At 62.1% G+C, this 115,343-nt stretch carries 100 protein-coding genes and 1 pseudogene (2 of these 101 cut by a window edge); 60 read left to right on the top strand and 41 right to left on the bottom strand.

Going from position 1 to position 115,343, the window contains the following annotated elements; translation table 11 throughout:
* Nucleotides 1-1,329: the 3' portion of a Y4yA family PLP-dependent enzyme gene (locus ACRDT3_RS04390; protein WP_431491812.1), read on the top strand. It extends 90 nt beyond the left edge of the window; the window shows 1,329 of its 1,419 coding nt (coding positions 91-1,419); the start codon falls outside the window, past its left edge; its stop codon occupies nucleotides 1,327-1,329.
* 151 nt (nucleotides 1,330-1,480) lie between these two features.
* On the opposite strand, the gene ACRDT3_RS04385 is transcribed toward ACRDT3_RS04390, so the two are convergent.
* Genes ACRDT3_RS04385 through eat form a run of 5 tightly spaced genes read right to left on the bottom strand, consistent with a single transcriptional unit; the run spans nucleotide 1,481 to nucleotide 7,403 of the window.
* Nucleotides 1,481-2,281 (bottom strand): 3-oxoacyl-ACP reductase, encoded by an 801-nt coding sequence (locus tag ACRDT3_RS04385; RefSeq protein ID WP_431491811.1) that lies wholly within the window; start codon nucleotides 2,279-2,281, stop codon nucleotides 1,481-1,483.
* 55 nt (nucleotides 2,282-2,336) lie between these two features.
* The gene (locus ACRDT3_RS04380; protein WP_431491810.1) at nucleotides 2,337-3,737 is read right to left on the bottom strand and encodes an aldehyde dehydrogenase family protein; all 1,401 of its coding nucleotides are present in this window, start codon (nucleotides 3,735-3,737) and stop codon (nucleotides 2,337-2,339) included.
* Nucleotides 3,734-4,504, bottom strand: coding sequence for a gamma-glutamyl-gamma-aminobutyrate hydrolase family protein (locus ACRDT3_RS04375; RefSeq protein WP_431491809.1), 771 nt, complete (start codon nucleotides 4,502-4,504; stop codon nucleotides 3,734-3,736). Before ACRDT3_RS04375 ends, ACRDT3_RS04380 begins: the two co-directional genes overlap by 4 nt.
* 19 nt (nucleotides 4,505-4,523) lie before the next feature.
* Nucleotides 4,524-5,915, bottom strand: coding sequence for a glutamine synthetase family protein (locus tag ACRDT3_RS04370; protein ID WP_219844316.1), 1,392 nt, complete (start codon nucleotides 5,913-5,915; stop codon nucleotides 4,524-4,526).
* Nucleotides 5,916-5,966: 51 nt separating this feature from the next.
* Nucleotides 5,967-7,403: an ethanolamine permease gene (gene eat, locus ACRDT3_RS04365; RefSeq protein ID WP_400341496.1), complete on the bottom strand. Its 1,437-nt coding sequence runs from the start codon at nucleotides 7,401-7,403 to the stop codon at nucleotides 5,967-5,969.
* Between the two features lie 227 nt (nucleotides 7,404-7,630).
* On the opposite strand from eat, the gene ACRDT3_RS04360 reads away from it, so the two are divergent.
* From ACRDT3_RS04360 to ACRDT3_RS04320, 9 genes are all read left to right on the top strand, one after another.
* Nucleotides 7,631-8,302 carry a FadR/GntR family transcriptional regulator gene (locus ACRDT3_RS04360; protein ID WP_431491808.1) on the top strand — a complete coding sequence of 224 codons (672 nt, stop codon included), beginning with the start codon at nucleotides 7,631-7,633 and terminating at the stop codon, nucleotides 8,300-8,302.
* A gap of 339 nt (nucleotides 8,303-8,641) precedes the next feature.
* Nucleotides 8,642-9,031, top strand: a complete 390-nt coding sequence (locus ACRDT3_RS04355; RefSeq protein WP_038993007.1) for a (deoxy)nucleoside triphosphate pyrophosphohydrolase — start codon at nucleotides 8,642-8,644, stop codon at nucleotides 9,029-9,031.
* Nucleotides 9,028-12,015, top strand: coding sequence for a DEAD/DEAH box helicase (locus tag ACRDT3_RS04350; protein ID WP_431491807.1), 2,988 nt, complete (start codon nucleotides 9,028-9,030; stop codon nucleotides 12,013-12,015). Before ACRDT3_RS04355 ends, ACRDT3_RS04350 begins: the two co-directional genes overlap by 4 nt.
* Nucleotides 12,016-12,102: 87 nt before the next feature.
* On the top strand, nucleotides 12,103-13,176 hold the full coding sequence (locus ACRDT3_RS04345; RefSeq protein ID WP_431491806.1) for a nucleoside hydrolase: 1,074 nt from the start codon (nucleotides 12,103-12,105) through the stop codon (nucleotides 13,174-13,176).
* 116 nt (nucleotides 13,177-13,292) lie between these two features.
* Nucleotides 13,293-14,099: an ECF transporter S component gene (locus tag ACRDT3_RS04340; RefSeq protein WP_133834776.1), complete on the top strand. Its 807-nt coding sequence runs from the start codon at nucleotides 13,293-13,295 to the stop codon at nucleotides 14,097-14,099.
* A 7-nt stretch (nucleotides 14,100-14,106) separates the two neighbouring features.
* Entirely contained in the window at nucleotides 14,107-14,865 is a 759-nt protein-coding gene (locus ACRDT3_RS04335; RefSeq protein WP_431491805.1) for an energy-coupling factor transporter transmembrane component T family protein, read from the top strand.
* Entirely contained in the window at nucleotides 14,862-16,262 is a 1,401-nt protein-coding gene (locus ACRDT3_RS04330; RefSeq protein WP_431491804.1) for an ABC transporter ATP-binding protein, read from the top strand. Before ACRDT3_RS04335 ends, ACRDT3_RS04330 begins: the two co-directional genes overlap by 4 nt.
* Nucleotides 16,263-16,377: 115 nt before the next feature.
* Complete coding sequence (locus tag ACRDT3_RS04325) at nucleotides 16,378-17,130, top strand: SDR family NAD(P)-dependent oxidoreductase (RefSeq protein ID WP_431491803.1); 753 nt, start codon at nucleotides 16,378-16,380, stop codon at nucleotides 17,128-17,130.
* A 211-nt stretch (nucleotides 17,131-17,341) separates the two neighbouring features.
* Nucleotides 17,342-18,415, top strand: coding sequence for an alkene reductase (locus ACRDT3_RS04320; protein ID WP_431491802.1), 1,074 nt, complete (start codon nucleotides 17,342-17,344; stop codon nucleotides 18,413-18,415).
* Between the two features lie 83 nt (nucleotides 18,416-18,498).
* Here the strand turns inward: ACRDT3_RS04320 and ACRDT3_RS04315 are convergent, their stop codons facing one another.
* The 9 genes from ACRDT3_RS04315 to ACRDT3_RS04275 all read right to left on the bottom strand — a co-directional run bounded on the left by ACRDT3_RS04315 (nucleotide 18,499) and on the right by ACRDT3_RS04275 (nucleotide 29,028).
* Complete coding sequence (locus ACRDT3_RS04315) at nucleotides 18,499-19,785, bottom strand: type II toxin-antitoxin system HipA family toxin (protein ID WP_431491801.1); 1,287 nt, start codon at nucleotides 19,783-19,785, stop codon at nucleotides 18,499-18,501.
* The gene (locus tag ACRDT3_RS04310) at nucleotides 19,782-20,435 is read right to left on the bottom strand and encodes a helix-turn-helix domain-containing protein (RefSeq protein WP_431491800.1); all 654 of its coding nucleotides are present in this window, start codon (nucleotides 20,433-20,435) and stop codon (nucleotides 19,782-19,784) included. The genes ACRDT3_RS04315 and ACRDT3_RS04310 overlap by 4 nt, the downstream gene beginning before the upstream one ends.
* Nucleotides 20,436-21,109: 674 nt before the next feature.
* Nucleotides 21,110-21,949, bottom strand: coding sequence for a transporter substrate-binding domain-containing protein (locus ACRDT3_RS04305; RefSeq protein ID WP_431491799.1), 840 nt, complete (start codon nucleotides 21,947-21,949; stop codon nucleotides 21,110-21,112).
* 68 nt (nucleotides 21,950-22,017) lie between these two features.
* The gene (locus ACRDT3_RS04300; protein ID WP_431491798.1) at nucleotides 22,018-23,556 is read right to left on the bottom strand and encodes an ABC transporter ATP-binding protein; all 1,539 of its coding nucleotides are present in this window, start codon (nucleotides 23,554-23,556) and stop codon (nucleotides 22,018-22,020) included.
* A complete protein-coding gene (locus tag ACRDT3_RS04295; protein ID WP_431491797.1) occupies nucleotides 23,549-24,400 on the bottom strand; it encodes an ABC transporter permease in 852 nt (283 codons plus the stop codon). Before ACRDT3_RS04295 ends, ACRDT3_RS04300 begins: the two co-directional genes overlap by 8 nt.
* Entirely contained in the window at nucleotides 24,393-25,346 is a 954-nt protein-coding gene (locus ACRDT3_RS04290; RefSeq protein ID WP_431491796.1) for an ABC transporter permease, read from the bottom strand. Before ACRDT3_RS04290 ends, ACRDT3_RS04295 begins: the two co-directional genes overlap by 8 nt.
* A gap of 1 nt (nucleotide 25,347) precedes the next feature.
* On the bottom strand, nucleotides 25,348-26,892 hold the full coding sequence (locus tag ACRDT3_RS04285; protein ID WP_431491795.1) for an ABC transporter substrate-binding protein: 1,545 nt from the start codon (nucleotides 26,890-26,892) through the stop codon (nucleotides 25,348-25,350).
* Nucleotides 26,893-27,108: 216 nt separating this feature from the next.
* Entirely contained in the window at nucleotides 27,109-28,392 is a 1,284-nt protein-coding gene (locus ACRDT3_RS04280; RefSeq protein WP_431491794.1) for an MFS transporter, read from the bottom strand.
* Nucleotides 28,393-28,497: 105 nt separating this feature from the next.
* The gene (locus tag ACRDT3_RS04275; RefSeq protein WP_431491793.1) at nucleotides 28,498-29,028 is read right to left on the bottom strand and encodes a very short patch repair endonuclease; all 531 of its coding nucleotides are present in this window, start codon (nucleotides 29,026-29,028) and stop codon (nucleotides 28,498-28,500) included.
* 188 nt (nucleotides 29,029-29,216) lie between these two features.
* On the opposite strand from ACRDT3_RS04275, the gene ACRDT3_RS04270 reads away from it, so the two are divergent.
* Nucleotides 29,217-30,278 carry a 2,3-butanediol dehydrogenase gene (locus ACRDT3_RS04270; RefSeq protein ID WP_431491792.1) on the top strand — a complete coding sequence of 354 codons (1,062 nt, stop codon included), beginning with the start codon at nucleotides 29,217-29,219 and terminating at the stop codon, nucleotides 30,276-30,278.
* 130 nt (nucleotides 30,279-30,408) lie between these two features.
* A complete protein-coding gene (locus ACRDT3_RS04265; protein WP_431491791.1) occupies nucleotides 30,409-30,903 on the top strand; it encodes a hypothetical protein in 495 nt (164 codons plus the stop codon).
* Between the two features lie 119 nt (nucleotides 30,904-31,022).
* On the opposite strand, the gene ACRDT3_RS04260 is transcribed toward ACRDT3_RS04265, so the two are convergent.
* Nucleotides 31,023-32,375, bottom strand: a complete 1,353-nt coding sequence (locus ACRDT3_RS04260) for an APC family permease (RefSeq protein ID WP_431491790.1) — start codon at nucleotides 32,373-32,375, stop codon at nucleotides 31,023-31,025.
* A gap of 43 nt (nucleotides 32,376-32,418) precedes the next feature.
* Nucleotides 32,419-33,306, bottom strand: a complete 888-nt coding sequence (locus ACRDT3_RS04255) for a carbon-nitrogen hydrolase family protein (RefSeq protein WP_134779242.1) — start codon at nucleotides 33,304-33,306, stop codon at nucleotides 32,419-32,421.
* Between the two features lie 78 nt (nucleotides 33,307-33,384).
* Between ACRDT3_RS04255 and ACRDT3_RS04250 the strand changes: the two genes are divergently transcribed.
* Both ACRDT3_RS04250 and ACRDT3_RS04245 read left to right on the top strand, forming a co-directional pair.
* Complete coding sequence (locus ACRDT3_RS04250; RefSeq protein WP_431491789.1) at nucleotides 33,385-34,176, top strand: FadR/GntR family transcriptional regulator; 792 nt, start codon at nucleotides 33,385-33,387, stop codon at nucleotides 34,174-34,176.
* Between the two features lie 268 nt (nucleotides 34,177-34,444).
* Nucleotides 34,445-34,924, top strand: coding sequence for a hypothetical protein (locus ACRDT3_RS04245; RefSeq protein WP_431491788.1), 480 nt, complete (start codon nucleotides 34,445-34,447; stop codon nucleotides 34,922-34,924).
* A gap of 677 nt (nucleotides 34,925-35,601) precedes the next feature.
* On the opposite strand, the gene ACRDT3_RS04240 is transcribed toward ACRDT3_RS04245, so the two are convergent.
* From ACRDT3_RS04240 to ACRDT3_RS04215, 6 genes are all read right to left on the bottom strand, one after another.
* On the bottom strand, nucleotides 35,602-36,276 hold the full coding sequence (locus tag ACRDT3_RS04240) for a hypothetical protein (RefSeq protein ID WP_431491787.1): 675 nt from the start codon (nucleotides 36,274-36,276) through the stop codon (nucleotides 35,602-35,604).
* On the bottom strand, nucleotides 36,273-36,683 hold the full coding sequence (locus ACRDT3_RS04235; protein WP_431491786.1) for a DUF4383 domain-containing protein: 411 nt from the start codon (nucleotides 36,681-36,683) through the stop codon (nucleotides 36,273-36,275). The genes ACRDT3_RS04240 and ACRDT3_RS04235 overlap by 4 nt, the downstream gene beginning before the upstream one ends.
* Before the next feature lie 426 nt (nucleotides 36,684-37,109).
* On the bottom strand, nucleotides 37,110-38,504 hold the full coding sequence (locus ACRDT3_RS04230) for a cryptochrome/photolyase family protein (protein WP_431491785.1): 1,395 nt from the start codon (nucleotides 38,502-38,504) through the stop codon (nucleotides 37,110-37,112).
* 308 nt (nucleotides 38,505-38,812) lie between these two features.
* Nucleotides 38,813-40,174, bottom strand: coding sequence for a purine-cytosine permease family protein (locus ACRDT3_RS04225; RefSeq protein ID WP_431491784.1), 1,362 nt, complete (start codon nucleotides 40,172-40,174; stop codon nucleotides 38,813-38,815).
* Between the two features lie 282 nt (nucleotides 40,175-40,456).
* Nucleotides 40,457-42,448 (bottom strand): hydantoinase B/oxoprolinase family protein, encoded by a 1,992-nt coding sequence (locus tag ACRDT3_RS04220; protein WP_431491783.1) that lies wholly within the window; start codon nucleotides 42,446-42,448, stop codon nucleotides 40,457-40,459.
* A gap of 1 nt (nucleotide 42,449) precedes the next feature.
* A complete protein-coding gene (locus tag ACRDT3_RS04215) occupies nucleotides 42,450-44,504 on the bottom strand; it encodes a hydantoinase/oxoprolinase family protein (RefSeq protein WP_431491782.1) in 2,055 nt (684 codons plus the stop codon).
* A 167-nt stretch (nucleotides 44,505-44,671) separates the two neighbouring features.
* Between ACRDT3_RS04215 and ACRDT3_RS04210 the strand changes: the two genes are divergently transcribed.
* Entirely contained in the window at nucleotides 44,672-46,258 is a 1,587-nt protein-coding gene (locus ACRDT3_RS04210; RefSeq protein ID WP_431491781.1) for a helix-turn-helix domain-containing protein, read from the top strand.
* Nucleotides 46,259-46,417: 159 nt separating this feature from the next.
* Entirely contained in the window at nucleotides 46,418-47,794 is a 1,377-nt protein-coding gene (locus ACRDT3_RS04205; RefSeq protein ID WP_431491780.1) for an NAD-dependent succinate-semialdehyde dehydrogenase, read from the top strand.
* Nucleotides 47,795-47,872: 78 nt separating this feature from the next.
* Here ACRDT3_RS04205 and bcp read toward each other — a convergent pair whose 3' ends face one another.
* Entirely contained in the window at nucleotides 47,873-48,349 is a 477-nt protein-coding gene (bcp, locus tag ACRDT3_RS04200; RefSeq protein WP_431491779.1) for a thioredoxin-dependent thiol peroxidase, read from the bottom strand.
* A 241-nt stretch (nucleotides 48,350-48,590) separates the two neighbouring features.
* On the opposite strand from bcp, the gene ACRDT3_RS04195 reads away from it, so the two are divergent.
* Nucleotides 48,591-49,685, top strand: coding sequence for a hypothetical protein (locus ACRDT3_RS04195; protein ID WP_431491778.1), 1,095 nt, complete (start codon nucleotides 48,591-48,593; stop codon nucleotides 49,683-49,685).
* Nucleotides 49,686-49,764: 79 nt separating this feature from the next.
* Here the strand turns inward: ACRDT3_RS04195 and ACRDT3_RS04190 are convergent, their stop codons facing one another.
* Nucleotides 49,765-50,718 (bottom strand): SDR family oxidoreductase, encoded by a 954-nt coding sequence (locus ACRDT3_RS04190; RefSeq protein WP_431491777.1) that lies wholly within the window; start codon nucleotides 50,716-50,718, stop codon nucleotides 49,765-49,767.
* Between the two features lie 315 nt (nucleotides 50,719-51,033).
* On the opposite strand from ACRDT3_RS04190, the gene ACRDT3_RS04185 reads away from it, so the two are divergent.
* From ACRDT3_RS04185 to ACRDT3_RS04170, 4 genes are all read left to right on the top strand, one after another.
* A complete protein-coding gene (locus ACRDT3_RS04185) occupies nucleotides 51,034-51,300 on the top strand; it encodes a Rho termination factor N-terminal domain-containing protein (RefSeq protein WP_431491776.1) in 267 nt (88 codons plus the stop codon).
* Between the two features lie 25 nt (nucleotides 51,301-51,325).
* A complete protein-coding gene (locus ACRDT3_RS04180) occupies nucleotides 51,326-51,481 on the top strand; it encodes a hypothetical protein (RefSeq protein WP_431491775.1) in 156 nt (51 codons plus the stop codon).
* A gap of 27 nt (nucleotides 51,482-51,508) precedes the next feature.
* The gene (locus tag ACRDT3_RS04175; protein WP_431491774.1) at nucleotides 51,509-51,757 is read left to right on the top strand and encodes a hypothetical protein; all 249 of its coding nucleotides are present in this window, start codon (nucleotides 51,509-51,511) and stop codon (nucleotides 51,755-51,757) included.
* A gap of 248 nt (nucleotides 51,758-52,005) precedes the next feature.
* Nucleotides 52,006-52,251, top strand: a complete 246-nt coding sequence (locus tag ACRDT3_RS04170; protein ID WP_431491773.1) for a hypothetical protein — start codon at nucleotides 52,006-52,008, stop codon at nucleotides 52,249-52,251.
* A gap of 43 nt (nucleotides 52,252-52,294) precedes the next feature.
* On the opposite strand, the gene ACRDT3_RS04165 is transcribed toward ACRDT3_RS04170, so the two are convergent.
* Together ACRDT3_RS04165 and ACRDT3_RS04160 are read right to left on the bottom strand one after the other, a co-directional pair.
* Nucleotides 52,295-52,750, bottom strand: coding sequence for a DUF421 domain-containing protein (locus ACRDT3_RS04165; protein WP_431491772.1), 456 nt, complete (start codon nucleotides 52,748-52,750; stop codon nucleotides 52,295-52,297).
* On the bottom strand, nucleotides 52,750-53,286 hold the full coding sequence (locus tag ACRDT3_RS04160) for a hypothetical protein (RefSeq protein WP_431491771.1): 537 nt from the start codon (nucleotides 53,284-53,286) through the stop codon (nucleotides 52,750-52,752). Before ACRDT3_RS04160 ends, ACRDT3_RS04165 begins: the two co-directional genes overlap by 1 nt.
* Nucleotides 53,287-53,470: 184 nt before the next feature.
* Between ACRDT3_RS04160 and ACRDT3_RS04155 the strand changes: the two genes are divergently transcribed.
* The 4 genes from ACRDT3_RS04155 (at nucleotide 53,471) to ACRDT3_RS04140 (ending at nucleotide 57,039) form a co-directional block, all read left to right on the top strand.
* Nucleotides 53,471-54,121: a 4a-hydroxytetrahydrobiopterin dehydratase gene (locus ACRDT3_RS04155; protein ID WP_431491770.1), complete on the top strand. Its 651-nt coding sequence runs from the start codon at nucleotides 53,471-53,473 to the stop codon at nucleotides 54,119-54,121.
* A gap of 144 nt (nucleotides 54,122-54,265) precedes the next feature.
* Nucleotides 54,266-55,504, top strand: coding sequence for a M20 family metallopeptidase (locus ACRDT3_RS04150; protein ID WP_431491769.1), 1,239 nt, complete (start codon nucleotides 54,266-54,268; stop codon nucleotides 55,502-55,504).
* A 9-nt stretch (nucleotides 55,505-55,513) separates the two neighbouring features.
* On the top strand, nucleotides 55,514-55,810 hold the full coding sequence (locus ACRDT3_RS04145; RefSeq protein ID WP_431491768.1) for a hypothetical protein: 297 nt from the start codon (nucleotides 55,514-55,516) through the stop codon (nucleotides 55,808-55,810).
* A complete protein-coding gene (locus tag ACRDT3_RS04140) occupies nucleotides 55,750-57,039 on the top strand; it encodes an MFS transporter (protein ID WP_431491767.1) in 1,290 nt (429 codons plus the stop codon). Before ACRDT3_RS04145 ends, ACRDT3_RS04140 begins: the two co-directional genes overlap by 61 nt.
* Nucleotides 57,040-57,138: 99 nt before the next feature.
* On the opposite strand, the gene ACRDT3_RS04135 is transcribed toward ACRDT3_RS04140, so the two are convergent.
* Genes ACRDT3_RS04135 through ACRDT3_RS04110 form a run of 6 tightly spaced genes read right to left on the bottom strand, consistent with a single transcriptional unit; the run spans nucleotide 57,139 to nucleotide 63,610 of the window.
* Complete coding sequence (locus ACRDT3_RS04135; RefSeq protein ID WP_431491766.1) at nucleotides 57,139-58,560, bottom strand: GntP family permease; 1,422 nt, start codon at nucleotides 58,558-58,560, stop codon at nucleotides 57,139-57,141.
* Complete coding sequence (locus ACRDT3_RS04130) at nucleotides 58,557-59,354, bottom strand: triose-phosphate isomerase family protein (RefSeq protein WP_431491765.1); 798 nt, start codon at nucleotides 59,352-59,354, stop codon at nucleotides 58,557-58,559. The genes ACRDT3_RS04135 and ACRDT3_RS04130 overlap by 4 nt, the downstream gene beginning before the upstream one ends.
* Nucleotides 59,355-59,360: 6 nt before the next feature.
* Nucleotides 59,361-60,326, bottom strand: coding sequence for a 3-hydroxyacyl-CoA dehydrogenase family protein (locus ACRDT3_RS04125; protein WP_431491764.1), 966 nt, complete (start codon nucleotides 60,324-60,326; stop codon nucleotides 59,361-59,363).
* 44 nt (nucleotides 60,327-60,370) lie between these two features.
* Nucleotides 60,371-60,838, bottom strand: a complete 468-nt coding sequence (locus ACRDT3_RS04120) for a ribose-5-phosphate isomerase (RefSeq protein WP_431491763.1) — start codon at nucleotides 60,836-60,838, stop codon at nucleotides 60,371-60,373.
* A gap of 29 nt (nucleotides 60,839-60,867) precedes the next feature.
* Entirely contained in the window at nucleotides 60,868-62,583 is a 1,716-nt protein-coding gene (locus ACRDT3_RS04115) for a dihydroxyacetone kinase family protein (RefSeq protein WP_431491762.1), read from the bottom strand.
* A 37-nt stretch (nucleotides 62,584-62,620) separates the two neighbouring features.
* Nucleotides 62,621-63,610, bottom strand: coding sequence for a sugar phosphate isomerase/epimerase family protein (locus tag ACRDT3_RS04110; protein WP_431491761.1), 990 nt, complete (start codon nucleotides 63,608-63,610; stop codon nucleotides 62,621-62,623).
* Between the two features lie 115 nt (nucleotides 63,611-63,725).
* Here ACRDT3_RS04110 and ACRDT3_RS04105 point away from each other — a divergent pair, with 115 nt between their 5' ends.
* Nucleotides 63,726-64,409 carry a GntR family transcriptional regulator gene (locus ACRDT3_RS04105; protein ID WP_431491760.1) on the top strand — a complete coding sequence of 228 codons (684 nt, stop codon included), beginning with the start codon at nucleotides 63,726-63,728 and terminating at the stop codon, nucleotides 64,407-64,409.
* Between the two features lie 16 nt (nucleotides 64,410-64,425).
* Here ACRDT3_RS04105 and ACRDT3_RS04100 read toward each other — a convergent pair whose 3' ends face one another.
* The 4 genes from ACRDT3_RS04100 to ACRDT3_RS04085 are packed head-to-tail and all read right to left on the bottom strand — an operon-like array spanning nucleotide 64,426 to nucleotide 69,937.
* Complete coding sequence (locus ACRDT3_RS04100) at nucleotides 64,426-66,813, bottom strand: glycoside hydrolase family 3 N-terminal domain-containing protein (protein ID WP_431491759.1); 2,388 nt, start codon at nucleotides 66,811-66,813, stop codon at nucleotides 64,426-64,428.
* Between the two features lie 27 nt (nucleotides 66,814-66,840).
* Nucleotides 66,841-67,677, bottom strand: a complete 837-nt coding sequence (locus ACRDT3_RS04095; protein ID WP_431491758.1) for a carbohydrate ABC transporter permease — start codon at nucleotides 67,675-67,677, stop codon at nucleotides 66,841-66,843.
* The gene (locus tag ACRDT3_RS04090; protein WP_431491757.1) at nucleotides 67,677-68,597 is read right to left on the bottom strand and encodes a carbohydrate ABC transporter permease; all 921 of its coding nucleotides are present in this window, start codon (nucleotides 68,595-68,597) and stop codon (nucleotides 67,677-67,679) included. The genes ACRDT3_RS04095 and ACRDT3_RS04090 overlap by 1 nt, the downstream gene beginning before the upstream one ends.
* A gap of 5 nt (nucleotides 68,598-68,602) precedes the next feature.
* On the bottom strand, nucleotides 68,603-69,937 hold the full coding sequence (locus tag ACRDT3_RS04085; protein ID WP_431491756.1) for an ABC transporter substrate-binding protein: 1,335 nt from the start codon (nucleotides 69,935-69,937) through the stop codon (nucleotides 68,603-68,605).
* A gap of 348 nt (nucleotides 69,938-70,285) precedes the next feature.
* Here ACRDT3_RS04085 and ACRDT3_RS04080 point away from each other — a divergent pair, with 348 nt between their 5' ends.
* From ACRDT3_RS04080 to ACRDT3_RS04030, 11 genes are all read left to right on the top strand, one after another.
* Nucleotides 70,286-71,299, top strand: coding sequence for a LacI family DNA-binding transcriptional regulator (locus tag ACRDT3_RS04080; RefSeq protein ID WP_431491755.1), 1,014 nt, complete (start codon nucleotides 70,286-70,288; stop codon nucleotides 71,297-71,299).
* A gap of 310 nt (nucleotides 71,300-71,609) precedes the next feature.
* Complete coding sequence (locus tag ACRDT3_RS04075) at nucleotides 71,610-73,343, top strand: ABC transporter ATP-binding protein (RefSeq protein WP_431491754.1); 1,734 nt, start codon at nucleotides 71,610-71,612, stop codon at nucleotides 73,341-73,343.
* Nucleotides 73,344-75,428, top strand: a complete 2,085-nt coding sequence (locus ACRDT3_RS04070; protein ID WP_431491753.1) for an ABC transporter ATP-binding protein — start codon at nucleotides 73,344-73,346, stop codon at nucleotides 75,426-75,428. It begins immediately after the preceding gene.
* Between the two features lie 422 nt (nucleotides 75,429-75,850).
* A complete protein-coding gene (locus ACRDT3_RS04065) occupies nucleotides 75,851-78,058 on the top strand; it encodes an acyl-CoA dehydrogenase (protein WP_431491752.1) in 2,208 nt (735 codons plus the stop codon).
* Nucleotides 78,059-78,181: 123 nt separating this feature from the next.
* The gene (locus ACRDT3_RS04060; RefSeq protein ID WP_431491751.1) at nucleotides 78,182-80,335 is read left to right on the top strand and encodes an acetate--CoA ligase family protein; all 2,154 of its coding nucleotides are present in this window, start codon (nucleotides 78,182-78,184) and stop codon (nucleotides 80,333-80,335) included.
* A gap of 81 nt (nucleotides 80,336-80,416) precedes the next feature.
* Nucleotides 80,417-81,022 (top strand): TetR/AcrR family transcriptional regulator, encoded by a 606-nt coding sequence (locus tag ACRDT3_RS04055; RefSeq protein WP_431491750.1) that lies wholly within the window; start codon nucleotides 80,417-80,419, stop codon nucleotides 81,020-81,022.
* Nucleotides 81,023-81,071: 49 nt separating this feature from the next.
* Nucleotides 81,072-81,884 carry a VOC family protein gene (locus ACRDT3_RS04050; RefSeq protein ID WP_431491749.1) on the top strand — a complete coding sequence of 271 codons (813 nt, stop codon included), beginning with the start codon at nucleotides 81,072-81,074 and terminating at the stop codon, nucleotides 81,882-81,884.
* Between the two features lie 45 nt (nucleotides 81,885-81,929).
* Nucleotides 81,930-83,135, top strand: a complete 1,206-nt coding sequence (locus ACRDT3_RS04045) for a thiolase family protein (protein WP_431491748.1) — start codon at nucleotides 81,930-81,932, stop codon at nucleotides 83,133-83,135.
* Nucleotides 83,136-83,153: 18 nt separating this feature from the next.
* Complete coding sequence (locus ACRDT3_RS04040; protein ID WP_431491747.1) at nucleotides 83,154-83,588, top strand: Zn-ribbon domain-containing OB-fold protein; 435 nt, start codon at nucleotides 83,154-83,156, stop codon at nucleotides 83,586-83,588.
* Nucleotides 83,585-85,051: an aldehyde dehydrogenase family protein gene (locus ACRDT3_RS04035; protein ID WP_431491746.1), complete on the top strand. Its 1,467-nt coding sequence runs from the start codon at nucleotides 83,585-83,587 to the stop codon at nucleotides 85,049-85,051. The genes ACRDT3_RS04040 and ACRDT3_RS04035 overlap by 4 nt, the downstream gene beginning before the upstream one ends.
* Before the next feature lie 116 nt (nucleotides 85,052-85,167).
* Nucleotides 85,168-86,655: an MFS transporter gene (locus tag ACRDT3_RS04030; RefSeq protein WP_431491745.1), complete on the top strand. Its 1,488-nt coding sequence runs from the start codon at nucleotides 85,168-85,170 to the stop codon at nucleotides 86,653-86,655.
* Nucleotides 86,656-86,902: 247 nt separating this feature from the next.
* Here ACRDT3_RS04030 and ACRDT3_RS04025 read toward each other — a convergent pair whose 3' ends face one another.
* Nucleotides 86,903-87,763: an HNH endonuclease gene (locus ACRDT3_RS04025; protein WP_431491744.1), complete on the bottom strand. Its 861-nt coding sequence runs from the start codon at nucleotides 87,761-87,763 to the stop codon at nucleotides 86,903-86,905.
* Nucleotide 87,764: 1 nt separating this feature from the next.
* Nucleotides 87,765-89,255 (bottom strand): ATP-dependent nuclease, encoded by a 1,491-nt coding sequence (locus ACRDT3_RS04020; protein ID WP_431491743.1) that lies wholly within the window; start codon nucleotides 89,253-89,255, stop codon nucleotides 87,765-87,767.
* 459 nt (nucleotides 89,256-89,714) lie between these two features.
* Between ACRDT3_RS04020 and ACRDT3_RS04015 the strand changes: the two genes are divergently transcribed.
* The 21 genes and pseudogenes from ACRDT3_RS04015 (at nucleotide 89,715) to ACRDT3_RS03915 (ending at nucleotide 110,561) form a co-directional block, all read left to right on the top strand.
* Nucleotides 89,715-90,605 carry a MaoC/PaaZ C-terminal domain-containing protein gene (locus ACRDT3_RS04015; protein ID WP_431491742.1) on the top strand — a complete coding sequence of 297 codons (891 nt, stop codon included), beginning with the start codon at nucleotides 89,715-89,717 and terminating at the stop codon, nucleotides 90,603-90,605.
* Nucleotides 90,606-90,755: 150 nt separating this feature from the next.
* Nucleotides 90,756-91,358, top strand: a complete 603-nt coding sequence (locus ACRDT3_RS04010) for a TetR/AcrR family transcriptional regulator (protein WP_431491741.1) — start codon at nucleotides 90,756-90,758, stop codon at nucleotides 91,356-91,358.
* 820 nt (nucleotides 91,359-92,178) lie between these two features.
* Nucleotides 92,179-93,360 (top strand): acyl-CoA dehydrogenase family protein, encoded by a 1,182-nt coding sequence (locus tag ACRDT3_RS04005; RefSeq protein WP_431491740.1) that lies wholly within the window; start codon nucleotides 92,179-92,181, stop codon nucleotides 93,358-93,360.
* The gene (locus ACRDT3_RS04000) at nucleotides 93,357-94,493 is read left to right on the top strand and encodes an acyl-CoA dehydrogenase family protein (RefSeq protein ID WP_431491739.1); all 1,137 of its coding nucleotides are present in this window, start codon (nucleotides 93,357-93,359) and stop codon (nucleotides 94,491-94,493) included. The genes ACRDT3_RS04005 and ACRDT3_RS04000 overlap by 4 nt, the downstream gene beginning before the upstream one ends.
* Entirely contained in the window at nucleotides 94,490-95,998 is a 1,509-nt protein-coding gene (locus ACRDT3_RS03995; protein WP_431491738.1) for an MFS transporter, read from the top strand. Before ACRDT3_RS04000 ends, ACRDT3_RS03995 begins: the two co-directional genes overlap by 4 nt.
* Nucleotides 95,999-96,000: 2 nt before the next feature.
* Nucleotides 96,001-97,713, top strand: coding sequence for an AMP-binding protein (locus ACRDT3_RS03990; RefSeq protein WP_431491737.1), 1,713 nt, complete (start codon nucleotides 96,001-96,003; stop codon nucleotides 97,711-97,713).
* On the top strand, nucleotides 97,710-98,228 hold the full coding sequence (locus tag ACRDT3_RS03985) for an FAS1-like dehydratase domain-containing protein (protein ID WP_431491736.1): 519 nt from the start codon (nucleotides 97,710-97,712) through the stop codon (nucleotides 98,226-98,228). Before ACRDT3_RS03990 ends, ACRDT3_RS03985 begins: the two co-directional genes overlap by 4 nt.
* The gene (locus ACRDT3_RS03980; protein WP_431491735.1) at nucleotides 98,228-98,680 is read left to right on the top strand and encodes a Zn-ribbon domain-containing OB-fold protein; all 453 of its coding nucleotides are present in this window, start codon (nucleotides 98,228-98,230) and stop codon (nucleotides 98,678-98,680) included. The genes ACRDT3_RS03985 and ACRDT3_RS03980 overlap by 1 nt, the downstream gene beginning before the upstream one ends.
* Entirely contained in the window at nucleotides 98,677-99,108 is a 432-nt protein-coding gene (locus tag ACRDT3_RS03975; protein ID WP_431491734.1) for a MaoC/PaaZ C-terminal domain-containing protein, read from the top strand. The genes ACRDT3_RS03980 and ACRDT3_RS03975 overlap by 4 nt, the downstream gene beginning before the upstream one ends.
* Nucleotides 99,105-100,280: a lipid-transfer protein gene (locus ACRDT3_RS03970; RefSeq protein WP_431491733.1), complete on the top strand. Its 1,176-nt coding sequence runs from the start codon at nucleotides 99,105-99,107 to the stop codon at nucleotides 100,278-100,280. The genes ACRDT3_RS03975 and ACRDT3_RS03970 overlap by 4 nt, the downstream gene beginning before the upstream one ends.
* Nucleotides 100,273-100,917: a PaaI family thioesterase gene (locus ACRDT3_RS03965; RefSeq protein ID WP_431491732.1), complete on the top strand. Its 645-nt coding sequence runs from the start codon at nucleotides 100,273-100,275 to the stop codon at nucleotides 100,915-100,917. Before ACRDT3_RS03970 ends, ACRDT3_RS03965 begins: the two co-directional genes overlap by 8 nt.
* Before the next feature lie 212 nt (nucleotides 100,918-101,129).
* On the top strand, nucleotides 101,130-101,900 hold the full coding sequence (locus ACRDT3_RS03960; protein WP_431491731.1) for an electron transfer flavoprotein subunit beta/FixA family protein: 771 nt from the start codon (nucleotides 101,130-101,132) through the stop codon (nucleotides 101,898-101,900).
* A gap of 12 nt (nucleotides 101,901-101,912) precedes the next feature.
* A complete protein-coding gene (locus tag ACRDT3_RS03955; protein WP_431491730.1) occupies nucleotides 101,913-102,887 on the top strand; it encodes an electron transfer flavoprotein subunit alpha/FixB family protein in 975 nt (324 codons plus the stop codon).
* A gap of 19 nt (nucleotides 102,888-102,906) precedes the next feature.
* Complete coding sequence (locus ACRDT3_RS03950; RefSeq protein ID WP_431491729.1) at nucleotides 102,907-103,842, top strand: cytochrome b/b6 domain-containing protein; 936 nt, start codon at nucleotides 102,907-102,909, stop codon at nucleotides 103,840-103,842.
* 129 nt (nucleotides 103,843-103,971) lie between these two features.
* A complete protein-coding gene (locus ACRDT3_RS03945; protein ID WP_431491728.1) occupies nucleotides 103,972-104,883 on the top strand; it encodes a LysR family transcriptional regulator in 912 nt (303 codons plus the stop codon).
* 122 nt (nucleotides 104,884-105,005) lie between these two features.
* A complete protein-coding gene (locus ACRDT3_RS03940; RefSeq protein WP_431491727.1) occupies nucleotides 105,006-106,064 on the top strand; it encodes an FUSC family protein in 1,059 nt (352 codons plus the stop codon).
* Between the two features lie 366 nt (nucleotides 106,065-106,430).
* A pseudogene (locus tag ACRDT3_RS03935) lies at nucleotides 106,431-106,745 on the top strand (SH3 domain-containing protein); the annotation flags it as partial.
* 301 nt (nucleotides 106,746-107,046) lie between these two features.
* A complete protein-coding gene (locus ACRDT3_RS03930; protein WP_431491726.1) occupies nucleotides 107,047-107,550 on the top strand; it encodes a M15 family metallopeptidase in 504 nt (167 codons plus the stop codon).
* Nucleotides 107,551-107,687: 137 nt separating this feature from the next.
* The gene (gene aqpZ, locus ACRDT3_RS03925) at nucleotides 107,688-108,452 is read left to right on the top strand and encodes an aquaporin Z (protein ID WP_431491725.1); all 765 of its coding nucleotides are present in this window, start codon (nucleotides 107,688-107,690) and stop codon (nucleotides 108,450-108,452) included.
* A 135-nt stretch (nucleotides 108,453-108,587) separates the two neighbouring features.
* Nucleotides 108,588-109,358 carry a CPBP family intramembrane glutamic endopeptidase gene (locus ACRDT3_RS03920; RefSeq protein WP_431491724.1) on the top strand — a complete coding sequence of 257 codons (771 nt, stop codon included), beginning with the start codon at nucleotides 108,588-108,590 and terminating at the stop codon, nucleotides 109,356-109,358.
* Between the two features lie 3 nt (nucleotides 109,359-109,361).
* Nucleotides 109,362-110,561, top strand: a complete 1,200-nt coding sequence (locus tag ACRDT3_RS03915; RefSeq protein ID WP_431491723.1) for an MFS transporter — start codon at nucleotides 109,362-109,364, stop codon at nucleotides 110,559-110,561.
* 41 nt (nucleotides 110,562-110,602) lie between these two features.
* On the opposite strand, the gene ACRDT3_RS03910 is transcribed toward ACRDT3_RS03915, so the two are convergent.
* Nucleotides 110,603-111,391 carry a hydrolase gene (locus tag ACRDT3_RS03910; RefSeq protein WP_431491722.1) on the bottom strand — a complete coding sequence of 263 codons (789 nt, stop codon included), beginning with the start codon at nucleotides 111,389-111,391 and terminating at the stop codon, nucleotides 110,603-110,605.
* 235 nt (nucleotides 111,392-111,626) lie between these two features.
* On the opposite strand from ACRDT3_RS03910, the gene ACRDT3_RS03905 reads away from it, so the two are divergent.
* Entirely contained in the window at nucleotides 111,627-112,931 is a 1,305-nt protein-coding gene (locus ACRDT3_RS03905; protein ID WP_431491849.1) for an MATE family efflux transporter, read from the top strand.
* Between the two features lie 29 nt (nucleotides 112,932-112,960).
* Here ACRDT3_RS03905 and ACRDT3_RS03900 read toward each other — a convergent pair whose 3' ends face one another.
* Complete coding sequence (locus ACRDT3_RS03900; protein WP_431491721.1) at nucleotides 112,961-114,061, bottom strand: tartrate dehydrogenase; 1,101 nt, start codon at nucleotides 114,059-114,061, stop codon at nucleotides 112,961-112,963.
* 20 nt (nucleotides 114,062-114,081) lie between these two features.
* A complete protein-coding gene (locus tag ACRDT3_RS03895) occupies nucleotides 114,082-114,717 on the bottom strand; it encodes a GntR family transcriptional regulator (RefSeq protein WP_431491720.1) in 636 nt (211 codons plus the stop codon).
* Nucleotides 114,718-114,847: 130 nt separating this feature from the next.
* Between ACRDT3_RS03895 and ACRDT3_RS03890 the strand changes: the two genes are divergently transcribed.
* Nucleotides 114,848-115,343, top strand: the beginning of a protein-coding gene (locus tag ACRDT3_RS03890) for an MFS transporter (RefSeq protein ID WP_431491719.1). 818 nt of this gene lie beyond the right edge of the window; 496 of the gene's 1,314 nt are visible here — the first part of the coding sequence; the start codon lies at nucleotides 114,848-114,850; the stop codon falls past the right edge of the window.

Below are 115,343 nucleotides of genomic sequence, written 5' to 3'. Positions count from 1 at the left end.
CAGGAACTGATCAAGCAGTACGGTTCTCCACTGAATCTGCATGACTACTCTTCGATGATCCGGAACATCGCCGAGCTGCGGGAAGCAGCAGATGAGCACGAGATTGATTTCCAGATTTATCTGGCACGCAAAGCCAACAAGACACTCGGAGCAATTGACCATGCTGTAGCCGAAGGCTGCGGAATTGATGTGGCCAGTTTCAACGAGCTGGACCAATGCCTCAAGCGGGGAGTGCCAGCGGATCGGATCATTGTCACCGCGGCAGTGAAATCCGAGGCCCTGCTGCAGCTTGCGGTGGAACATGGTGTCGTTCTGAGCCTCGACAACTTGGATGAAACGGCAGAGCTGCAAGCGATTGTGCAGGAGTCCGGGAAACCAGCTGCCGTGGCACTGCGCTTGGCATCGGATAACCCATCCATCCCGCCGACGCGATTCGGTTTGCGGGCTGAAGAATGGCTCGCTTTCCTGGAAAAGGCGGACAAGCCTGAAACCCTAAAAGTCGAAGGGATCCACTTCCATCTCAACGGATATGACGGTGGGCAAAGAGCACTACTAGCCTTCGAAGCGCTGTCGCTGATCGATGCGCTGCGGGACCGCGGACACGACCCAAGCTTCGTGGATATGGGCGGAGGCATTCCGATGTCCTACCTGGACGATGGAAAGCAATGGGCAGGGTTCTGGAAAGCGCTCGCCGAACTCCCCGAGGGCGATGAGTCATTGACTTGGAAATCAGATCGTCTGGGAGCCACAGGGCGTGAAGCCAGTACCGCTCTGTACCCGTACCACCAGGAGCTGATCCGCGGCGAATGGTTGAGGAAGGTTCTGGCAACAGAAGAAACCACGACTCGAAGAACCGTCGCCCAGATGCTTATTGAGCGGGGGATACAGCTTCGCTGCGAACCGGGGCGTTCACTTTTGGATGGGTGCGGACTGACGCTTGCTGAAGTTGCCTTCGTCAAGAACCGCAGCGATGGGGCACCACTGGTCGGCCTGCATATGAACAGAACCCAATGCCGTTCAACTTCCGCCGACTTCCTGCTGGATCCGCTGCTGATTCCCACAGGGCCAAAAGTGCAGGATCGGGCGCCATACGAAGGATTCTTGGTGGGTGCTTATTGCATTGAAGAAGAACTGATCCTGCGCAGGCGGTTTGAGTTCCCGGCAGGTGTGGCCAAGGGAGATCTCGTGGCCTTCCCGAATACCGGCGGGTACTTGATGCACATTATCGAGAGCGCTTCGCACCAGTTGCCGTTGGCGAAGAACCTCGTCATTGATGGCGTTGATTGGATCCTCGACGGCATCGACACTGCTGACTTGCTCGTGGGATAAAGGCACCGTGCTGACAGCCGGCTAGAACTGGCTGATCCCTCGCCACAGGCAATCCGCCGGGAATAGTGACAGGAAAGCCCCGAAAGCAAAAGCACTCCCCTGTATGTGGGCGAATGCCAGATCCAGGGGAGTGCTTGCGTGGTCCTATCCCTTACAGCGGGGTCACGTAGGCTCCAGCGATGCCGCCGTCCACCAGGAACTGGCTCGCGGTGATGAAGGAGGAATCGTCGGAGGCAAGGAAGGCTACCGAGGCCGCCAGCTCATCCGGTTCTGCGAAGCGACCAAGCGGCACATGCACCAAGCGGCGCGCGGCGCGCTCCGGGTCCTTGGCGAAGAGCTCCTTTAGCAGCGGGGTGTTTACCGGGCCGGGGCAAAGCGCATTGACACGGATGCCCTGCCGGGCGAACTCGACTCCGAGTTCGCGGCTCATGGACAGCACCCCGCCCTTGGAAGCCGAGTAGCTGATCTGGCTTGTAGCCGCACCCATGACAGCGACGAAGGAAGCGGTGTTGATGATGGAGCCCCGGCCCTGTTCCTGCATGTAAGGCAGCACGTGCTTGCAGCAGTAGTACACGCTGGTCAGGTTGACCTCCTGGACCTTGCGCCAGGCGTCGATGCCGGTATCCAGGATGGAAGCGTCGTCTGCCGGGGAAATCCCCGCGTTGTTGAATGCGATATCCACCGAGCCGTAGGTCGCCTTGGCGGTGGCGAACAGGTTCTTGACGTCTTCCTCATTGGTGACATCGGTGCGGACGAAAAGCCCGCCGACTTCCGCGGCGGCTTTCTGGCCGATTTCCTCGGCGCAGATATCGCCAATGACCACCTTGGCGCCTTCATGAGCCAAGCGCTTGGCCGTGGCCAGCCCGATGCCGGAGGCTCCGCCGGTAATAGTGGCGACTCGTCCGGCAAGCCGATTGGTGACCAAGCCGTTGTACGGGGCAGTTTCGCTCATCTGATGGTTCTCCTTGCTAGTGATTTGTTTTAGTTGGATGATGCTTTGCGGTAAATCAGCTCTCGGTGTCAATGAAGACGTTCTTGACCTCGCTGAAGGCTTCGAGAGCATCTGGTCCCAGCTCGCGGCCGAGTCCGGATTTCTTGTAGCCGCCGAAAGGAGTGGAATAGCGCACCGAGGAATGGGAGTTCACCGACAGGTTCCCGGCCTCGACCCCGCGGGCCACGCGCAGGGCGCGGCCCACATCCCGGGTCCAGATTGATCCGGAGAGCCCGTACTCCGAGTCATTGGCAATGCGGATAGCATCGGCCTCGTCCTCGAATGGGATCACCGCAACGATCGGTCCGAAGATCTCTTCGCGCAGGATCCGGTCCTGCGGATCTTCGGGAACCACGACCGTAGGCGGGAACCAGTAACCCTCGCCCTGCGGGATCTCGCCCTGGTAAGCGATATCGTTGCGGGGGTTTCCCTGCTCATCGAGCAGGAAGGAGGACACCGTCTGCAGCTGCTTGGCGGAGACCAAAGGGCCCATCACCGTAGCCTCGTCGCTCGGGTCCCCGACGGTTACCGCCGCGACGGCCTGGGTGAATCGCTCCATGAACGCATCCAGAACGCTGCGCTGCACCAGGATCCGGGACCGCGCGCAGCAGTCCTGTCCGGCATTGTCGAAGACACCGCCCGGTGCCTGGGCTGCTGCCTTGTCGAGGTCGGCATCGGCGAAGATGATATTGGCGCTCTTGCCGCCCAGCTCCAGGGTGACCCGCTTCAGCTGGTCGGCGCATCCGCGCATGATGCCCTGGCCCACTTGGGTGGAGCCGGTGAAAACCACCTTGCGGACGTCGGGATGGGTGACAAAGCGCTCGCCGACTACCGAGCCCTTGCCCGGAATGACGGTGAAGACGCCCTCTGGGATGCCGGCCTCGCGGGCCAACTCGCCCAGGCGGATGGCAGTCAGAGGGGTCAGTTCTGCGGGCTTGAGCACGACAGTATTGCCCGCGGCCAGGGCCGGGGCGAAACCCCACCCCGCAATCGGCATAGGGAAATTCCATGGCACGATGATTCCAACGACGCCCAGGGGTTCGTGGAAGGTCACGTTCACTCCGCCTGCGACGGGAATCTGCTTGCCGAAGTTCCGTTCCGGGGCTGCTGCGTAGTAGTTCAGCACATCCCTGACGTTTCCGGCCTCCCAGCGGGCGTTGCCGATGGTGTGCCCGGCATTGAGGACTTCCAGCTGGGCCAGATTCTCCAGGTCGCGGTCTACTGCGGCCGCGAACCTGCGCAGCAGCGCGGCGCGCTCAGCAGGAGCGATCTGGCTCCAGGCGGGAAAAGCCTCGGAGGCCCGGGCAATTGCGGCATCCGCCTGCGCGGTATCAGCCAGCGCGACGTCCTGGACTGCTTGCCCAGTCGCCGGGTTGATCACGGTAAAGGTGTCTTTCACTGCGGTATCAGTGCTCATAGCGCTTCCTGTGGTGTCGAAATAGATTTGCTGGTGGCGTAGTCATGCGCAGCCTGGACGAAAGCCTGCATGAGCCGGATATCTTCCAAGTTCTCTTCCGGGTGGAATTGCGTGCCCAGAACCCAGCCTCGGGCCTGCGGCATTTCAACGATTTCCACCGTCCCGTCGCTGGCGCGGGCGGTGACCTCCAGACCTTTGGCTACCTCCTGCAGGGACTGGTGGTGGTAGCACGGAGCGCTGGCCTGGTTGCCCAGGATCTGCTCCGCCAGCGAACCCTGCGCGGTGGTGAAATCCACCGTGCCGAAGACGCCGGGAGCTGGCTGGTACTTTTCGGCAGCATCCGGAAGCACATCAGGCAGGTGCTGGTTCAGGGTTCCGCCCTGCTGCACGTTGAGCACCTGGGCGCCACGGCAGATGGCGAACAGCGGAACGGCCCGCTCCAGCGCGGCGGCGGCCAAAGCCATGTCGTGCAGGTCCCGCTCCGGCTGTGCCGCCGTGCGCGGGTGCGGTTGCTGGCCGTAGTTGGCAGGATCCACATCCACGCCGCCGATGACTATCAGCCCATCCAGGACGTCCAAGACGGAGGTGTCGGTGGCAACCGGTGGAAGAAGCATTGGCGTACCACCGGCTGCAACTACTGACTTGATGTACTTGCCCGGGACAATGGCCGCGGTACTTTCCCAGACACCCCATTTGGCTTCCTGCCAGTAGGTGGTCAGCCCGATGCGCGGCCTGCGCTGCGCTGGTGGGTCCGATGGATAGTTCACTTGTAGTTGTCCTTCGTGATCAGTGGCGCTCGAAACCACGGGAAACTTCCCAGTCGGTGACCGCCGCGTTGAACTGCTCGATTTCCACGTCCGCGTAGCGGGTGTAGTGTTCCACTACTTCCTTGCCGAAGATTTCCATGGCGATTTCCGAGTTCGCGAAGAGCTCTCGGGCCTCGGCCATGGTTTGGGGCACATGCTGGGATCCGGAGTCGTAGGCGCTTCCGGTCACCATCTCGGGCAGCTCCAGCTTCTTCTCCATGCCGTAGAGACCGGCCGCCAGCATGGCGGCCATGGCCAGGTACGGGTTGGCATCCGCTCCCGGCAGGCGGTTCTCCATGCGTGCGCCGTATCCTTTGCCCACCAGCCGGACCGCGCAGCTGCGGTTGTCCATACCCCAGGCGACGGCGGTAGGTGCGAAGGACCCCTTGGCGAAACGCTTGTAGGAGTTGATATTCGGGGCGTAGAACAGGGTGAACTCCCGCATGGTGGCCAAGACTCCGGCGATGAAGTGGTTGTACATCTCCGTGCGTTCTCCGCGGGCTTCGTCCCAGAAGGCCAGCGAGCCATCAAGCTTGCGCAGCGACATGTGGATATGGCAGCTGGATCCTTCGCGCTGGTTGGGCTTGGCCATGAAGGTGATGGATTGCCCGCGCTGCGAGGCCATGTGCTTGGCCGAGAGCTTGTAGAAGGTGTGGTTATCGCCAGTGGTGACCACGTCGTCGTATTTGAAAGCGATCTCGTGCTGCCCGAAGTTGCACTCGCCCTTGGCCGATTCGACGATCATGCCCGATTCGTACATGGCGTTGCGGATATCGCGTAGCAGCGGTTCGACGCGCATTGAGCCCAGGATCGAGTAGTCGACGTTGTGCTGGTTGGCAGGGGTGAGGTTCCGGTAGCCGCGCTGCTGCGCATCTTCGTAGGAGTCGTTGAAGATCAAGAACTCCAGTTCCGTGCCTGCCATGGCGCGCAAGCCCAGCGCAGCGGCTTTCTCCTGCTGCGCCTTGAGCAGGGACCGCGGGGCCACCGGAACCGGCCGTCCGTCCGTGGTGGCCAAGTCGGTCTGGATCAGTGCCGTGCGTTCCAAGTACGGGACTGGGCGGATGGTGTCGTAATCCAGCACGAACTCCATGTCGCCGTAGCCGGTGTCCCAGCTGGTCAGCGAGTAGCCTTCCACGGTGTTCATTTCGGTATCCACTGCCAGCAGGTAGTTGCAGGCTTCGGTGCCGTGGTTCAGCACGGTGTCCAGGAAGAACTGCGCGTGGACGATTTTTCCCTGGAGTCGGCCCTGCATGTCGGTGAACGCGAGAATGACCGAATCATAGACTCCGGTGCGGATGCCCTCGGTCAGCTGTTCAACGCTCAGCATGCGTTCGTTCTTGGCGGCCTTGACGAGTTCTTGGATGTCTTGCATGGAGAATGTTCCTTCGATTGTCGGTGTGTGGTTCTGTGGCCTGGGACCGGTTTACTTCAGGGCATTTTCTTCGGACTCCAGGATGGCGAATTCTTCTTCGGGTGCGCTGGCAACCAGGCGATGCCTGCTATAGAACCAGAAGTACGCGAGTGCCAGGACGAAGACTCCTGCGGTGATTCCTGCGGCGAGGATGTCCACGACGAATGTTGCGATGAGGGCAATGACGGCAAGCACCAGCGCAATGGACGTGGTGACGATGCCGCCCGGGGTGCGATACCCGCGGGGCAGGTCGGGTTCCTTGATCCGCAGGACAATGTGGCTCAGATTCAGCAGCACGTAGGAGACGGTGGCTCCGAAGACCGCGATATTGATCAGCTGGTCGCCATTGCGGATGACTGCAGCCAGGATGAACCCGATGGTGCCTGGAACCAGCAGGGCCACCCATGGTGTATGGCGGGAGCCGGTCAGGGAGAGGACCCGGGGCAAGTAGCCGGCACGGGACAAAGCGAACAGCTGCCGGGAGTAGGCATAGACGATAGAGAAGAAGCTGGCCACCAAACCTGCCAGGCCCGCATAATTCACGAAGTTCGCCAGCGCCGAATTCTGCCCGTAGGCTTCGCGCAGCGCCTCGGGAAGAGGGGAGCCGGAGACGCTCATGGCTTCGGCTCCCGCGACGCCGGGCACCAGAATGAGCATGGCAGCACCGGAGAAGACCAGGAAGATGACTGCGGTGATGATGCCCTTGGGCATATCGCGTTTCGGGTCTTGCGATTCCTCGGCGGCCAGTGGGACACCCTCTACTGCGAGGAAGAACCAGATACCGAAGACCAGCGCGGCGAGGGTTCCGGAAATGCCGAACGGCATGAAGGCTGAAGAGCCGGCCGAACCGTCTGGCACGATGTCGAAGAGGTTGCTTGGCTCAAAGTGCGGTATCAGGCCAAAGACGGTGACTACCAGCGCCACAATGGCGATAGCGGTGATGCCGAACATCAGCTTGAGTGCTTCTCCCACGCCCCACATGTGGATGCCGATGAAAACAATGTAGGTGACCAGGTAGACGGGCCATGAATTGGTCATCCCGAACAGGCCGAGGGCCTCGATGTAGCCGCCGATGAAGGTGGCGATAGCGGCAGGGGCCACGGCGTACTCGATGAGCACTGCCATGCCGGTGGCGAAACCGCCCAGCGGTCCCATGGCCCTGCGGGCGAAGCCGTAACCTGCGCCCGCGGTGGGCAAGGTGGATGACATTTCGGCAAGACCGAATACCATGCAGGTGTACATGATGCCCATCAGCACGAAGGCAATGAGCAATCCGCCCCAGCCACCAGCGGCCAAGCCGAGATTCCAGCCTGAAAAATCACCGGAAATGACGTAGGCAATACCCAAGCCGGCAAGCAGGATCCAACCTGCGGCGCCTTTCTTGAGCTGCCTATGTCGTAGATAGTCTTTGTCGACTGATGCGTAGTCGATGTGTGAATTCTTGGTCATGTGAGCTTCCTCGGTCCATGAGTCCTGAATCTAATGGACTGAAATCAGTCCTTTGCATGCGCTCAACTGTGGCAGGGGTCACGAAGGAAAGTCAATAGGATTGTTTGAAAATTGAGCTGGCATGGAAAATGAAAGGTGTTTTCTTGAACCACATAGTGTGCCATTCTTAGATCATGGCCGAAACTAAACCATTGGATTCCCGGGATGGGATGAGGTTCCTTGGGCAAGTGCGCCGGGGGAACGTCTTCGAGGAGACTCTCGGGCAACTGTTGCGCGCCATGAGGCTAGGTGTCTTCCCACCCGGTGAAAAATTGCCTGCGGAGAGGGAACTTGCCGAGGCGCTGGGCGTTTCACGAGCAACATTGCGCGACTCGTTGGCGGAATTGCAGAGCGCAGGCTACTTGCAGGTGCAGCGAGGTCGCTACGGTGGAACAGTTGTTGCGGCTCATCCGAATACGCATGAGAACCCATTGGATGATTCGGACCGTGCACGCATTGAGGATGTGCTTGCATTCAGGTCGGTCGTGGAACCTGCCGCAGCTGAATTGGCCGCGGGGGCATCGCTCACTGCAACCCAGCGAAATAATTTGATGCTGGCGCACGAAGCCGTCAATTCGGCTGACGCGACGAACTACCGGCCGCTGGATGCCCGGCTCCATGTCATGATCGCCGATTTGTCAGCTTCGAGCATGCTGGCAAAAGCGGTTGCAGAGGCGCGCGACGCAACTAGCGAGCTGCTGGATCGGATTCCGTTTCTGAAGCCGAATATCGCGCACTCCAGCCGCCAGCACGAGGACATCTTGAACGCTATTCTCCGCGGCGATGGAGTCAGCGCGAAGAAGCTGATGCAAGAACATCTTGATGGCACTGCGACGCTGCTGCGCGGATTCCTGGATTAGGGTAGAGCCTCGACCTTGGCCGTAAAAACCTGACTACTTAATGCCTATGGCTTCGGTGTATTTGTCGATAATTGATCTTGCGGGAATAACAATGGATAAGTATGCCTTCACAGCAAAGTCATCCTTGGGAGTTTGAGCTTCGCGCCCAGCTGCTGATGGTGCTTCGGGCGACATGGCGATTGTTGAGAATCGAACTATTAACCACAGTGCGTTTGAGAGAGAATGCATACTTTCGTAGATAGTTCCGAGACTAGGTCAAAGTGAAACTGTCTGACATGGCCTATATGATCACAAGTAACGAAAGCAGTGGATTTTCATAGTCGTCAGTGGGGGAATCGGTTGAAGAAGCAGATTAACGTAGTAGGCGCGGTAATCGTTAGAAACGACGAGATTCTATGCGCGCAGCGTGGCCTGGCTGGCAGCCTCGGAGGCATGTGGGAGTTCCCAGGCGGCAAGATTGAACCTGGCGAGACTCCTCGACAAGCTCTTGAACGTGAGATTCAAGAGGAGCTGCTCTGCACAGTTACCGTTGCTGATGAGGTTACAAGTACGACTCACGAGTACGACTTTGGGATTGTTACGCTGACGACTTTCTACTGCGAGTTGGTCGATGGCGAACCGCAACTCACGGAGCATGAAGCGACTAAGTGGTTGAAGCGCAGCGAGCTGGGCTTCCTTGAGTGGGCTCCTGCCGATATTCCTGCTGTAGAAATCATTCAGGCTGCATGATGGCATCCAATGCTGACATTGCCTTCACCGGTGGCCTATCAGGGGATGTGACCTACGGCTTTCTGGATGGGAAAAAACAGTCGCGACGCCACCATCACCCACGCGTGGTTTTGAACGGTGACGGAAATACCGTTCTGCGTATCCTCCGCGAGGAGTTAGCTAAATGCGATGAGTTCATATTCTCCGTTGCTTTCGTAACTCCCAACGCAATCGCCATGCTCAAGCAAGAGCTCGTGGAGTTTTCTGGCCGCGGCACGATTGTCACCTCGGACTACTTGGGATTCAACTCTCCATCTGCATTCAGCGAACTTTTGAACCTGGCAAACCTTGGCATCGACGTCCGAATTCATAGTGCCGATGCTTTCCACCCTAAGGGGTACATTTTTAAGTCGACCGATGTGGTTACAGCCATGATCGGAAGTTCGAACCTTACGGGCAACGCCATCGTCAAAAACCATGAGTGGAATCTGAAAGTTACGGCCGCGAACGACAGTGACTTGGCGGTCCAGCTAGCTGACCTAGCTGGACATCAACTACGCGACTCGCTGTCGTTGAGCCAGGAATGGATTGATTTGTATTCGGCGCAGTACACGCCGCCTCCGCCACGTAAGAAGATCGAGATTGCCAAGAACTTGGCACAAGCGGATGAGCAACTCATCGATGAAGTTGTCGAAGGGTTTTCCGAATCCAGCGGTCTAGGCAGCGACATAAACTGGGCTGACCAGCCGATGCCTATTCTGCCTAACCAGATGCAATCCGAAGCGCTCAAGGCATTAGAGATGGTTCGCCTCAGCGGGGAATCAAAGGCGATTGTCATCTCGGCTACAGGTACTGGAAAAACGATACTTTCAGCTCTCGAAGTACGAGCGGCACATCCCAACCGATTCCTATTCGTAGTTCATCGCGAACAAATTCTAGACAAGACCATCAAGGAATATCGCCGCGTCATTGACGGAGAACCGGAGCAGTTTGGGAAGCTCGCAGGAGCTCTAAAACAAAGCGACCGAAAGTTTGTTTTCGCGACAGTTCAAACGTTGTCGCAAGATGCTGTGCTGCAATCAATTGATCCTGAGACATTCGATTACATAATCGTTGACGAAGCCCATCGAGTTGGTTCGCCAACATACAAAAAGGTCTTGTCGTATCTGCAGCCAACGTTCTTGCTGGGTCTGACGGCGACCCCGGAAAGAAGTGACGGGTTCAATGTATTCGAGTTCTTCGACTACAACGTCCCGTACGAGATTCGGCTGAACCATGCTTTGGAAGAGAACATGCTCAGCCCGTTCCATTATTACGGGATTGCAGATGTGACACTTGAGGATGACTCGATTCGCGACAGTTCGGAGGACCTTTCACATTTGGTGACGCCAGATCGAGTGCACCACGTAGTCGATGCCTTAACCAAATATGGTCAAGCGGGGGTTGCGCCGAAAGGGTTAATTTTCTGCTCTCGAAAAGGCGAATCGCAAGCTTTGTCTGATGCTCTTAATCAACGGCAACTTCGCGGAAAGCCGCTTCGGACCGTGAGCCTCAGCGGCGATGACTCCATTGAGAAACGAGAACAAGTAGTCGAACAACTTGAAGCGGGCAAGCTCGATTACATACTTACAGTGGATATCTTCAACGAAGGCGTAGACATCCCCGGTATTAATCAAGTTGTCATGCTCAGACAAACACAATCAGCAATCGTCTTTGTTCAGCAGCTGGGTAGAGGGCTGCGCAAGGCGCCAATGAAGGACTATCTGGTCGTAATCGACTTCATTGGAAATTATGCAAATAACTACATGATTCCTATCGCCCTATTCGGTGATGAATCTTTGAATAAAGAGTCGCTGAAAGAGAAACTGATCGCGACCGAACAAGCTGGCGTCTTGGCTGGGCTATCGAGCATCCGGTTCGACAAGATCGCCCAGCAAAGAGTCCTAGAGTCGATCCGCACGACGGCTTTGGATAGTATCCAAAGACTACGCGGATCGATGCAAGCTATGCAGAATCGAGTTGGGCAAGTTCCGAGGCTTTTCGATTTCTATCGTTTCGAATCTGTTGACCCCGTTCTGCTGGCCACGAAGAAAGAGAACTATCCCGCGCTAGTCAAAAGCCTGCTACGGATCGAGCATGATCTAGACCCAACAGAGTTGAGGGCCCTATCTCTGTTATCTCACGAGGTTTTAACGTCGAAGCGAGTTCACGAGTTTATTCTTGTCCGAGAACTATTAACTGTAGAGTCGCTTACGTTAGATCAATTCGCAGATGCTCTACGGGAACAGGGAGTCGAACCCACTGAACGGGCGATGCTCAGTGCAGTCGATACCCTCAACTTAGCCAATCACGCCCAAGTGGATCAGGCACGTTATGGCATTCGCCTGGCTTCGATCGAAAAAGGGACGATTTCAGCAAATCGCAACTTTGTTTACGCATATCGAACCAATGGATCCTTCGCCGAAGAAGTAGACGACCTGATTCAAACGGGTATGGCCATGGTCAACGACCGTTATGTTGGAGGGAATCCATTCATCGTGGGCGGACAGTATTCTCGTAAGGAAGTTACCAGGCTCCTCGGGGTGCCAAGAAAGTGGACATCGACTTTGTATGGGTACAAGGTTGATATGGACTCAAGAACCTGCCCGATTTTCGTAACTCTCCATAAGTCCGATGACATATCCGCCAGCACGGCTTACCAGGACGAACTGGTGAACCCTTCGCACCTGCGGTGGTTCACTAGGTCGCGTCGTACACTGCAAAGTGACGAAGTTCGAAGAATCGTCAATAATGAAGTGGACCTCCACGTCTTTGTTAAAAAAGACGACGCCGAAGGTGCCGAATTTTTCTACCTTGGCAAGGCCGACTCTAGAAATGCGCAACAAACATTGATGTCAGGCAAGAACCAAGAACAGCTTGATGTGGTTACGATGGATCTGCATTTTGCCGAAGCCATCGACAACGCCTTGTACGACTACTTGAGCCCAAATAGTGACCTCACATAGCGCTGGCCCTATCAAACTTGGTTAGCAATTATCACATGCCTGTGGCGAAAATGAGGGGGAGCGTTGGATCTAAGCAGCGACGCAAATGTGCATAGTTCTAGCGGTTCTTGGAAGCGACTACTAGTCGACTGCGACACCGGCATAGATGATGCCTTGGCGCTGGCGTACCTCTGCTCGCTCGACCATGTCTGGATAGAGGCTGTCACAAGCACCCCGGGCAATGTCGATGCTGAGCAGGTTGCTGCCAACAATCGTGCGTTGCTTGCGTTCTGCGGAAAACTGGACATCCCAGTGCTCATTGGTGCGCGTGAACCTCTGGAGATTCCTTTGGTGACAACGCCGGAAACTCATGGTCCGCAAGGCGTGGGCTACGCGACTCTTCCAGATCCAATGTCCCCAGAGCCAATGGATCTCGATGCCGTCGATTATTGGATCGAAACCGCACGCGAAAACCCAGGCGAACTGACTGTCCTCCTCACTGCTCCACTGACCAACTTCGCTTTGGCGCTTCGCCGCGAACCACGTCTTCCCTGGTTGCTGCGCAAGGTAGTGATCATGGGCGGTGCCTTCTATTACCAGGGCAACACCACACCGACGGCTGAGTGGAACACTCACGTGGACCCGCACGCAGCAAAGGAAGTCTTTGCTGCCTACACTGCTGCCGCTGAGGAAGGACTGGATTCATCGAAGCTGCCGATTGTCTGCTCTCTGGACACCACGGAGCGCTTCGAAATGCAGCCGGAATTCCTGACGAAGCTCTCCATTGAAGTCGGATGCGCTGAACCAGAAATTGTCCAGGCTAGCGACCCCGAAGGGACGTTGAGCAAGTCATCGAATCCGCTGGTGCGCTATCTCTCCGACGCCCTGCGGTTCTACTTCGAATTCCATCGCCAATACGACCAGGGCTACATCGCCCACGTGCACGACTTCTTTGCCGCTGGTGTTGCCGCAGGGACTCTGGACTACGAGACCCGTCCCGGAACGGTGGACGTTGAGACAGAATCGCCGTTGTTCTTCGGTACCACCGTGGCTGACTTCCGCGGGCTGTGGGGCAAGCCGGCGAATGCCCACGTGGTTGTATCAAACGACCCTGAGGCAGGGTTCGCCGAGCTGGTCCAGCGCCTTGGTGCGCTGGCAAGGAAACTCAACGGGAATTCCTGAGCACAGGCAGGTGGGCTAGAATCGTCTACCGGGTCGAGGTGACATAGACCCGCCATTCGCGCGTTGCGGGAGCAATCCTGCGCGCAATTAACTCGTATCCCCAGGATTGCCTCATCATGTCACCGAATCTTCTTTTGCCTGAAGCATCAGCAGCCCAGCTCCTGCGGCGCAGGGTGCTCGGCGCAGCTGGAACCCTGCTGCTCGTTGGAACCTACCTGTTCCTGGTCATTACCCAACCCACGGGAATCGTCGAAGGCCTGGGCCAGGGTGTCGCCTTGGCAACTTTTGCCGCCTACCTGATCGCTGCGGTCCTGCTGCTGCTCGCAGTCCTGCCGGACTTGCCGGTCTCCGCCTTGACGCTGATCCCAGTCGCATTGGCACTGAACATCATCCTCGGCCAATTCGTCGGGTCCGTCATGGTCCCGCTCTACCTGGACTCCATCGGCACCGTGCTGGTGGGCTTCCTGGCCGGACGCCGTGCCGGCGCCGCCACCGGTGTGCTCAGCACGCTGATCTGGTCGCTGTTTGCTCCCACCGTCTTGCCATTCGCCGCGGGAGCCGCGCTGGTTGGCTTCCTCGCGGGAACCGCCGCTCGCTACGGCGCTCTGCGTCGGCCATACCTTGCCCCAATCGCGGGCTTGGTTGCCGGTGTACTGGTTGGCGTAGTGTCTTCCCCGGTGGCGGCCTTCGTCTACGGCGGCACCTCGGGAGTCGGTACCGGCGCAGTAGTTGCGGCCTTCCGCTCCATGGGGGATTCTCTGCTTTCCGCGGTCACCAAGCAGGCCCTCATCTCAGACCCGGGAGACAAGGCAATTGTCTTCCTCATCGCAGCGCTGCTGGTCTTCGCCTTGCCGAAGCGCTTGAGCGGTTCTTTCGAATTCATCCGCCGCTACAAGGTGCTGGGGAAGAGCGGAAACAAGTAGGCCACTAATGAAGCGCCGCATCGCTGACTTGCATCCTTTTACCGTGCTTTGCCTAGCCGTGCTCACCGTTTCGGTGGCCACGGCTGCCAGTCGCTGGTGGCTGAGCTGTGCGGTGATAGTCCTTTGCCTGGCCATTGGAGCGGTGGCGGGCAAGGCTCGCAAACTCGCGGCGCTCAGCGGTGCAATCATGCTCCCTACTCTCCTGTCCTTGCTGATGATCCATGGACTGGCTTCGCAGGAAACTTCGGCGGTGCTCGCAGCATGGGGGCCAATCAGCCTGACGTTTGGGGGAGTGGAGATTGCCACGGCCCTGGCCTTGCGGACCGCCGTGCTGGTGGTGGCGGGTTTGCTTTGCGGTTTGCTGATCGACAAGCACCAGCTGGTGGCAGCTATCGATTTGTCTCCGGCTCCGCCGCAGGCGGGATACCTATTGGCATCCACGCTGTTCCTTCTTCCGCAGATGATGGAGAAGCAGCATGCCATCGGCGAAGCCCAGGCCTTGCGGAAGGCAGGAACCGGCCGTGGTTTGGCCGGTTGGCTGCAGCGCTTGAGGCTGCGTGCTGTGCCGCTGGTGCTCTCCTCGGTGCAAGACGCCCATGACCGTTCGGTGCATCTGGCCGCGCGCGGTTTTCCCGCCCGAGGTGAGCACAGCAGATTGCGCCAAGTTGCAGACTCGCAGATCCAGCGGGGCGTCCGCTGGGTTGCCCTGCTGTGTTCCGTGCTGGTGCCGGTAGCGATTCTGATGCCACTCGGGGGAGCCTCATGATGGATATGGAACACCGTGCACCTGCCGGAAGCACCACGGCGCTGCACCTCAGGCTGGGAAGCTTCCGCTACTCCGCGACGCATGCCGCGACCTTGCGCGAAATCGAGTTGGAATTCTCCCCGGGTTCCCTGACTGTCATTGCCGGCGACTCTGGATCCGGCAAGTCCACGCTGGGCGGAGTACTAGCTGGCATGCTTCCGCGGCCGGGAGCCGACCAGTGCGAGGGAACGGTCACCCTGGCGGGGCAACAGATTGATTATTCTCCGGAGCATTTGCCACGAATCGACATAGCAGGCTGGGCCAGGCACGTAGGGCTGCTGCCCCAGGATGCCGGGCTCTACCTTTCGAGGATTCGCCAGACGGTTGCAGAAGAGCTGGTCTTCGCGCGGGAGAACGAAGGAATGCCCCGCGAAGAGATGGGAAAGCTCATTACCGAGCTTTCTACGCGGCTGTCCCTGGAGCATCTGCTGGAACGCGATCCCTCCAAGCTTTCAGGGGGCCAAGAACGCCTGGTCGCACTGGCCGCGTTGTCCGCAGCGAATCCGTCCATCATTGTGCTCGATGAACCGCTGGCCGGATTGGATTCCAAGGCAACTAAGTCAGTGACCTCGATGATCACGATGCTGCGCGCCGCGGGCACCGCGCTTGTGGTGCTGACCCGGACAACTGAAGCATGGGAAGCCGACGCGGATGCTTTGTGGAACTTGGCGGACGGAACTTTGCAGCCTGTAACAGTAGGCGCTGCATCCACTGCATTGTCTCCCAAATCAAGAGGATCATCCGTCGCGGCTGCAACAGCAAAACCCCTGCTGGCCTTTGCTGGCGTGCAGCTCGGATACAAGGGCGCCAGCGCCCCGGTCATCTCCAATCTTGACTTCGAAGTCCGTGCAGGAGAATGTGTGGCGCTGGCCGGCGCCAACGGAACGGGCAAGACCACACTGCTCAAAGCCGCCGCAGGGCTGCTCAAGCCAGCTGCCGGAAAGGTGCGGGTGGCAGTTGATGTTGGAATGCTCCTGCAGAATCCTTCGGATCAGCTCTTCGAACGTACCGTTGCCCGGGAGGTCGCCTTTGGCCTTCCCAAGAAGAGCATCCAACGCGAGCGTGTGCCGCTGGTTCTTGAACAGCTGGGCTTGGAATCTTATGCGCAGACCCATCCTTATGAGCTGCCGGCTTCGGCCCGCCGGCTCGTTGCTTTGGCCACCGTGCTGGTGCGCGAACCGCAGTTGCTCCTTCTCGACGAACCAACCGAGGCGCTGGATTCGGCTGGGCTTCATTGCCTGCACGGGGCCATCGATTCGGTACTCGAGCGCGGGGGAGCAGTGCTGTTCTCATCCCATGATGAGCGGTTCATGTCGTCCACCGCGCACAGGGTGCACCGCATGCGGAGCAGTGACTGAGCTCACCGGTGTTTGATTGACACGTCATCGACTTTCGAGATGGTTCGGAGTAGCGTCCAAGGTATGAGGCCAACGGAAATCCCGTGACCATCTTGAAACGGAAAGTGGGTCCATCATGGCTCAGTATGATGTAGCAGATCGTTCGGCAGTAGTCACCGGCGCCGGTTCGGGCATTGGGCAGGCTATCGCCATCCTCTTGGCCGCCAACGGAACCAAGGTAGTGGTCCAGGACCTCAATGCCCAGGCCGCTGGCGCTACCGTGGAAACCATCAAGGCCGCAGGCGGGGAAGCAGTAGCAGTCGTTGGCGACGCCAGCTCTTCTGCCGTCGTTGACGAAACCATCAAGGCGGCCAACGCCATGGCCCCGTTGAAGATCGGCGTCAACAATGCCGGCATCGGCGGCCGCGCCGCCAAGGTCGGCGAGCTCACCGATGAGGACTGGGACAAGGTCATCTCCGTGAACCTCAATGCCGTCTTCCGCGGAACCCGCGCCCAGGCCAACGCCATGAGCGAGAACGGGGGAGGGTCCATCGTGAACATGGCCTCGATCCTCGGCTCGGTGGGCTTCGCCGGCAGCTCCGCCTACGTTTCCACGAAGCATGCCGTGGTGGGCCTGAGCAAGACCGCCGCAGTGGAGTATGCGACCCAGGGCGTGCGCGTGAACAGCGTGGCTCCTGGCTTCATCGACACCCCGCTGCTGCTGCAGATGCCCAAGAAAGCCTACGACGCACTGGTTGGCAAGCACCCGATTGCCCGCCTGGGCAAGCCTGAAGAAGTTGCCGCGCTCGTGGCCTTCCTGGCCAGCGATGCCGCGTCCTTCGTGACCGGCAGCTACCACCTGGTTGACGGCGGCTACACCGCCGTATAGTCCATCGGATCAAGCGGATGCGGTGTGAGGCTGTGCCGCATCCGCTTGTTTCCTGCTCCTCGTGAGCCCGCGAATCCAAGCACTTGGCGTCAGGTGAATCCAAAGCTTTGAAGCCGTTAGCCAGATCATGTTCTTGGCTGAATCGGAATAAGTTGCCAGCGAGGTTAGTTACGCTGTGCAACTACAATTTCCACTTCAGGAGTCCCATCCCATGGATCTGTTTTCCCCTCTCGCCCTCGGCGACCTCAAGCTGTCCAACCGCCTAGTCATGGCACCGCTCACCCGTTCCCGTTCGGGCAAGGATGGCGTGCCCAACGCCGATGTAGTCGAGTACTACCGCCAGCGCGCATCCCTGGGCCTGATCGTCAGCGAGGGCACCTACCCGAGCTTTGCCGGCCAGGGCTTCGTCCGCCAGCCGGGCCTGGTCACCGAGGAGCAGATTGCCGGCTGGAAGAAGGTTACCGACGCGGTGCACGCCGAAGGCGGCCTCATCGTTGCCCAGGTCATGCACGCCGGACGGGTCACCCACCCGGAAACCACCGGTGCTGACTACGTCGAGGCGCCAAGCGCCGTCGCGATTGAAGGAGAGTCTCGCACCTACACCGGCAAGCACGCGTACCCGGTTCCGCATGCCCTGGCCACCGGAGAACTCCCAAGGATCATCGAAGAATTCGTCACCGCTTCGCGCAATGCCATCGCCGCCGGATTCGACGGGGTGGAGCTTCACGGGGCCAACGGCTACCTGCTGCACGAGTTCCTGGCGCCTTCGGCCAATACCCGCACCGACAACTACGGTGGTTCCCCGGAGAACCGGGCCAGCTTTGTCATCGAAGTCGTGACCGCCGTGGCCAACGCCATTGGCGCTGGCAAGACCGGCCTGCGCATTTCGCCGGAACACAATGTCCAGGGCGCCGTGGAAAACGATCGTGCGGATGTGCTGGCTACCTACACTGCGCTGGTCCAGGGCATCGCGCCACTGGGGCTGGCCAACTTGAGCATCCTGCACCATGACCCAGCTGGCGAGCTGGTCCAGTCGCTGCGCAAGGCCTTTGGTGGACCGGTGCTGCTGAACACCGGCTTCGCGGAGATCACCACCTATGAGGAAGCCGCACGCGTGGCTGCCGAAGGCTGGGGCGAAGCCGTAGTCGTAGGACGCCCTGCGATCGCCAACCCGGATCTGGTGCGCCGGTGGAAGGAACAGTTGCCGCTGAATGAACCAGACTTCGCGACGTTCTACACCGAAGGTCCAAAGGGTTACATCGACTACCCATTCTGGGAGAACTAGCCTCTAAAACTTCTGACTTAGTTTAGATGAAGCCACCGCTTCCGTTCGTAAACGGAAGCGGTGGCTTCTCCATATCCAGCGAGCTACACGTCATGCTCTAGAAGAGTTTGAGTTGTCGCACAGAGATGTTCGACCTTTGGATAAAGCTTGCTCGGTAGTTCGCTGTTGCCTATGGCCTCGGATTCATTTTCGAAAACTTCTGCCATGGCGATAGGCAGAGCGTACGTCATCGCACTCACTGTCATCCGCAACCACTCTTCATCTATTTTTGCTTCACGAGCAAATCTTGACCAATGCTTTGATGAGACTCTCCCGAACTGTCGCTCGCCCCCGATGGACATGGCGGCCTTCCGCAATCCATCGTTTTTCTTCGGAAAACCGTCGTTACTAACGTGTTCGTAGGGCAAGCCAGATGCGATGTCATAAAATGGCGCAAGCTGCACACGGCCATCAGGAAGATGGAGTATCGAGTAGTTCTTGCCGTGTGCGTCGGGAGCTCCCAAAAGGTAATTTCCTATTAGGCCTTCAATGAATTTTTGAACTTCAGTTTCAGGAGCACGAGCTTCTCGAAGGGTCGTAATGATCTTGAGTGCGCTGGGTCCTCGGTTCGACTCGTACTTGTTTGTAGGTAAGGTCGAAGTGGCCTGGCAGAAGTCTTCTTGATGGACCCGATAGACGTTGTTTCCCTCAATAAGCCGATCGTACCGTTTCACCACGATTGTCGATTGCCCGTCAAACTGCGTGAAGTTGGTTTCGGCAACTTGTAATCCCATGCGCCCCAAAGTCTTCAGACATAGGTGCTCATTGAGTGCTTGATCTCGAAAATCTTGGATGCCGGGCTTGAAAATGTGGGTTGTCGGTTCGCTGCCAGTGGCTTCATGCCATCCGTCCTGCCATCTCAAAGCGAATTTGCTTTGAGCTCCAGCTAGTGACCACCGTTCACGCCTGCCAGTCCACGATCTTTTCGGAGACGAAGATAAAACCCTGATGCGTTGACCGATTTCCTTGTCATTGCAAGCCACGAGTTCACCTGCGGAACGCGTTAACTCGTCAATTTCATCCGGCCGTACGAACTGCACTGCTCCTGCACATTCAAACCCAATATACTCAAGTAAGGCGAAGGGATTCTTTGCCGAAATGCCAAAGTCATCAGCGAACGACTGGCGGACAGCTTCGCCTTCCGGAATTAGCCCCTCGATGAACGGATCAGTAATAGAGCGCTGGTAAGGGGTCTCTCGATAGGGCATTGCCAGGGATAATCTGGCTTGTCTAGAATCTTGTGGGACGAATTGAAATTTTCTGTTACCAGAATGATCTTGTTGAAGAATTCCGACAGGCTGCCCGTATAAAAAGGTCACGAGTTCTTTCATCGCGGGCCCTGTTCGTTGTTCTCATCTTTATTGTCCGGTTCATTGCATTCGTCATTATCAAGAAGTGCTTGATCCTGCTCGCTTTCTACGTCGTTCGCGGTGCTTGAGTTGCGATCGAAAGTCGAAGCATCTGAACTAGGCAACCCTTTTCTAAGGGACTGTTGCAACGCCGATTGACCGAGATCGGAGGCGGCTAGGTTTCGGATGCCTGTTTGGTTGCGCAGTTCTTTGGCGAACTTTTGGAATGAGGATTCGCCGAGCCCCGATGCGGCTAGTTTTTGGAAGGCCGATTGACCTATGTTCGAGGGTGCCAATCTTGGGGAAGAGGACTGATCCAAACTCGTGGCTTTTCTAATTGCTTCCGACGCGGCCGGAGAGATACGAGCTATCGAATGGTAGCGGCCCTCATCTGATGACTCGATTTCGGTTTCAGCATTGAAAGAAAGATTTATTGATATCCCGAGTGCTTCAAAGGTATCTAACACCTTGCCGAGTTCAGCTCTCGTGCGTACACCCTGCTCCAGGCCTATAAGCCATTTGCGCGAAACGCCTGCGCGGTCGGCTAAGGCTTCTTGAGTGAGGCCGAATTTCATCCGGGCATCATGCACGAATGCTCCGAGTTCCTTTTGGGTCGAAACGTCGCGATTCATGAAACCTCCTGCTGTGCACGTATATGCACATTATTATAAGTGAACGTACGTGCACAATCAAGAAAGTGAATGTACGTACACTTTGACGGAAGTGTACGTTTGTTCACATTCATTAATGTGAATGAACGTGCACTTAGGCTTAGGTCACTGGACAACAGGGAGGGCTCAATAGCGAAAGCTTTTGCGTCAAATCGCTCTTGATGAGCTTTTCATTTGCGCAAAGCCCAAGTCATCTCGATCGCTGAACTTCAGCACCGGAGAAGATATGAGGATTTTCGGCAGTCAGAAGTGCTCTTGGTACCTCAAAATAGGGGGGCTGAACGCAGGCCAGGCGTAAAGAGAGCCGGCTATGGGTCCCTCCAAAGCGATGGTATGAATTTCCCTTACTATCACTTTCTTAGAAAATGATAGTAAGGATCCGTGTTGCTATAACTTTCCGCTTGGTGGTTCGTGGTGGCGACGTAACCAGTTGAGGGCCGGAACGCCGGACATGGCTCCGGCAAAACCAAGCATCCTTCATCATGATCCAGGCAATGATCTGATCCAACCGTTGCGCGAGTCCTTTTGCGGACCGATCCGCTGAGTATCGGTCCGCCTCAATCACGGCCAATCAAGAAGTTGGAGGAGGTCCTGCTGCTTGCAAGGAAAGCGGCAAGCTTCTTGTGGCTTCGAACTTATCCGAACCAGGGCTTCTCGGCGGCGGCGAGCGTCCCGTCATTCTTGGCCATGTTAAGCCACTGGTTCACGTATTCCTGGAATTCGTCATCGCCCAGCGGCACCAGGTAGGCCTTCTGGGAGAAATTGAACGGCTTATCCGGATGCACCGCGCACAGCTCGGGGTGCTCGTTGGCCACCCAGCGGGTTTCCGAGGCATCGGTGGTCATCACATCGGCACGCCCGGCAATGATCTCATCGAAGATCTTGTTGTTGTCTTCGAAGCGGATGATCTCACCTTCGGGGTAATTCGCATCGGCGAACTTCTCGTTGGTGCCGCCAATCGGGGTGATGGATCGGATGCCGGGCTGGTTGATTTCCTTGATCGTGTCGTATTTCTCCACGTTCTCGCACAAGGTGATTGGCGTCTTGCCCTCATCCAGCGTGGCTTCGCTGTAGTAGGCCTGCTGGGCGCGTTCCATGGAAATGGAAACACCACCCACTGCGATATCGCACTTGGACAGGAAGTCCGGCATCAAGTCCTTCCAGGAGGTCTGGATGAACTCGGGTTCTGCGCCCATCGACTCGGCAAGATTCTTGGCCATCGTGATGTCGATTCCAGACCATTCCCCGGTGTCCGGGTCAAGATAGGTGAACGGCCGGTAGTCCCCGGTAGTGCAGACCTTCAGCGTTCCGGCTTCAGCTACGCTGGCCAGCCGGGTGCTCTCGGAAGCTGGTTTCTGGGCGTCGCCGGATTCCGGGGCTGGAGCCGAACAGCCTGAAAGGAACAAGGCGGCGCATAGGGCCAGCAATGGCAACTGGCGGGTGATGGACGGATTCTTCTGCGAACTGTCGGTCATAGTCCATCAATCTATAAGCGGTCCAAGTCAGGGCACAAGAGTTCCGGGTTTTCTTACGCGAGCAGAAATCAGCCGGCGGAAGGAACCGCCGCAGTGATATCCAGCGCGGCCACGAGATCCTTGCTGTGCTGGTGTTCCGCATTGCCCAGGAAATCGTTGAGCGGACGATGCTCCACCAGCTCGCCCTCGTAGAACACTGCCACGTCATCGCTGGCATAGCGGATCACGTCCATGTCGTGGGAGATGACCACGAGGCTCAGGCCCATCTTGTCGCGCAAATCAAGCAGCAGGTCGAGGATGTGGCGCTGGGCTACCGAATCCAGTGCCGAGGTGGATTCATCGCAGATCAGTACCTGGGGTTCGGTTAGCAGCGCTCGTGCGATAGCCAGCCGCTGGAGCTGGCCGCCTGAGCACTGGCCCGGCCTGCGATCCAGTAATTCCCCGGGCAGCCCCACCTGGGCCATGGCTTGCGCCATGCGCTCCCCGGCCTGGATTACCGGCAGCCGGTGCACCGCCGCGCTCATCGAAGTGCGGATGGAAAGCCGGGGGTCGAAGGACGAGTACGGTTCTTGGGCAATGACCTGCACCCGCGTTGCTTTGTCGCTGTGGTGCCTATCGATGATCCGGCCGGTCGTGGGCTGTTCCAACCCGGCCAGCAGCCGGGCGAAGGTGCTCTTGCCCGAGCCGGAACGGCCCACCACTCCCAGGACCTGGCCGCCATGCAGGCGCAAGCTTGTGGGCTTCAAGGCTGCCGGTCCCTTTGCGCGGCGCGTGTAGTTCTTGCCCGCATCCACCGCTTCCAGCAAGCATGCGGAATCCTTCATTCGTGGCGTGCGCAGGGGAGGCAAGCTGGCCTCGACCAGCTCGCGTGTCTTGGCGTGGCGGTCCTTGGAAAAGATCTGCGCGGTGGGGCACTGGTCCACAATCTGCCCGTCGCTGACTACCACGATGCGGTCGGCAATGTGCTGGATGCTGGCAATGTCGTGGGTGATGAACAGGACGCCCACGCCACGTTCCTGCTGCTTGCGGCGCAGCAATTGCAGCACCTCGGACTTGAGGATTGAATCCAGCGATGAAGTCGGTTCATCTGCCAGGATGAACTCCGGGTCAGCGGCCAGGGCGATGGCCAGCATGGCGCGTTGGGCCATGCCGCCGGAGAGCTGGTCCGGGCGCTTGCCGGCAATCTGCTTGGCGGGGGCCAGGCCTACTTCTTCGAGCAGGGACAGCACCTGCTCCTCGTGCTGGCGGGCTTTGCCCCAGCCGGGGGCTCCAAGGGCTTCGAGCAGATGCGCGCGGATGGTCAGCCGCGGGTTCATCACGCGCTTGGGCTGCTGGAACAGCATGCTGATGCGCCGTCCGCGCACCGAATCCATGGCCTTCTCGCCCAGCTGGTCAAGGCGCTGGCCATCAAGCAGGATCTGCCCCTCAGCACGCAGCTGCTGGGGCAGCAGGCCGATGATGGCCTTGGTGAGCAGCGTCTTGCCGGAACCGGAACGCCCGACAACCGCCACCAGTTCGCCGGCTCGCAGGGCGCCGCGCGCTTCGGAAAGCAATCGCTTATCGCCGGAGCTGACCGAAAGATCAATGAATTCAAGTTCTTTAGTCATGGGTTTCCGCCTTGGCCTCGGTAGCAAGCACGTCCTGCCCGCCCAGCACGTGGGTGATTCGATTGCCCAGCAGGGTGACGCAGAAGCTGACCAGGAAGATGGCGGCGCCCGGCGCAATCAAGCCCCAGGGGGAGCGGATCGCGTGAGGCTGCGCCTCGGCCAGCATCGAACCCCAGTCTGATTGCGGCGGCTGGACACCGATGCCCAAATAGGACAATGAGCCGAGCAATACGAGCAGCAGCCCGAAGCGCAAGGCGGCCTGGGCCAGCACCGGTCCAGCGACGAAGGGCAGGACGTGGTGGCGCAGGATGAACCAGCGCGAAGCGCCCACATGTTTGGAGGCTTCGACATGGTGGGAGCTCAATGCCTGGGCCGCCATGGAGCGCACCAAGCGTGCGGTGGGGGTCCACGCCACAACTCCCACGGAAAGCACCATGGTGAAGAATCCGGGCCCCATGACCGCGATGATCAGCAGCGCAATCACGATTTCGGGCAGCGCAAGCAGCAAGTCGTTCACGCGCAGGAAGAGCTCATCCAGCCACCCGCCGCGCACCGCGCTGAGCAGGCCCAGTGCGGTGCCAACCAGCAGCGAAAACAACGTGGTGATCAGCGCTACCGACAGCGAGAACCGGCCACCGTGCAGCACCCGGCTCAAGGTGTCGCGGCCCAGGGCATCTGTGCCCAGCAGGTGGGACAGGTTGGGCCCCTGCAACCGGTCCGCCAAGCTCTGGGCATCAGGGTCATAGGGGGAAATCCACGGGGCGGCGATGGTCAGGATGACCACCGCCAGCAAAATGAATGCGGGAGGGGCAAGCAGGATTTCCTTGGAATGATTCCTAGCCATGTCGTACACCAATCCTCACATTGGGATCACTGATCTTGTGCACCAGGTCAACGATTCCGGTCACCACCACGGCACAGGTCACTACCACCACCACGCCTCCCTGGGCTACCGGGATATCGGCATCAACGATGGAGTCGAAGATCAGCCGTCCCATGCCGGGAATGGCAAAGATGACTTCCACGATGACCGACCCGCCCAGCAACCCGGCAAACCAGACACCCACCATGGTCCACAACGGCAGCAATCCATGGGGAACCACATGGCGAACCAAAGCTTGAGTGCTGCTCAGCCCGCGGGCACGGGCCGCCAGCACATGCTCGGAGTCCAAAGCCTGGCACACCCCCGAGCGCACCGCTACGGTGAAAAAGCTGATGGGGCGCAAGGCCAGAATGAAGACCGGGAGCACCAACGAGGCCGGGGAATCGAAACCGGCCGAGGGAAGCAATGACCAGCGCACCGCGAAGAGCAGGACCAGCAACGGAGCCAGCGCGTATTCGGGGATCGCGATCAGCGCATGGGTCGCAGAGGTGATCAGCCTATCGGGCCACCTCCCGGCACGGGTGGCCGAAAGTACTCCCAGGACAATGGACACGGCGATGGCCACCACCAGGGCGCTGCCGGCCAGCGACAGGGTGACGCCAATTGCTGGCAGCACCTGGTCGGCTACCGGGGTGCCGCTGATATGCGAGATGCCCATGTCTCCGGTGGCGAACCGGCCTAGCCACCGTCCGAACTGCACCAGCATCGGGTCGTGCAGGCCGAATTGCTGCGCGTAGGCCTGTACCGTGGCCTCGTCGGCAGCCCCGATATCCATGCGTGCGCGCAGCAAGGACCGCACGGGGTCCCCGGGAGAAACAAAGGGGACCAGGAATACCGCGAAGGATGAAAGCAGAACTGCTGCGCCGAGTCCAAAGACTCGGCGCAGCATGGTGGTTAGAGGAGGCACGCTAGCTGGTCTTCGCCAGATCCTTGGTCAGCACGTAGCGGGTCAGCGGGTCCTGGACGTAGCCCTGGACCTTGGCTCCCACGGCGTCAATTGCCTGCTCATTGACCAGCCAGACGTTCGCGGCGTCATCGGCGAGGATATCGCCTGCCTTGCGGTACAGGTCGTGGCGCTTGGTTTCATCCTTCTCCACCAGTGCCTGGCCGACCAGCAAGTCGTAGTCCTTGTTGCAGTAGTGGCTCAGGTTGTAGCCGCCCTCGCAGCTGTAGTCGGACTGCAGGAAGCCGATCGGGTCGGCGATGTCGATCATCCGGTTGCGCTGGCTGAGGATCATGTCGTACTTGCCGGCCAGCACATCGGGCTCGGCTGCGCCATAGGATTTGGTCACCACGTTGGCCTGCAAGCCGATCTGCTTGAACTGCTCCTGGATGATGGCGCCCACACCGGCGAATTCGGCGCGTTCGGTGATCGCAATGATTTCCAGCGGCTTGTCCTGCTTGAATCCGGAAGCTTCCACCAGCTTCTTGGCTTCTTCGATATTCACTTGCGGTACGGCCAGATCTGTATTGGCCCAAGGCTCGCTCGGGGCAAAGGGGCCGGTGGCAGGCTGCGCAGCGCCTTCGTAGACGCTGGCGGCCATGGCCGGCAGGTCCAAGGCCATGGTGGCGGCCTTGCGCAGGTCCAGGTTCTCGAATGGAGCGCGCGAGTTGTTCAGGTACAGGGTCGAGGTGCGAGGCGAGTCGGCCTTGAGCACGCTGATCTTGTCATCGGCTTCCAAGGTAGCCAGGCTGGTGGCCGGGATGGACATGGAGATGTCCGCTTCGCCGGTCTGGACCTGCGTGGCGCGGGTGGCTCCTTCGGTGATGTAGCGGATTTCTCCGCCGGCCAGCTTCACTTCGCCGTCCCAGTAATTCTCATTGCGGTCCAAGGTCAGGGACTGCCCGGCCTTTTCGGAGACCGGGACGAAAGGTCCGGTGCAGTGATTCATCGGATCGATGCCCTTGCCGGTGTACGCGGCAGGGGAGAGAACACCTGCGTTCACGCTGGCCATGCGGTAGGGCAGCAGCGGATCCGCGGCGGGTGTGGTGACCCGCACGGTATCAGCGTCGAGGGCTTCTACCTTCTTGATGGTCTTGGGATTCACGGCGCGGGCCGGGGCGGTGGCCTTGAACACGTGGTTGAGGGAAGCGGCGACGGCCTTGGCGTCCATGCTGGTGCCATCCTGGAATTCCACGTTCTTGCGCAGCTCGAAGTCCCATTCGGTGTCCGAGGATTGCTTCCAGGAGGTAGCGAGCATAGGCTCGACCTTCTTGCTTCTCTGGTCGTATTTGGCCAGGGTTTCCAGGCAGCCGGCGATGGAGAGCACGTAGGCGTCGTCGCTTTCCAGCGCCCAATTGGAAACCGGGGCACGGAAATTGGCTACGACTACGCGGGCTCCCGGGTCCGCTGCTCTTTCCGGGGCGGAGCTGGCGGGGGTGGAGCTGCAGGCGGTCAGCACGAGGGCAAGGGCCGCGAATCCTGCGGCTGCGCTCAATCGTCCAAGTTTCATGGAAATCCTTCGGCATTACGTGATGGATTGGCATCTAATGCGTTAGAGCCTTGGTAAGCGTACCCTAATTAGTTGCCTAGTTTTGCTGATTATGACCCGGTGGGATAACCGGAGGAAAAGCCCCCGCGTGGTGCCTCGAAAGAGTGGAAGCTGAGTAGTGCAAAGTTGGGGCGCCGCGTGGAAATTCCGCGAGGACAGTGCGTCATGTGTCGCAGTTCATGCTCCGTGGGCAAGGATGCCTGCGCGCCGCACGAGCGATGCGGCAAGCCAGGCAGCAAGGCCCAGGGGCAGCATGAGGAACAGCCAAGGCAGGAAGCCGGGGATGAGACCCTGGCTGGCCTGCGCCAGCAGCCACCCGACCAGCATGTTCCCGAGCAGCACAGCCAGGCCGCCGCAGCTGGCGAGCAGACCGAAATAGGAGCCAGTGGCCCGGTGCCCGGCGAATTTGGGAACCAATGACAAGGCCGTGGGATGCACGCTCATATGCCCCAAGGCCAGCAGGGTCACCGCGCACAAGATGCGAATCGGACCAGTCTGCTCGCCGAAGGCCGAGGCCGGGAGAAAAGCGAGCACGCCAAAGCCCAAGGCGCTGGAGAGGTATCCGCAACGCAGGGTCGCCGCCGCGCCGATCCGTGCCGCGATCCATGCGACGGGCAATTGCAAGGCCAAGGTCAGTACAGAGATCCAAGCGAAAACCAGTCCCAGCCACTGGGTGGGCATGCCCGTGCGTTCCAGTTCCAGCGGGATGGCCAAATAGAGCTGGTTGTATGCCAGCAAGTCCGAGGCATGCAAGGCGCAGAACGCCACGAACTTCCGGTCCGCCAGGCAGCGGCGCAGGCTGCCGGGCTGGAGCTTCGGCGGTGCCGGGCTTACCGGGTGATCGCGAGAAGTGCTTTCCTCAACGGAACGGCGCAAGGCCGCAGCCAGGAACAGGCCAATGGCGATGAAGAAGATCGCCCCGAAGCCTGCAACGGTTGCGAACCCCCAGTCCCACAGCACCGCTCCAACCAGCGGTCCGGTGACCGCGCCGATTTCGCCGGTGATGCTCAGCCAGGCGAAGAGCGAGGCCCGCTTGGCTCCTGCGGGCTGGCCCCTGTCGCGCGCGGTCTGGGCAGCGCCCACCAGGATGCTCAGGCCCGGGGAGAAGAGGGCTCCGCCGAATCCGGTGAGCAATGTGCCGAGGATGAACAACCAGAGCTTCGGGTCGCCGTAGGACAGCGAGGCCGCCAGCGTGAAGAACCCTGCGGCGCGCACCGCGCAGCCAATGAGGATCATGCGCCGGGCTCCGAAGCGATCGGCCAGGCTGCCTCCGGCGAGGAAGAGCCCTTGCTGGGCGAAGGTCCGGATGCCCAGGATCAGGCCCACCGCGGTGCCGGCCAGCAGGAAGTCGTTGGCCAGCACTACAGCAAGGTAAGGAACCACCGCGTAGAAACCGATATTGAACAGCGTCTGGGTTCCCAGCAGTACCGGGACTTCGAAGCGGGACGTGCTGTTTTTCATGGACCTCGGGGAACGTGTTGGTTTGCTGCGGGCAGGCCATGGCAGGCCTCATGGTTCGAGCCGTTAGCGGCGACAGTACCCATGTCCGGGTTGGACTATTCGATCTTAGCCAACCCCGGTGCCCTTAGAGGGGTCTTGCGCGGTGGCTCCGCGCGGCAGGATGCGCGCCGGGCCGAGGAAGCTTGCCGCCCTGCGCAAGATGCCATCCATCGACTTCAGCTCGCACTCCCAGAGCGTCAGTGATTCCCAGCCGAGTGCGGCCAGGCTATCGCGGTTGCGCTGGTCCCGGGTGATATTGGCATCCAGCTTGGGATTCCAATAACCCGTATTGGATGCGGGGCGGCGCTGGCCCACCGGGCAATCATGGCCGTGCCAGAAGCAGCCGTTGACGAAGATGGCCTTGCGCCGGGCGCTGAAGACCAGATCCGGGGAACCGGGGAGCTTTCCGCCCCGCAAGGGGATCTCGGGATGCGAAGAACGCAGCTGGGCAACGTGCCGCGCGGGCAGGACGCCGTGCACGTGGTAGCGGTACCCGGCGGCATGCAGCAATCGGCGCAAGGCCAATTCCGGCCCGGTGTTCTTGCTGGAAATGCGCGACATGAGCGCCGAACGCTGCGCCGCCGACATGATGTCCATAGTCCATTGTGCGCCGCCAAAAAGCCGTGTGCCTATGGCTGGGCCTTGGCTGGATGGCTTGCTGGGATTCCGGAATGAAACCTCTTGCAACGGTTCTCAAACCCTGGCGGCCGCAGTAGCTTGGGTGCTGGAAGCACCGGCCGGCATTGGGCCGGTCGGGAACAGGCAGGAAGATTCGAGGGGGAGCCATGCGCGCAGCACGGTACTACGACCAGAAGGACATCCGGATCGAGGATATCGATGAGCCGGTGCTGAAGCCCGGAATGGTGGCCATCGACGTGGCCTGGTGCGGCATCTGCGGCACCGATCTGCACGAGTACCTGGAAGGCCCGATCTTCATCCCGCCGGCCGGGCATCCGCACCCGATCTCGGGGGAGAGCGCGCCGGTGACCATGGGCCATGAATTCTCCGGAACCATTACCGCCCTGGGCGAGGGCGTCACCGGCCTTGAAGTTGGCGAGAACGTCGTGGTGGAACCGTACATCATCCATGGGGATGTGGACACCAGCAAGGGCCAGCAGTACCAGCTCTCCCAGGACATGAACTTCATTGGCCTGGGCGGCCGCGGTGGAGGGCTATCGGAGAAGATCGTCGTGGAACGCCGCTGGGTCCATCCCATCGGCAAGATCCCGCTCGATGTTGCCGCGCTGATCGAGCCGCTGTCCGTGGCCCACCACGCCTTCGTCCGCTCCGGCGCGCAGGCCGGGCAGGTGGCCATCGTGGGCGGAGCCGGCCCGATCGGCTTGCTGACCGCAGCGGTGCTCAAGGCCAAGGGGCTGACAGTCTACATCTCGGAACTTTCCGAGGCCCGCAAGGCCAAGGCGCGGGAAACCGGGGTTGCCGACAGGGTCTTCGACCCGAGGGACGGGGACGTGGCGGACAAGGTGCGCGAGGCGACCGGAGGACGCGGGGCCGATGCCGGATTCGAGTGCTCCTCGGTCCCGGTGGTGCTGGACATGCTCCTGGATGCCGTGGCTCCCGGCGGGGTGATCGTCAACGTCTCGATCTGGGGGCATAAGCCGGCAGTAGACATGCCCAAGCTGGTGCTGAAGGAGATCGACCTGCGCGGCACCATCGGCTACGCGGGAGACCATCCGGACACCATTGCACTGGTGCAAAGCGGCAAGCTGGATCTGGCCCCGTTCATCACCGGGCGCATCGGACTCGATTCGCTGGTATCCGAAGGTTTCGACCAGCTGATCAACAACAATGAGGAGCATGTGAAGATCATTGTGGATCCCCGTCGCTAGCCGGCAGCCCGGCTAATTCTTGTTTCCGAGGGCTCTAATCGTTGGCTTCGTGCGCTGCGTTTGAATTATTGCCGATGCGCGTTTCAGTCGCGAGTACGCACAAAATGATTCCTGCCGCCATGGACATCGCGTGTTCGCCTCGGGTGCGGCCCTGCCACTGGTGGGCTACGGAATCAGCCTGGGACTGGCCTCAGCCCAGCTGACTGGTACGGTACTGCCACTGGTGTCAGAGGAAATCTCCGGTCAGCGTTCGGCAATGCAATCCACCGTGCGACAGATCGGCTTGGCAATGGGCCCCGCAGTCTCGGGCGCAGTACTCTCCGTTTCCTTGGTCATGATTCTGCCGGCTCAGTTGGAAAGCCAAGGCATGGTCGGCCAGCAAGCGGCGAAACTGGCCGAAGCAACAACGCAAAGCGCCGGAACGAATATCAACCAACTGTACATGCAGGTGGACTCAGCCAACACGATAGATGCATTCAATGCCGGGATTGCCCAGGCAACCCAGATTTCCATAATGGTCGCAGCTGCATTCCTTCTGCTCGGTGCCATGCGCGTTTGGCAACTGCGCAGGTCCAAGCAGCAGGTCCGGGACCAACGGCCCATGCTACCTGGTACAAATAACTAATGTGCAGGTCGCTTCTGCTAGCAGACTATCGACTATCCACGGTGGGCCGTGGATTGGTGGGATGCAGCGCGCTTCTTCGCACCGTTCCGTGAATCGGTGCGAAGAAGCGGGTCTTGATGCTATTGCTGTCCGGAGGTTTCGAGTTCTTCGAGCGCCATTTGAGGTGGCTGGCGCCTGAATCCCTTGGTAGTGATGCCGAGGATCGCAACGCCGACGGCCAGCCAAATCGAGCCTACCGCTACCGCATGGGTATCCAGCTGCGAGAGCAGGAATCCGATCACCAGCACGCCGATGCCTGGGCACAGAACGTAGAGCAGCGGGTTCAAGCTCTTGCCGGCCCGGCGTTCTCGCACCCAGTAGACGATCACCGAGGCGTTGACCATGATGAAGGCAATGAAGGCGCCGAAATTGATGAACGACGTCGAGGTGGCGACGTCCATGAACATGGCAATCAGGCCTACCGCGGCAATGGCCAGGATGGAAAATACGGGGGTGCTCCACTGTGCGTTCAGTGCGCCGAAGAAGCGGCGCGGCAACACCCCGTCGCGGCCCATGGCGTAGAGTAGCCTGCTGCCCGCGGCCTGGGCTGCAATGCCCGAGGTGAACTGCGCGATGACCAGAGCAGCGAGGAAGATCGCGCCAAAGAAGTTGCCGCCAATGTGCTGGGCGATTTCGAATCCGGCTGCATCGGAATTCTCAAATACGCCACCGGGGTGCACCAGCTGAACGGTGTAGGCCACCACTACGAAGATTCCGCCGCCGATCAAGGCAACCAGCATGATCGCCTTTGGTACGGTGCGACGCGGTTCAACGGTTTCCTCGGTCAAGGTGGTCACCGCATCGAATCCCAGGAAGGAGTACGCAGCGATGGCTGCGCCTCCGGCGATGCCAGAAGCCGTAGCGCCGATTCCGGTGAACGGAGAAGCACTCGCCAGCCCGCCAGTTCCTTGCGCGCCAACGACGCTGGCCACTGAAAGCGCAACGAAGAAGACGATGACCAGGATCTGGAAGGACATGAGCACCAGATTCACGCGGTCAGCCACCTTGATGCCCACGATATTCAAGATCGTCGTAGCCACGATGAAGCCCAGGATCCATACCGGCATCGGCACTGACGGGAATTGCGCTTGCAAATAGGATCCGCCGATCAGCCAAATTACCATCGGAAGGAACAGGTAGTCGAGCATGGTAGCCCAGCCGACCAGGAAGCCCACCCGTCCGTCGATGGTTCTCCGTACGTAGGTGTAGGCGGAGCCCGCCGCAGGGTAGGCCGCGGCCATCCGGCCGTAGCTGTTGGCCGTGAAAAGCATTGCCAGCAAGGCAACGAGGTAAGCGCTCGCGCTGGCCCCGCCGGTCTGCGAGGCAATGACGCCGAAGATCCCGAGAACAATCAGCGGGGTCAAATAGGCCAGACCAAAGATGACCAAGGAAGGAAGCCTCAAGGTAGGCGTGAGGGATGGGGTGGTGGACATTGGAAACTCCATCGTTTTCTTTGAGTGGGGATAGTGGATGGATCTAGGAACGTGGCAAGGGAGGCCGCGGAGACCAACGCGAGGGATCCAGCACGCCGTTGTACAGCGGAAGGGGGATTGGCGTGTCGCCGTGCTGGAATTGGGACCAGACGCGATTGGTTCCGGCAGTGCCACGATCCCTGACAAGTTGGAGCTTGGCTGGATCGATGCGTACTACCAAGGTGTCCTCACCGAGTCCGGCCTCGCCCAACACCATGCCTTCGGGATCCACGGCAATGCTGCGGCCCCGGCCTACTGGATGCGCGCAGTTCACGCTGAGCATGTAGACCTGGTTCACGATGGCGTTGGCCTTGGCCAGCACCAGTTCTTGCTCCCGGTCCTCGCTGGTTGTCTTCACCACATTCAAGATGGCACCGGCCCCCATCCAGGCTAGATGGCGCGAATGCTCGGGGAACCAGGCGTCGTAGCAATTGGACAGCCCGACGGTACCGAATTCCGCTAGCGGTGCCACGACGAATTCAGTGCCGGGTTGATGAGGTTCGTAGGGCCTCCACGGAAACATTTTGCGGTAGCTGGCTGCCAACGTGCCATCCGGGGCGAAGAGCAGCTGCGTGTTGTAGTAGCCGCCCGTGGCATCTTTCTCTCCGACGCTGCCAGGGCAGAGCCAGATGCGGTGTTCTGCGGCGATGGACCCGATGGCGGCAATGAACTCGTCGTCCAAAGGCACAGCCGCGTTTTCCAATGCGCGGCTGCGTTCGGCAACAAGAAGGTGCTCGGTGCCGTGCAAGTGCATTTCCGGGTACACCAGCAGGTCCAGCGGGCCGAAGCGCTCCAGCGTTGCGGACACGTCGTCAGCGAATGCCTGCAAAGGACTCGATACGGGCAGCGGGACGCGTTGCGCCAGTCCAGCAATAATCTCCTGTGACACCATGAGCTTCTCTCAAAATCTATAACTGATCAATGTGATCAATTATACTAATGTAGGTGATGCAATCGATAGACTCAATACATGACGGCAAAAAATATTCCGAGGCTGACCAACGAGGAAGCGCGTGAGATCGACCGGTTGCTGCATACGGCACCGGGCTCAGCTGCCGTAACGCGTTTGACAGCCATGGAGACGGTCCGCGCCCGGATCCTGCTGTCCATCGAGCATGCGCTTCTGGCGCCGGGCGACAAGCTGCCGAGCACGGAACTGATTGCCGCAGGCCTGGAAGTCAGCGTCATCACGGCCAGGCGCGGGTTGGAAAGCCTTGTCGAGGACGGGCTGCTGGAGCGCCGTCGAGGCCGGGGCGGCGGGACCTTTGTCGTGCAGGATCCTCCACGGCTCGAGGACTCCGCAGTTCAGGCTTACCGTGCTGATGAACAAGCAGTCCTCAAATTGATTGACCAGCGCAGCCTCATGGAGTGCGCTGTCGTTGCCGAGGCCGCCATGAATGCCAGCGAAGACCAGTGCCGCGAGCTCGAAGAGCTCATCAGCCGATCGGCCCAGGCTGCGAGTTGGCATGAGCACCATATTCCAGATACGCGTTTCCATCGTCTGCTTGCGGAGATCAGCGCCCTTCCCGAGGTGCCTGTCTACCTTGCCACCTATGAAGAGCTGCTGAAATATTTCGTGCCGTATCCCCAGGAAAAACTGGAAATGGGCCGTTCTCATCATCAGCAACTAGTCGATGCTCTGCGGCGACGCGATCCAATGGCGGCCATAGCGGTGACCCGTGAACATGTGGCGGCGCTGCGTCAAGAGATGTTCTTCGGATTGCATGCTCCAACGCCTCAGGAACCCAAGGTAACTGAGTAGCTTCTACTCCGGGTGCTTGTTTGAACGACACTGGCAAATGCGCCTAGACCCTGGCCAGCCCGGATTGCAAGGTCAAGGACGGGCGGCGGACAACGCTTCGCATCGAATTATTGGATCGGTGGACCGCAATTCGGCGAGGTATTCATCTATTGGGCTAAAATTGCGGACTTCCGTATGACGGATGCAGGTGCCGAGCGCATGTTTAATTCAAAGTGCCGGGGCATGGTCTTATCCGGAAGGATCACCAATAACGGGGGGAAGATGAGTGTTGACCTATATCGCGGACAACTCGACCGCAAGCGTCAGCAGCGAATCGCTGCCGAAGCAGGCCGGAGAATTCCGAAGCAAAGGATCCAAAAAACGCGCCGAGGCTGATGGAGCTCGACAGGCGTCATCGAAGAAAACCAACTTATCGAACGCACTGACCAAACGTAATGAAGTCGAACGTCGTGACAAAGAAGCTTCCACGGCTGGCAAGGAGGCGAATCGCTGGCAGAAGAAAGCCTCTGAATACCCCAAGGAAGAAGGACTCTACAATCAAAACTCGCTCGCGCTGTGCATGCAGAGTCAGACACGGCAGCGCGGCGGCGCAAACGAGAACAGCAGCAGGGTGAACGTTCTGCCGCCGCTAAACAAGCCGCATTGGAATCTCGTATCAGTCTCACGGAGACCGCCATCGCTCCACTTGTTGGTGAGGCAAGGTTGGCCATCCCGGCAAGTGGATGGAGCGTGTCGAATGCGCGTCTGAGCAATTCATCTTCATGGGTCGGAACCATCCCTGGTACGGAGTAGAGGCGCCACGGCGCCAATGCTGCAGCCGCCATGTAGGTAGCTCCCGCGACATGGAAACCATCTAGCATGCAGCACGCCGGCGAGAAGGTGAAGGCGCGGGGCATTGATGTGTAGAAGAAAGCCAAGCGCGCCCGGGTCTTGTTCCGGTACGCCGGGACAAACGCGGCGTCCTGGACCTTCGACCAGGCAACGCTGGACTGGTAGACGGCACCATGCAGGCTTGGAACCGGAGTCTGGGCTCCGGGCATGCACGTGCGGCGGACAGCTGAGCGAAGCCAACGGGTCAAATTTCCGCGCGATGCTCGCCACCGGATCCCAGGCCGCTTGGATTCAGGCCAGCGTAGGCATTTCGGAGAATGGGAGCGCTACCATCATCGCCCTTGTACTATAAGCCGCTTCGCGCTCCTGATTAGGCTCGGCGGCAGAGCGCCCGCCTTCAACTATCGCAAGGTCCGGACCCCTGGATTCAAGAAGTACTTGACGAAGATCGAACTTCAAGATGCAGCCGGAACTCGTCCGCTATCTCACGTCTGCATTACTCATTGTGGATCAATCGCAATGAGCTTGGGTTCGCAACAACCACCGGGAAAAGCACCAGAGCAGTGACTGTCCCAACGGTCACCCGGGCTGAGTCTAGTGGTGGTGTTCTGCCTGTTTCATCTTGCCAATGATTCCCGGGTCGATGTCTCCCGAATGGTGAATGCCGTGCTCGGAATGCGGTACCGCCAGTTCTCCGGCGGACGAGGCTGCCAACCCCAAACTGGCAACCGCCGCAACCGCAACTGAACTGGCAAACATGCTCCCGAGAACAACCAGACTGCTGGACCGCACTGACCGGTGCGGATAGTTCTTCCGCCGCTTGCGCTGCCAAACGAAGACCGCCAGCAACGACAGCTCAAGCAGCAGCAAGGAACCAAGAGTGAGATCCAGATTTTTCGTTCCCTCCGGGAACCCCCAAAGACCGGCAACAATGCTAGCTAAATGCACGGAGGAGACGAGCGTCAAGAATGGAACAGCGAGCTTCAGGCCAGGCGCCTTTGCCTTCAGCAGGCTGGCAACAGCGTATATCAGCGCTAGGCCTGCCCATGCTGCGGATGCTATCGCGCCGAGCCACGCCCACCATGGTGCCGGGGCGGTCCCGACCCAGAACGCCGATGCCAGGCTGGCGGAGGATGCTGCGGCCAGCGCCGCGATTCCCAACCCGGCGATTCCGGCATATAGGCCGCCGAAGGCAACGGAGCCCGCAACTGCATCTCGCCCTTGCCTGGCAGGTTCGGTGGCAGGCTCCATGGCTTCGCGGGAATTCATGACCGTGCAGTATGGGCTGCTGGAGTCCGGTCCTGGGACAGGCCTACCGACAGCAGGACAATCGCGCTGGCTAGATGCAGGACGTTATCCGCGCCGTTCAGGGCAATGATGTTCAACGCTGTGGAGGCCAAGAAGAGACCCAAGATGCCGACCAGGAGGTAGACAGCGCCTACGGTCGAGTTGGCGACTTTGGAGGCACGCACGGATCCGAGTCCGGCGATGAGCAGTGCTGCGCCGATGGCCAGGTGGATGACATTGTGAAGTGGATTGACCTCGAAAATAATCAACTTCCCGCCTTCTGTCGCGAAGAATTCCACGCCGGCGGTGACAAGGAACCCGAGTAGGCCGACAAGGAGGTATACGGCCCCGAAAATCGTTGCGAGCAAGCGGTTAGGCGATGTGCGCATTGCAATCAGTCCTTCCTGGGACACGGATTCTAGTCCGCGTCGAGTTCTGTGGGTTCCGGAAGGAACCCTGTACACGTTCTTCGGAGAAGGACGGAAAAGGGATTGGTCTTGGTTGGAATTATTTGTATGCGCCGGGTTCACGCAAGGCCGCGGAAGGCGTTTTCGCTCTGGTGTGCGGGCGAGAATGCTCCTGATCCCGCAGCAAGGCAACCGATGCGCTGAGGCAGTGAGCTGAAAAGCAGCGGATCAGAACAACGAACAGCATGTGAAGATCTTCGTGGATCCGCGGGCATCTTCTGCCGGCTGCCCGGAAGCTGGAATCAGTTTTCCATTGAATGCCGACCGATGCTTCGCGTCCATGAGACGCCGCAGCTGCCGTGATCCGCAGCCGGTAATGTGCAACTGCGTGGGGTAGGAAAGCGTTCTTCAGCTTGCACCAAGCCTGAGCTTCATCTGATCATATGCATCCAATGCGTCGAGCCGTGACTGCTTCAGATCCACGAGGGGCACCGCGGCCAACGGCGCGAATTGAGCAACATAGCTTCCCTGCGGGTCGAATTTCTTGGCCTGCAATTCCGGATTGAAGACCCTGAAATACGGTGCCGCATCCGCTCCGCTGCCAGCGACCCATTGCCAATTGGCAGTATTGCTGGCGATATCCGCATCCACCAAGGTGTCCCAGAACCAGCGCTCGCCGACCTTCCAGTGCACTTGCAGGTTCTTGACCAGCAGGCTGGCTGCCACCATCCGCACCTGGTTGTGCATCCATCCGGTCTGCCATAGTTGCTGCATGCCGGCATCCACCAGCCTGAATCCGGTGCGTCCTTTCTGCCAGAGACTCACATGGAGGGCGGCTTGCGGGTCCTGCTCAGGCCAAACCCAGTCGAAGTGGTCGAAGGCTGTGCGCAGATTCCTGTGCGGAAGCTGCGGTTGGTGGTAATACAGGTGCCAGCAGAAGTCCCTCCATGCCAGTTGACGCCTCATCGCAGTGGCCCCAGCTGAAGCCTTGGGATTCTTCGCGGCAAGCTGGCCCAGGGCATCCCATATCTCGTGGGCGCCCAAGTGCCCCCAGCGCACTGCGGGAGACAACGCAGAGGTGCCGTCCAGATCGGGGCGGTCATGGTGCTCCGGGTAGCCTTCGGCAATTGACTCCAGGACATGTTCAAGCCGTTGCCGGGCAGGGGCTTCGCCGGGCTCCCACTGCGCAGCCAGTCCCGCAGTCCATTGCGCGGCGGCCGGAAGCAGCTCGAGGTCTTCCAATTCTAGACCGGAGGGAATCGCTGATGAGATGGAGAGTTCTTGCGCCAGTGGAGCGGGGAGCGGTGGCCTGATGGAACCGTCGCGCAGGGCGTTGTAGAAGGGGGTGAAAACCTTGTATCCAGTGCCGTTCTTGGTCAGCAGTTCCCACGGTTCATGCAGAAGCGTACCGGGGTAGCTGTGCGCTTCGAGCCCGAGGCCGCGTAGTGCTGTCTTGGCCTGTGTGTCCACCGCGCGCTCCGGTTGGCCGTAGCGCCGGTTCCAGTGAACGGCCTGCGCATTGGTTTGCCCTGCCAAGTCCGTGATTATGCTGTCCGCGGGTCCCTGGCGCAGGACAAGCGGTATGCCCAATTCTTCCAATGACGTCCGCAGGCTTTTCAGCCCGTGATGCAGCCACCACTTTGCCGCACCGCCCAATGGACGGATGCCCGGGGATTGCTGGTCAAGGATGAACACGGCGAGCACCGGCCCCGCGGACAGCGCGGACGATAATGCCGGGTTGTCTGCGGTGCGCAGGTCATCGCGATACCACATGAGCTGCAATGGTGGCGGTGATTGGTTCATTTGAGCTGTTGCCTCCGATCTGCGATCTAGATAGTTAGCTTAGCTAATGAATGCAACTTGTGCTTGCGGGGGAGACAAAGTCCATAAATTCGCGGTCATGGTGTACTTTCAGGCTGGACGAGCGGGATGAGTTGGCCTATGCGGCAGGGCAGCTCGACACGACCTGGTCCGGCCCGGAATACGCGCTCAGGGCTGGAGGGCAATCCACGCGGCCTCCCTCTTCGAAGTGCCGAATCTGCGCGGAGCATCCGGTGGCATGACGCATGACGCATGCCGGGACCGGGCTGACGGTTCCCGGCTTGCGCTGGCTAGGCCCGGTCAAGGGAGGCGAGCGATTCGTGGTTTCGAATGGCGCGCGACCCCGGGTTCCAGATCGCGTAGATTGCGGCGGCCAGTACTGGGGTGGTGAACACCCCGAAGGTGGCAGCCCCGTCGCTGCCCGATTGGATCAGCGCGATACCGGCTGCAGCGGAAATGACCCAAGCGCAGACCCCTGTGGCGTTGAAGGCAGGGAACCGATGATCCGGCAGGTGATGGCTGTCGGGGATGAGTCCAAAACGCTTTTCGCAGCGGATGTGGACCAGCGCGATGGCCACCCAACCGGTGACAAGGGCGCCTTGCCAAGACAACGCCAGCAGCAGGTACTGCACCACCGGCAACAGCATCAGCAGGTAGATAATGGCCGCGCCGATCACTACCCAAGCCAGCGACGGTAGCTTCAAGCCCAGTGCCCGAGTGCCGAATTCCTTCAGATTGGAGATCCCTAGCGCGTAGTTGGCGGTGTTGATTCGGGTCTGGGAAACGAAGATCACCAGCAGGCCCAACGGCCCCATGAGTTGGACCAGCGCCCCGGCGACACCGGTTTCGGTAGCTTCAGCGCCGGGAATGGTGAAGGTCAGGTAGATGCCGATCACGGAATTCACGCCGAAAGCCAAGGTGTAGAACAACCAGCCGAAGGTGTAGCGCCGATGGAACTGGGCATCTGCGGCCCGACCCAGAGAGGCGAAGTCCATGGTGTACATCATCAAGATCCACACCCCCATGAACGCGGCGCACGTGGCCAGCCATCCGGGTCCGCCCGCAGCGAGGGGCAGTGCGCCGGTGGAGTGCTCCAGCCAGGAACTGCCACCAGGATGGGCAATGGATGCCCAGATCACTGCGGTGATCAAGCCGCCCCAGTAGATGGGCAGCAGCCAGCCGTTGACCTTGTCCAGCCAGCGCTGGATTCCCCCGGCAATCAGCGGCAGGGTGTAGAGCACCACCAGCGCATGCCAGAGCTGGATCGGTCCGCCGAATTGGGCTTGGAATGCATTGCCCAGGATGGCTCCCTCGAAAACCGCGTAGTAGATCGCAGTGGCAGCGAAGACCAGCGTAGCCAGTACTGCGCCCTTGCGGCCCAGCAGCGTGCGGGAGAACTGCGCGACAGTCAATCCGCTGCGCAGCGCGTAGCCAGCCAGGACGCGGTTGATGGCGCCGTAGATGGCGATGGTGATGGCCAGCCCGATAAGCGTATCGATGGTCCCGTACGCCTGAGCGAGGGATGCGCCGATGTAGATGAAGAACATGGCCGAGACCAGGCCGTACCAAGCCATGGACAGGGAACCTGCACTCATCTTCGCCGTAGCGGAATGCTCGGCCGCGCTATGATCCGTGGATCGATTTATTGCCATGGGACTTCTCCTTTGTTGCTTTGGCGCGAGCCATCGCATCCCGGCGCTGGGGCACGGGCATGGCCTGGGCCTGATGTGGGTGGTGCAAGGAAGGAACATCCGAAAATCACGCCACCATCACTTGGTGAAGGCGTTTCGGGTGAATAATGTCCCGCGGGAGTCCGCGGGATCCGCCGGAGAACCGAATGTGCGGGAACCGGCGCATGGAGCAGGTTCCCGCACCGGCGGGGGTGCACCTGGCGGTGCAAGCGGTGGTGCAGCAGTTGCAAGGCCGGGCTGCGGCTAGGCTTCCCAGTGTGCGGCCGAGCGGCGCTGCATCAGCTGTCGGTACTCGGTGGTTGAGTTTTCCAGCAGTTCGCCAGTGCCCCAATGCAGGATCACTCCGTAGCGGCGGATGGCATCCAGCATGCCCACCGTGCCTTCGCGGTAGCGGGCGGCCACCGACTCGGCGTCTTCTTCGAGCCAGCCGCGCCGGTCGGCCCGGATCCGGGAGCGTAGCGCCTGGGTTTCGGACTCCAGCGCCTCATAGTTATCAAGGTCCGCATCGATTTCCTCGATCACCACGCCGTAGTCGGCTGCGGCTCGCTCGATGGAGACATAACCGTCGATGACGTCTTCGAGCACTTCCTGCGTGGGACGCTGCAACGGGTCGCCGAACCCTCCCCCTCCGGCCGAGGGGCGGGTGAATTCGTCGCCCGACTGCAGCGGGACCGAGGAGAAGATGGAGCCCAGGAAACGCTCGTCGGCGGTACCGCGATTCAGCCAGACACCGTGCGGGATGGACGGCAGTCCGCCCTCGATGCCCCAAGTGATGGACCGCGAACGGTCGCAGCAGTAGCTCATCACGGTGGAGTGCGCATCGGTGAGCATGCCGCCCTTTTCGATCCCCAACCCTCCGCGGAAGCGGCCCGGGCCGGCCGAGTCGATGGCGATCTCGTGCTTGGTGGTCAGCACCGGGGACAGCCGCTCCTGGCCTTCGACCGGCTGAACTGCCAGCCCCGGGCCGAACACCGGTGCGGTGGCCGAGGCACCGTCCTTGGATGAGCGTCCGCCCCAGCCGCCGGCCATCCAGTCGTACCACATGAAGTAGTTGTCCTCACTGGTGCGCGCATCGCGCCCGCCGACCAGCAGGTATTCCAGGTTGAAAGCGCAGGCCATGGCCCGCTCGGGCATGATCTGGCTCCACAGCTCGAAGATGCCGTTCATGATCTTCTCGTAGGGGCCCGAGCAGAAACCGGTCACCGCGTGCGGCCAGCCGGCGTTGACCACCGAGCCCTCTTCGCCGATATCCGCCTGCACGGCCGCATAGAAGCCCGAGTTCAGCGGGACCTCGGGGAAGAAAGTCTTGGTCCCGGCATAGATCGCCGAGTGGCTGGTGCCGTAGCCCGAATTCAAGAAGGTGGCCACCGCCGGGGCGGAACCGGACAGGTCGTAGTGGATCCCCTCTCCATCCAGCGTGAGCTTGATCTGGATAGGCACCAGCCCTTCGCCCCGGCCGGGGTCCACATCCAGGTAATCAGTGGTCTCCCAAGTGCCCCGCGGCAGGTCCGCTAGTTGGCGTCGGACGATGCGTTCCACATAGTCCTGGGTTTCCTGCATTGCGGTGGACACGGTGTCCTTGCCGTACTTGTCGACCAACCGCAGGATCTCGCGCTCGCAGACCGCGGTCGCCTCGGATTGGGCGTGTAGGTCTCCCATGGCTTGTTCCGGGGCACGGGTGTTGGAAACCAGCAGCTGCGCGACATCGTGCAGGAAGACGTGCTTGGAGTAGACGCGCACCGGGGTGATGCGCAGGCCTTCGCCGAAGTGCTCGGAGGCATTGACGTCGAAGGAACCGGGCACGTTGCCGCCGATGTCCGCCCAGTGCCCCTTGTTCTGTGCGAAGCCCAGGATGGTGCCCTCGGAGAAGATCGGGCGGATGAAAGACACATCGTTGAAGTGGGTGCCGCCGCGATACGGGTCGTTGATCGCGAAGACGTCGCCTTCGTGGATGTCGCTGCCGAACTGCTCCAGGACCGCCTTGCACTGGAAGTGCAAGGTGCCCACGTGCACGGCGATGTCGCCCGAGCCCTGCATGACGGTGTTTCCTTGCGCATCGCACAGCGCCGAGGAGAAATCGCGGGAATAGATCACGAACGAGTAGCAGGTGCGCAGGATCTGTTCGCTCATCAGGTCCACGGAGGTGGCAAACGCGTTCTTGAGCACCTCGAAGGTCACCGGATCAAGCGTAGGATCGGCGCTTGGCCGTAGCGGGGATTGGAGTATCTGGGTCATTTTAGGCCTCCGAAGGATTCTTCAGGTCGTGCAGGTGGATGCGGATGTTCCCCCAGCCGTCGATTTCCGCGGTGGTGTTCGGCGGTACGACAGTGGTGGAGTCGAGCTGGTCGATGATGGCCGGGCCAAGGAAGGTGGCGCCGGCCGGCAGCTGGCTGCGCTCGTAGACCGGGGTGGCGATCCAGCCGTCCTGGCCGAAGTACACCTGGCGGCTCGAAGCAGGAACGCCCGGGTCGGCATTCAGCTCGGTGGCCGGAACGAAGCCGGGCTTCGGTGTCTTTCCGATGGCGCTCAGGCCCAGCTGGTAGATTTCCACCGGCTGGTCTTCCTGGCTGAAGGCGAATTCGCGCTCGTGCTGCTGGTGGAAGGTCTCCACCGCGCGCTGCAGGGCCCCAGGGCCGGAGCCCATGGGTACGGCCAGCGAACGCCATTGCCCGGCGTAGCGCATGGAGATCTCGCGCTGCAGCATCGCGTCCTCGTCGGCAACGCCTTCATGGCGCAGGCGGGCAGTGGCTTCCTTCTCCAGGGCGGCGAATTCGGACTCGACCTGCTTCGGGTCGACCTGCGAGGCCAACGCGTTGAACATCAGGGAGAGGTCGTGGCGGATGTCCACCAGCAGGCAGCCCAGTGCGGAGGTGACTCCCGGGTTGGCCGGGACCACCACGGTCGGGATGGACAGTTCGCGGGCAACCTCGGCCCCGTGCAGGGCCCCGGCGCCGCCGAAGGCAATCAGCGCGAAGTCGCGAGGGTCATAGCCGCGGCGGATGGAGATCAGCCGCACCGCATCGGCCATGTTGGCGTTGGCCACCTGGACGATGGAGTGCGCGGCCTGCGCCGTATCCATGCCCAGCGGCTGGCCGATGGCTTGGTCGATGGCCTGGAGCGAGAGCGCGCGGTCCAGTTCGCGCGCGCCACCGGCCAGCGAAGTGCCCAGGCGGTTCATGGCCAGATTGGCGTCACAATTGGTCGGTTCCGTGCCTCCGGTGCCGTAGCAGGCGGGGCCGGGATCGGCCCCGGCGGAATGGGGGCCGTTGCGTAGCGAACCGGCAATATCCAGATGAGCCAGCGAGCCGCCGCCGGCGCCGATGGTCAGCACCTCGATTGAGGGGAATACGATCGGGTGCCCGTATTCCACCTGCCATTCCTTGGTGATGCGCAGCTCGCCGCCGGAAACCAGGCAGATATCAGTGGAAGTCCCACCCATATCCAGGCCTACCGCATTCTCGAAACCGCACTGCGCCGCCACATGCTTGGCCGCGATGGCACCGGCAGCGATTCCGGAAGCCGCCAGTCGCACCGGATACCGCTTGACCATGCGCGGGGTCATAGAGCCTCCGCCCGAGTGCAGCAGGAGCAGATCCCCGGCATAGCCTCCAGCCTTCAGCTCCTCGGCCAAGCGGTCCACGTAGCCGGTGACCAGCGGTGCCAGCACCGCGTTGGAGACCGTGGTGTTGAAGCGGTCGTGCTCGAAGATCTCTGGCAGGATTTCGGCGGACGCGGAAATCGCGGTTCCGGGCAGTTCTTCTTCGAGGATTTCGCGCATGCGGATCTCATTGGCCGGATTGGCATAGGAATTCAGGAAGCAGACGGCGACGGTGCTGACCCCGCGCTTGCGCAGCAAGGCTGCCAGCTGCCGGGCCTCAGTCTCGTCCAGTTCGGTGATGATCTTGCCTGCGTAATCGGTGCGTTCGGTGACCTCGAAGCGGTCGCGGCGGCGAATGTAGGGACCGGACACGTCCTTGTACGCATCCCAGAGGTCGTCCTTGGTGCCGTCGCCGATTTCAATGGCATCGCGGAACCCCCGGGTCGTGACCAGGGCCGCCTTGGGGAAGCGACGGGTGATCAGGGCATTGGTGGCCACGGTGGTTCCGTGCGAGAACAGCGAGACGTCGGACAGATCGACCTCGGCGCGGCGAACTCCGCTCATCACCGCCTCCATGGGGTCATGCGGGGTGGACGGGACCTTGGTGACGCGCATGCTCTGGGACTGGTCATCAAAGATGCATACATCGGTGAAGGTCCCGCCGACATCGACGGCAACTCTCAAGTTGGCCATGTTTTCTCCTCTGGTGAAGCTTGGAACTTGTGCTATCCACTGTGGGGTGTGATGCTCGTCTCTGTCATTGGTGGAATTCAAAGCCCGGCGGGCGTAGATTGTAATTTCCACTCCCGCCCCGGAAAACCGGGGCCTGCGGGATCGGCAGCGGACAGGAAGAAGGCCCAGTGAGCGAACGCGGGACGTTGACGGTGCAGGATTTGCTGGAGGCGACGTCCCTCGGATTGCATCCGGTGCATGTGCCCGACCCCTGGATGGAAGTCAGCGGCGCGCATACCTCGGAGATCCACGAGCCCGCCCGTTGGTTCGACCCCGGGCACGCAATGCTCACCACCGGACTGCGGCTGCAGCCCGAGGTGGAGCGCGTGCAGGCAGCCAGGGATCTGGCCTTCGCTGCACGCAGGGCCAAGGTGCCGGTGCTCTGCTTCGGGGTGGGCGTGTATTTCGAACAGGTGCCGGTGGAACTGGTCGAGGCGTGCGAAGCGGCACGGCTCAATCTGCTGTCGATAGCTCGGGACATCCCATTCAGCCATGTCGAGAAGTACATCAATGCCTTGTCCCCGGTGACGGAGGACTATGGAATGAAACGCGCCATGTGGCTGACCAACGACTTGCTGGATTCGATCGCCGCGGACCAGCCTGTCGCCTCGCTGATTCAGCGCATCGCGGCAAATTGCCGCGGAGCGGCCATGCTCTACGAGGACAACGGAACGCTGGTGGAATCCAGCGGCGACGGGCCGGTCCACCTGGTGCTGCAGGCCATCACCGACCACGGGATGCACTACGAACGGATCAGCATCGGCCGGTGGACGGTCATGTACCGCTCCATTGTGATGCGCGGACGCGGCTATCATCTGGCCATTGCCAGCCGCAACGAGGCGGTCATGGGCGAGTTGGGCGATGCCTTGCTGGATACCGCGCAGAAGATGCTTGGTGCGATCAAGGGTCTGCAGCAACTGGATGCCTCACGCAGAAGGCACGAGAATTCGCAGCTGCTCACGAGCTTGCAAGACGGCATCGAGGTCTCCCGGGAGCTGCGCTACTGGGAGCTGCTCAGCCAATTCGGATTCGCCGCCTACGAGCCGGTGCGCAGCGTAGCTGCGGTCGTGCGGGATGATGGGAGCCTTGGCCCGCGCCGGGTGGAGTCGGTCATCGCGTCGGCGCATCGTGCAGGAATTCCACTGCTCTTTGCAGAAAATGGGCGCAGCAATGATATCCAAGCGGGATTCAACGCGCTGATACCTGATGGCACGAAGCCGCTGCAATGGCTCGCGGAGCAGCAGGAGAACTTGGCCATCGGGGTCGGCGAGGCGTCCGTATCACTGGCACGGATCCCCGAGTTGCTACGCGGTGCCGAAATCGCGGCCAAGGTGTCGCTGCGCGGCACCGTCCAGGTGCCGGCAGGCGCGAACGCCATTCTGCGTGCGGAAGACCTGGACCCAGCCACATGGTTGCTGACGCGCATCGACAATCCGTTGGATCGCCAGCAGCTGGTGCGATTTATCGCGCCCTTGCGCGGGGAAAAGGAGCTGGAGGAAACGCTGATTGCCTATTTGGCATTGGACCAGGATATTGCCGGGACGGCGGCCGGGCTATTCGTGCACCAGAACACTGTGCGCTACCGCATCAAGAAAGCCGCCGAAATGCTGGGCGGGACGATCGCCGAATCGCGCATGTTGGCAAGTCTCTATCTTTCCTATGAGCACCAGATCATCCGGTACCGGCAGCGCAACAAGGATGAGGCTCCGAAATAGCTTGCCCGGCGATGGCCCTCCGAACCGGCAACAGTGCCGCAGGCTCCAGGGTGCGACCTGTGCCGTGTTGACTTCCAACGGCATCTGCTTGCCAAGCGCAGGGGCTTTGCTGGCAGACTGGGCTGTGGACACTAATCGATGGGACTTCCAAGGAGCAGCATGAGCATGTATGCGGTAACCAACCCGGCCACCGGCGTCGTAGAGGCAACCTACCCGACCGCCACCGATGGGCAGATCCAGGATGCCATCGCCGAGGCGCACAATGCCTACACCCAGTGGTCGGTCTCCGCCCTGGATGAACGCGTTGCCCTGCTGGAGCGCGTGGCCGACATCTATGAGGCTCGCGCCGACCAGCTGGCCGCGATCATCACCCGCGAAATGGGCAAACCGATCAAGCAGTCGCTGGGGGAGATCGGCATCGTGGCGGCGATCTACCGCTACTACGCCAAGAACGGCCCGAAGTACCTGGCCGACGAGGAGCTGGAAATCGCCTCCGGCGGCAAGGCGCTGGTGCGCAAGGAAGCGGTCGGCGCGCTGCTGGGCATCATGCCGTGGAATTTCCCGTACTACCAGGTGGCTCGCTTCGCCGGCCCGAACCTGATGAACGGCAACACGATCCTGCTCAAGCACGCTCCGCAGTGCCCGGAGTCGGCCCTGGCCATGGAAGAGATCTTCCGTGAGGCTGGCGCCCCGCAGGGCGCGTATGTGAACATCTTCGCCACCAATGACCAGGTCGCGGACATCATTGCCGATCGCCGGGTGCAGGGAGTATCCCTGACCGGTTCCGAGCGCGCCGGTGCTGCCGTGGCTGAGATTGCCGGGCGCAACCTGAAGAAGGTCGTGCTGGAACTGGGCGGTTCGGATCCATTCGTGGTCTTCGAGGACGCGGACGTGGCGCGCACCGCCAAGCTGGGCATGCGCGCCCGCTTCGGCAACACCGGCCAGGCCTGCAATGCGGCCAAGCGCTTCATCATCGATTCCTCGGTCTACGAGGACTTCTCCCAGGCGCTGGTGGAGCAGGTGGCCGGGATCAAGGTGGGCGACCCGGCCCAGCCGGAGAACTTCCTCGGTCCACTGTCCTCCGCCGCTGCCCGCGACGGACTGGCCGCCCAGGTGCAGGATGCCATCGACAAGGGTGCGCAGGTCCTCGCCGGCGGAAAGTCGATCCAGGGCGAGGGCGCGTTCTACGAGCCGACCATCCTTGCCGGGGTCACCCCCGAGATGCGCGCCTTCTCCGAGGAGCTCTTCGGCCCGGTCGCCGTGCTCTACAAGGTGGATGGCGAAGAAGAAGCCGTGGCCCTGGCCAACAACACCGACTACGGCCTGGGAGCTTCCATCCACACCCGGGACATGGAACGCGCAGAGCGTGTTTCCGTGCAGCTGCAAAGCGGCATGGTGGCCGTCAATGAGCCTTCGGCTTCCTACCCTGAACTGCCCTTTGGGGGAGTGAAGCGCTCGGGCATCGGCCGGGAGCTGGGCAAATACGGCATGGATGAATTCATCAACCACAAGCTGGTGAAGATCGCCGGACGCTAGGGCGCCGGAAAGCAAGAACGGTCCTGGCTCCCGAACTGATTCGGGAGGCAGGACCGTTGCAGCTTAATGCCCTGGGGCCTAGACTCCCAGTGCTTCGCGCAGGCGGCTGACGTGGCCCTTGGCATCGACGCCGTACTCGATCTGGTTGATGGTGCCGTCCTTGCCGATGACTGCGGTGGAGCGCAGGGTGCCCACGAAGGTCTTTTCCCCGAAGCTCTTCTCGCCGTAGGAGCCGTAGGCCTTGGCCACCTCGCTGCCCGGATCCGAGAGCAGCGGGAAGTTCAGCGACTCGTCGCTGGCGAACTTGGCAATTTCTTCCGGCTCATCCGGGGAGATGCCCAGTACCGCGTAGCCGGCGCTGCGCAGCGAGTTGAGGTTGTCGCGGAAATCGCAGGCCTCGGTGGTGCAGCCCGGGGTGGCCGCCTTGGGGTAGAAGTACACGATGACGTTCTGGCCTGCGTAGTCCGAAAGGGACACGGTCTGGCCTTCGCCGTTGCGCAGCGAGAAGGCAGGGGCCTGCTGGCCGGCCTGCAGGGCAGTGGAATGCTCGGACATCTTTCCAACTTTCATATCGTGGTAATTTATTTTCATTCTATGGGTTGAGCCTCCGGTTTTCCAGAGCTCCGCGCAGACAATGCGCAGACCCGAGAGCACTGCGTGAACGCAACCGGGCAGACTTGTGCGCGCTCAGGGCGCCGACTGCCAACTTGCTGGAATCCACTGCGAGCCTATCGCGGCATCCCTAGAGTGGGTCCGAAGCAGGCCACTCCTGGACCCGATCAGCGATGAGGTGCCCATGGCAGATGAAGGCAGCAGCACGCGCACGGTGGGGCTAATAGCCGACCCCGGTATTGCGCAGGTGCTGGCCAACCGCGTCTCGCACCGCTTGGCGGGAGCGCTGAACCGGCTTGATGACCATGAATACGACTGGCAGGTGGATGTCGCCCCGTTCACCCTGCCCACCGGTGCGACCGGACGGGTGGCCTTGAATGACAAGGTCCCGCGGTTGCGCGAGAAGTACGGCTGGGACTACATCATCTACCTCACCGATGTCCCGCACTATGTGCAGGGCCGCCCGGTGCGCTCGGTCATCAGCATCCGCGAGTCCTCGGCGGTACTGAGCATGCCCAGCCTGGGACTCGCCCGCAGGAGCAAAGTGGCCAGGGAACTGGCCCAGCTGGTCAGGGAGCTGTCCACCGGTGAACGCCCGTCCCAGGAACCCAAGCCCCTGGAGCGTGCCATGCGCGTTCATGCCAGCCGGGCCGATGGCGAGAACGAGCACAACCGGATCACCAGCATCGAGGGCCTGCGCGGCCGGCTGCTGCTCATTGCCGGCATGGTGCGCAGCAACCGTCCGTGGCGGCTCGTGCCCAAGCTCTCCTCCGCCATGGCCGGCGCCGTGGCCACCGGGGCCTTTGGCGTCTTCTACACGAGCATCTGGTCCATGGCCGACTACCTGTCTAGCCAGCGGCTGGCGCTGATCACGGTGTCCAGCATCCTGATCCTCACGCTCTGGCTGCTGCTGCACAACCGGCTATGGGAAAGCCCCCAGGGGAGCCGCCGGCGCGAACGGCTGGTGGTGTACAACGCGGCTACCGTGCTGACGGTGGGCTTTGCCGCAACGGCGATGTACGTGCTGATGTTCCTGGCCCTGCTGGCCGGATCGCTGATTGTCATCGACCAGGAGTACCTCGCCTACCAGCTGCGCCACTCGGTGACGCTGGCAGAGTACGTGAATCTGGCGTGGCTGGCCTCCTCCCTGGGCACCATGGGAGGTGCCATCGGCTCCAGTTTCGATGACGTGGCCAGCGTGCAGCGAGCCACCTTCAGCCAGCGCGAATACGAGCGGCGCAATATGGTGTTCACCATCAGCAAGCCTGAAAGCGAATGATCCACGGAACCACGGAACAAATGGGCCTGGCCATTCGCCTGCAGCGGGCGGCATGGCCAGGCACGTCCCTTTCGGCTGCCTAGGGCTGGTTCTTTCCGCCGTTCACGTGCACCGTGGAACCGACAACATACGATGCCTCATCGCTGGCCAGGAACACATAGGCCGGAGCCAATTCCACCGGCTGCCCGGCCCGGCCCAGCCAGGTATCGTGCCCGAACTCGGGCAGCGCCTCGATCGGCTGGCCATCCGAAGGCTGCAGCGGCGTCCAGATCGGTCCGGGAGCCACGGCGTTGACCCGGATCCCCCGCTTGGCCGCCTGGGATGCCAGCGACTTGGTGAAGTTGCTGATGGCGGCCTTGGTCGCCGCATAGTCCATCAGGTGATCCGAGGGATCGAAGGCCTGGATGGAGGTGGTGTTGATGATGGATCCGCCGACCGGGATCACCTTCAGCGCCGCCCGGCTCAAGGCGAACATCGCGAAGATATTCACATCGAAGGTCGCCTCGATCTGCTCGTCGCCCAGCTCCTGGAGGGACTGGACGCTGATCTGCTTGCCGGCATTGTTCACCAGGATGTCCAGGCCGCCCAGGGCGTCGACCGCCTCGTCGATGAGCGAATCGCGGTAGCCGCGGTCGCGCAGGTCCCCGGGCAGCAGCTGCGCTTGGACGCCGGCATCTTCCAGGACCCCGGCAATCACGTCGGCATCGGGCTGCTCGGAGGGCAGGTAGGCCAAGGCGACCTTGGCGCCCTCGCGGGCAAAGGCAATGGCCACGGCCGCGCCAATGCCCGAGTCGCCGCCCGTGATCAGGGCCCGCTTGCCGGCCAGCCGGTCGCGGCCCTTGTAGCTGCGCTCGCCGTGATCCGCCCGCGGCTGCAGCTGCTGGTCCAGCCCCGGCTCGGGTTGGCGCTGTTGCGGCGGGCTGATCTTCTCCTTGCCGGCGCGCTGCTGCTGGCGCATTTCGGATTGGCTCGAAGGCTCATGGCTTGCGCTGCCGTCCGGTTCGGCGTGGTGCGCACTGTTCATCTCGGGCATGGTGCTACCTCCTGCAGTTGCTGGAAGACGCCGGCGCGAGGCCGTCAACGGCGTCAGGGGCACCTCCCAGTGTTCTGCGCGGCGCACCGGCAGTGAATAGCGGGCCGCCCACTTGGCGGCAACGGCCAGAGAGCTTTCGGCCAGATGCCAGCTTCGCGTCAAGTGCCTGGAAATGTGCTAGCGCCGGAGTCTGGGATCCAGCGCAAAGTCCGGCCGCACCCCTGTTGCCGGCGCCGGCAAGTAGCTAGCGTGGAATCACCACAGCAGCAATCCAACGGCCCAGCCAGCGGGCGAAGCGCATGAGGGAGGAAAGCAATGGCAGGCAAGGACAACCGCCGGATCAAGGACGAGGAACTCTACGAGGAACTGCGCGAAGAGGGCAACTCGAAGCAGAAATCGGCCCGGATCGCCAACGCCGCCGCCCGCGACGGCCGTTCCGCCGTGGGAAAGCGCGGTGGCAAGGCCGGGGACTACGAGGACTGGACGGTGCCGGAACTGCAGAACCGGGCCAAGGACATCGGGATCGAGGGACGCTCGAAGATGCGCAAGGCAGAGCTGATCGATGCCCTGCGCAACTCATAGCAAGCGGCTAGGGCAGGAGGAAACCATGAGTGAACGCGAACAACCGGACAACCCGGCACGCACCACGCAGCCAGATGGAGAAGCGGAACCAGGCGAGGAACGCGTGGCGCGCCGGGGCCAGATCAACGAGGAGACCAGCGACTCATCCGACCAGGACGAGGAACGCTTCGACGCGGGTTGAGCATGATCAGCCCGGAAAGGACATGCCATGACGGAAAACCCAGTTCGCAAGACACGCAGCTACCGGCCGGGAATATGGCTGGTGATTGTCGGCGGGCTCTTCGCCATTGGGTTCGCTATCTATGCGCTGATCGCAGAACCCGAGGGCACCGCGGGACCACTGTGGATCGTTGTCGGCTGGGGCGCAATGGTCTTCGGCTACGGGGTGTACCGCGTCATCCGGGGTCCGAGCCCCCTGGATGATCCGCGTGCCGGCACCGACGCCAATGGACGGTGACGCCGTTGGCGCCCGATGGCTCCAAGCGGAGCACAGGAGCTTCCGGGAAAGCATCATGCTTCCCCGGAAGCTCACTCATTTAAACCTGCAGGCGCGCAATATTGCCACGCGCTGGGCAGACGGTGCCAGCTTCCGTGCGGGCCCGCCCGGGGCGAACCTGACAACAACCGATTAAGACTGTGCCGCGCAGGTCCAGAACTGGTATTCGGTAGAGGGCAGGAACAGCGCAACTCGGAAGGAGAAGAATCATGGGATTCATCGACAAGGCCAAGGACGCCATTGCCAACGCAGTGGACAAGCTGAGGGACCCGGACCAGAATCTGGTGGAGAAGACCTGGCCGCTGGGCCAGCCCGATGACGAGCATCTGCCCTCGGACACCGAGGATGCCTCTGAGCTCGACGCGGAGCAGGGAATCGATGCGGAGCAGGGTGTCGACCCGGATTTGAACGGATCAACGGATGACCAGTACAGCCAGGATGACCAGGAGCGCTAGCCCGGCACGGAAGGCAAAGTAGCGCAAACACAGGATGCGGTGCTCACTGCTGTGAGCTCGCCTCATGGGTGAAGAAGGACACCTTGCCGTTGGCTTCCAGGATCGCCAGCCGGATGCTGCTGTAGTCCTCGATGCCGGCCAAGCGGGCCAGCATGCTCAATTCATCCAGCCCGATGCGCTCGTGGTGCAGCGCCTTGCGGTCGATGCTCCCGTCGCGCACCAGCACGATGGGCCGGCCTTGGGTCAGCTTGCCCATCCGGGGCCAGCGCATATTGGCGTAGGCCAGGACTACTGCCATCAGGAGCATGGTGAAGACCGCCAGCAAACTGCCCACCAAGGAGCGGTCCTCCATGGTGATGCCCTGCTGCACCAGGTCGCCGAGCACCACGAAGAGCACCAGTTCGAAGGAGGAGAGCTCCCCGAGGGTCGACCGTCCCGCCGCGCGGGTAACCAGCCACAGGACGATGAACGCGATAGCCGCGCGGATGACAATATCCATCAGGGAATCCTCCAAGTTTCGATGCGGGACGACAGCTTGGTTCCGGCAAGATCCACTTCCACCTTCCCGGAGGTATTCGGGGACCACTCATCGGAGGCGCGCCCCTTGAAATGGAACACCGCGTGATGGGCGCCGGGTTCCCCGGACAGCGCGAAGATGATTTCCCCGTCGGGTCCGCTTTTTTGCGATTGCGCTTCGGGAAGCGGCGCGAAGTCCTCGAAAAAGTCCAGGTATTCCCCCGAAACGGAGACCGCCACAGTTTCGGGCAGTGCCGTAGCCGACCGCACCGAGACGGACAGATCCATTTCATGCCCCGCGCGCACCACGGATGGGTACTCGATATCCACCTGCGCTGGCCCCTTCACCGCGCTGGTGGTGCGCTGCTGGTCGAAAAGCCCCATGCACGCGGAAATCACGACCGCGGCAACCAGCGCCAAGGTCAGCAAGCTGAGCGTTCTGCGCCACGTGTTGACGCGCTCTGAAATGATGTCGTCCAAGGTCGAGTCATTGACCTTGGCCTGGAAGATATTAAGCATCCACCCTCCCCGGTCCATTCGCTCAGAGATTATCGACCGCCGGGTGCGGATGCATCACCGGCGCACAAGTTCACAGGTTCCCGGAAGAATGCCGCTGTTCATCCCGGGTTCTCCTGCAAATTGGGGGCGGGGCCTTGAAAAGGCCATGGGCCGGTGGAATGGTTGCTGGCGAAAGGGGAATACCATGACCGGCAACGACATTCTCAGTGACCAGCAGATCAGCGACTACTTGAAGGACCTGCCCCATTGGCGGGAAGTCCCGGGCGGTATTGCCGCCGCTTTCCAAACCAAGACCGCGGCGGCAGCCATCGAGCTCTTCAGCGATATCGCCGGGGCAGCCGAGATGGATAACCACCACCCCGACGTGGACTGGCGCTACAACCGCGTCTTCGTCACCACCACCTCCCATGACGCCGGAGGGAGGGTGACCACCCGAGACATCGCCTTGGCGAGCAAGATCTCCGAGCACGCCCAGGCCCTCGGCGCCAGCTCGCACCCGGAATTGATCCGCGCGGTGGAAATCGGCATCGATTCCGATGACCCGCAGCAGATCGCGGCGCAGTGGGCCGCCGGGCTGGGATACCAGAAGCAGGAAGACGGCAGCCTCATCGACCCGAACCACCGGTTGCCGGCCATCTGGTTCCAGGAAACTGCGACCCCCAACCCCAACCGCCTGCACCTGGATGTCTGGGTCCCGTTCTCGGAAAGCAAGCCGGTCCTCGAAGCTCTGGGCAGCGAAAGCACTGACCTTGATGGCCAATACGCGCCGAGCTTCACCGTGGCCACCGACCGGCAGGGCAACAGGTTCTGCATCTGCACCGAGCAGGACCGCTAGCGGCCCCGGCGCTCGCCGGATCTGCCGCCCGTCGCAATCCGCCGGTTGCTGGACTGGCCTGCTGGCCAAAGGCTAGATTGAAAGCGAATAAGCCAGCAGGGCCCTTTGGGCTAAGCGCTGTTGGGTGCGAAGAGAGGAACGCCAATGGGCACTGCGCAGGAAATCACCGCCTCGATCTTGGAGCAGCTGCCCTGGCAGGAGGAGCTCTACAAGCATTTCCACCGGCATCCGGAGCTGGGGCTGAAGGAACACGAAACCTCCGCGCGGATCTGCGAGGAACTCGAAGATCTGGGCTATGAAGCCCACTTGATCGGCGGCACCGGAATCGTCGGGGTCCTGCGCAATGGCGAAGGGCCGGTGGTACTGGCCCGCGCCGACATGGATGCGTTGCCGGTCACCGAGGACACCGGGCTGGAGTATTCTTCCACGGTCCCGGGCGTCATGCACGCCTGCGGCCACGACATGCATATGGCCACCCTGCTCGGCGCCGCCAAGTTCCTGGCCGAGAACCAGGAATCCTGGTCCGGCACCTATCTGGCGTTGTTCCAGCCAGCCGAGGAAACCGCGGCAGGCGCCAAGGCGATGGTGGACGACGGGCTGGTGGACCGGCTGCCGAAACCAGCAGTTGCCCTGGCCCAGCACGTGATGCCGGCGGAAGCCGGGATGATCGGGACCACCGCCGGGCCGATCCTCTCTGCAGGGGACTGCCTGCGGATCACCGTGCATGGCCGCGGAGCCCATGGCTCGATGCCGCATAATTCGGTGGACCCGGTGGTGCTGGCTTCCTCGATTGTGCTCAAGCTGCAGACCATCGTCTCCCGCGAAACCCAGCCCGGGCGTTTCGCGGTGCTCACCGTGGGCGCGCTGAATGCCGGCGCCACCGCGAACATCATCCCGGACCGCGCCCAACTGCTGCTGAATATCCGCACCTACGAGCCGGCCATCCGCCAGCACGTCATCGACTCCATCCAGCGGATCGTGCGCGGCGAATGCCAGGCTGCCGGCTCGCCCAAGGAACCCGAATTCGAGTTCTACGACCAGTTCCCGCTGACCAGCAACGACGAGGCGGCCAACGCGCGGATCACCGAGGCATTCGAGGCGCACTTCGCCGATGGGCAGGTCTACCAGGCGGACCCGGCCACCGCCTCGGAAGACTTCAGCACCATCCCGGATGCCTTCGGCATTCCGTACGCCTATTGGACGGTGGGCTGCGTGGAGAAGCAGAAGTACCAGGATGCGGTGGCCAAGGGCACCGTCTCCGCCGATATCCCGGCGAACCATTCGCCATTCTTCGCCCCGGTGATCCACCCGACCCTGGAAACCGGAACCCGCACCCAGGTTGTGGCCGCCTTGGCCTACCTGGGCCGCGGGGCACAGGACTAGGAGGAACGGATGATGCCAACCTCGACGGGCCGCGGTGCCAGCACCTGGCAGCCCACGGATAAATGGCTGCTGGGCATCGTCCTGGCGGTCATCAACTTCTGGCTTTTCGCCCAGACGCTGTTGAACGTCATTCCGGGAATCCGCGGCCAGCTGGGCGTGGAGGAAACCCTGGCCAACTTGGCGGTGTCCATCACATCCCTGTTCTCCGGAATCTTCATCGTTGTCGCTGGCGGGCTGGCCGACCGGTGGGCCGGGCCAAGATCCTGTATATCGGCATTTGGCTGTCGATTGCCGGCTCGCTGCTGATTGCGTTGACCCCCGAGAACCTGGGCGGAGTGACCAGCGCGATGCTGCTGGGCGGCCGGGTGATCCAGGGATTGTCCGCGGCCTGCATCATGCCGGCATCCATGGCCCTGGTGAAAACCTACTACGAGGGCAAGGACCGCCAACGGGCGCTGTCCTACTGGTCCATCGGCTCCTGGGGCGGTTCGGGGTTCTGCTCGCTGTTCGGCGGGCTGATGGCCACCAGCTTCCTGGGCTGGCGCTCGATTTTCTGGATCTCCATTGTGCTCTCGGTGCTCGCGCTGTTCCTGCTCAAGGGCACCCCGGAGTCCAAGGCCGAGCAGGATCCGAACGCCTCGCACCGCTTCGACTGGTCCGGGCTCGTCTTCTTCATCATCATGCTGGTTTCGATCAACGTGTACATCTCCCAGGGGCCGAATATCGGCTGGCTCTCGATGGCCGGGATCGCCCTGGTGGCCATCTTCGTGGTGGCCGGGCTGGTGTTCTTGCAGATCGAGGTGCGCAACCGCAACCCGTTCGTGAACCTGAAGCTGTTTTCCAACGGCACCTTCACCGGTGCCACGCTCTCCAACTTCCTGCTCAATGGCGCGGCAGGCACCTTGATCGTCTCCCTGGGGCTGGTGCAGATCGCCGCGGGCATGTCCTCGCTGCAATCCGGCCTGCTGACCCTGGGCTACCTGATTGCCATCCTGGCCACCATCCGCGTGGGCGAGAAGCTGCTGCAGCGCTTCGGGCCGAAGAAGCCGATGCTCTGGGGATCGATGATCACCGGCATCGGCATCTTGCTGTGCTCGATGACCTTCGTGTACATCGACCAATACATCGTGCTTTCGGTCATCGGCTTCACGCTGTTCGGCATCGGCCTGGGCTTCTACGCCACCCCGTCCACCGACGCGGCGCTGTCCAATGTGCCGGACAACCAGGTGGGCGCCGCCTCGGGCATCTACAAGATGGCCTCTTCGCTGGGCAATGCCATCGGCGTGGCAATTTCCGCAGCGCTGTACGTGGCCGGCCAACACATGGATCCGGCAACCATCCAGTCCTGGGGATTGTTCATCGGGCGGCAGGACAATGTGGCGCTGCGCTTCGGCGGCGCGGTCGGCTTGCTGTTCAATGTGCTGATGGTGGTCATCGCCATCGCCGCGATCATCCTGACGGTTCCTTCCGAGAAGCAGAAGGACAGCGAGAAGACCAAGCACGATGAGATCGCTCCGCCGGCGTTCGGCAACTAGCACCATGATTGGGCGAGCTCCCCAGCGAACTGAATAGTTCGTTGGGGAGCTCGCCCATTTTCGTTCCGTCATTGCGGCGATAGCCGTTGCGCTGCCTAGTCAGGCAACCAGTGCGTAGAGCAACCAGCACAGCGCGAAACTCATGACGCCGACTGCGGTGGCGATGACGGTCCACGTCGACAGGGCGGTCTTCGTGGAGATGCCAAGGAAGCGGCTCACCAACCAGAACCCCGAGTCGTTGACGTGCGAAAGCGTGATTGCGCCTGCGACGATGGCAACGACAATGCAGGCCAGTGCCAGCGGGGACTGATCCCCGGAAGCGGCAACGGCAGGAGCCATGAGCCCGGCGGCAGTGGTGCCGGCGACGGTGGCAGAGCCCTGGGCGACGCGCATGATCACTGCAATCAGGAAGCCCGCGAGGATCAGCGGCATGCCGACCGCTTGCAGGCTGGTGGCCATGGCCCCGCCGATACCCGTGGCGGTGAGGACTCCGCCGAAGATGCCGCCAGCGCCGGTAATCAGAATAATCGAGCACACTGGAGCCAACGCGTCGTCGACAACTTTCTCCAACGCTCCTCCGAGTGGACCCTCATGTCCCCGAATGACCAGCAGGTACATTGCCGACAAGGTGGAGATCAACAAGGCGATGGGCGTATTGCCGACGAAAACGAGAATCTGGGCCCACAATGCATCTTCCGAGACAGCACCGGTCGCTTGCAGGGTCTTAATCCCGGTATTCATGAAAATCAATACCAGCGGCAGGAGCAGCAAGCCGAGCACTACTGCAAAGCTTGGAGGGTTCTTCTGGTCTTCTTTTGGCTTGCCGAGCAATTCAGGGACGGAAATCATTTGGGTGCGAGCCGCGAGCACCAACGAGAGCCGGTATCCGGCAACATACCAGGTCGGTATTCCGACCAGGAGTCCAACCATGAGCACCAACCCGACGTCGGCGCCGACGATTCCCGCGGCAGCAACGGGACCCGGGTGCGGTGGCACCAGCGCGTGCATGACCAGGAAGGCGCCTGCGGAAGGCAGCGCGTAGCGAAGCAGGCCGCCGCCGACCCGGCGGGCCACGGTGTAGATGATAGGCAGCATGACAATGAAGCCGGCATCCAGGAAAATTGGGAAGCCGAAGAGCAACGATGCCACGGACAAGGCCAGTGGTGCACGTTTCTCGCCGAACAGCCCGATCAGCTTCTCTGAGATCACCTGCGCGCCGCCGGAAGTTTCGATTATTCGACCGAGAACCGCACCGAAGCCAACCAGCATGGCCACATTGCCCAATGTCTTGCCGAAGGGTCCGACGATGGTCTCCAGCAGATCCTGTGCATCCACACCGGCAGCTACCGCTGTCAGCAAGCTGACGATAATCAATGAGAAGAACGCATGCATGCGAACTTTCATGATCAGGAACAGCAGCAAGGCTATGGCCAGCACCGCGATCAGCAGCAGGACGGGAATTGGCAGCGTCGCCTCGGGTGGAGTAGCTGCGGCCACCCTGAGGAAGGACAGTTGAATCATGAGGTCTCCAGATGAATTTGGCGGGCGCGCGCTTCATCGAGCACGGCGCCGAAGTTGGCTGGGTCATGGGCGAACCGGCCCAAGAAGAGGCCATCGGCCTCGGGAAGGCGGGGGAGCAGGCCGGGGCCTGCGCTGCCACCGTAAATCAGTGCCACGGGTTTTTCGCTGCGGGTCAGTTCCTTGCGGATAATCCGCAATACCGCATTGATGTGTTCGGCGGACGCCGGCTGGGCGGCGCCAATCGCCCAGACCGGTTCATAGGCGAAGAGCACCGAGGACGGATCGATCACTTCTGTGGTCCTGCTGCCCAGCGCCGCGGCGATCTGCTGCAGGCATTGGCGTGCTGCGCTGGGGGCATCGCCGTGTTCGAGCTCTCCGATGCACAGCAGGGGGCGCAGGCCGGAGGCGGCGGCAGCGCGTACCTTCGCTGCCACCACGCGGTCGTCTTCGCCGAAATCGGCACGCCGTTCTGCATGCCCCAGCTCCACGATCTGCACCCCGAGTTCTGCCAGCATCCCGGCACTGACCTCGCCGGTCACGGCTCCCTCGGTGGCCGCGCAGTTCTGTGCGGCCAACTGGCAGCCGGTGCCGCGCAGTATTCGCGCCGCGGATTCGAGCACCGGGAAGGATGGCGCAACAAAGGCAATGACTTCCGACTTCACTGTCCCTGGCGCATCGTGCACGAGCAGTTGCTCGCGCATCCCTTCGAGCCAGGCCAGGGACTGAGCGTAGCCCAGATACATTTTTGTGCTGACACCAATGTATTGGGATTCGGGGCGAATGATCGTGGACATGGATCGCTACTGGGCGTTCTGCGTCGCCAAGGGTGCCGGGCCGAGTTCCTTGAGCAGCTGGCCCATCTTGACGTAGGCCTCGTTGCGGTAGGCGATCAGCTCCGGCAGCTGGTCCGCAGGCACATCTAGGAAGCCCCCGCCGGACTTGGTGCCCAGCTTGCCTGCCTCAATCTTCTCGGTGAGGATCCCCGGGGTGGCGAAGCGTTCAGGGAAGTCGGTCTGCAGGGAGGTGTAGCAGAAGTTGTATACGTCCAGGCCTGCCATGTCGGCAATCGCGAAGGGACCGAAGAACGGCAAGCGGAATCCGAAGGTGGTGCGCACCAGCGTGTCGATGGCCTCGGCCGAGGCAACGCCGTCCTCCACCAGCTGGGTGGCCTCGTGGAAGAGCGCGTACTGCAGGCGGTTCAGGACGAAACCGGTGACGTCCTTGACTACGGCAGTCTCCTTGCCAGTGGCTTCGACGTACCCGACGGCCGCGTCGATAGTTGCCTGGGAAGTGCCCTCATGGGGGATGATCTCGACACCCGGGATGAACGGTGAAGGATTGGAGAAGTGCACGCCCAGGAAGCGCTCCGGATTGGTCACGGCGGTCGCCATGTCGCCAATCGAGATGGTCGAGGTGTTTGAACCGATCACGGCGGTTGCGGATGCAGCGGCGCTGATCCGGCGCAGGGTCTCGTGCTTGATTTCCAGAACTTCGGGGACGGCTTCTTCAACGAAATCGGCACCAGCGACAGCTTCTTCCAATGATGCCGCGGCAGAAAGGTTCTGCTTCAGGATCTCGGTGGCACCTGCTGGGAACAGGCCGCGGGATTCGAAATCAACTGATTCGGCTAGCAGGCGTTCCAGATTCTTCTGCGCGACTTCTGCCGAGGTGTCGGCCAAGGCTACGCGTGCACCGGCCAAGGCCAGTACCTGGCCAATGCCGCCGCCCATGTAACCCGAACCGATAATTGCTACTTTGATGTCCATGATGTGTCTTTCGTAGAAGGAGATTCGCTGACCCAGTGGTGGGTCTAGTTGGTTTCGGGCTCGTAGGAGCAGATGGCATCGACCTTGGCCGCTGAGCCACTGGAAGCATCGAACTGGTAGCCGAGCCATTCGGAGGCCAACTTCTTGGCCAGTTCCAAACCGATGACCCGTTGCCCGAAGGCCAGCACTTGTGCATTATTGCTGAGCACCGATCGTTCTACGGAATAGGAGTCATGCGCCGTAACGGCACGGATGCCGGGAACCTTGTTGGCAGCGATGGCCACGCCCAATCCGGTGCCGCAGATCAGCAGTGCGCGGTCCGCTTCGCCAGCAGCCACCCGCCTGGCAGCTGCGACCGCAACATGCGGGTATGCCGTTGAGTCATTGGATCCCACCCCGGCATCCACTACGGAATCCACGCGGGCATCCGCTTCCAAGAAGGCCTTGAGCGCTACCTTGTAGTCCACTCCGGCTTCGTCGTTGCCGATGATGATCTTCAGTTTCTTTTCCATGTTGTCCTTTTCTGCTGTGCTCGGTTGGGCTAGGCCAGGGTGCTGTTGGCATGCTGCGCGGAGAGACCGGCAACGATCAGTGCGAAGGAATACGCACCAGGGTCCTGATGGCCAAGCGACTTCTCCGACAATGGACGGGCGCGGCCCTTCTTGGGACGCAGATTCGCGGTTGCCAGAGCCGCTGCCTTGGCTGTGCTTGCACTGCGTTCCAAGACCAGCCCGAGGGGCAGGGCAGCTCTGATGCCTTCCCTGATGGATTCCGTGTAGGGGTGCAGGGCATCAACCATGGTCTTGTCGCCCAAATCGGTTTTGCCCAAGGTGATTACCGCATCGCTAAAGGCCTCGACTGCTTGGGCCAGGTCTGCATGGCTGTACTGCTCGCGATTGCCCAGCGACTGACCGATAGCGGTGATTCCCGCGCCCCACAGGGCGCCGGAGGTTCCTCCGGCCTTCTCGCTCCATGCCTCACCGGCGGAAGCCAGGACATCGCGCACGCTGCGTGTTCCAGCGACGGCCGTGGCGGCCCCGACCGCCGCTTCGATGCCGCGGCGCATGCCGATCCCGTGGTCCCCATCCCCGGCGATGGCATCGAGATCTCCCAGTTCCGCTTCATGTCGCACGATGATGCCACGGGTAATTTCGAGCAGGCCGGCGGCTTGCTGGCCCAGGTGTGCCGAAGCCGCGGTGGCTACCTCGTGGGTGCGTTCGCGAGCGTCTGCCACAGCGAAGGTGCGTCGAGCGGCGGCAGTGACGTTGCCGCGCCGGAACGCCGGTGTATCTGCCGGGGCGCTCCAGAGCCTTTCGAGTTCCTCATCTACCCAGAACAGGGTCAGCGAGGCGCCGGACATGTCCAGGCTGGTGACCAATTCACCGCATTCTGGCTCAACGACCTGCAGGCCCTCGGCGATGAGCAGCCGCTCTACGTGTGCGTAGAGCACAAAGAGTTCCTCGTATTTGACCGTGCCCAGGCCGTTGACAATAGGTACTACCCGGATTCCTGCCTCGGCTGGACGGTCCGCAAGCAGGCGGGAGACCAACAGTTCGGCTAGCTCGGACGAGGTCGGCAACTTGTGTTCGGAGATGCCTGGCTCACCGTGGATGCCCAGCCCCAGGGACATGCCCTGTGCCGGGACGTGGAATAGCGGGGCTCCGGCGCCGGGCAGGGTGCAGCCATCAAAGGCCACGCCCAGGCTGCGGGTCCGTTCGTTGGCTTTCTCGGCTAGGCGTACTGTTTCTTCGAGGTCCGCGCCTTCTTCCGAGGCGGCTCCGGCGATCTTGAAGACGGTGAGGTCTCCGGCGATTCCGCGGCGTTCATGCTTGCGTTCCGGAGGGGCGCTGGCAATATCGTCGGTGACCACCACGGTGCGTGTTTCGATTCCGTCGGCGACTAGCCGTTCAGCGGCCTGGCCGAAGTGCAGTACGTCTCCGGCGTAGTTGCCGTAGCTGAGCAGCACCCCGCCTCCGGTGGAGGCTGCCTTGGCTACCCGGTAAATCTGTCCGGCGGAAGGCGAAGCGAAGAGGTTGCCGCAGGCGGAGCCGGCGGCCAGACCGGGGCCGACCAACCCGGCGAAGGCAGGATAGTGCCCAGAACCGCCGCCGATGACCACGGCGACCTGGTTCTGCTGCATTTGGCTGGCGCGCACCACGCCGCCGTCCACCCGTTCCAGGCGGTTACGGTGGGCCGCGACCAATCCGTCGATGGCTGCATCAGCGAATCCGGTGGGATCGTCAAAGATTTTTGTCATGTCTTCTGGAACCTGCTTGTGCTTGTTGGGAAACGGGTTAGGAGGCCTGGAGCTGCTGCCGCCCCTGGGCTACCAAGGGGGTACCGAGTTGGTAGTCGGTGGTTTTTGGCAGGATGTGCTCGCGCAGGTAGCGCTGGTTGGTTGCGCTGACGCTCAGCCCGTCTCCGCCGTAGTGCTCGGTGCAGATGATGCCCTGGAAACCGTGTTCGAGGGCTACCTTGAAGGCCTCGCGGTAGCTGATCACGCCGGTTTCCAGCGGGGCCGGCATGGCTGAGAACTGCCCGCGGGCCACATTCTCATCGCGCAGGTAGTTCTTCACATGCCAATAGTTGGCGAAGGGCATGGTCTTGGCGATGAGCTCGTGGATGTCCTCAATGGGGCGGTGCACCCGAACCAGATTGCCCAGGTCCGGGTTCAGTCCGACGTTGTGCAGGTCGATGTCCTGCAGCAATCGCACGGCCGAGTCGCCGGTGCCGATGTAGGTGTCCTCGTACATTTCCAGGGAGAGCAGCAGGCCGAGTTCGGCGGCGTGGGTGCCCAGTTCGCGGATTCGCGTTACCGCTTTATCCCAGGTTTCGCGGTCACCGACCGGATCCTGATGGCCCTCAACGGTCCAGAACCACAGTTGCTCGCGCTGTGCCGGGGTCAGGGCCTGGTGCAATCCGAAGGAAACGACCTCGCAACCCAACTGGGCGGCGGCTTCCAGGGTGCGGTGGCTGTAGGCCAGATTATCTTCCCAGTTTTGCGCATCGATGACGCTGCGGCGGATGGCCGAAATGGCTGGTGCGCCGACGCCGGCCGCCTGTGCGGTGGCCTTGAGCTCGTCCAGGCGCTGGGTGCTCAGGTCTCCGGGGCGGACCCAGCCATCGAAGAGGTCGACGTTGGTGAAGCCGGCTTCGCGTACTTCGGTGAAAACGTCGAGCCACACCGAGGCATCGGCGTCTTGGACGGTGCCTCCGGAACGCAGTTCGTGCGGGAACTGCAACAGGGCTGCGGTGATCGGCCAGTCGGCTGCGGTGTAGTTCATTCTGCCTCCAATATTTGAATCCAATATCCTATAGGATCTATGAAAGTGTGATTCGTGTCAATAGTTCGAGCTGGAAGGTAGACCCAATGAGCGCCGACGAATATATGATGGTTTGATGGCTTCCGTCTTTTCCCAAACCTCGCTGCCCTCACGCCAGGTCCTGGCTGATCGTGTGTATGAGGAGCTCCTCGCCGCCCTGATCGATGGGCGGTTTGAGGCTGATGCTGCGTTGAGTATTGACGGAATTGCCCGTGATCTAGGCGTCTCTCCAACACCGGTGAGAGAAGCCTTGGCGCGGTTGGAACACACCGGAATGGTGCGCCGCGCGGCCCTCAAGGGGTATCGGGTGGCCCCATTGATGACGGCAGAGGAACATGGCCAACTGGTAGCCGTTCGAAAACTCATCGAAGCTGAGAATGCGGAATTGGCCTGCGCCCGGGCCGACGGGGAAATGGTGGAGCAGCTCGCCGACACCATCGATCGGCTGCGAACCGCGCCGACCGGCGGGTCCTACAGCGAATTCCGGGACTACTGGAAAGCCGATGAGGACTTTCACCGGCTCATCGCAGAATTTACCGGAAACCCCTTTTTACTCACGGCCTTCCAAGCCCTGGGCGGACAGGTGCAGCGCTTCCGGCTCTTCGCCGGACGCGGCGTCACGGACGCCGACTGCGCCATCTCCGAGCACACCAAAATCCTCCAGGCCTTCCAGGCCGGGGATCCGCAAGCCGCCCGAGCAGCCATGGAAAAGCATCTCGAAGGCGTCGGGCGGCGAGCGGTGGAAGACAGCAGCGACTAGCTATTCGCCGGCGGATCTAGGCTCCGCTTGGTGCCGCTTCCTGCAACCGGCTTGAAGCCACAGCGCGCACCTGTACCGGCGTATCCATGACTCGTCCCTCCAGGACTTCGCGCACCTCGCCGGTGATCGTGAAGGAACCGGTCAACGGCAAATCCTCGCTGCTATTGCCCACCTGGACGGCAAAGCTGCCAGGCTCCACGATGCGCTGGTTTTTCAGCCCGGTAAATGAGGTGCGATCCGCGTGCACCGAGAAGCTCACGCGCTTGGACTCGCCTGCCTCCAGCGCCACCTTCGCGAAGCCGGCCAGCCAGCGACGGGGCCGGACGACCGAGGCGACCTCATCTCGCAGGTAGAGCTGGATGACCTCTGCTCCCGAACGATCACCGGTGTTGGTGAGCGTCGCCGAGATGTCCACGACACCGTCAGCAGCGATTTCCGAATCCGAAATCTGCAGGTCGCGCAGCTCGAATCCGGTGTAGGACAGCCCGTATCCGAAGGGATACAGCGGCCGCGGATCAAGGTTGGAGACTCCATCGGAGTACCAGCCCAGTGGGGGTTGGAGGTAGGTGCCGGGCTGTCCGCCGATATGGTCGGGGATTTGAACCGGCAGCTTGCCCGAAGGGTTGATGCCTCCGGTCAGTACCGAGGCGAGAGCCGGTCCGCCCTCCTCTCCGGGCATGAATGCCTGCACGATTCCGGCAGTCCGCTGGGCGAAGGGGCCGAGGGAATACGGGCGTCCGGTCACCAGCACCAAAATGGTTGGCGTGCCGGTAGCCAGGACGGCTTCGACCAGGTCAGCCTGGCGGCCCGGTAGCGAAAGATCCACCACATCGCACCCTTCTCCGGAGGTGCCACGTCCAAAGAGGCCCGCGAGATCTCCAACGGTCACGATGGCCACCTCGGCATTGCGGGCCGCGGCCACCGCAGCCGCGATGCCGCTGCCATCCGGATCGGTGAAGTCGACCCCGCGCTCGTAGCTGACGTCAGTTCCGGCCAGTGACGGAGCTGCGCGCAGCGAATCAAGAATTGAAGGCAGTTCGATGCCATGGGCATCCTCGCCGAAGAAGCGCGAAAGCACGTGGTTGGTGAAGGAATAGCATCCCAGATGGGCTCGCGGCTGGGAGGCTGAAGGGCCCACCACGGCGATGGACGCGGGAACAGCTTGCGCGCCAAGCGGCAGTATTCCGTTGTTCTTGAGCAGGATGATGGATTCCTCGGCCATCTTGCGCGCGTGGGCGCGGTTGGTGGCCGAGTCGAAGTCCACCTGCTCGCCGTCCCAGTCCGCTTCCGGCGACCAGTCCGCGTCCAGCAACCCGAGCTCGGCTTTTTGCACCAGCACGCGGCGTACCGCGGTGTCCAGTACTTCTGCGTTGAGCCGGCCGTCGGATACGGCCTGGGCCAGGTTGCGGAAGGCATTGGTTTCTGGCAGTTCAACGTCCATGCCGGCGGCCAGCGAAATGATGCCGGCTTCATCCTGGTCCTTGGCAATGCGGTGCATGGTTTCCAGGAAGCTGATGGCCCAATAGTCCGAGACCACGGTACCGGTAAAGCCCCAGCGTTCGCGCAGCACCTCGGTAAGCAACCGGCGGCTGGCCGCGGGGGTCTCGCCATCGATGTCGGAGTAGGAGTTCATCACCGATTTCACGCCGGCTTCGCGCACCGCACGCTCGAAGGGAGGAAGGATGACATCCTCGAATTCACGGTGCCCAATGGTGACCGGGGCATGGTTGCGTCCGGCGCGGGAAGCGGAATAACCGGCGAAGTGCTTCAAGGTGGCATGGACCCCGGAGCCCTGGATGCCGCGCACATAGGCGGTGGCCAGCTCCGAGACCAGGTGGGGATCTTCGCCCAGTGTTTCTTCCACTCGACCCCAGCGGTAATCGCGCACCACATCGAGCACCGGGGACAGCCCCAGATGCACACCGGTCTTCTTCATATCCGCGCCAATGAGCGAAGCCATCTCGCCGACCAGCTGGGGATCCCAACTGGCGCCCCACGCGATCGAGGCGGGGTAGCAGGTGGCGCCCAAGGTGGTGAATCCGGTCAGGCATTCTTCATGTGCCAGCGCAGGAATGCCAAAGCGGTTGGCCGCCATGACCTTGCGCTGCAGCTCAGCCAGCCGGGCTCTGCCCTCGGACGGTTCCAGCGGTGCAGAACCGAAGGCGCGGGTGATCTGCCCCAAGCCATCAACGATTTCGGCGTCGAAACTGGCGTGGTCCTTGGAGAAGGTGTTCTCCATGGGGGCCACATTGCCCTCGCCATTGCTATTGCGCTCCGCCGGGCGAATCCAGAATGAACCGAGCTGGGAAACCTTTTCTTCGATTGTCATCTCGGCCATCAAGGCCTCGACACGGGTGGCAATTGGCTGGCTAGCGTCATGCCAGGGCGAATTCTTGGAGTTCACAATGTTCCTTTGCAGAAGTTCTAGGGGTTACTTGCTGAAGCCAGCGGTCAGGCCTGCCACTAGCTGGCGGCGGCCGACAATGTAGGCCGCGAGGATTGGGACGCAGGAGAGGACCACGGCGGCGAGTACCGCCGGGATGTCCACCGCGAATTCACCCTGGTAGGTCCACAGGGACAGGGGCAATACGCGCACTTCCGAGCTCTGGGTCAGGACCAGCGGGAAGAGGAAGCTGTTCCACACCTGCAATGCGTTGTAGATGCCCACGGCCATGATGGCCGGCTTGGATAAGGGAAGTACCAGTAACCGGAACATCTGCCAGTGGCTGGCACCATCTATGGTCATGGCCTCGTAGAGCGAGGAAGGCACATCGCGCAGGAAGTTGGTCAGGATCAGTACGCTGATCGGAATGGCGAAGGCGATGCTCGGCAGGATCAATGCCAGCAACGAGTCGTAGAGGCCCATTTTCACGATCATGTAATAGACCGGGATGATGGTCGCCTGGATAGGGATCGCAATGCCCAGCAGAAACAGCCGGTGGCTGAACTTCGCGAAAGCTCCGCGGTTGCGCACAATCACGTAGCTGGCCAGCAGCGAAATCATCAGTACTACTCCGACCGACACCACGGTGACCAGCGCGGAGTTGAAGAAATACAGCGCGAAGTCGTTTTCCAGGACCCGGCCGTAGGCCTCGAAGCTGAGGTTTTCCGGCCACGCCAGCGGGTTGGAGCCGAAGTACTCCTGGCGAGGCTTCAGGCTGGTGACCACTATGTAGTAGATCGGCACAACGGTGATCAGCAGCCAGAAGGTTGCAACGAGACCGCCGGGTACGTTCGGAGCGTAACCGCTCTTGGTTTGCAGTTTCATCAGGCGCCCTCCTGCTGGCTTTCCATCTTGTCGGTGTCGCTGAATTTATTCAGCAGCAGCGAGACCAGCAGACCCACGACCACCAGGATCACTGCAATGGCGCTGGCCGCACCCATTTGGTAGCTGCGGAAACCGGTGAGGTACATATCCAGCGGCAGGATGCGCGTGGCATTTCCCGGACCGCCGTTGGTCATCACGAACACCAGATCGAAGTAAGTCAGGGACCCGACAATCATCAGCGTGGAGCTGGTGATGACCGTGTACTTGATCTGCGGGAGCGTGACCGAGAAGAAGGTGCGAACTCGTCCTGCCCCGTCGAGCATGGCCGCCTCATTCATGGAGGTGGGGATCTGCTTTACCGCTGCTTGGTAGAGCAACGAGTGGAAGGGAACGAAGCACCACGAGATCACGAAAATCAGGACGTAGAAGACCAGATCGGTGCTGCCGAGCCAATCCTGGCTCAACAAACCGATGCTGAAGGCCTTGGACAAGCCGAAATTCGGGTCCAGCAACGCCTTGAAGGCGATGCCCACTGCGGCTGCGGAGAACAGCAGTGGCAGGAAGTAGAGCACCGAGTACACGGCGCGGTACTTCTGCCCGCCTGCCATGAACACGCCAATCAGGATGGAGATCGGCGCCTGGGTGAGGTAGCACAGCACCGTCATCGCAAAGGTGAGCCACATGGCGTTCAGGGTGACCGGGTTGGAGAAGGTCTGCTGCCAGTTGGCTATGCCTGCGAAGGACGGGGTGCCAAGCCCATCCCAGTGCATGAACGAGAGTACGGCCACGCCCAGCAGCGGAACCAGGGCAAATACGGCGAAGAAAACCAGTGCGGGTGCCAGCAACCAGTTGCTTGGACCTATGCTGGTTCCGCGCCGTTGGCGCGAGCGTACCGGCGCGGTATGGGATTTCATCAGCATCGGGGCTACTTAATGGTTGCGTTCATGGTTTTCACAAATTGCTCCGGGGTGATGGACCCCTGGAAAATCTGCGACAAGTTGGTCAGCAAGATCTGGGCTTGGTCCGGGGCCAGGGCTTGGTCCCAGGAAAGCTGGAAGTTGGGAGCGTCCTGTACCGATTTGTAGGCGTAGCCGAGGAAGTCCGCGTCTTCGCTGGAGGCAATGGCTTCCTCGGCGCCGTCAACCGAAGGCACCAGGCCCAAACCGATGAAGCTCTCTACCGATTCCTCATTCAGCGTGTAGTCGTTGAGGTATTCGAAAGCCGCCTGCTGGGCTTCGTCGGAGGCGTCGGCTGAAACCGACCAGAAGTTTGCTGGGTTGCCCACGATGTTCGAGGGATCGCCCTTGCCTCCTTCCATGGTCGGGAATGGGGCAAAGCCCAAGTTCTCTTCCTCGTACCATTGCGGGGCATCAGCCTTGAATCCGGCATAGAGCCAGGATCCCTGCAGCAGCATGGCTGCCTTGTCGGTGTGGACCAGAGCGGCGTCGGCGTTGGCGTCTGCGACCACGGAACCGAAGGAATCGCCGAAGCCACCTGCCTCAACGAGCTCCTGGATCTTGGTCAATGCTTCGGCGACCGCTGGGTGGCTCCAGGCATCGGGTTCATTGTTCTGGATGGCCTGGAATACCTCCGGGCCACCGATGCGGTCGGTCAGGTAGGCGATCCACATCAGGTAGGGCCACTGGCTCTGTCCGGCGACTGCGAACGGGGTGATTCCCTCGGACTTGAAGGCCTTGACCACGTCGAGGGTTTCCTGCCAAGTGGTGGGGGCCTCGACTCCTACCTGTTCGAAGAGCTTCTTGTTGGTGTAAAGCACCACCGGCTGGGTGCTGTTGTTTGGGACGGCGTACTGCACGCCGTTGACCTCGCCGGTCTTCTCGACGGCCTCGATGGCCCGTTCTTCCAGCGCATCGACCTTGCCAGTCAGATCCACGACATTGCCGTTGGCCACATAGTCAGCCAGGGTGCCACCGGACCAATTGAAGATCAGGGTCGGAGCATTGCCGGCACCGACGGCGGTGCGGACCTTTTCCTTGTAGGCATCGTTGGCGAAGAAATCGGAGGCGATGGGCTGTTCCGGATTGCCTTCATTCCACTGGGCAAAGGAGTCCTTGAACGCATTCTGCTGGGTGCCGGTCAGTGCCCAAGCGGAGAATTCGCTGTTGGCTTCTCCTCCCGGTTGCGCGCCACCGCAGGCGGCCAGGGTCAGCGGAGCAACCATGGCAGCCGAAACCAGCAGTCGTCGAGGGATGCTGAATTTCCCTTGGGAAGAGGAGGGCGAGTTCTTGGCGTTGCGCATTGCAGGAATCCTTTGCTTGGCAGGGGAGAGACAACGATCAACCGACACGCACGAGCGAAAGTTTCGGAAAGTTGGCGGCGGTGGAGAAAGGTTATAGTGTGGCGCAGGTCTCGTCAAGGGAAAATATCAGATCGGTATCACCGCTGAATTTCCGTGACATAATTGCACGGATGCAGCTGCCGGCCGTCGCGACTAGGCAAGTATGCATTCGGGGATCGCAGTTTTGTTCCTTGGATTGATTCCGAAAGTTTCGGTTATCTTCTCATGAGATTTGCGATATATTTTGTCTTGCATCACGGTTGGTGCGAGCCAAGCTCTCGGTGGAGCGCATAAACAGGAGGTTGATCTGTGGGTACTCGCCTTCAAGACGTTGCGCAAGCGGCGGGCGTGTCAACTTCTACGGCGTCAAAGGCACTTAATGATCGCGGAGACGTCAGTGAATCCGTGCGTCGAAAAATCGCGGCCATTGCTGAAGAGATGGGCTATGCGCCTCGCCCACGTTCAAAAGCCAACGATGGACGCAAAGCGGTGGTTATCGTGTTCGACCACTTCAATAGTCCCTACGCGGCAACGGTGCTCAACGGGGCGATCCGGGCAGCGAAGCGCGCTGGGGTGGTTCTGGTTAATACCTGTATCGAAGGCGAAGCCCGGGGGTACGATGTGCTGTCGATGGCTTGGCTTCGCGAGCAGGTCAAGAGTGGTGTGGCCGGGTTGATTCTTGTTACGACCTTCCTGGAAGACAGCAAGGTCCGCTGGTGCCGAGCCCATGAATTGCCCGTGATCATCATTGACCCCGCTGCCCCCAATGCGGAGCACATGGTCTCCATCGGCGCAACCAACTGGCAAGGTGGAAAGCAGGCGACCGAGCACCTGCTTGGCCTGGGGCACCGGAGGATTGGCTTTGCCAGCGGGCCACGTCATTCCGTGCCGGCCGGGGAGCGGTTGCAAGGCTTCCGTACGGCAATGCAAGAAGCCGGTGTTCCCGTTGACGAATCCCTTGTTGCAGGCGACAGCTATACGCCGGAGTCTGGTCGTAACGCAGCGTTGAAAATGCTCCATGGGAAGAATCCTCCGACTGCGATCTTTGCAGTTTCCGATGATGTGGCACTGGGTGTGCTTCGTGCGGCGGAGGAGCTGGGCGTTGGGATTCCCTGGAATCTCAGCGTGGTTGGCTTTGACGATGCAGCTGCCGCGTCCTGGATGTCGCCGCCGTTGACCACGGTACGCCAACCGTTGGATTCAATGGGGCAAATTGCCGTGGAGCGGCTGCTGGCGCTGGCTGATGATCCGGGCAGATTCGCCCATCCTTTCCAACTGGAGACCCGGCTCGTTGTGCGCGAATCAACAGCTGCCTTGAAGTAGCGTCGCACGCTGCAGGACGGGAGTTTCCGCCGGTGCGGTTTGGCGGTGTCGGCTCAGCGTGCTCATTTGCCTGGCCGAGGGCGTCGCCGGGCTGCATGCTGCCGTTAAATACACGATCTATGATTAACGCCACCATGCCCGGGATCCTGCGGAAAATCGGGTGCATGGCAGTGATTGATGAAAATCAATCGCAAGGATGATCCAAAGTGTCCAAGCGGAACGCTAGACTGGCAATCGCTCTTCAATCACGCTGCCCTTAATCCGAAGGTCCAGCATGCCGGAGAGCTTGATGCCAGCGAGGATTTTCCACATGCTTCTCAAGCTCATCTTGAAACACTCCAAACCCTATGCGGGGTGGATCACTGCAGTAGTCATATTGCAGCTGGCCACCACCATGGCCACACTCTACCTGCCTAGCCTGAACGCCAAGATCATCGATGTCGGCGTGGTCACTGCCGATATCGGCTATATCTGGCGCACCGGCGGACTCATGCTGGTGGTGGCCCTCATCCAGGTAGCCACCGCCGTGGCCGCCGTCTACTTCGGGGCCAAGACCTCCATGAGCGTCGGGCGGGATATCCGCCAGGCGGTCTTCGAGAAGGTCTCTACCTTCTCCGCCCAAGACGTCAACAAGTTCGGTGCCGCTACCTTGATCACCCGCGGCACCAACGACGTGCAGCAGATCCAGATGCTCACGCTGATGGCGCTGAACTTCATGATCACCGCCCCGATCATGTCCATTGGCGGCGTGATCATGGCCATCCGCGAAGACCCGGGATTGTCCTGGCTTGTCTGGGTGTCGGTGCCGCTGGTGCTCATTGTCGTGGGCCTGCTGGTCATCAAGCTCATGCCGCTGTTCCGCGACATGCAGACCCGCATCGACGGGATCAACGGCGTGCTGCGCGAGCAGATCACCGGTATCCGCGTGGTGCGAGCCTTCGTGCGCGAAGAGCATGAGACGCAGCGCTATGCCGACGCCAACCAGAAGCTCACCGACCTGGGCGTGAAGGTCGGCAACCTGTTCGTGCTGATGTTCCCGGCGATCACCATGATCCTGCACCTGTCCACCGCCGCCGTGCTCTGGTTCGGCGGGCACCGAGTGGACAACGGACAGGTGGAAGTCGGCGCGTTGACCGCCTTCCTGCAGTACCTGCTGCAGATCCTCATGGCCGTCATGATGGGTACCTTCATGGCCATGATGGTGCCGCGCGCCATGGTCTCGGCTGACCGCATCGCCGAGGTGCTGGACAGCGATCCGAGCATGCTCGACGCCGCCGAACGGCACATGGCATTGCCCACCCCGGGCACCGTGGAATTCAAGAACGTCAGCTTCGGGTACCCCGGAGCCGAGGCGCCGGTGCTCAACGGCATCTCCTTCACCGCCAACCCGGGGCAGACCACTGCCATTATCGGGTCCACCGGTGCCGGCAAGACCACCTTGCTGAACCTGATCCCGCGGCTCTACGACGCTACCGAAGGCGAGATCCTGATCGGCGGGGTGCCGCTGAGGGAACTGGGACGCGACACCATTTCGCGGAATATCTCCGCGGTGCCGCAGCGCCCCTACCTGTTCTCCGGGACCATCGCCAGCAATCTGCGCTTCGGCGCCCAGGACGCTACCGAGGATGAGCTGTGGGAAGCGCTGAGGGTGGCCCAGGCCGACGGCTTCGTTGCCGATCGCGAAGGGCAGCTTGATTCCAAGATCTCCCAGGGCGGCACCAACGTCTCCGGCGGCCAGCGCCAGCGCCTGTGCATCGCCCGGGCCCTGGCCGCCAAGCCGAGCACCTATCTCTTCGATGATTCCTTCTCGGCACTGGATGTGAACACCGATGCCAGGCTGCGTGCGGCCCTGGCCGAGCCGACCAAGGACGCCGCGGTGATCATCGTGGCCCAGCGCGTATCGACCATTACCGGTGCGGACCAGATCCTGGTCCTGGACCATGGCGAAATCGTGGCCCGGGGAACCCACGAGCAATTGCTCGAAACCTCGGAAACCTATCAGGAAATCGTGGCATCCCAGCTGAGCGTGGAGGAGGTGGCCTAAATGGCGAAGAAGCAGAAGAATATCGATCCGGAGCAGCTCGAAAGCGAGCTCGCGGACGTCAATGAATTCGATGCCGCGGCAGGAGCCGACGACTGGAGCGGCGGCGCCCCGGTGCGCAAGGCCGAGCATTTCTGGCCATCGGCCAAGCGCCTGGTCGGGCTGATGTCCCCCTACAAGCTGGGCATGGTCCTGGTCTTCGCCCTGATCACCGTGTACGTGGTGCTCTCGGTGATTGCCCCGCGGATCCTGGGCAAGGCCATGGACGTGATCTTCGCCGGGCTGATCGGCAAGAACATCCCGGCCGGCACGCCCGCGGAACTGGTCATCCAGCAACTGCGCGACTCCGGGCAGGGTACCCAGGCCGACATGCTCTCGAAGGTGGACTTCGTCCCCGGCCAGGGCATCGACTTCACCCAGCTCTCGCAGTACATCCTGATTGTGCTCTCCATGTACTTCATCGCCTCGCTCTTCTCGTGGGCCTCGGGCTGGCTGCTGAACAAGCTGGTCATGCGCGTGGTCTACAACCTGCGCAAGGACGTCGAGGACAAGATCAACAAGCTGCCGTTGAACTACTTCGACACGCGCCAGCGCGGCGATCTGCTCTCGCGCGTAACCAACGACGTGGACAACATCCAGAACGCGCTGCAGCAGGCACTGAGCCAGCTGGTCTCCTCGGCCATGACGGTTATCGGCATCGTGATCATGATGTTCGTGGTCTCCTGGCAGATGGCGCTGATTGCGCTGGTGGCCCTGCCGCTTTCGGCAGCCGCCGCGGGCATCATCGGCACCCGGGCGCAGAAGCTGTTCACCGCGCAGTGGAAGAACACCGGTGCGCTGAACGGCCAGATCGAGGAATCCTTCTCCGGCCACGAGCTGATGAAGGTCTTCGGTCGCGAAGAGGACATGGTGGACCGCTTCACCGCACGCAACGAGGAGCTGTACAAGGCCAGCTTCGGCGCCCAATTCGTCTCCGGCATGATCATGCCGGTGATGAACTTCGTGTCCTACCTGGCCTATGTGGGCATCGCCGTGGTGGGCGGGCTGCGCGTGGCCTCGGGCACGATGAGCCTGGGTGACGCCACCGCGTTCATCCAGTACAGCCGCGAGTTCACCCAGCCGCTGGGCCAGATTGCCGGCGTGGCGAACATGCTGCAGTCCGGTGTCGCCTCGGCAGAACGCACCTTCGAGCTGCTGGATGCCGATGAGCAGGAGCCGGATGACGCGCAAGACACGCTGCCTGCCCGCGCCGATGGCCATGTCTCCTTCCAGAACGTGTCCTTCTCCTACAGCCAGGACAAGCCGCTGATCGAGGACCTGTCCTTCGATGCGGACCCGGGCCATACGGTGGCCATCGTCGGGCCGACCGGCGCCGGCAAGACCACGCTGGTGAACCTGGTGATGCGCTTCTACGAGCTGAACTCCGGGAAGATCATGCTCGATAACCGCGATATCACTGAGCTCTCCCGTGCCGACCTGCGCTCGAAGGTGGGCATGGTGCTGCAGGATGCGTGGCTCTTCGGCGGAAGCATCATGGAGAACATCCGCTATGGCCGGCTGGATGCCACCGATGAGGAAGTGATCGCGGCCGCCAAGGCGACATTCGTGGACCGCTTCGTGCGCGCGCTGCCCGATGGCTACGACACCATCATCGACGAGGAAGGCACCAACGTGTCGGCCGGCGAGAAGCAGCTGATCACCATCGCCCGCGCGTTCGTGGCCAACCCGTCGCTGCTGATCCTGGACGAGGCGACCAGCTCGGTGGATACGCGTACCGAACTGCTGGTGCAGCAGGCGATGGCCGCGCTGCGCAGCGACCGCACCAGCTTCGTGATTGCCCACCGGCTGTCCACGATCCGCGACGCGGACACCATCTTGGTGATGGAGTCCGGCCAGATTGTGGAGCAGGGCAACCACGAGCACCTGCTTGGGACCCAGGGCGCCTACTACCGGCTGTACCAGTCGCAGTTCGCCGGCCCGGCCGAGGACGTGGATGCGAATCCGGCTACGGCTGCGGTGCCTGCTACCGGCGGAATGCCGCTGACCGACGCGCCAGTTCCTGAATCGGGTCCAAACCTCGACTCATAGCAACTAGGGATACCTGGTAACTAAGCGGTGTAAGAGCCGTGGCCGGAATGGAATTAGTCCATCCGGCCACGGCTTTTCTGTGCCCACCTTTCCATGCTCAGGCGAATGCAGTCAGGAGGATGCACGCTAGCATGGCGCGAACCAGCATCGGCACCGATTTCGGTAAGCTTGGGCGCGGTGATTCCTGCGAAACCCGCCGGTGTGCGCAGGCCGTTTTCGCGTACCTTTGCGGCGAGCGGAGCATGGAAAACAACCTTGCCGAGACCCCTCGAATTCTCGCGAATGTCAAGCAGTTTTTTTATTCAGGAAAGGTGTTGCCTAGGTAACAAACTTAAACTAGAGTCTAGTTTCAGTTATTGAATACAAGTAACCCCGGTCACATTCTGGACGGGGAGCGAAGTTCCCTGATTGGAGCACTGGACATGGCATTGTCGTTGACCGAGGAACAGATTGATCTCGCGTCGGCCGTGGTTGATTTCACCCGCCGAAGCGTAGACATGTTGACCACTCGGGACGAGCACGAGCAGCTGGCCACCGGTGCACTTCCAAGCTTCTGGACAGAACTGCTGGAGACCGGGCTGCACGCCCTGCACATCCCGGAGCAGCTCGGCGGCCAAGGCGGAACTCTAGTGGAAACCGCCATCGCCATCGAGGAGTTCGGCCACAGCTACGTCGGTGGCCCGTTCCTGCCAACCGTGCTGGCCAGCGCAGCGGTCACCCTGGCGGAACCGAACGCCTACAACCAGCAGATAATCGAGGACTTCGCCGAAGGCGCCACCGGAACCCTGGTGCTGGCCACCGACCAGCTCAAGGTCGTGCAGATCTCCGAAGGCTGGGCAGTCGCCGGCCAGCTGCAAGTCATCGGCGCATTGGCCGCCAAGTACCTGGTGCTGGGGTTTACCGTCGAGGACACCGTCCGCTACGCGGTCATCGAAGTGCAGGCTGCCGGGGTTTCCCTGATCCCGGCCGAAGGCACCGACCTGGGCCGCGACGCGGCCACCCTGGTCCTGGACAATGTCGTCATTCTCAACGACGCGGTGCTGGGCAACGCCACCGCCAGCAAGATCGCGGCGCTGCACGCAGGTTTCACCGGATCGGAAGCTGCCGGCATCATGCGCTGGGCCACCGAGGAAAGCACCGCATACGCCAAGATCCGCGAACAGTTCAACACCCCGATCGGCTCCTTCCAGGCCATCAAGCACAAGTGCGCCAACCTGGCGATCTCCGCCGAAATGGCTACCTCCGCGGCCTGGTCCGCCGTCGTCTCGGTCGGCCAGGACGAAGCCCAGCAGCACCTGGCTGCCGCCGGCGCGCTGGAAGCAGCGATTGTCCCATCCATTGAAGCAGTCACCGAAGCGATCACCATCCTCGGCGGCATCGGCTTCACCTGGGAGCACGACGCCCACCTGTACTGGCGCCGCGCGATCAGCCTGAACGCGCTGAACTCCCCGCTCTGCGGCGAACTGGATGCGGCCGGCGAAGCCGCGCTGCACACAGAACGCAAGATCGAGGTGGAGCTGGACGAGCAGGACCCGGCGTTCCGCAGCCGCATTGCCGCGTTGCTGGACACCGCGGCCGAACTGCGCAATGAGCACGAGGCCGGTCGCTGGTACTCGCGCGGCTCGCGCCGCAGCTTCCTCGCGGAAAACGGCCTGGCTGCACCGCACTGGCCGGCCCCCTACGGACTGGGTGCCAGCCCGGCCGAACAGGTCATCATATCCCAGGAATACGCCCGCCATGACATGCTGCAGCCATCATCGGTCATCGGCGAATGGGCCATGCCGACAATCCTCGCCTTCGGTTCCGAAGCCATCAAGGAACAGTTCGCGTTGCCCACGCTGAAAGGCGAATTGATCTGGTGCCAGCTGTTCTCCGAGCCCGGAGCCGGCAGCGACCTGGCAGGACTGTCCACCCGCGCCGTCAAGGTGGACGGCGGCTGGAAGCTGAGCGGTCAGAAGGTCTGGACCTCCGGGGCCCACGAAGCCCACTGGGGCATCTGCTTGGCCCGCACCGATGCCGAGGTCGCGAAGCACAAGGGCCTGAGCTACTTCCTTGTGGATATGTCAGCTCCCGGCCTGGATGTGCGCCCGCTGCGCCAGTCCACCGGCGAAGCCGAATTCAACGAGGTCTTCCTTGATGACGTGTTCGTCGCGGACGACTACCTGCTCGGTGAGTCAGGGCAGGGCTGGCGGATCACCGCCACCACCTTGCAGAACGAGCGCACCCAGATTTCCTCCGGCGTCTCCGTAGGCACCGAGGACGGGCTGCGGGAACTGATCTCCGGCGAGAACTTTGTCGGATCCCGGAAGAACGCGCTGGAAGTGCTGGGCCGGGCCGCCGCGATCAGCACCGCCATCGGCGCGATGAACCTGCGCGAAACCCTGCGCCAGGTCAACGGCCTGCAGCCGGGCGCCGGCTCCTCGCTGGCCAAGGTGGCCCACGGCCGCCTGGCCCGGCAGACCGCCGGGGACCTGCTGAAGCTCGCCGGCCGGTCCGCGCTCTTCGCCCACGCACCGGCCGCCGCCGTCAACTCCCAACTGTCAGTTCCGTCGGCGCTGATCGGCGGAGGCACCATCGAAATCCAGCTCAACGTGATTGCCGAGCGGATCCTGGGGCTGCCGCGCAGCTAGGCGCAGCCCACCATCGCATGTACCCCCCCCGCAAGCCCGAGACTCAAGTATCCCTTGAGGGCCGCCAGCCCGAAATGCGCCCGCCGATGACGACGGAGCGCGCCGTGAAAGGACACCCAAGGCATGACCGCTGTGACCAATGAACTTCGCACCGACAAGACCCTCTCGCCCCAGCGCCTGCGCGAGCTGCTTGAACCGCGCTCCATCGCGATCATCGGCGCGAACACCAACTCCACCTGGTCCCACTTCGCCCACTCGAATCTCCGGACCGCCGGCTTCACCGGTGAGCTGTATCTGGTCAACCGCCGCGGGGAGGAATGCCACGGTCAGTCGTCCTACGCCAGCATCTCAGAGCTTCCCGAAGCCCCGGAACTGGCCATCGTGCTCACCGGAACGAACTCGCTGCCCGAGATCCAGGAACAGTGCATCGCCCGCGGCATCCGCAACCTGATCGTGCTGGCCTCCGGCCTGGGTGAAGCGGGGCCCGAAGGACAGGCGCTGCAGCAGCAGCTGGTGGACCGCGCACGCGAAGCCGACCAGCTGATTCTGGGCCCGAACAACCTGGGCTTCATCAATGCGCATGCCAAGGTGGCAGCCTTCGCCCACATGACCGAGCTGCCGCTGGTGGCCGGCGGGGTGGGCGTGGCCAGCCAGTCCGGCGCGCTGGCCATCTACCTGCTGCCCTACATGGCAAGCCGCGGAGTGGGCACCTCGATTTCCGTGACCGTGGGCAACGAGGCCATGATTTCCGCCATCGACGTCATGTCGATGCTGGTGGACGACGAGAACACCAAGGTCATCGCCTCCTACCTGGAACAGGTCACCGACACCGCGCAGTTCCTGGACGTGGCCCGCCGCGCCCGCGAAGCCGGCAAGCCAATCGTGATCTTCAAGGCCGGCGCCTCCGAGGCCTCGGCCAAGGCGGCCGCCGCCCACACCGGCTCGCTGGCCGGGGACGACAAGATCTTCGACGCGGTCTGCAAGCAGTTCGGCGTGATCCGGGTGGCGAATATCGAGAACCTGGTCGCCGCCGCCGGCATCCTGGAATCCTATGGCGCGCTGCCCGGCCCGCGCTTCGGCGTGGTCACCGGCTCCGGCGCGATGTGCGCGTTGGTCGCCGACAAGGCCGAGGCCTCCGGACTCCAGTTGCCAACCCCGGCCGAGTCCACGGTGCGCCGGCTGCGCGAGGACGGCCTGCCGGAATTCGCCGCGGTGAACAACCCGATGGACACCACCGGCTACATCTCCGTGGATCCCTCGATCCTCACCAAAGCCGGCGACGCATTCATCAATGACGAGAACTTCGACTTCGTGGTGCTGAACACCTCCTGGCCGAACAACCAGTTCATGGTGGATTTGGGCAAGCCCACCCAAGAGGGATTGCACCGCCAGCTGAAGAACTCGGCCAAGCCGGTCGTGGCCATGAGCTTCCTGCCCACCGAGGTCAACGAATTCGCGCGCGGCTTCGCCTCCGAGCACGGCCTGCCGCACGCTTCGGACTCCTTCGACCGCGGAATCGAAGCCGCCGGGCACAGCGTCTGGTGGGGGCAGCGCACCGTGCAGCTGGCCGCCGAACCGGAGCTGGAGGCCCCGGCCGCCATTGCCAAGCCCGAAGGCGCCGAGCAGTGGACCGAAATCCAGACCGGCGACTTCCTGCGCGCACATGGCGTGCCCTATGTGCCGGGGCGTGTGGTGAACAGCGCCGCGGCTGCCGTCGCGACGGCTGAGGAGATCGGCTACCCGGTCGTGCTGAAGGTCGCCAGCGAGGATATCGCCCACAAGACCGAGGTCGGGGGCGTGCGCCTGATGCTGAAGGACTCCGCAGAGGTGTCCGAAGCCTACGATTTCATCGTCACTTCGGTGGCCCGGCTGGCTCCGGACGCGAAAATCCAGGGCGTGGCGGTCTCCCCGATGCGCCCTACCGGCAACGAGCTGCTGGTCGGCATCATCACCGACCCGCAATGGGGCAAGGTGCTGGCCGTTGGCTTCGGCGGCGTCTTAGTGGAGATCCTCAAGGACTCCGCACTGCGCCTGCTGCCGGTCAGCCCGAAGGAGATCCGCCGCATGCTCGAATCGCTGCGTGGCATCGAGTTGCTCAAGGGCTTCCGCGGCAGCGAGGCCACTGACCTGGACGAGCTCGCGCAGGTGATCCTCCAGATCACCCAGGTTGCCCAGTCGCTGGGCGAGGACTTGGAAGAACTTGAAATCAATCCGCTGCGGGTTGCCGGAAACCAGATCGAGGCGCTGGACGCACTGGTCCGCTGGAAGGACCGGTAATGATTACTGGTGGCAGGCAATTCGCCCAAAACTTGGTGATACCGTTGGAATCCACGGCACACACCACTTACGAGGCACATCATGGCAGGATCAATTCCCACGGAGCAGGCAGAACTTCCGGCCTATCAGGTCGTCAGGCGCCAGCGCATCATCGACGCGGGCAAGGACCTGCTGCGGGCGCAGGACTACGACTCGATCCAGATCCGCGACGTGGCCTCCGCGGCGAACGTCGCGCTGGGTACGCTGTACCGGTACTTCAACTCCAAGGAACACCTGTACGCGAATGTGGTCTACGACTGGGCGTTGCCCTTCGCCCAGCGGTCGGTGGCTACGGATGCTGGGCTGTCCACCACGGAAGCGATCTCGCTGCGGCTGCGCAATGCCTTGAGCAGCTTCGAGAAGCACCCGTACTTCTACAAGGCGATCCTGCAGCTGCGCAGCAGCACCGCGGCGGACGTCGCCCCGGTAATGGCTCGCCTAGGCGAGGCGCTGGAAGCGCCGATCCGCGCAGAAATGAGCGTGCTGGACGATGCAGAAGCCGCAGACATCACCGTGATGGTGTGGGCGGTGCTGCTGGACGTCGTCTCGCGGGTGTTCCTGCAGGACAAGACCATGGAACAGGCCTACGGAGTGCTCGACCGCTTCGTGGCGCTGATCCAGCACAGGCTGGAGCAGGCCGAAGCCTAGGGCTTGGCCCCTTCCCCTCAATTTCTGCCTCCCTGTCCGGGGGTGCCTCATGAGCGCCCATGAACTGGACCATGTGGCTTTCGCCGTGCCTTCCTGGCTGCATGCCGGGACCAGCGTGCACCGTACGCTCGGTGCCCGCTGGGTCTCCGGTTTCCACCAGGGCTCGTTCAGCCCCTGCCAGCTGGAATTGGCCGAAGGCATGCGACTGGAGCTGCTGCAACCACCAGACGGCGGCGGCGGGTTCGTTGCCGAGCACTTGGCCCGCACCGGGGGCGCAGCCAACCCGCACCACATCACCTTCAAAGTCTCGGACATCCATGCGTCGATGGCCCTTGCCCGCTCCGCCGGGGTGCGCACCATCCTGGAAAACCTGGAGAACCAGTGGTGGAAGGAATTGTTCCTCCACCCCAAGGACACCGGGCTGGGATTCCTGGTGCAGCTGGTGCAGACCGAGCTGGCCCTGGACGGCAAAGACGACATCACCGCACCCGGGGCGGCCAGCTGCCCCTGGGATGAGCAGCCCGCGGTGCAGAATTCGGCGCAGCGGCTGGACTTCATTGCCGGCAGCATCCGCGACGCGGCCCAAGCCCGGCTGGTGCTGGGCACGGTGCTCGGCGCCCAGGTCACGAGCCTGGAATTCGATCCGCAGACCTACCTGTTCTCCTGGCCGCTGGGCTCCAGCCTGGTGCTGCGGGTCGACGGAAATGCCCCGCCGGGCCTGCAGGCGCTGTCCTTCACTGACCCGTTGACACCCGCGCCGATCCTGGATGCCGGATTGCTGCAGGCGCTGCGCGGTTCCGGTCGCAGATACGAGGCCCTGGGCCTGGACATCCTCACCGGCCAGCGTGCGCACGCCGCCTGAGACACGAACCTCACTATCAAAGAATTAGCACTAAGGAGTCACCTCATGGGACTGAGAGGCGAAGCAGCCATCCTCGGCTACTGCGAACTTCCACCGCAGCGAAAGCTCACCCGCGAACCCTCGTTCAACCTGGAGCAGTGGGCCCGGCTGTCCAAGGCCGCGCTGGACGACGCCGGGCTGTCCGCCACGGACATCAACGGCGTGGTCACCCCGATGATCGGCGAGGCGGACATGTTCGTGCCGTCCACCGTCACCGAATACCTCGGCATCGACGCGAACTTCGCGGAGATCGTGGACCTGGGCGGCGCGGGATCCGCCGCCGGCATCTGGCGCGCCGCGGCCGCCGTGGAGCTGGGCCTGTGCGACGCGGTGCTGGTGACCTTCCCGGGCACCCACCACTTCCCGATGGACGACCGCAAGCCGTTCGTGATGGATGACAAGATGCACTTCGGTGCGTCCTCCAACGCCTTCGGCTCCCCGCAGGCCGAGTTCGAGATCCCCTACGGCAACCTCGGGCAGAACGGCCCATACGGGCAGATCGCCAAGCGCTACGGCTACGAGTTCGGCTACGACGAACGGGCCATGGCCAAGATCGCCGTGGACCAGCGCACCAACGCCTGCGCCACCCCGGAAGCGGTATTCCACGGCCAGCCGATCACCGTAGCCGATGTGCTGAACTCGCCGATGATTGCCGATCCGCTGCACATGCTTGAAATCGTCATGCCGTGCCAGGGCGGCGCGGCAGTAGTGGTGGGCAACGCGGATCTGGCCAAGAAGTCCAAGAACCGCCCGGTGTGGATCACCGGCTTCGGAGAACGCGTGCCGTACAAGACCCCAACCTACGCCCGCGACCTGATGACCTCGCCAATGGTGCACGCCGCAGAGCAGGCGTTCTCCATGGCCGGCATCACCCGCTCCGAGGTGGACATGGTCTCCATCTACGACTGCTACTCCATCACGGTGCTGATGAGCCTGGAAGACGCGGGATTCGCTGCCAAGGGCAAGGGCATGGAATTCGTGTCCAACCATGATTTGACCTTCCGCGGGGACTTCCCGATGAACACCGCCGGCGGGCAGCTGTCCTTCGGCCAGGCCGGCGTAGCCGGCGGCATGCACCACGTCATCGACGGGGCGCGCCAGATCATGGGCCGTGCCAACGCCGCCCAGGTGGCCGACTGCAACCGCGCGTTCGTCAGCGGCAACGGCGGCATCATGAGCGAGCAGACCGCGCTGATCCTGCAGGGCGACTAGAAAGGGAAGATCAAGAAAATGACCACGTACACTACGGAAACCCTGTCCCGGCCGCTGCCGGTTCCGACCCCGCTGACCCGCCCGTTCTGGGATGCCCTTGCCGAGAGCAAGATCCGCATCCAGTACTCGCCGTCGCTGGGCGAATACATCTTCTATCCGCGCCCGCTTGCCCCGCGCACCCTGGCCGACGACCTGGAATGGCGCGAGATCTCCGGCGCCGGCACGCTGTACTCCTACACTGTGGCCACCCGCCCGCCGGCGGCGCACTTTGCCTCGGCCGGGGAAATGATCCTGGCCATCGTCCAGTGGGATGAGGGGCCGAAGTTCTCCACCGAGATCATCAACTCCGCCCCGGAACAGCTTGAGATCGGCATGCGGGTCCGTCCGGTCTTCTGCGATCAACCCGAGGGAGACATCACCATGCTGCGCTACGAACCGGAGGCCGGATCATGAGCATCGAAACCGGCATCCAGCTGCCTGCCCCATCCCTGCGCATCGGCGCACAGGTGGTCATTCAAGGCGAAACCACCCACGCGCACATCGACCCTGCCACCGGGAAGGCCAACGGCCTGGTGCCCATGGCCTCGACCGGGCAGATCGATCAAGCCGTGCAGGCCGCCCATGCGGCGTTCCTCGAATGGCGCGCCCTGCCTGCCGGGCAGCGTTCGCGCCAGCTGTTGAAGCTCGCGGAGCTCATGGAGCAGAACACCGACCTGCTGGCCGCCGCCGGCATGGCCGATAACGGAGCCCCGCGCATCACCGCGCGGAACATGGTCGCCGCCGCGGTTGAATGGACCCGCTACTACGCCGGCTGGGCGGACAAACTGCCGCTGGGCCGGATCACCAGCAACGGCGGGGCCGGCGGCTCCTTCGGCCACACGCTGCGCCAGCCCTACGGCGTCATCGGCGCCATCATCACCTGGAACGCCCCGCTGATGTCGCTGGCCATGAAGGTCCCGGCCGCGCTGGCCGCAGGCAACACCGTGGTCATCAAGCCCAGCGAGCTGACCCCGTTCACCCCGACGGTCTTCGCGGACCTGGCCCGCGAGGCGGGGATCCCGGACGGCGTGATCAACATCGTTCCCGGTGGTCCCTCCGCCGGCGCGGCGCTGGTCGAGCACCGCCTGGTCAAGAAGATTACCTTCACCGGGGGACCGGCGACCGCGCAGGCGATCGCCGCCTCCTGCGCCAAGTCCTTCAAGCCGATGGTCCTGGAGCTGGGCGGCAAGTCGGCCAACCTGGTCTTCGAGGACGCCGATCTGGACAAGGCCGCCGGGCACGCGGCGTTCTTCGCCTTCGGCATGATGAGCGGCCAGGCCTGCGCGCTTCCGACCCGCCTGCTGGTGCAGGAATCGGTGTACGAGCAATTCATCGACAAGGTCTTGCAAGCCGCGGAGCAGTTCCCCATCGGGGATCCCGCCGGCGAATACACCATGTGCGGACCGGTCATCAACCAGGGCGCCATCGACCGCATTGACTCGATGCTCGGCCATGCGCTTGAAGAAGGCGGCCGCCTGGTCATCGGCGGGCAACGCCTGGGCGGGGATCTTGCCGAAGGCTTCTACTACCCGCCGACCATCGTGGCTGACGTGGACCCTAACGGGTCACTGGCGCAGAATGAGGTCTTCGGCCCGGTGCTGGCGGTGATCCCGTTCCGCGACGAGGAGCACGCGTTGGAAATCGCCAACGGCACGGATTATGGACTTTCGGGGTACATCTGGACCTCGGATTTGGGAAGGGGGCTGCGCCTGGCCGAGTCGATGGAGACCGGCGAGATCGCAGTCAACGGCGCCTTCAATGCCACGGCCGAACGCCCCTTCGGCGGCATCGGCCACTCAGGCATTGGAAACGAAGGCGGACTTGAAGGTCTGGAAGAGTTCTTCTGGACCAAGTCGGTGGGTATCGCAACCCGCTAAAAAGCTGCCCGCTCGGGCAAGAACATCACCGCATGGCCTTGCCCGGGCGTCCTGTCCGGAGGGTGCCTAGGTGACCCCTCAGAGCGCCATCTGTGCGCGGATAAGGCAGGACAAAGATGTCTCAGGCTAAAGACCCAAAGCTGAGTGCGACGCGTGCATCGGCTCCGGGATTCGTGGCGGTAGTCGCGGTCTTGGTGCTGACAGAGATTGTTTCGGCGTTCGAGCTCTCAATGATGTACGTAACCCTCCCGACGCTCATGGCCGACTTCCACGTGGACGCGAATGCCGTGGCCTGGGTCGTGACCATCTACCTTCTGGTGTCCGCGTCGGCGGCGCTGCTCGGAGGGCGCTTCGGCGACCTGTACGGCCGGCGACGGGTGATGGTGGTGGTGCTGGCCCTGGCCGCCATCGGCTCGCTGATCTCGCTGATCAGCAGCAGCCTTGAAATGATCATCCTCGGCCGCGGCATCCAGGGTGCGGCCGGCGCAGTCATGGGCCTGGCCTTCGGACTGGCTCGCGAGCACCTCCATGAGAAGCGCCTGCCCGTGGGCGTGTCCATGATCGGCGCCTCGGCGCTGATCGCCGGCGCCGGCGGAGCCCTGATTGCCGGCCTGATGATCGACACCTTCTCCTGGCATGGAATCTTCCTGTTCGCCGGCGTGCTGGCGGTGCTGGCGGTCATCGCGGTGCTCGTGGTGCTCCCGAAGGACAAGCCGCGCGAAACCACCGCGGGCCGGCTGGATATCGCCGGGGCGCTGCTGCTGCCGGTAGGTGCTTCGGGCATCCTGCTGGGCCTGTCAAACAGCTCCAAGGCCGGCTGGGCTTCGCTTAGCGGCGGCGGGCTGTTGCTCGCTGGCCTGGTGGTCGTCGCCATCTGGGTCTGGTGGGAGCTGCATTGCCAGCGACCGATCGTGAACCTGCAGATGTTCAAGAACCGCCAGATCGCCCTGGCCATGACCGCCACCTTCCTGGCGGCGGTCGGACCGATCGGCGGCATGGCGGTGCCGAGCCAATACGTGCTGCAGTACCCCGCGGAAATGGGGTACGGCCTGGGCTTTTCCGCTACCGCAGCCGGCCTGTTCAGCGGCGGCACCGCACTGCTGGGCTACTTCTTCTCCCCGCTGGGCGGCAAGCTCGCCCAGGCGTTCAACGCCCGTTTCGTGTTCATCACCGGCTTGCTGCTGATGCTGGCCGCTGTCGCCGTGATCATGTTCAACCTGGGCAGCCTGCTGGTCTTCCTGGTGGCCATGTCTGTCAACTCGGTGGGCATCGCCCTGACCTTCGGCGCCCTGCCCAACGTGCTGATCGAAGCGGTCCCGGAGACGCATACCTCGGAGAGCGCCGGAACCAACACCATGGTGCGCAACATCGGCCAGTCCGTGGCTACCGCTGTCGGCGCCTACCTGCTGGCCCGCCACCAGGATCCCGTCACCACCGCGGTGGGGGAACAGGGCGTCTTCGAGGCCTTCGGCTTCGTGGCCATCTTCGGTCTCGCCGCGCTGGTGATCGCGTTCATGCTCAGCCGCACCCCGAAGGTCTGGGTACCGCAAGATGCTGCCATGCAGCTGCCGAAGCATGCGGAACCAGCAGACGATCTGGTCTAATTGGCGGCACCAAGAATTACCGGTTATCAGTCACTGACTACGAGTAAGAACATAGGTTTGTCCTCGAGGAACTCGTCCCTCGAGGACAAACTAGCGTTATGACGGTATGTTCATTCAGAAATTTAGAATGGTAGTTTCAATTAAGCGTCTCACGTGACAAGAGGGTGTGCGTAGCAGCAGCGACCAAATAGTCCAGGGGAACCCGGGGCAAATTTTATTCGCCGGAGAGGCTCAAGAGACGAATTAACTAACGAAGTTTTTCGGCAATTTCCATGCGGTTTTCTATAAACCATTCACTTTTTGACATGGCGATATGGGTTGCATGCTCCCATGAGTTAACATGGTTTCTAGATGTTCGAGTTGCCATGGCGCGCAGGTCATATATTACTTGATCAGATGTTAGTTCTCGTCCGTAATCACTCATCAGAAAATTTGCGTAGTTGCTTAGTAATTGACCTGACCAACTCGCGGATCGTTTCCATAAATTTAGTTGTTTGAAATGTGCGAGAATTCTCTCTTCAAGCGCGGGATTTACTTCCTCTAAACGTACATCGAAGTAGATTGTCGGTAATGAAATTTCACTTCGTTCTAACTTTGCGGTTAGCCAACGGGTGTCGAAAGTGACGTCGAAATAGGGATGCAGAAGCGCTGGTGAGTTCGAGTTGGGTACATAGGCTCTTTTAGCATGGTTACAGTCCGCACACGCCGGAACCAAATTAGATGGATGTACGGATGTGGCCGAGAAAGATTCCTTTGGCAGGTAGTGGTCAAGTTGCGTAACTGAACCATAACCACAATAGGGGCAAAGGCCATGACGTGCCGACAGTAGTAAGTTCTCGCGAATATTTCGAGGTCGTTGATTCTGAGTGAACTGCTGCTGGTATAAAGTCGCCATGTTAACCCCGTGGGAACTATCAACCTCGAAGTCCTTGCCGGCTGCTTCCTCAAAGCGATTTGATTCTGCGATCGTATCATACTCGGCACATCTATTAGCTATATAAGGAGTAGCTGCTTCGTAGTGTTGCTTCAGTTCTGGTGAACGGATTGAGCTGACCGTAATTTGGTAGCATTCAAGACCTGTCGTGGTGGGCCGCGCGAGACTATACAATTTAGCGCCTCCAATTGGAGCCGAGGGAACTAAGTATGAGGCGACCCTCGCTTCCAAGCTCTCCACGTAACTGTTCTAGAACTTGGGCGGCTGAACCATCCTCCTTTTCTAGGAGCTGGCGAAGCACCTGGACATATCCTGTCTTGTTGACATCAAGTGAGAATGTATCAGCGGTGATTCGAGACACCGATTCTCCGAAAGTCTCATTTGCGGGACTGGAAACTTTGATTGTTTGCCCGCTTCGGCGCAGAGTCCAAACGCATGAAGCGGGAACCTCCTGTAAGACCACGGGAGAATGAGTCGCTATTATTGCCACTCCATTTCGATCTATGAGTAAGTCGGAAATAGTTCGAATTAGTGCTGAAAGAAGAGGCGGATGGAGATGCGTTTCAGGCTCATCTAGAAGCACTAGCGAACCTTCCTCGGTGAACTCAATAATCCGGGTAATGGTCAGGAGAGCAATTTTATGGCCAGAACTCAACCTCGAAAACATGTTTTCGAGCGAAACGAGGTCAAATTCAAAGGGCCCTTTGATACTTTGAGTTAGTTCCACTTCTTTTAGGATGTTGTCAGCCTGAGAAAGGGATTCGACCGCATTGATCCAACGAGTTTTCCGCCGACCACGAGCGCAAATTTCTAGACTCTGAACGAACTGTTGTTCCAATGTTTTGTTGTCTGCCGTCGTAAGACCAACGGAATGAAGCTCAATCTTGCTGAGCGGATCGACAATTACGCCGCCAAGTTGATCAAAAGCTGAGAATGTCACGTGGACAATATTGGCGAATGGAATGTTCGTAGTGTCAAACCGAACGCCGTATTCATTCTTAAACCACCCAGAAGCTTCGTGTGAGCAACTAGCAGCCCGAGCAAAGTCTCGGAGAAGACTTGACTTTCCGACTCCGTTGGCGCCAATAAGAATGTGCGCATTTGTTGGCGGATAGGATTCGACACGTACTTTGAATTCGAGGTTCATGGGATTATTTGAAGTATTCGATGCGGGACGTTCGTACGTAAAGTCATATTCAGTAAGCGCGGATCGCCCCTTTGCGATCCGTCTAAATTGTGCAGTAATCGTTTTCGGCGGTACTGCTCGAAGCAGGGAAGTATTGAAAGCGTCTTCGTCCTGAACTTTTGCAAACTGTGCTTCGCTATAAGCAACGTCTTGCAGCGCGCGGAGAGCTAGCATCCCACGCCCACTTGGGAGTTTCATCAAGTTTTCGTAGTATTCTCGATCTTGGCCCAAGGAATAAAAATCAGTAGTCAAACGCTCGAAATCGAGAGGAGTCATGGTATGTCCTTCGCGTTCGGTCATACCGATTTTCGCGATCTTGACCGGCCCGATTTCAAGTGCCTCTTGGCCGGTGCCGTAGTAGAGGGAGTAAGACGTTTTGTAGGTGAAGTCGTCCCAATTGTCTACAACCAAGGAGAAAACTCCTCGATCTTTGAGTGGCGAATCCTTGTTGTCAAGCACTTTGAATCGTGGAGTTTTCATGGATAGATTCTCGCAGATAATAGGTTGTAGTTCGAATTACGATCGACTGATTTTTCCATTAGGTCGATGAGGGTACTTGTTTTTTCGGCATTGTCATTTCGAGAAATAGTGGTCTATTTGGAAGTAGGGCGTCGTGAGTTACTTTCTTGGATTACGAGCCTCCTTCCCGCGAGTGTGACTTCTCGGAATCATGCAATTGAGAAGCGGATGTTGTATTAGTTTTCCATCGTTGACGATATTAGGTCGTGGGGCAATCGCTCGCCATGATTGGCAGATTTATGGCACACAGATCTGACATGTGTGGTTGCGCAGCCTTCACCCACAAGCCCTTTCGGGGTTCTTGGCAATGTAACTTGCCATTCCAGAATCATGAATATAGACGAAAACTAGAATCTAGTTATAGTCTTGGTAGAAATGAGTGACTCGCGTCATAGATGAATGGACCGGAAAGGCAAGAGCATGGCAATTTTTACTGAGAATATCGGCAAGGTCAGCGTAGGGAAAGCTGTCACCTGGGACCGCGATGCGGCGCTGCTTTACGCGCTGAGCATCGGAGCCGGGCGTCCTGACGCCACCGAGGGCATCGATTATACGACGGAGAGCTCCTTCGGCATCCAGCAAAAGGTCTTCCCGACCTTCGCTGTCGTCCTCGGCGGCAGCGGCGGCTCGATGGACCACCTCGGGGACTTCAAACTGCACCAGATCCTGCATGGCGGCCAGTCGCTCGTCCTGCACTGCGAGCTTCCTCCGCAGGGGAGCGTCACCCCGCGCAGCTACATGAGCGCCGTATACGACCAGGGCAAGAACGCCATCATCGAGCTGACTACCGAACTGGCGGATCCCGAGGGTCAGCTGGTCGCCACCAGTGTGACCTCCATGGTCATCCGCGGCGAAACCGGATACGGCCCGCGCCCGGAACGCGCCGGCAGCTGGGCGGAGCCGGGAAGCGAGCCCGACGCGGTCATTGAGCAGGCAACCAGCGTCGACCAGGCGCTGCTCTACCGCCTGAACGGCGACCGCAACCCGCTGCACTCCGACCCGGTGATGGCCAGCAAGGCCGGCTTCCCCCGGCCGGTGCTGCATGGCCTGTGCACCTACGGCATGGCGGCCCTCGCGCTGGTGCGCAACTCGACGCTACTGGCCGAGCGCGGCCTGGGCTCGATCAATGCGCGCTTCGCCGCGCCGGTCTTCCCGGGGCAGGTACTGGAAACGCGCATCTGGAACACCGCGGCCGGCGCGCTGTTCCAGGTGCTCGCCGACGGGAAGATCGTGCTGGACCGTGGCGTCGCCACCGCTGCCGCCGCGGTTGCGCAGGATGCCGCTGAACTCCAGGATGCCGCCGCGAACTAGCTGGCAGCGCCTAGACCATGCGCCGCACCCGGCCGCCGATCATGGCGGGTCGGGTGCGGTGAATTATTTTTGCAGGAAAACGACGACTCAGTATCGCTGCACGTACCCGATATGATCGGGTTGAGAGTCCACAGCATAGGAACCAAGAACGTGAAGACTGAGCAACGCGCCACAAAGCCGTCAGGCGAAAAGCAGGGCAGCCGCGAAAAGATCCTTGAAATTGCCACCAACTTGTTTCTCGAGCATGGCTATGCGGGGACCCCGCTCAGCGCCATCGCAGCGCAACTTGATTTCACCAAGGCCGCACTGTACTACCACTTCAAGAGCAAAGTCGATATCCTCTCAGGGATCCTCTCTCCGCTGCTGGACGCCATTGACGAGCTGCTGGAGCAGGCGCCTGAGCAGTTCCCTGACGCGCAGCAGCGCTGGGAATTCCTCTACAACTACTCGCAGGTCCTGCTCTCGCACTCCCGCGCGGTAACCGTGCTGGCCATCAGCAGCAGCAACACCTGGTTGCCCGAGGGGATCAAGGAGCGGATCGACTACCACCGCCGCCGCACCATGGAACTGGCCATGCTCCCGGACATGAGCGACGAAGACCAAGTGAAGGCCATCCTGGTCATGGACATGCTGCACCGGGAAATCGTCTTCACCGACGACCGCATGGTGGTCCCCGGGATGAAACCCGAGCGTCGCCGCGAGATAGTCTATGGCTTCATCCGCGAAGCACTCGACTCCACCGCTGCCCACTGACCCTTCGTCCAGACTGGTTGGCACGCTTGGGCGCGTGGTGCAATGAAACTGCCGAACCGCTGGCCGGCGCACGGACTCATGGGCCCTGGGCACTGTACATGCTCGGGCAACGAAAGCCAACGGAGGGTGATCGTCCGAGGAGCAATGCGACCGCCTGCCGAAGGCTCGAATCGACGGGTTTATTACGAGCAAAGCCCCTGCTGATCGCGTAGTTTCGGCAGTTTTCTGCCATCGATCTTCCCCCGGAAAAATTTCCGGGGGATTTTTCGTCCCACTGGCCGGGATTGCAGGATTTCCACGGGATGCAATCGCCAAGCTCTGCCGCGTTTTCGAGCCTCATCGAGGCTGGAAGATCGTCGATTCTTCGCTCTCGGCAACCCTTTCCGTCCGCGGCCTGCATCGAGGCCGGCCCCCGCTCAAGTACCACCTCAAGGGCCGCCGCAAGGAGCGCTGTCCGCGGCCGATCGTGCCAAGAGATCCCTCCAAATAACGCCTGAACTGGAATAAGGTTCTAGTTCCATTCAGCGAATGGACCACTGCCACGTCGTGCTTGGCGGCACCTGCCCCGGATCCGGCTTCGGGAAACAATGACGCAGAGTTTTGGCCAGCGGAAAGAATCGCACTTCTTCTCGTCTGCCGACCGGATTCCCCGTGGCGAAACCGCTGCGCAAAGAAATATTTTCCCCCAGGAATTCTTCCGGGACTAGCTCAAGAACCCGCCGCATGCAAGACGTTGACTACTTGCCGGCCGGTAAGTAATCTTGGTCACATTCCACCGTTACTTACGGTAAACGCCTAGTCAAAGACGAAAGGCAACGTAATGCATTTACGTTCTTCCACGGAGATCCAGTCTCTCCGCGAGGAGCTACGCTCCTATTTCGCCGCGCTCCTCACCGACGAGGTGCGCGCGGGCTTGAAGCAAGAAGGTGAGGCCGGGGGACCGGTCCACTCCGCAGTGCAACGGCAGATGGGCCAGGATGGATGGCTCGGCATCGGATGGCCCGTCGAGTACGGAGGCCAAGGCCGCGGCCCGGCCGCGCAGTTCGTCTTCTATGATGAGGCCTACCGCGCCGACGCCCCGATCCCGATGATCACCATGACCACCGTGGGCCCGACCCTGATGAGCCACGGCAGCCAGGAGCAGAAGGACTACTTCCTTCCCAGGATCCTCGCCGGCGAGCTGGTCGTGTCCATCGGTTACACCGAGCCGGAGGCCGGCACCGACCTGGCCTCGCTCACCACCCGCGCGGTGCGCGACGGCGACGAGTACGTCATCAACGGCTCCAAGGTCTTCACTTCCGGCGGCGACGGCGCCGACTGGATCTGGCTGGCCGCCCGCACCGATCCGGAGGCCCCGAAGCACAAGGGCATCTCGCTGATCCTGGTGCCGACCAGCGACCCGGGCTTCTCCGCCACCCCGATCCACACCGTGGGCGGCTTCAGCACCACCGCCACCTACTATGACAACATCCGGGTTCCGGCCACCAACGTCGTCGGCAAGGAAAACGAAGGGTGGAAGCTGATCACCACCCAGTTGAATCACGAGCGCGTGGGCCTGGCCGCCTTCAGCGGCATCTGCGAAGGGCAGCTGGACGAGGTCCGCGCCTGGCTCAAGGACCAGGTCACCGCCGACGGCACCCCGCTGGGCGACGAGCCCTGGGTCCGCTCGCTGCTGGCCACCTCAACCGCACGGTTGCGTGCCATGCGCTTGATGAACTGGAAACTAGTGGAGACCACCGCCCAGGGATCGCTGGATCCGGGCTCGGCCTCCGCGGCCAAGGTCTTCGCCACCGAAACCGTGATCGACGTGTACCGGTCGCTGCTGGAGATCGTGGGCGGTACCGCCACCCGCATCTCGGATGCTCCATGGAACTTCGACACCGGACGCCTGGCGCTGATGAACCTGGGCGCCCAGATCAACACCTTCGGCGGGGGAGTCGCCGAAATCCAGCGCGAAATCGTCGCCTGGACCACCCTCGGCATGGCAAGGAGCGCACGTTGAGCACCGCGAGCATGAACAACACCATCGAGGCCCCGAGCATGGAGTTCACCCTGGACGAGGACCAGCAGGGACTGGCCGACCTCGCCGCGCAGATCTTCTCCTCGTTGAGCACCGACGAACGGTACGCCGCCGGCGAAAAGGCCGGGTCCGCCTACGATGCGGCCCTGTGGGTCCAGATCGCCGAGTCCGGGCTGATCGACGCACTGCTGCCGATGGGCGAAGACGAGCCGGGACTGGGCATGGCAGGGCTGGCTCTCGTCGCCCGCGAACAGGGTCGCACCCTGGGCCGCGTCCCGTTCATCAGCACCGCCGTCGCTGCCATGGCAATCGCTGAATTCGGTGGCCATGAGCAGCTGCTAGAAGGCATCAGTGCCGGCTCGGTGCGCATCGCCGCGCTGCAGCCCGAGGTGCGCCGCCGCGTCAATGGCAGCGCCTCCGGAGACGGCTGGGTGCTGGATGGGGCCATCGAGCTGGGCTACCTGGTCCCTTCGGCCACCCACCTGATGGTGCAGTTCCACACCGAAACCGGTGAGCTGACCGCGCTGATCGAGAAGGACCGCGCGGGCATCTCCCTGGACGAGTACCGCGGCCTGTCGCGCCAGCAGCACGCCGAGCTGGCCTTTGCCGGCGTGCAGCTGCAGGAATCGGACCTGATCGGAGCCAACCGCGGCGCCGGCCAGGTCGCCGCGTGGATCCGTTTGCGCCTGCTCACCGCGGCCGCCGCGCTGATGTCCGGCGTTGGCGCCGAGGCGCTGCGCCGTACCGCCGCGTACACCAATGAGCGCAAGCAGTTCGGGCGTGCCATCGCCACCAACCAGGGGGTGGCGCTGCGCGCGGCGGACGCGTTCATCGACACCGAAACCACCTGGCTGTCCACCATCGACGCCGCCTGGCAGCTTGACCACGACGGCGACGGGGCCGAAGCCGCCCTGGGCGCATCCTGGCTGGCCCGCGAGGCCGGATTCCGCGTGGTGCACACCACCCAGCACCTGCACGGCGGCATGGGCGCCGACCTGGACAACCACATCCACCGCTTCTTCGTGTGGATGCGCGAATTGGACGTGCTTTGGGGCACCGCAGGACTGGTCAGCGAAGAACTCGCGGCCGTCATCCTGGACGGAGCGAGCGCATGAGCGCGCCGGCGGCCGCGGGCAAGGTCCGCACCCACGCCGGGCAGAGCGTGGCCGCCGTGCTCGCGATCCTGGTGATCGCCGAGGTGGTCGCGGCCTTCGAGACTTCCATGGCGGTGCAGCTGCTGTACACGCCGGGCGAGTTCTTCACCTCCGACCTCTCCCAGCTGGTCTGGGTGGTCACCTCCTACTCGCTGGTCGCGGCGCTGGCCACCAGCTTCGTCGGACGCCTGGGCGACCAGTTCGGCCGGCGCAAGATCCTGGTCTGGGTGCTGCTGCTCTCGGCACTGGGCTCGGTCATCAGCGCCGTCGCCCCGAGTTTCGGCATCCTGGTCGCCGGCCGCGCCTTGCAGGGCGTCTCCGGAGCGGTGCTGCCGCTGGCCATCGGCATGGTCCGCTCAACCTTCCCGGAGCACAAGATCGGCACCGGCATCGCAGTGGTCTCCACCTCCGCGCTGATCGCCGGCGCCGGCGGCATGCTCGGCGGAGGCCTGTTCCTGGACTACGCCACCTGGCACTGGATCTTCTGGACCGCGGCGATCTTCGCAGCAGTGGCCGCGGTGCTGGTGCACTTCGGCATCACCCGCGAGCCGAAATCCTCGCTGGCCTCCGCGGTGCGCGTGGACTGGGCGGGCGGGCTGATGTTCGGTGCGGGCATCGCCGGTGCGCTGTACGGCCTGACCCTGAGCAAGGAATTGGGCTTCGGCAACTCGCGGGTGCTGCTCTTCTTGATCGGCGGACTGGTGCTGCTGGCGCTGTGGGTTCGCTGGGAGCTGCGCACCCGCGAACCGATGATCGACGTGCGGATGTTCACCCAGCGCAAGTTCGCCCTGGGCATGCTGGCCACCGCGCTGATCGCCATCGGCCCGATCGGCACCACGAATATCCTCACCGTGACCCTGTACCGCAATCCGAACAGCATCCCGCTGGCTGACGGCAGCGTCATGGAACTCCCGGTGGGCCTGGGACTGAGCGCCACCATGACCGGCCTGCTCGGCTTCATTACCGCCGCCGCGGCCTTCGCGATCTCGCCGCTGATCGGCCGGATCTCCAGCCGCTTCGGCGCGCGCAGCGCCCTGATGATCGGCTCGCTGCTGACCATCATCGGCCTGCTGATCGTGTGCCTCGACCCGAACAGCATCGCGGTGGTCGTCTCCGGCATGGTCGTGGTGATCTTCGGAACCGGCTTCCTCTACTCGGGCATGCCGACCGTGATCGTCGAATGCGTGCTGCCCGAGCAGACCAGCACCGCCACGGGCGTCAACGCAGTGACCCGTACGGCCTTCCAGGCGGTGGCCGCCTCGGTCGTGGGCCTGTTGCTCGTGTTCTCGCCCGTTGCAGCAGGCGAGAACACGTTCGTCTCGATGACCGGCTTCCTGCTGGTGGTGGGCGTGCTCATCGCCACCTGCCTGCTGACCATCGTCGTGGTCCTTTTCATTCCAGCGACGAAGCAGCCCGGCGCAGTCGGCGGCAAGCCACAGGTCTCCAACATCACCCTTAAGGATTAGCAATGAGCACCGTTCTCGAAACGAAACTTCAAACTACCAGAGATCTACTTGACCTGCGAGCCGAGGACCACCACCCCGGCCTGCTCTTCGAAGGCCGCATCTGGACGTGGGCGGAAGTCGTGGCCGAATGCAAGCTCCGAGCCCACCTGATGCTCTCGCTGCATGAAGAAGGCAAGCCCTTCCACGTGGGCGTGATGCTGGAAAACGACCCGGAATACATCTTCGCCATCGGCGGCGCGGCCTACGCCGGCGCCACCGTTGTGGGCATCAACCTCACCCGCCGCGGAGAGGAACTGGCCCGCGACATCGCGTACACCGACGTGGAGATCCTGCTGACCACCCGCGAGCTGGGAAGCTATTTCAACTCGGTGGATTCCGGCGTGCCAGCAACCCGGACCCGCTACATCGAAACCGCCGACTACGCCCGCGAGTTGGATTCCCTGCGCCACCTGCCGTGCCCGGACGCGCCGGCCGCCGGGGACCCGGACACCACGCTGCTGCTGCTGTTCACCTCCGGCTCCACCGGGGATCCGAAGGCAGTCATCTGCACCACCGGGCGGCTGTTCCGCACCGCGGAATTCCAGCACATGGGCCTGGGCCGGCAAGACGTCAGCTACAACTCCATGCCGCTGTTCCACGGCAACGGCATCTTCGCCTGCTGGGCCAACCCGCTGTACACCGGCGGCACCTTCGCCCTGGCCCGCAAGTTCTCCGCCTCCGGGTTCCTGCCGGATCTGATGCGCTACAAGGCCACCTACTTCAACTACGTGGGACGCTCGCTGTCCTACCTGCTGGCCCAGCCGGAAAAGGCCGCCGAAGCCGAGACCTACCTGCGCTCCTGCTTCGGCACCGAAGCCAGCGAATTCGACCTGGCCGAATTCCACCGCCGCTTCGGCGTCTGGCCGACCGAAAGCTACGGCGCCTCCGAGGGCGGGCTGACCCTGAAGCGCACCGATGACTGCCCAGCCGGTGCGCTGGGCGTGGCCCCGCAGGGCATGGACGCCGCGGTGGTCAACCCGGACACCATGGAACCGTGCCCGGCGGCGATCTTCTCCGGGAACGGGCGCATCCTGAACGCCGAGGAAGCCATCGGCGAACTGGTGAACCTCACCGGCGCCGCCCTGTTCGAGGGCTACTACAAGAACCCGGACGCCGTGGCGGAGCGCGTGCGCGGCACCGCGTTCCTCACCGGGGACTTGGCCTACCGCGACGAGGCAGGCTACTTCTACTTCGCCGGGCGCACCTCGGACCGGCTGCGCGTGGACAGCGAGAACTTCTCCGCCGCCCCGGTGGAACGCGTGCTCTCACGCTACCCCGGCGTCATGCTGGCCGCCGTCTACCCGGTGCCGGACGCCCGCACCGGTGACCAGGTGATGGCCACGCTGCAGGTCGAGGACCCGGAATCCTTCGACCCGGCGGACTTCGCCGCCTTCCTGGAAGCCCAGCCGGATCTGGGCACCAAGTGGGCCCCGCGCTTCCTGTCGGTGGTCTGCGACGTGCCGGTCACCGCCACCCAGAAGATCAACAAGCCCAGCCTGCGCCGCGACGCCTGGCTGGTGAACGAAAACGTCTTCCACCGCCCCGGAAGGGATATCGCCTTCGAGGTGCTGGACGAGAAGGCCCTGGCGCAGCTGGAAGCCTTGTTCGAGCAGAACGGCCGCGCCCACCTGCTGCCGCTGAAGCCAGCCGAAACCACCATTAAGGAGAGAGTATGAGCCAGGATCCCACTGTCCTGATCGGCGAGATGATCGCCGCCGGCAACGAGAGGATCAGCGTCGCCCGCGACGAGGTCAACCGGCCCATGATCCACCACCTGTGCGACGCGATGGAGGAAACCAACCCGATCTACCTGGATCCCGAGGCCGCCCGCGCCACCGGGCACCCGGACGTCGTGGCCCCGCCCTCGGCGCTGCAGGTCTGGAACATGATCAACCCCTCGGACCCGGACATCGAATCCGACGTGGACCGCGCCTACGCCCACTTGGCCGACTGCGGCTATCCGAAGGTCGTGGCGGTGAACTGCGACCAGGAATACGACCGCTACCTGGTCCCCGGCGACCTGCTGACGGCCCGCGAGAAGGTCGAATCCTTCGTCGGTCCCAAGCAGACCGGCCTGGGCGAGGGCTACTTCATCACCACGCTGACCACCTACACCGACCAGCAGGGCGAACGCGTGGGCACCATGCGCTTCCGGACCCTGTGGTACAACCCTGAAAAGAGGAACTCGTAATGAGCGAAACGCTGACCGAGACCCCGGCCACGGCCAAGAGCCAGGCCCTGCGTCCCCGCCCGGCCATCAACCTGGACAACGCCTTCTTCTTCGAATCCCTGAACGAGCGCGGCGAACTGTCCATCCAGCATTGCGATACCTGCAACGAGCTGCGCCACCCGCCGGTGCCGATGTGCCCCGAATGCAACTCGCTGCACTGGTCCCCGAAAACCATGTCCGGCCGCGGCATCCTGCACAGCTACGTGGTCATGTACCACCCGATCGTCCCGCCGTTCGAGCCGGGCTACATCGTGGCAGTGGTGGAATTGGAGGAGGGCGCCCGCGTGGTCATGAACCTCGAGGGCGTGGCCCGCGAGGACGTGCAGATCGGCATGCCGGTGAACGTCACCGCCGAGCGCATGGACGCGGACCTGGTCCTCCCGGTAGCCCGTGTGGCAGGGGGTGCGGCATGAGCACCGTAGGTACCGCGGCCCGCACCGGCATCGAAGCCGGCACGCAGCTGCCCGAGCTGCGCATCCCTATCACCGCCACGCTGATCGTCACCGGGGCCATCGCCACCCGCGACTTCCAGAAGGTGCACCACGACAAGGAAGTAGCCGAGGCGGCCGGCACCCCGAACGTCTTCATGAATATCCTGACCACCAACGCGCTGGTCAACCGCTACGTGGGCGAATGGGCCGGACCGGCCGCCCGCGTGGGCCGGATCAGCATCCGCCTGGGCGCCACCAATTTCCCCGGCGACGAAATGGTCTTCACCGGCACTGTCGAGTCCGCCGAGGGCAAGCACGTCGTGGTGAAGGTCATCGGCACCAACTCCCTGGGCCCGCATGTGACGGGCACCGTGGAGATTGCGATCCCATCGAAAGGGGAATCGGCATGAGCAACCTGCTGAATAAGGCAGTCATCGTAGGCATCGGCGCAACCGAGTTCTCCAAGAACTCCGGCCGCTCCGAGCTGCAGCTGGCCCAGGAGGCCGCCCTGGCCGCTTGCCGCGACGCCGGGGTGAAGCCGCAGGACGTGGACGGCATGGTCACCTACTCCATGGACACCAACCCGGCCATCGAGGTAGCCCGCGGCCTGGGATGCAAGGAGCTGAATTTCTTCAGCCATGTGGACTACGGGGGAGGCGCCGCCGCCGGCACCATCCTGCACGCGGCGATGGCTGTGGCCACCGGTGTGGCCAAGACCGTGGTCTGCTATCGTGCCTTCAACGAGCGCTCCGGCGCTCGCTTCGGCGCGGCGATGAGCACTGAGGGCATGGCCCCGGATGCCCGCGCCGCCGCCTACGCTTGGACCCTGCCCTTCGGCCTGATGACCCCTGCCTCCTGGGTCGGAATGTTCGCCCAGCGCTACATGCACCTGACCGGCGCCACCTCCGAGGACTTCGGCCGCGTGGCAGTGGCAGACCGCAAGCATGCGGCCACCAACCCCAAGGCCTGGTTCTACGAAAAGCCGATCACCCTGGAAGACCACCAGAGCTCGCGCTGGATCGCCGATCCGCTGCACCTGCTGGACTGCTGCCAGGAATCCGACGGCGGCCAGGCGTTCGTCATCACTACCCCGGAACGCGCCAAGGACCTGCCAGGCAAGGCCGTGACCATCCGCGCAGCCGCCCAGGGCGCGGCCTACGACCAGCACACCATGGTCAGCTACTACCGCAAGGACGGCGACCGCGCACTGCCGGAGATGGGCAATGTGGCACGCCAGCTGTGGAACGACACCGGGTTGCGCCCGGAGGACATCGACACCGCGGTGCTCTACGACCACTTCACCCCGTTCGTGCTCGCGCAGCTGGAGGAATTCGGCTTCTGCGGCCGCGGCGAGGCCAAGGACTTCATCAAGAACGGCGCCATCGAGCTGGGCGGGCGCCTGCCGATCAACACCAACGGCGGCCAGCTGGGCGAAGCCTACATCCACGGCATGAACGGCATCGCCGAGGGCGTGCGCCAGCTGCGCGGCACCGCGGTGAACCAGGTGGCCAACGCCCGCAACGTGCTGGTCACGGCCGGCACCGGCGTGCCGACGAGCGCATTGATCCTGAGCAATGACTAGGCAGGTAGCCCTGCCGGACGGAGGAACGCAGGTTCGCGAGGCCGGCGGGGAAAAGTTGTTGGACGCCGCCGGGCAGGTGCGCGAGCTGCTCGATGCGATGGTCCGGCTTCCGGTGGACACCAAGGTGGCCCACGAACTGGGCGAACGCCTGGATGGCGTGCTTGAACTGCTGCGCGGCGCCGTCGCCGAGGAGCGCGAAATGGTCGTGGACCCGTTCGGCGAGCGCGGCAGCGAATACATGGACCGCTCGCCGGTGTCCGGGGTGCTGAACCCGATGGCCCCGCCGTTGTCGATGCGCATGGACGGGCAGACCGGCGTGCGCACCACCACCCGGCTGGGCCTGCCCTACCAGGGCCCTCCGGGCCGGGTGCACGGGGGATGGGTGGCCACGCTGCTGGACCACCTGATGGGCTTCGCCGCCGGCACCGTGTCCCAGTGGATATTCACGCGGTCGCTGACCGTGGACTACGACCACGCGGTCCCGCTGTTCGAAGAGCTGGAGTTGACCGCTTGGGTCGAGGAAATCGACGGCCGCAAGATCTGGGTCAGGGGACAGATCGAGGCCGGCGGCCAGGTCGTGGCCCAGGCCCGCGGGCTGTGGCTGCCTCCGCGCGACCGCCAGCCGGCGCAGGGCTGAATAAGCCATCGCGGGCGGGGTGCGGTCGCAGCGGGAACGTGGCCACACCCCACCCTAGACAAAAACTGGAATCTAGTTATAGTATTTCAGAAACGTGACCCGCGCCACGCGGCTGCGCAGGGCGCACAGGCAGCGCCCGCGGCCATACCGCGAACGCACCCCCTGGCCCAGCAGCCGATGGGTGCGGAACCGAACCGAGAAAAGAGCAAACCATGAAGATTGCAGTGCTGATCAAGCAGGTGCCGGACACCGAAGAAGGCCGCCAACTCACCTCCGACGGACGGGCAGATCGCGACGCCAGCGACCGCGTGATCGACGAGATCACCGAACGCGCGCTGGAAGCCGCGCTGAAGCAGAAGGACGCGGACAAGTCGGTGGAGATCACCGTGGTGACCATGGGCCCGGCCGCCGCCAACGAAGCGCTGCGCAAGGCACTGAGCATGGGCGCCGACAAGGCGGTGCACGTGCAGGACGACGCACTTGCCGGCTCCGATGCGCTGGCCACCGCCCGGGCGCTGGCCCAAGCGCTGACCGGTTTCCATGCCGATTTGATCGTGGCCGGCAACGAGTCCACCGACGGACGCGGCGGCGTGGTCCCGGCAATGATCGCCGAATTGCTCAATTTTCCGTTCCTCGGCCCGCTGAGCACCCTGGAGATCACCGGCGGCACCGTGCGCGGCACCCGCTTAGACGCCTCGGGCACCACCGCGCTGCGCGCGACCACACCGGCCGTCATCTCCGTGGCCGAGGCCATGGGCGAGGCGCGCTTCCCGAAGTTCAAGGGCATCCTGGCCGCAAAGCGCAAGCCGGTCACCGTGCAGGGCACCGCCGAGCTGGGCATGGGCGCGCCGGAGCACGCCGCGGGCAATCTGGTGCTGTCCTCCGCTGCCCGCCCCGCCCGCACCGCCGGCGTCAAAATCATCGACGAGGGACAGGCGGCGCAGGAACTTGCCGCCTACCTGGCCGCCGAGAAGCTGATCTAAGGAACCAACGACATGACTAACATCCTGGTACACATCGAACTGGGCGAGAACGGCACCCCGGCCTCCAGCGGGGCACACCTGCTGGCCCTGGCAGCGCAGCTGGGCACCCCGGTGGCAGTGGCCGCCGCCGCGGACCGCGACGGCACCGCCGCAGCGATCGGCGCGCAGGGGGCCGCACAGGTCTTCATCGGCGAAACCGAGCTGGCCGGCGCCCACCCGGCAGCCAGCGCCGTCTCCGCCCTGCAGGCGGCCATCGATGCCTACGCCCCGGCCGCCGTGCTTGCCTCGAATAGCGCCTTGGCCCGCGAGGCCATCGGCCGGCTGTCGGTGCGCACCGGCAACCCGGTGGTGCTCGAAGCCGTCGAGCTGCAGCAGCGCGACGGCCGCATCGCCGCCTCGCACTCGGTCTTCGGCGGCACCTACGTCACCGAATCCACTGCGGGCGCCGGCATCCCGCTGATCACCGTGGCCTCCAGCGGCGCTGCACCGCTGCCGGCCGCAACCGCCCAGGTGGACTCCGCCGCCATCGAGGTGGCCACCAACGCCTCCGCGGAAATCGAATCCGTGACCGCGCTGGCCGCAGCCTCCTCCCGCCCGGAGCTGCGCGCCGCCAAGATCGTGGTCTCCGGCGGCCGCGGCGTGGCCTCGAAGGAGAACTTCGCGCTCATCGAGGCGCTCGCCGACTCGCTGGGTGCAGGACTGGGCGCTTCGCGCGCCGCCGTGGACTCCGGCTATATCCCGCAGAACCACCAGGTCGGGCAGACCGGCGTCAGCGTCTCGCCGGACCTCTACGTGGCAGTGGGCATCTCCGGGGCCATCCAGCACCTTGCCGGCATGCAGACCGCCAAGCGCATCGTGGCCATCAACAAGGATGAGGACGCGCCGATCTTCGACATCGCCGACTTCGGCATCGTGGGCGACCTCTTCGAGATCCTCCCGCAGCTCACCGAGCTGCTGGAGGCCAAGCAGCTGGCCAACGCCGGCTAGACCAAGGAGAGTCGTTTCCATGTCGCTGACAACCAAGGAGGGCGCCCGCACGGCCGCGACGGCGGGCAACCCGGCGCTGAAAAAGATCTGGATCGCCGTCGGAGTGGTGGTTGCCCTGGCCCTGCTAGTGCTGGCCGCCCGCTGGTGGCGTGGAACCGGAGCGGGGGAGCAATTCATTGGCGCCTACCCGGGGCACTCGGAACTGCCGGAGTACGCGCCCACCGGCATCCCGGCCTGGCTGGGCTGGCAGCACTTCCTGAACGTCTTCTTCATGGTGCTGATCATCCGCTCCGGCTGGCTGAGCCGCACCACCGCCAGGCCGAAGGCCTACTGGACCCGGAACAACACCGGGCTGTTCAAGACCAGAACCAAGCCGAAGAAGATCAGCCTGGAAATCTGGCTGCATCTGAGCCTGGACGTGCTGTGGATCGTCAACGGCGTGGTGTTCATTGTGCTGCTGTTCGCCACCGGCGCATGGATGCGCATCGTGCCTACCAGCTGGGACATCTTCCCGAACGCGCTCAGCGCCGGCGTGCAGTACCTGTCGCTGGACTGGCCGAGCGAAAACGGCTGGCTGAACTACAACGCGCTGCAGGTCTTGGCCTACTTCGCGATCGTGTTCCTGGCCGCCCCGGTCTCCGCCATCACCGGGCTGCGCATGTCCCCGGCCTGGCCGGCCAAGCTGGACAAGGCGCTGCCCATGGAAGCCGCGCGCAAGGTGCACTTCCCGGCCATGTTGTTCTTCGTCGGCTTCCTGGTGATGCATGTGCTGCTGGTGCTGCTCACCGGTGCGCGGGCGAATCTGAACCACATGTTCGCCGCCCGCAGCGACGACGGCTGGATGGGCGTCATCATGTTCCTGGTGGCCGTTGCGGTCACCGCTGGAGCATGGTTCGCCTGCAAGCCGGTGGTCATTCGGGCCTTGGCTGGAATGTCGGGAAAGATCTCCAAATAGCAGCTGGCCGGAGGTCTGCGCACTGAAATGCCGAAACCGGCGCTGTGCAGCAGAAGCTTTCTGCACAGCGCCGGTTTTTGCCTGCCCCGGCCGTGAGATCCGCGGCGCGCGTGGTGCAATGGACAGGTGATGTTAAGGCAGTTGGAATACTTCGTGGCACTGGCCAGGGAACAGCATTTCGCGCGGGCCGCCCAGGAATGCCGCATTTCCCAGCCGGCGCTGTCCGAATCCATCAGGAAGCTTGAAGCCGGGCTCGGGGTGCCGCTGGTGCGCCGCGGACACGCGTTCCAGGGGCTGACCCCGGAAGGTGAAACGGTGCTGCGCTGGGCCCAGCGCCTGCTGGCGGACCGCGATGCGCTGACCCAGGAAGTGGCGGCGCTGCAGTCCGGGCTGACCGGCACGCTGCGCCTGGGCGTGGTGCCCGCCGCGTCTTCGACGGTCGCGCAGCTGACCGATGCCTTCGCCCGTGCCAACCCGAAGGCCAGGGTCCGCGTCCATGGCAGCCTGCGCTCCACCGACATCATTGCCCAGGTCCGCGGCTTCGAACTCGATGCGGGGCTGGTCTACGCGGACCCTGCGGAGTTGGGCGGGCTGCTCGCGCTTCCGTTGTACCGGGAGGAACACGTGCTGGTCACCAAGGAGGGCATGTTCGCGGGCGCGGGGGAGCCGACCGCCGTGGACGAAGTGCTCGCGCTGCCGCTGTGCCTGCTGGATTCCTCCATGCGCGGCCGCCAGCTGCTGGACGACGTGCTGGCCTCCCATGGGCGCAGCGCCGAGCCGCGCATCGAATGCGATTCGATGATCACGCTGCTGGCGCAGGTTGCCACCGGCCGGTGGGCGAGCGTGGTCCCGAGGCAGTGGCTCGACCCCCTGGGCGAGATGCCAGGTCTGGTCCGGACGCCCCTTGCCAGTCCCGGGATCACCAGCCAGATCAGCTTGGTTATCGCCGAGCGCCAGCCGCTGCCGCTCATGTTGCGCGCATTGCTCTCTGCGACAGGCGACACCTATCCCCCCGTCACAAAAGACCTTGACCTGGCATGATAGTTTTTTCCGATTGAACCATCAAAAATAATACTTGGACACGATCAATGCGTTGATGCAACTCTGAAGTGGCAGCACCGCTCCTTTTCGAAGGAAGCTGAGCGACCCACAAAGGAGCGATCATGGCGAACTTCCGGAATGTGCCGACCGAGCAGGCCAGCACGCCGAAAACAAGAATCCTGAACCCGGCGTTGGCCACCGCGGCGTGGCGCGGTTTTGTGATATCCCACAGCCCCGAGATCCGCCCCGCACTGCGTGTCGGCTTTGGACTGGCGATTCCCGGCACCGCGCTGCTGTTCTTGGGGCGTGCGGACCTCATGGTCTACGCGGTCTTCGGGTCGGTGGTTGGCATGTATGGCCGCAGCCCGCACCGGATGAAGCGTCTCAAGGACCAGGTCCTGGCCGGAACCATGATGCTGTGCGCTGGCGTTACCGGCATTGTCATCGCGCCGTGGGGAATGGACGGCTGGGAGCTACTCGCCGGGGGGATCTTCTGGGCGTGCACCAGTTCGCTGACCACCGACCGCTACGGGCTGAAGCCGGGTGGCTCGTTTTTCCCGGTGTTCGCCTTCGGGGCGCTGGCCAGTCTCCCGGTGGGGCAATCGCCGTCCATGGCGGGCCTGGCAGCGTTCGTGTTCACCGCGCTGTTCTGCATTATTTTGGGGCAGACTGCCAGGTTCGGCTCCGCGTCCAGGGGGTTTCCCGGGCATGATCCGATCGGCTGGCCCAAGGCGCTGCGCCGCGCCGCCTGCTATGCCAGCGTGGTGTTGCTGGCAGGAACCCTGGCCATCGGGCTGCAGCTGGAGCACTTGCAATGGGTCATGGCCGGTTCGGTCGTGCCGCTGGCGGCGGGCAACGCCCGTGGCCGCCTGAGCAGGGGAGTGCACCGCGTGGCCGGCACCGTGGCCGGACTGGGGGTGCTGCTGGGTATCTACTATCTGCAGCTGCCGGAGCTGGCCCTGGGACTGGTGATCATCGCGCTGATGTTCCCCACCGAGGGCTACATGACCCGCAATTACGGGCTGGCGCTGAGCTTTTTCACTCCTCTGATCATGCTGATGCTGGAGCTTGCCGACCCGAGCGTCAACGCTGACGTCCTGTGGGAACGCGCCTCTGGCAACATGCTGGGCGTGCTGGCTGGCATCCTCGGTGCGCAGCTCTTTGATCGCAAACCCCGCTAACCATGTTTAGGATTCGGCGTGGACGTTGCATTATTAAGCAGGTCAGGCATCGAATCGGCAACCTCGCTCACACCGAGAACGGCTTTGCGCAGGACACCAGCTAAGCCTGCGCCTCATGGAAGGTCCTACCGCCGTGAAAACACATTTCAGTTCAGCTCGACGATTCGCGGTTTCAACTGCAGGCGCGCTGCTGGCCGGTGCGCTGGCCTTGGGCGGCCTGGTGCCAGCCAGCGCCGCACAGCCGCTCCCAGCCGCTCCCAGCCGCTCCCAGCCGCTGCCCCATCCGCGTCGCTTGCGGTGCACGGCACGCTGCAGGTGCCCGCCGCCAAGCGGGCGGCGCAGGTCAAGACCACCAACAACCTGAATATGCGCTCCGGTTCCAGCACCAAGTTCCGCGTCATCTTGACCATCCCGAAAAACAAGACCGTCACCGTCAAGTCCCAAGCTTCCAACGGCTGGTACCAGGTTACGTACAACAAGAAGTCCGGGCGGATCTCCAACAAATACACCAAGGTCACCAAGACCGCCGGCACCGGCGGAAAGTCGAAGCGGGTGAAAAGCGTGAAGCTGTGGGTCACCCCGAAATCGACGATGAATATCCGCAAGGGGGCGGGAACCGGGCACACCATCATCGGGAAGATCAACAAAGGGCAGCCAGCCTACACGAGTTCCAAGGCAGCCAACGGCTGGTACAAGATTTCCACCCAGGGCAAGACCGGATGGATCTCCGGCGCGTACGTCACGACCTGTTCCAAGGGCTGCGCCATCGACGCAGGCCCGTTCACCACCAATCGCGCAGGCCTGTCTGACCGCTACTTCACCAAGCCGTCCGGGGCAGACCTGTTGGCTTCGGTCAAGGGCAAGAAACGCATCGGCGACATCCCGAAGAACTCGATCGCCTATCGGGATAAGGCCTGGGAACAGAAAGCCGGCCAGGTCTCCGGCTGGTACTTCGTGCGCACCCAGGGGGGCAGATGGCTGGATGAAAGCCTCGGCACTGAAGCGCAGTACCAACGCCAAAACCAGCAACACTTCGAAAATCACTCGCGCCACGGTAATGAAGCAGGCCAACGGGAAGCTGCCCGCGTCGATGCTGCTGGCCCTGCACTGGGACAAGGAGAAAACGCTCATCGCCGCCCCGGCAGCTGCGGACCTGGCCCGGTTGAACGCGGCCTTCAAGAAGAAATTCGGGAAGAATCTGGATATCGATCTGGCCTACCGCACCCTGGATACGCAGAAATTCCTCTACCAGGAGCTCGGCCACTACATCGCGGCCAAGCCGGGCACCTCGAACCATGGTTGGGGATTGGCCATCGATGTGCCGGAGACCTACAACTATTCGTTCAAGGGGAAGTACTACAAGTGGCTGAAAGCCAACTCCAAGAAATACAACTGGACCCACCGGAAAAATCTGGAAGAATTCCGCGCCAATGGAAGCAGAAATCCGTACGCGGAAGCATGGCACTTCGAGTATGTCGGCAAATAATTTCCAAGTCATGAACGATAGTGAATCATTCTTCAAAATAGGTGTCGGATGTCTATCCAAGCGGGAGTTCTCCCAGTAGCCTTAGGACACGGCTTGCTGTCGTGGAACTCGCTTCATTTTGAGGAAGGGAACAAAACATGTCAGAAACGTCTGCGCCGACGACCGGCGCCAAGATCACTGCCGAATTCCTGGGAACCTTCGTTCTCGTCTTCGGCGGGTGCGGATCGGCGATTTTCGCAGCCAAGGTGATTTCCGATTCAACGGTCAACATGGGCATCGGCTTCCTGGGGGTTGCCATGGCTTTCGGCCTGACCGTGCTGGTCATGGCCTACGCGGTCGGCCACATCTCCGGTGGCCACTTCAACCCGGCCGTCACCTTGGGTACCGCTGTCGCGGGGCGCACCGCCTGGAAGGACGTCCCGACCTACATCATCACGCAGATCATTGCGGCTTCGGCCGCCGGCGCGGTGCTGTACTGGATCGCCAGCGGCAAGGACGGATTCAACGCCGTTGAATCCGGCTTCGCCAGCAACGGCTACGGGGACCGCTCACCGGATGGCTACTCGATGATGGCCGCGCTGGTGGCCGAGATCGTGCTGACCGCCATCTTCCTGTACGTCATTCTGGGATCCACCGACCGCCGTGCTCCCAAGGGCTTCGCGCCCCTGGCCATCGGCCTGTCGCTGACCTTGATCCATCTGGCCTCCATCCCGATCACCAACACCTCGGTCAACCCTGCTCGTTCGCTGGGCGTGGCCTGGTTCGCGGGAGGCGAGGCGCTGGGCCAGGTCTGGCTGTTCATCGTTGCGCCAATCATCGGCGCCATCATCGCCGGCGCCACCTACAAAATGCTTGAGCCATCGGTGAAGGCCGCAACCCGCGAGGGCTTCGACCAGAAGTAATCCGGACTGAGTGCCTGCAGCTTCACGGGCCTTGGAATGTTCACACCCGTGCGAAACATTCCAAGGCCCATTTGTTTGAGTGCGTCACCCCCCAAACGCCATGGATCCCCAGCAGAGGCAGATAGGCTAGGGGACATGCACCAGCTGCCTGACTACCCGAACTATCCTGTTGTTCCCCGACGCAGACAGCGTGTATTTGATGCAGGGCCATTCACCAAGGGCGACTTCTGGACCGTTCTTGCCTACCTCGTCTTCTTTGTCGGGGGCGCGGCAGGCCTCATCGGCTTGATCCCGGGATACATGAGCGCCTTCTCCACCCAGGAGCAGGCGCTGTTCGGGATCAACCTGATCCTGTATGTCACCTTCTTCATTCTCGCGATGATCCAATGCGGCCCGCAGTTCTTCGAGTCGTTCAAGACCATGAGGTACCACCCCTGGGCCAAATGGCTGATGCTGCCCGGTGGCTGGTTCCTGACCATCATGGCCAACGGGATCATCGCCGCCTTGACGGGCCAAGCGGCCACCAGCGAGAACCAGGCGGCCCTGGAATCCATGGCCGGAACGGTGCCACTGCCGGTAATGCTGGTCGTCACCGCGCTCTTCGGCCCATTCGTCGAGGAATACCTGTTCCGCCATCTGCTCATTGGCAAGCTTTCACGCAGGATCAATGTCTGGCTCTGCGCACTGCTCTCCACGGTGCTGTTCACCAGCATCCACTTCATAGGAGCGGGCATCGGCTCGTGGCTGGAGGTCGTCCCGTACTTCATGCTGGGCGTCATGATGGGTGTTGCCTACATCCTCAGCGGCAAGTCGCTGGCTTACTCCTACATGCTGCATGTCATCAACAATGCCGTGGCGCTGCTGGTGGTGTACCTGATCTACCCGCTGCTTCCTACCGGAGCCTAGGCAGTGGCTTTTACCGGACTCGAACCTAACACCCCCGCCTATCGAGGCATGCTGCTGGCACTTTTTGCCGGCGGCGTGGCCACGTTCTCCCAGCTGTATGCGGTGCAGGGGCTACTGCCCGTGATCGCCGGCTATTTCGACATCACGTCATCGCGAACAGCGCTTGCCGTTTCGTCAGCGACCCTGGGCTTGGCCTTGGCCGTGACTCCATGGGCCATCATCTCCGACCGCTTCGGGCGCCGCAAGGTCATCAGCATCGCCCTGATTTCTTCGGTAGCCCTGGGACTGCTCAGCTGCCTGTCGCCAAGCTTCGAGTTCCTGGTGGCGATCCGCTTCTTCGAGGGAATCGCCTTGGCGGGTGTCCCAGGCTCTGCACTGGCCTTCCTCGTCGACGAGGTCAATCCGCGAGCCGTTGCCGTGGCCAGCGGCACCTATATCTCCGGAACCACCCTTGGCGGGTTGGCCGGCCGCTTGGTCGCCAGCTTTGTCGCAGACCCCGCCGGCTGGCGCTGGGGGATCGCGGCAGTGAGCATCATGGCCGGCCTGGCGACGCTGTTCTTCCTGTTCAAGGCGCCCAGCGCCCAGGGCTTCGACCCCATCCACGACCAGAATCTGCGCAGCATCGCCAGGAAGTTCGCGCATGCGTTGCACGGCAAGATGGCCCTGGTCTATGCCCAGGGCTTCTTGCTCATGGGCGGATTCGTCGCCGTCTACAACTACCTGGCTTTCCGGCTGGAAGCACCGCCCTACCTGATTCCAGCCTCGTGGGCAGCACTGGTCTTCCTGGCCTACCTCTCTGGAACCTACACCTCGGTGGCCAGCAGCAAATTCGTGGCCAGGGCCGGACGCCGGAATACGCTGCGCATCAGCATTCTTTCCAGCGCCCTTGGCCTGCTGCTGACACTGGCTGGGAACCTGGTCGTAATCATCGCCGGGTTGCTGATCTTCACCGCTGGTTTCTTCGCCGCCCACGCGGTCGCCAGCGGATGGGTTCCGGTCCTGGCCACCGAGGCCCGGGCCCAAGCCTCCAGCCTGTACAACCTGTTCTACTACGTGGGCTCATCACTGCTTGGCTGGCTCATAGGCATCCCCTTCATGCACCATGGGTGGGCCAGCGTCGTGCTCTGCGTTGGTGCGTTGCAGGTGGTTGCCCTGGTCTTGGCATCCTTGCTCTCCAAAAAAGACCCTTCCGTTCGCAGGTAAATCATATTCCGCACCAGGAATACTAACTATTACCTGGGATCTCAGGTCAGGTCGTCGAAATCTCCTGACACCCAACGGGCATAGCGTTCCGCAGAGAATTGGACAATCCGGTGGGCATCAGCCTGAACACAGGCCGCGAAGTTGTTGTAGAGCCGGTCGAACTTCAACCGCTCCAATCCCTTGGCCAAGCGCCGCACCACGGCAGCCGAGAGCGGGATGCGGTTGGGGTAGCTGCGCAGGAAGGTCACGTTGCCATCCGCCACGGGGAAAATCGCGTCGCCAGCCAGCAGGACTCCACTGCCATCGGCACCCGCTTCCCAGAGAGCCACAGTGCTGCCCGGGAAGTGGCCGCCGAGCTGCATCAGCCTGATCCCGGGCAGCACCTCAAAGGGTCCGGACCATGTCCTGATCGCGGCAGAGGAATACTGGACCCACTGCGCATCCTTCTCGGCGACGAAGATCGGAACATCTCCCAGCGCCTGGCTGTATTGATGCTGCACCCCATACATATGCGGATGGCTCGCGACAATCGCCGCCAGCTTTCCACGGCTTTTCAGCCAATCAATGATCTGTTCGGTAATCAGCCCGGGCACGTCGAAGAGCAAGTTGCCCGCGGTGCTCTCCACGAGCAAGGAGCTTTGGCCAATACCGATTTCGGGAGAAGCAATCGCATGCAGCCCCGGTTCGAGGGAAGTGATCGTCAGTTGATGGCCGGCTGCTGCTAGTTCTTCGGTGCGCACCCAGCGCTGGGTTCCGCCCGGAATGTATTGGCGTTCATCGGCGCAGATGGGGCAGGTGCCGGTGGGTTGCGCGCCCGGCGGGAATTCCACGGCGCAGCCTGCGCATTGCCAATGACCAAGCTGTTCTTGTCCCATGGGTAAACCTGTTTTCTATAAACGGTGCGGGCGGTGCCCTGCTTGCTTCCAAACCTAGTACTGGCCCCAGAAGCAGGAAAGGGATCCGCGCCAGAAATCCTCTTGCCGGGGACGCAAATGGTGAAAGTCCACGCTGCTTCGTAGAGTTGGGATTGTGAATCCTTCAACCCCCACCGAATCCCCGCGGAGCATGGGCCGGCAGATCCTTGCCCTGGCCGTTCCCGCCCTGGGCGCACTGATCGCCGAGCCGCTGTTCTTGATGGCCGATTCGGCCATCGTGGGCCACCTTGGCGTGGCCGAGCTGGCCGGTGCCGCACTGGGCACCACGGTGCTGCACACAGCGGTGGGGTTGATGATCTTCTTGGCCTACGCCACCACCCCAGCTGTAGCCAGAGCCCTGGGCGCCGGCAATCCAGGCAAGGCCATGGCGGCGGGCCGTGATGGCATGTGGTTTGCCGTAGTCCTCGGGGTGTCGCTGTCGCTGCTTGGATACTTCAGCGCCGAGAGCCTCGTCGGCTTGATGAGAGGCGAAGGGCAAACCGCTGAATTCGCCGTCGATTACATCAACTATTCGATGCCCGGCTTGACTGCGATGCTGCTGGTCCTGGCAGCCACCGGCGTGCTGCGTGGCATGCAGGACACGAAAACACCGTTGATCGTTGCTACCGCCGGCTTCGGGTTGAACATCGTCCTGAATTTCGTCCTGGTCTACTGGGCCGACATGTCCGTAGCCGGTGCCGCTCTTGGCACATCGATTGCCCAGTGGATGATGGCAGTGGTCTATTTGTGGATGATCCTGCCAAGAATTCGCAAGCAAGGAATCTCCATGGCGCCGAGCTGGTCCGGGTTCATCTCCACCGGGCAAGTCGGTTCATGGCTGATGCTGCGCAACCTGAGCATGCGTGCCGCTTTGCTGCTCACGGTTTTCGTTGCCACCAACGCCGGCACCCAAACGCTGGCCGCGCACCAGCTGGTCTTCACCATCTTCAGTTTCCTGGCCTTTGCGCTGGATGCGTTGGCCATTGCGGCCCAGGCCATGATTGGCCAAGAACTAGGCCGCGGGGATGCCGGGCAGGTCCGCAAGCTCACCGGCATCATGAGCCGCTGGGGCATCTACTTCGGCGTGGTCACCGGCATCCTGCTGTTCGCCACTTCGTGGGTCTTCCCGATGATCTTCACCCCGGACGAGCAGATCCGCCAGCTGACCACCGTTGGCCTGTGGATACTGGCATTGTCCCAGCCGTTGTGCGGCCTGGTGTTCGTCCTGGACGGCGTGCTCATCGGTGCTGGGGATGCCCGCTACCTCGGCTTGGTTGGCGTCATCAACCTCGTGGTTTACGTACCGATGCTCTGGGCGATCCAGGTCTTCGCCCAGGACTCCACTTCAGCGATTCTATGGATTTGGGTCGCTTTCGCCATCGGCTACATGGCAGCTCGCGGCGTGAGCCTGTCCCTGCGTGCCAGGAACACCGCATGGATGCGGTTGGGCAGCTGAAACCAGGCCGCCTGGCCGCACGCCATAGGCTATTTCTGGAGCTTCAGCGCCTGGGCGGTAATCTCGTCCGCTACCGCATGTCCCAGCGAACTGGTGGTGCCCAGGCCACCCAAATCCGGGGTGAGCAACGAGCTGTCGCGCTGGGCAATGACTGCCTCGAAGGCCGACTGCACGCACTTCGCTGCCTGGTGCTCGCCAAGGTGGTCCAGCATCATCGATGCGCTCCAGATCTGCCCGATCGGATTGGCAATGCCCTTGCCCGCGATGTCCGGGGCGGAACCGTGCACCGGTTCAAAGAGGCTCGGGAACCTGCGCTCCGGGTTGATATTGCCGCTGGGGGCAATGCCGATGGTTCCGGTCACCGCAGGACCGAGGTCCGAAAGGATATCGCCGAACAGGTTGCTGGCTACCACCACATCGAACCAGTCCGGGTGCAGCACGAAGTTAGCCGTGAGGATATCGATGTGGAATTTGTCCACTTTGATATCCGGGTATTTCTGCGCCATCTGCTCGACACGTTCATCCCAGTACGGCATGGAGATCTTGATGCCATTGGACTTGGTGGCGCTGGTCAGGTGCTTGGCGCCACGGGTCTGCGAGAGCTCGAAAGCGTATTTGAGGATGCGGTCGATTCCGGTACGGGTCATTACCGTTTCCTGGATGACGGTCTCACGTTCGGTGCCTTCGAAGATCTTGCCGCCGATGGATGAGTATTCGCCCTCCGTGTTCTCGCGGACCACGAAGAAGTCCACGTCCCCTGGCCTGCGGTCTGCCAAGGGGCTCTTGACCCCGTCCAGGAGCTTGACCGGACGCAGGTTCACGTACTGGTCGAAGTGCTGGCGGAATTGCAGCAGGCTGCCCCAGAGGGAAACATGATCCGGCACGGTGTCCGGCCAGCCAACAGCGCCGAAGAAGATTGCGTCATGCGCGCCAATCTGCTCTTTCCAGTTATCGGGCATCATCTGCCCGTGCTTGGCATAGTACTCGGCGTTGGCATAGTCGTATTCGGTGGTATCCAGCTGGAAGCCAAAGGCTTCGGCTGCCGCGTTCAGCGCGCGCAGGCCCTCTGGCATGACTTCGGTGCCGATGCCATCGCCGGCAAGCACGGCAATGCTATGTGTCTTTCCCATGGTTCTCCAGTGGTTGGCAGCTAGTGGTGGCCCAGCATGGCTCGGCGGATGGATTCCAGATGCACCGCCATGGCCTCGGTGGCCGCCGCGGGATCCGAGTTCTGTATGGCGGCAAAGATGGCCTGGTGTTCGGCCAGCTCGTCCGATTGGGACATGTACGGCTGCATGGACGGCAAAACGTAGTGGGCGCGGGCAGTTTGCGTGAAGCAGTTCTCCAAGCTGGCCACAAGGCGCGAGTTGCGCGATGCGGCTGCCAGCTCGCTATGGAAGCGCTGGGCGGCATGCATGGAGGCGATGGGATCGCTGACCGAAAGTCTTTCCTGGGCTTCAAGGTGCCCGGCCAGGGAAACGACAAGCGCTGCCGAATGCATGCTGGCTACCTGTCCCGCCACATGCGGTTCGAGCAAGCTGCGCAGTTCCAGCACTTCATAGACATCGTTCAAGGAAATGGCGCAAACCAGGTAGCCCTTCTTGGGCAAGACCTGCAGCAGGCCCTCGCTGGTGAGCTGGCGCAGGGATTCGCGCACCGGGGTCTTGGAAACTTCGAACTCCTGGGCCAATGCCGGCTCGATGATCAAGGTTCCGGGGGCGAGCTCTCCGCGGTTGATGCGTTCGCGCAAGGTGAGCGTGAGCTGTTCGGAGAGCGAGCTGGCCATGGTTCTCCGATTCTTCTGGTCGTAACGTAGCGACCTGATCTAGGTGTCGTTCTGAGCAACACTCTAGTCTGGGATGAAATATATTTCAGGAATCTTACGGGAACACTACTTCATCGCAAGGACTACGACTGTGCCGATCACCCAGAACTCAGCCAGCACGCAGCAAGCGCGCAACCGGCGCCGAGCCCTGTTCGCCTCCGTCTTCGGCACGGCCATCGAATGGTATGACTATGCGCTGTATGGCGCGGCCGCTTCGGTGGTGATCGGTCCGCTGTTCTTCTCCGGGGCCGGCGACTCGGCGGCAGCTATCGCCTCCTTTGCCACCTTCGCGGTGGGCTTCGTGGCCCGCCCGCTGGGCGGTGTGCTCATCGGGCACCTCGGGGACCGGTTCGGCCGCCGCCCAGCGATGCTGCTCTCGGTCATCCTGATGGGCGTGGCCACCGTGGGCATCGGCTTGCTGCCCACGGCGGCGAGCTGGGGCGTGTGGTCCGTGGTCCTGCTGGTGCTGCTGCGCCTGCTCCAGGGCTTCGGTGCCGGCGCGGAACTGACCGGGGCGATGACGCTGGTGGCCGAATACGTGGAGCCGAGAAAACGCGGGTTCTACACCTCGCTGGTGCTCTCCACCC

It is taken from the genome of Glutamicibacter sp. (genome assembly GCF_050701915.1).
Lineage (GTDB): Bacteria > Actinomycetota > Actinomycetes > Actinomycetales > Micrococcaceae > Glutamicibacter.
This window is presented reverse-complemented; position numbering and strand designations above follow the sequence as displayed.

Bases quoted from the DNA above. Each gene is read 5' to 3' on its own strand.
- ACRDT3_RS04340 (WP_133834776.1), top strand. From the start codon at position 13,293: ATGTCACCGAATCTTCTTTTGCCTGAAGCATCAGCAGCCCAGCTCCTG.
- ACRDT3_RS04105 (WP_431491760.1), top strand. From the start codon at position 63,726: ATGGCTTCCGTCTTTTCCCAAACCTCGCTGCCCTCACGCCAGGTCCTG.
- ACRDT3_RS03940 (WP_431491727.1), top strand. From the start codon at position 105,006: ATGGCGAACTTCCGGAATGTGCCGACCGAGCAGGCCAGCACGCCGAAA.
- ACRDT3_RS04250 (WP_431491789.1), top strand. From the start codon at position 33,385: ATGACGGCAAAAAATATTCCGAGGCTGACCAACGAGGAAGCGCGTGAG.
- ACRDT3_RS04085 (WP_431491756.1), bottom strand. From the start codon at position 69,937: ATGCGCAACGCCAAGAACTCGCCCTCCTCTTCCCAAGGGAAATTCAGC.
- ACRDT3_RS03985 (WP_431491736.1), top strand. From the start codon at position 97,710: ATGAGCCAGGATCCCACTGTCCTGATCGGCGAGATGATCGCCGCCGGC.
- ACRDT3_RS04270 (WP_431491792.1), top strand. From the start codon at position 29,217: ATGCGCGCAGCACGGTACTACGACCAGAAGGACATCCGGATCGAGGAT.
- ACRDT3_RS04030 (WP_431491745.1), top strand. From the start codon at position 85,168: ATGTCTCAGGCTAAAGACCCAAAGCTGAGTGCGACGCGTGCATCGGCT.
- ACRDT3_RS04310 (WP_431491800.1), bottom strand. From the start codon at position 20,435: ATGAATCGCGACGTTTCGACCCAAAAGGAACTCGGAGCATTCGTGCAT.
- ACRDT3_RS04330 (WP_431491804.1), top strand. From the start codon at position 14,862: ATGATGGATATGGAACACCGTGCACCTGCCGGAAGCACCACGGCGCTG.
- ACRDT3_RS04380 (WP_431491810.1), bottom strand. From the start codon at position 3,737: ATGAGCACTGATACCGCAGTGAAAGACACCTTTACCGTGATCAACCCG.
- ACRDT3_RS04175 (WP_431491774.1), top strand. From the start codon at position 51,509: ATGACGGAAAACCCAGTTCGCAAGACACGCAGCTACCGGCCGGGAATA.
- ACRDT3_RS04185 (WP_431491776.1), top strand. From the start codon at position 51,034: ATGGCAGGCAAGGACAACCGCCGGATCAAGGACGAGGAACTCTACGAG.
- ACRDT3_RS04315 (WP_431491801.1), bottom strand. From the start codon at position 19,785: ATGAAAGAACTCGTGACCTTTTTATACGGGCAGCCTGTCGGAATTCTT.
- ACRDT3_RS04300 (WP_431491798.1), bottom strand. From the start codon at position 23,556: ATGACTAAAGAACTTGAATTCATTGATCTTTCGGTCAGCTCCGGCGAT.
- ACRDT3_RS04130 (WP_431491765.1), bottom strand. From the start codon at position 59,354: ATGTCCACGATCATTCGCCCCGAATCCCAATACATTGGTGTCAGCACA.
- ACRDT3_RS04095 (WP_431491758.1), bottom strand. From the start codon at position 67,677: ATGAAACTGCAAACCAAGAGCGGTTACGCTCCGAACGTACCCGGCGGT.
- ACRDT3_RS04035 (WP_431491746.1), top strand. From the start codon at position 83,585: ATGAGCATCGAAACCGGCATCCAGCTGCCTGCCCCATCCCTGCGCATC.
- ACRDT3_RS03920 (WP_431491724.1), top strand. From the start codon at position 108,588: ATGCACCAGCTGCCTGACTACCCGAACTATCCTGTTGTTCCCCGACGC.
- ACRDT3_RS04215 (WP_431491782.1), bottom strand. From the start codon at position 44,504: ATGGCCAACTTGAGAGTTGCCGTCGATGTCGGCGGGACCTTCACCGAT.
- ACRDT3_RS04280 (WP_431491794.1), bottom strand. From the start codon at position 28,392: ATGAAAAACAGCACGTCCCGCTTCGAAGTCCCGGTACTGCTGGGAACC.
- ACRDT3_RS03995 (WP_431491738.1), top strand. From the start codon at position 94,490: ATGAGCGCGCCGGCGGCCGCGGGCAAGGTCCGCACCCACGCCGGGCAG.
- ACRDT3_RS04205 (WP_431491780.1), top strand. From the start codon at position 46,418: ATGAGCATGTATGCGGTAACCAACCCGGCCACCGGCGTCGTAGAGGCA.
- ACRDT3_RS04005 (WP_431491740.1), top strand. From the start codon at position 92,179: ATGCATTTACGTTCTTCCACGGAGATCCAGTCTCTCCGCGAGGAGCTA.
- ACRDT3_RS04015 (WP_431491742.1), top strand. From the start codon at position 89,715: ATGGCAATTTTTACTGAGAATATCGGCAAGGTCAGCGTAGGGAAAGCT.
- ACRDT3_RS03965 (WP_431491732.1), top strand. From the start codon at position 100,273: ATGACTAGGCAGGTAGCCCTGCCGGACGGAGGAACGCAGGTTCGCGAG.
- ACRDT3_RS04125 (WP_431491764.1), bottom strand. From the start codon at position 60,326: ATGGACATCAAAGTAGCAATTATCGGTTCGGGTTACATGGGCGGCGGC.
- ACRDT3_RS04275 (WP_431491793.1), bottom strand. From the start codon at position 29,028: ATGGACATCATGTCGGCGGCGCAGCGTTCGGCGCTCATGTCGCGCATT.
- ACRDT3_RS04190 (WP_431491777.1), bottom strand. From the start codon at position 50,718: ATGCCCGAGATGAACAGTGCGCACCACGCCGAACCGGACGGCAGCGCA.
- ACRDT3_RS04350 (WP_431491807.1), top strand. From the start codon at position 9,028: ATGATGGCATCCAATGCTGACATTGCCTTCACCGGTGGCCTATCAGGG.
- ACRDT3_RS04220 (WP_431491783.1), bottom strand. From the start codon at position 42,448: ATGACCCAGATACTCCAATCCCCGCTACGGCCAAGCGCCGATCCTACG.
- ACRDT3_RS04090 (WP_431491757.1), bottom strand. From the start codon at position 68,597: ATGCTGATGAAATCCCATACCGCGCCGGTACGCTCGCGCCAACGGCGC.
- eat (WP_400341496.1), bottom strand. From the start codon at position 7,403: ATGACCAAGAATTCACACATCGACTACGCATCAGTCGACAAAGACTAT.
- ACRDT3_RS03975 (WP_431491734.1), top strand. From the start codon at position 98,677: ATGAGCACCGTAGGTACCGCGGCCCGCACCGGCATCGAAGCCGGCACG.
- ACRDT3_RS04075 (WP_431491754.1), top strand. From the start codon at position 71,610: ATGCTTCTCAAGCTCATCTTGAAACACTCCAAACCCTATGCGGGGTGG.
- ACRDT3_RS04055 (WP_431491750.1), top strand. From the start codon at position 80,417: ATGGCAGGATCAATTCCCACGGAGCAGGCAGAACTTCCGGCCTATCAG.
- ACRDT3_RS03905 (WP_431491849.1), top strand. From the start codon at position 111,627: ATGGGCCGGCAGATCCTTGCCCTGGCCGTTCCCGCCCTGGGCGCACTG.
- ACRDT3_RS04045 (WP_431491748.1), top strand. From the start codon at position 81,930: ATGGGACTGAGAGGCGAAGCAGCCATCCTCGGCTACTGCGAACTTCCA.
- ACRDT3_RS03980 (WP_431491735.1), top strand. From the start codon at position 98,228: ATGAGCGAAACGCTGACCGAGACCCCGGCCACGGCCAAGAGCCAGGCC.
- ACRDT3_RS03900 (WP_431491721.1), bottom strand. From the start codon at position 114,061: ATGGGAAAGACACATAGCATTGCCGTGCTTGCCGGCGATGGCATCGGC.
- ACRDT3_RS03990 (WP_431491737.1), top strand. From the start codon at position 96,001: ATGAGCACCGTTCTCGAAACGAAACTTCAAACTACCAGAGATCTACTT.
- ACRDT3_RS04255 (WP_134779242.1), bottom strand. From the start codon at position 33,306: ATGGTGTCACAGGAGATTATTGCTGGACTGGCGCAACGCGTCCCGCTG.
- ACRDT3_RS04195 (WP_431491778.1), top strand. From the start codon at position 48,591: ATGGCAGATGAAGGCAGCAGCACGCGCACGGTGGGGCTAATAGCCGAC.
- ACRDT3_RS04260 (WP_431491790.1), bottom strand. From the start codon at position 32,375: ATGTCCACCACCCCATCCCTCACGCCTACCTTGAGGCTTCCTTCCTTG.
- bcp (WP_431491779.1), bottom strand. From the start codon at position 48,349: ATGTCCGAGCATTCCACTGCCCTGCAGGCCGGCCAGCAGGCCCCTGCC.
- ACRDT3_RS03960 (WP_431491731.1), top strand. From the start codon at position 101,130: ATGAAGATTGCAGTGCTGATCAAGCAGGTGCCGGACACCGAAGAAGGC.
- ACRDT3_RS03895 (WP_431491720.1), bottom strand. From the start codon at position 114,717: ATGGCCAGCTCGCTCTCCGAACAGCTCACGCTCACCTTGCGCGAACGC.
- ACRDT3_RS04370 (WP_219844316.1), bottom strand. From the start codon at position 5,915: ATGCAAGACATCCAAGAACTCGTCAAGGCCGCCAAGAACGAACGCATG.
- ACRDT3_RS03970 (WP_431491733.1), top strand. From the start codon at position 99,105: ATGAGCAACCTGCTGAATAAGGCAGTCATCGTAGGCATCGGCGCAACC.
- ACRDT3_RS04320 (WP_431491802.1), top strand. From the start codon at position 17,342: ATGGATCTGTTTTCCCCTCTCGCCCTCGGCGACCTCAAGCTGTCCAAC.
- ACRDT3_RS04065 (WP_431491752.1), top strand. From the start codon at position 75,851: ATGGCATTGTCGTTGACCGAGGAACAGATTGATCTCGCGTCGGCCGTG.
- ACRDT3_RS04155 (WP_431491770.1), top strand. From the start codon at position 53,471: ATGACCGGCAACGACATTCTCAGTGACCAGCAGATCAGCGACTACTTG.
- ACRDT3_RS04285 (WP_431491795.1), bottom strand. From the start codon at position 26,892: ATGAAACTTGGACGATTGAGCGCAGCCGCAGGATTCGCGGCCCTTGCC.
- ACRDT3_RS03950 (WP_431491729.1), top strand. From the start codon at position 102,907: ATGTCGCTGACAACCAAGGAGGGCGCCCGCACGGCCGCGACGGCGGGC.
- ACRDT3_RS03930 (WP_431491726.1), top strand. From the start codon at position 107,047: ATGAAAGCCTCGGCACTGAAGCGCAGTACCAACGCCAAAACCAGCAAC.
- ACRDT3_RS04050 (WP_431491749.1), top strand. From the start codon at position 81,072: ATGAGCGCCCATGAACTGGACCATGTGGCTTTCGCCGTGCCTTCCTGG.
- ACRDT3_RS04110 (WP_431491761.1), bottom strand. From the start codon at position 63,610: ATGAACTACACCGCAGCCGACTGGCCGATCACCGCAGCCCTGTTGCAG.
- ACRDT3_RS04145 (WP_431491768.1), top strand. From the start codon at position 55,514: ATGATGCCAACCTCGACGGGCCGCGGTGCCAGCACCTGGCAGCCCACG.
- ACRDT3_RS04165 (WP_431491772.1), bottom strand. From the start codon at position 52,750: ATGGATATTGTCATCCGCGCGGCTATCGCGTTCATCGTCCTGTGGCTG.
- ACRDT3_RS04305 (WP_431491799.1), bottom strand. From the start codon at position 21,949: ATGACCGACAGTTCGCAGAAGAATCCGTCCATCACCCGCCAGTTGCCA.
- ACRDT3_RS04115 (WP_431491762.1), bottom strand. From the start codon at position 62,583: ATGACAAAAATCTTTGACGATCCCACCGGATTCGCTGATGCAGCCATC.
- ACRDT3_RS04335 (WP_431491805.1), top strand. From the start codon at position 14,107: ATGAAGCGCCGCATCGCTGACTTGCATCCTTTTACCGTGCTTTGCCTA.
- ACRDT3_RS03945 (WP_431491728.1), top strand. From the start codon at position 103,972: ATGTTAAGGCAGTTGGAATACTTCGTGGCACTGGCCAGGGAACAGCAT.
- ACRDT3_RS04170 (WP_431491773.1), top strand. From the start codon at position 52,006: ATGGGATTCATCGACAAGGCCAAGGACGCCATTGCCAACGCAGTGGAC.
- ACRDT3_RS04070 (WP_431491753.1), top strand. From the start codon at position 73,344: ATGGCGAAGAAGCAGAAGAATATCGATCCGGAGCAGCTCGAAAGCGAG.
- ACRDT3_RS04135 (WP_431491766.1), bottom strand. From the start codon at position 58,560: ATGATTCAACTGTCCTTCCTCAGGGTGGCCGCAGCTACTCCACCCGAG.
- ACRDT3_RS04120 (WP_431491763.1), bottom strand. From the start codon at position 60,838: ATGGAAAAGAAACTGAAGATCATCATCGGCAACGACGAAGCCGGAGTG.
- ACRDT3_RS04180 (WP_431491775.1), top strand. From the start codon at position 51,326: ATGAGTGAACGCGAACAACCGGACAACCCGGCACGCACCACGCAGCCA.
- ACRDT3_RS03955 (WP_431491730.1), top strand. From the start codon at position 101,913: ATGACTAACATCCTGGTACACATCGAACTGGGCGAGAACGGCACCCCG.
- ACRDT3_RS04040 (WP_431491747.1), top strand. From the start codon at position 83,154: ATGACCACGTACACTACGGAAACCCTGTCCCGGCCGCTGCCGGTTCCG.
- ACRDT3_RS04160 (WP_431491771.1), bottom strand. From the start codon at position 53,286: ATGCTTAATATCTTCCAGGCCAAGGTCAATGACTCGACCTTGGACGAC.
- ACRDT3_RS04385 (WP_431491811.1), bottom strand. From the start codon at position 2,281: ATGAGCGAAACTGCCCCGTACAACGGCTTGGTCACCAATCGGCTTGCC.
- ACRDT3_RS04225 (WP_431491784.1), bottom strand. From the start codon at position 40,174: ATGGCAATAAATCGATCCACGGATCATAGCGCGGCCGAGCATTCCGCT.
- ACRDT3_RS04230 (WP_431491785.1), bottom strand. From the start codon at position 38,504: ATGAACCAATCACCGCCACCATTGCAGCTCATGTGGTATCGCGATGAC.
- ACRDT3_RS04325 (WP_431491803.1), top strand. From the start codon at position 16,378: ATGGCTCAGTATGATGTAGCAGATCGTTCGGCAGTAGTCACCGGCGCC.
- aqpZ (WP_431491725.1), top strand. From the start codon at position 107,688: ATGTCAGAAACGTCTGCGCCGACGACCGGCGCCAAGATCACTGCCGAA.
- ACRDT3_RS04235 (WP_431491786.1), bottom strand. From the start codon at position 36,683: ATGCGCACATCGCCTAACCGCTTGCTCGCAACGATTTTCGGGGCCGTA.
- ACRDT3_RS04150 (WP_431491769.1), top strand. From the start codon at position 54,266: ATGGGCACTGCGCAGGAAATCACCGCCTCGATCTTGGAGCAGCTGCCC.
- ACRDT3_RS04060 (WP_431491751.1), top strand. From the start codon at position 78,182: ATGACCGCTGTGACCAATGAACTTCGCACCGACAAGACCCTCTCGCCC.
- ACRDT3_RS04295 (WP_431491797.1), bottom strand. From the start codon at position 24,400: ATGGCTAGGAATCATTCCAAGGAAATCCTGCTTGCCCCTCCCGCATTC.
- ACRDT3_RS04020 (WP_431491743.1), bottom strand. From the start codon at position 89,255: ATGAAAACTCCACGATTCAAAGTGCTTGACAACAAGGATTCGCCACTC.
- ACRDT3_RS04240 (WP_431491787.1), bottom strand. From the start codon at position 36,276: ATGAATTCCCGCGAAGCCATGGAGCCTGCCACCGAACCTGCCAGGCAA.